Raw genomic sequence first — 115,343 nt, 5'->3', positions numbered from 1 at the left:
ACACGGCTCCGCGCCGCCCGGGCGGCCGGGATGCGCGTCCTCGTGGAGCGGTTCCAGTACCGGTGGACGCCGGAGTGCGGGCTGCCGGAGCGGCCCGGACGCCTGGAGTTCCGGCCCGAGCCCGACGACACCGTGATCCTCGACGTCCTGCGCCGTGTCCATACGGGCACGCTGGACGCCCACGCGATCCGGGCGATCGCCGAAGGCGGCCTGGAGCAGGCCGCGCAGGAGGAGCTGGACTTCTTCCACTGGTGCCCCTCACCGCGCGAGTGGTGGCAGTTGGCGTACACCCCGCAGGGCGAGCTCGCCGGCGTGCACATCCCGGCGCACAACCCCTCGGGGCCGTGTGTCGGCTTCATCGGCGTCGTGCCGGAGCAGCGCGGCCGCGGTTACGCGTACGACCTGCTCGTGGAGTGCACGCGCTTCCTGGCCGAGCAGGGCGCCGAGTTCATCGCGGGCGCGACCGACCAGAGCAATGTCCCGATGGCGGCGAACTTCGCGAAGGCGGGGCACCCGGTGGTGCAGGAGAGGATCCATCTCACCTTCTGACGCGGGCTGTCGACCCGGCCGGCGCCCGTCCGGTTCCGGGTATTGATCCGGCCAGGGGGTGTCCGTAGGCTCCGGGCACCCCCGAGCGGACGGCGGCCGGCCGATGACGACGCAGGAGCTGCACTCGGAGCCGCGGGCGCGTGTCGGCGGCGGCTGGACATCGGCGCTCGCACTGGCCTGCCTCGGCCTGTACATGGCGTTCCTCACCCCGATCCAGGTGCTGCTCGCCGAGCAGATCGACGCCATCGACCCGGCGGGCAAGGAACTCGCTCTCGGCTGGGCCACCGGAACCGGCGCGCTCGTCGCCGTCGTCGCCAATCCGCTCGCCGGCGCCCTGTCCGACCGTACGGGCGGCCGCTTCGGCCGCCGCCGTCCGTGGATCCTGGGCGGCGCGGTGGCGGGTGCGGCCGGTCTCGCCGTGACGTCGGCGCAGACCACGGTCGTCGGGGTGACGCTCGGCTGGTGCCTGGCGCAGCTCGGGCTGAACGCGATGCTCGCCGGTACCAGCGCGGTGGTCCCGGACCAGGTCCCGGTCGGCCAGCGGGCGGCGGTCTCCGGCTGGATCGGGATCCCGCAGACCCTCGGTCTGGTCGTCGGCGCACTGCTGGTGACGATGGTGGTGACGTCGACGGCGGCGGGCTACCTGCTGCTGGCGCTCCTCGTCGTGCTGTGCGCGCTGCCGTTCGTCGTCCTCACCCGCGATCCCCGCGATCCCGGCGATCCCCGCGATCCCGGCGATCCCCGGGTGCCTCGCGAGGCACGCCGGGCACGGGTGCGCCCCGGGGACTTCCTCGTGAACCCGCGCACGCACCCGGACTTCGGCTGGGCCTGGCTGACGCGTTTCCTGGTGATGCTCGGCAACGCCATCGGCACGCTGTACCTGCTGTACTTCCTCAAGGACGCGGTGCGTCACCCGCATCCGGACGAGGGCGTGCTCGTCCTCACCCTGCTCTACACGGCGGGGGTCGTCGTGACGGCCGTCGCCGGCGGCGTCGTCTCGGACCGGTGGGGGCGGCGCAAGGTGCTGGTGTCGGTGAGTTCGGTGGTGATGGGCGCGGCGTCGCTGCTGCTGACGTTCTGGCACACCTGGCCGGTGGCCATGGCCGCCGCGCTGCTGCTGGGCCTCGGCTTCGGGGCGTACATCGCGGTGGACCAGGCGCTGATCACCCAGGTGCTGCCGAGTGCCGGGGACCGCGCCAAGGACCTGGGGCTCATCAACATCGCCAACTCGGCCCCCCAGGTCCTCGGTCCGGCCCTCGCCGCGCCGGTCGTGGCGTACGCGGGCGGATACGCCGGCCTCTATCTGACCTCCGCGCTCGTCACGGTCCTCGGCGGGATCCTGGTGTGGCGGATCCGCTCAGTCCCCTGACCCGGTGCTGGTCCCCGGGGCACGCTGGGCGCGGATGACGTCGCGGTACCACGCGTACGACGCCTTCGGGGTGCGCCGCAGCGTGACGTAGTCGATGTGGACGAGTCCGAAGCGCTGCGAGGCCCCCTCGGCCCATTCGATGTTGTCGGTCAGCGACCAGACGAAGTAGCCGCGTACGTCGACGCCTTCCTCGACCGCCCGGTGCAGGGCCCGCAGATGCCCGTCGAGGAACGCGATGCGGCGCGCGTCGTCGAGGCCCTCGTACGAGCAGCCGTTCTCGGTGATGTGGACGGGCGGGAGGCGGTCGCCGTAGCGCTGCCGGAGGCCGACGAGCAGTTCGCGCAGCCCGTCCGGGACGACGGGCCAGCCGAAGTGGGTGCGTTCGGCGCCGTCGATCTCCCGCAGTCCGAAGGGGAGTCCGTCGGGCATGCCGAGCCCGGCGTACGAGTCGAGGGCGTCGGGGGCGGGCGCGCCGACCAGCATCGGGCTGTAGTAGTTGACGCCGTACCAGTCGAGGGGCTGGGAGATCACGGCGAGGTCGTCGGCGACGGGTCCCGGCATCAGGTCGCCGAAGCCGTCGGGATAGCGGCCGGTCAGCAGCGGGTCGGCGAACAGCCGGTTGGTGAGGGTGTCGTAGATCTCCGCCCCGGAGCGGTCCTCGTCGCTGTCGCTCGCCGCGTGCACGGGCGAGTGGGAGACGGCGAGGCCGACGTCGCCGGCTCCGGCGGCGCGCAGCGCCTGGACGGCGAGGCCGTGGGCGAGCAGCTGGTGGTGGGCGGCGGGCAGGGCGTCGAAGAGGAGCTTTTTGCCGGGCGCGTGCTCGCCGAGCGCGTAGCCGAGCATCGTCACTTCGGCGGGCTCGTTGATGGTGATCCACATGGGGACGCGGTCGGCGAGACGTTCGGCGACGATGGCCGCGTACTCGGCGAACCGGGCGGCGGTGTCGCGGTTCAGCCAGCCGCCCGCCTCCTCCAGGGGCAGCGGGGTGTCCCAGTGGTAGAGGGTCGGGGCCGGGGTGATGCCGTGGGCGCACAACTCGTCGACGAGCCGGTCGTAGAAGCCGAGTCCCGCGGGGCTGGCCGGCCCGGTGCCGCCGGGGATCACCCGGGGCCAGCTGACGGAGAACCGGAAGGCCCCGGCGCCGAGTTGGGCGAGCAGGGCGACGTCCTCGCGGTAGCGCTCGTGGAAGCCGGTGCCGCGGGAGGCGTCGGCCCCGTCCTTGATGCGCCCGGGTTCGGCCGCGAAGGCGTCCCAGACAGAAGGGCCCTTGCCGTCGGTGCGGGCGGCGCCTTCGGTCTGGAACGCGGAGGCGGAGGCGCCCCACAGGAAGCCGGGAGGAAAGGCGGGTATCGAGGACGCGGCCGGCGATGTGGTGATGGACGTCGAGGGCGCGGCCGGCGACGTGGTGGACGCCGGGGTCGCGGCCGGCGATGTCGTGGTGGGCGGCTTCGCGGCGTGCGGTGTGCCGGTCGGCTCGGTCGCGGCCGAGGGCGGCGGGGACGGCGGTGTCGCGGAGGGCGGGGTCATGGCGGGGACCCTAGTACCCGTGAGTACGGCACCTGAAGACCGCGAAGTCGCCAGGATGGGTAGGAATGCCGCTGACGACGACATGGCGACGACATGACAGGGGATCGATCACCAGTGCTGTTCGAGGTATGGGCACCGCAGGCGCAGGACCGGGTCGACCTGTGGCTGGAGGGCACCGAACAGGAGATGGAGCGCGACCCGGCGCGGGAGGGCTGGTGGTCGGCCGAGGCGGAGGCGGGTGACGGGGCGCGGTACGGATTCCGGCTCGACGGCGGCCCGCTGCTGCCCGATCCGCGCTCGCGCCGTCAGCCCGACGGTCCGGACGGTACGAGCGCGGTGGTCGCTCCCGACGCGTACGTGTGGCGCAACGAGGGCCGGCAGGGCCGGGATCTCGCCGAAGCGGTCCTCTACGAGCTGCACATCGGCACCTACACGCCCGAGGGCACGCTGGACGCCGCGGCCGGCCGGCTCGGCGAGCTGGCCGGCCTGGGCGTCACCCATGTGGAGCTGATGCCCGTCTGTCCCTTCCCGGGGACGCACGGCTGGGGCTACGACGGTGTCTCCCCGTGGGCCGTGCACGAGCCGTACGGCGGCCCGGAGGCGCTGAAGCGCTTTGTCGACACGGCGCACGGTCTCGGTCTCGGCGTGGTCCTGGACGTCGTCCACAACCACCTGGGCCCGTCGGGCAATCATCTGCCCGCCTTCGGCCCGTACCTGACGGACACCCACCACACCCCCTGGGGCTCGGCGATCAACCTCGACGCGCCCGGCTCCGACGAGGTCCGCGCGTATCTGATCGGCAGCGCGCTGGCCTGGCTGCGCGACTACCGCGTCGACGGACTGCGGCTCGACGCCGTCCACGCGCTCGCCGACACGCGTGCGCTGACGTTCCTGGAGGAGCTGTCGGCGGCGGTCGACGCCTTCGCGGCGGACGTCCGGCGGCCGCTGTTCCTCATCGCCGAGTCCGATCTGTGCGATCCGCGTACGACCACGCCGCGCGAGGAGGGCGGGCTCGGTCTGCACGCCCAGTGGAACGACGACTTCCACCATGCCCTGCACACCGCCCTGACCGGGGAGTCCCAGGGCTACTACGCCGACTTCGCCCGCGCCCCGCTCGCCGCGCTCGCCAAGACCCTCGGGCACGTCTTCTTCCACGACGGTACGTACTCGACGTTCCGCGGCCGCACCCACGGCCGGCCCGTCGACCTCGTACGCACACCCGCGCACCGCTTCCTCGGCTACGCCCAGACCCACGACCAGATCGGCAACCGCGCCCTCGGCGACCGGCTCTCCGCGAGCCTCTCCCCCGGGCTGCTCGCCTGCGCCGCCGCGCTGGTGCTCACCGGACCGTCCACGCCGATGCTGTTCATGGGCGAGGAGTGGGGCGCCCGTACGCCCTGGCAGTTCTTCACCGAGCACACCGATCCGGGGCTGGCCGAGGCCGTACGGCAGGGCAGGCGGCGGGAGTTCGCCCTGTCCGGCTGGGACCCGCAGGACATCCCCGACCCGCAGGACCCGGCCACCCGTGACCGCTCCTGCCTGGACCGTTCCGAACGGACCCGCGAGCCCCACGCCCGCCTCCTCGCCTGGCATCGCGAACTGATCGCCCTGCGCCGCCGCGAGCCCGACCTCTGCGACCCGGACCTGGCGTCGGTCCGCGTCGCCTTCGACGAGGACGCCCGCTGGCTCGTCTTCCGCCGCGGCGATGTGCGCGTCGTCGTCAACCTCGGCAAGGAGCCCGCGTCGATCCCGCTCGGCGGTGGCGGCGCCCGGGCGGCGCGGGTCCTCGCGTCCTGGGACGCGGCCTCCCCGCCCGGGGCGGACGGAGTGCTGGACGTCGCCGGGGAGTCGTGTGTGGTGCTGGGCGACGGGTGAGACGCGAGGTACGGCTGCGTACGGGGGCGCCGCGGATCCCCGGGAAGCCGCCGGGAAACCCACGCGATGCCCCCGGGTGAGGGCGGTCGCGGCTACCGCACGATCGCCAGCTCGTGCGGGGTGTTGTTCAGCCGCCGCCCGCCGCTCTCCGTCACCGTCACGATGTCCTCGATCCGCACCCCGAAGCGCCCGGGCAGGTAGATCCCGGGCTCGACGGAGAAGCACATGCCCGCAACGAGCGGCCGCTCCTCCCCCTCGATCATGTACGGCGGTTCGTGCGTCGTGACGCCGATCCCGTGCCCGGTCCGGTGGATGAAGTACGCGCCGTACCCGGCGTCGTCGATCACCGCACGGGCCGCCCGGTCGACGTCCTGGCAGGCCGCGCCCGGCCGGACCGCCTCGAACCCGGCCTGCTGTGCCGCGCGCACGACGTCATGGACCCGCTGCTCCTCGGCGGACGGTTCGCCGACGTGGACGGTGCGGGTGGTGTCCGAGCCGTAGCCGTGCCGGAGGCCGCCGAAGTCGAGCACCACCATGTCGCCCTCGGCGATGACGCGGTCGCCGGCCTCGTGGTGCGGGTTGGCGCCGTTCGGGCCGGATCCGACGATCGTGAAGTCGACCTGCGAATGGCCGAAGCGCAGGAGCAGGGCGGCGAGGTCGGCCGCGATCTCGCTCTCCCTGCGTCCGGAGAAGCGGACCCCCAGGATCTCGCGGTACGCCTCGTCGGCGGCCGCGCCCGCGGCCTCAAGCCGGGCCAGCTCATGGGCGTCCTTGACCGCCCGGAGCATCGGCAGGGCGTCCGAGAGCGCGGTGTACGTCGTGCCGGGCAGTTCGCGCTGCATACCGAGCAGATGCATGGCCCAGGCGTTGTCGCTGATCCCGAAGCGGCCCCTGCCCTCGAGCAGCGCGGCGGTGACGGCGTACGGGTCCTTGCCGTCGGTCCAGTCGCGCAGCTTCAGCGCGGGCGCTCCGGGGGCGCGCCCGGCGTCGGGGGCTTCCAGCGACGGCACGACGAGGACGGGGTCCTGGCCCTCGACGAGCACCAGGACGGTGAGGCGCTCGGTCGTCACGGGCTGGTAGCCGGTGAGGTGGACGAGGTCGGGGCCGGGAGCCACGAGGAGGCCGCTGAGCCCGGCCTCGGCGGCCGACCGGGCGGCCCGGGCCATCCTGGCGCGGTAGTCGTCGGCGGTGAACGGCGTCGGCGGCGCGGGCTCGGCGGTGGTGGGCATGGGCTCCTCCTGCGGTCGGTCCTCGTCCTCGGTCACTGCGCTTCCCCGATCGGCCCGGACGGGCCCCTGGCCGGACGGCACCCGGTCCCCGCGGGTCCCCGGACCCGGACCCGGGCCCCATTACCGGCTCAGTCCTCCCCCGGCTGCTGCGCGACCAGCCGTTCCAGCAGATCCCGGAAGTCCTCGCCGACGACGATCCGCAGACCGTCGCCCTCCACGTCGCGGTCGCTGAGCTGGGTCAGCGTCCCGGCCCGCCACCAGTAGACGTACGGCGTGATCGCCCCGGGTGTGTCCGCGTAACCGGAAGCGGCGAACGCGGCCATGGCGTTGAGGGACGGGATGACACCGGCGTCGCGGATGACGTGGAAGGCGAGCTGGTGCCGGAACGGCAGCGCGACCAGCGCCCCGTCCGCGGTGATGTGCTGCCCGGTCACCTGACGGACGAGCGCGTCCAGGACCAGGACCCGGCTCGCCGTGTAGAAGGAGTCGCCGACGACCACGTCGAAGCTCATGCCTCCGGCGTCCTCGATGGTCTCGTGGCCCTCGACCGGCAGTCCGCGCAGGTTGGCCATCGCCAGATCCCGCAGTCCCGGCACGTCCCCGAGCGGCTCGAGCGCGTCGTCCGTGAGCATCATGACGCTCTCGGGGAGGTCGAGGGCGAGAACCTCGCTGAGTCCCGGGGCGAGCGCTCTGGCGTACCGGAACGTGTCCCGGTCGAGGCCGTCCGTGCCGATCACCCGGGGGTAGAGCTGGGCCCGGATCTGGTCGGCCGGGAGGGTGTCCAGCGCGGACGGGGCGTCCATGGTGCGCAGCACCAGGCCCACGTGTCCGCGGATGACGTCGGGCCAGACGCGGGGGCCGCGCTGGTCGTTGTGGCACACCGCGGCGAGGTTGCCGAGCCCGAACTGCCGTCCGGAGCTGTCGGCGACGACATCGGCGTAGACGGTGACCTCCAGGCCCTGTTCGGCGAACGCCTCCCGGACCTGGCCGCGGAAGCGTGCGCCCTCGTCCACCGAGAAGAAGGCGAACTCCGCGTCCCGGGGCGCGTCGTCCCCGTCACGCTTCGGCCCTCGCCGGAACAGCCCCACGTCGGCCCCCGCTCATCGTCTTCCTCTTGTGTGCACTCAGGTTTCGAGCCTACCGACCGCACCGCCGCCCCCGCTCTCCAGGTGTTCGCGTCCGGCGATGACGGCGGCTTGATCCATCCGGACGTCCGATGAGCGCCTGCCGGTCGCCTGGGCGGCCCGCGCCGGGGGTCACTGGTGGCCCCCGGTGGCCGCTGGTGGCGCTGGCGGCCGCCCGAGGACCTCGGTGGCGCAGGCGAGAACCCCGGCCGGGTGCGTGCACGTACCCCTCGTGCCCGACCGGCCGGCCCGTGCCCTCATGGGGTCCGCCGATCCGCGGGCCCGCGGATCCCGCCGGCCCGCGCCCGGGGGCCCGGTGCCGGATCGGCGAGGGGACGCCGGTCAGTCGCGGCGGATCAGCTCCGGGTCGATGCGCCGTCCGGCCAACGGCAGCGTTCCCGCGATCGCCACGGCCACGACGCCCGCCGCCGCGAGCGCGAGCAAGGGCGTGCCGGCGAAGTCCCAGTAGACGGCGCTGCCTCCGGTGATCAGATAGCTGGACTCGGCGAGCTTGCCCGTCACCAGTGCCAGGGCGAGTCCGATACTCAGCGGCAGCACGACCTGGACGCACTGAACGGTCCGCACCGTGCGCGCCCGGGCACCGATCAGCATGATGGCGGTGACCTGCGGACGGCGTTCCACCGCACGGTCGGTCGCGGCGACGACGAAGGCCGCCACTCCGATGACCAGGCCCATGATCATGCCGACCGCCAGCAATGTCTCGATGACGGCGATCTGTTCGAGTCCCTGGATGTTCACCCCGATCAGTTCGATCTCGGCGATCGGGGCGAGGGCCGCGATGCCGTCGAGGACCTCGCGCACCCGGTCCGGTTCCGAGCTGCTGGTGAGCACCATCTGCGCGGAGTGCGGCCGGGCGCCGGCGGGCAGGGCGGACGGTGGTACGAGCAGGACGGCGCTGCCGACGGCGGACGCCGGGTACGCGCTGTAGACGATCCGTTCGGAGGGGAGCGTGACGTTCAGCGTCTTCGCCTTGCCGGCGCCGAAGCGGTAGGGGAACGGGGTGCCCGGCGTCAGGTCGGACCCGACGCTCGAATTGGGGTCGACGAGCCGCATCACCGTGCCGTCCCGGCAGCCCTCGGCACGCCTGACCATCCTTTCCAGCTGGTCGCACGTGGCAATCAGCGCGGTGGCCTGTTCCTGGAGCGTGCCGTCCAGCTTCTCGAGGTCGATCCAGGAATCCATCGTCACGGCGTGTGCGCGGACGCCCTCGACGCCGGCGAGGCCGCGTTGCTGCTCGGGTGTGAGCGAGGCCAGGGGTACGGAGTAGTCCTGCACGGGAGCGGAGGGCCGGGTGACCTGCTCCAGCTGGATCAGCACGCCCTGGGCGAGCGAAGCCGCGAACACGAGGAGGACGAGTCCGGTGACCACGCGCATGGTGCTGCCCGGCTCCACCTCGTTGCGGCGCATCGCCAGATTCAGGGTGAGCGACCGGGTGCTCCGCGCCACCCGGCGTGCGAGGGCGTGGGAGAGCAGGGGCAGGGTGAGCACCAGCCCGAGACCCGTGAGCAGGATGCCGACGGGAATGAGGAACGCGTTGGGGCCGATGCTGTCGGCAGGGCGGTCGGTCAGACCGGTGGCGCAGTAGCCGGTGACGATGCCGAGGCCGGTCACGAGGAGGAGAGCGCCCCACTTGGCGGGGCGCCTGGGCACTGCGGTACGCCGTACCGCCAGCGGATCGGCGGCTGCCTCGCGCGCACCGGCCCGGCCGACCAACCAGGCGAGAGCCGGGCAGCCGATCAGGCAGACGGCGACGGTTGTCGCGGACAGCGCGCCGTCCTCGGGGTACCACCGCAGACTGGCGAGGCCGGTGCGGGAGATCATCTGGTTGAGGAGCCGGCTTTCGCCGAGGCCGAACAGGGCGCCGAGCAGCGCCGCGACGACGGTCTCCGCGGCGTTGACCCGGTGTATGCCTCGCGTACTCACTCCGAGCAGCCGCAGGGACGCGAGCCGCCGGGCCCTTGCGGCGGCGGACAGCCGAGCGCAGACGGACAGGAAGATGCCGAGGGGGAGCAGGACGAGCGAACCCAGCGCGAAGCGGAGGGTGGTGAGGGTGGAGGGTTCGACGGCGGGGAAGGGAGCGTAGTCGTATCCGAAGCCCTTCAGGGCACGGCCCTCGTCGGCGATGCGGTCACGCGTGGTGCCGACATAGGCGAACAGTTCGTCGGGATGGGCGAGCCCTGTGGCGCCGATCAGGCCCGTCTCGCGGCCCGGCAGCAGTCCCTTGACGGCAGGCTGCTCTCGGAGCAGGTCGTGCACCCGTGGGGAGACGAACACCTCACCCGGGCCGGGCAGTTCGTCCAGCCCCGGCGGGGTGCTGTCCGAACCCTCGGTCCCCTTGGCGACGAAGACCCGGTTGAACGTCACGGAACCGTAGGGGTCCGCGCGCTGGAGGACCAGCGTGGAACCCGCCGGCTGCGCAGAGGTGGTCCGGGGTTCTCGTGCGGCCGCACGCGTGTCGTGTGCGTCCAGGATCTGCGGGATGGTGAGGACGAGCGCCAGGCAGCAGACGCCGAGGGAACCGCCGGCGGCCATCAGGAAGAACCGTATGCGGTTGCCGCGGCCGGCGCCGAACAGCAGACGCAGACCGAGCAGGAACTCCTTCACACCGGCCTCCGCGGAGTGAGGACGCCGTCGGACATCGTGTAGTGCGTGTCGGCCTGCGCGGCGACCGCCTGGTCGTGCGTGACGATGATGACGGCGGTGTCCTGCGAACGTGCCAGACTCAGGAACTCCTCCAGTACGGCCGAGGCGTTCGCGCTGTCCAGCGATCCGGTCGGTTCGTCGGCGAAGACGACCGCCGGCCGGTGAACGAGGGCCCGTGCGACGGCGACGCGCTGGCTCTGTCCGCCCGACACCTGGGAAGGGCGCCGTTCACGCAGGTCGCCGAGTCCGAGCCGGTCGAGTACCTGCCCCGCGGCGGCGAGCGCGGGCTTCTTGCGCCGGCCGGCCAGGCGCAGCGGCAGGGCGGTGTTCTCCTCGATGGTCAGTTCGGGCAGCAACTCGCCGTACTGGAAGACGAAACCGAACCGCTCGCGGCGCAGTGTGCTGATCTCGTCGTCGGTGAGGTCCCCGAGTGCCCGGTTCTCGAACCGGACCTGTCCGCGGGCGACGGGCAGCACGCCCGCGAGGGCGTACAGCAAGGACGACTTGCCCGATCCGCTCTGCCCGGTGATGGCCACGACCTCGCCCCGGGCGACCGAGAGATCGGCGCCGCTGACGGCCAACTGTGTGCCGTAGGAGAGGTCGACACCCGTGGCACAGAGGATTTCTGACGTGCTGATGGCTTCCCCCAAGAAGCGAGCGGGCCCAGGTGTGCACCCCTGGGCCCGTCCTTACTCATCTACGGAGCTTGCCCTCCACTCGAACGCGCCGTGGTCCGAGCCCGCCGGGTGGAACGTGTCCTGACCGCTCGTGAACGATGCTCCGCCGGTCTTCAGCGTCGGAATGTCGGGGCTGCGCAGGAATGTAGCATGATCATGAAAGTGGTGAACGCACATTTGTTCGCATCCCGAGCGGCTGCCGGAAGCGCACCTCCGCCGCGGCAGGGGCCCGCGGGGGCGGGCGGCAGGGGACGGACGCGGCACGTTCAGGCGCCGGTCTCCATCCGCACGGTGAGGTGGGCGCGGTGCCGGCCGTGGGACACGACGCGGGCGTTGGGCTCGTCGGAGTCCCTGACCCAGCGCTCGGCGTACGGACGGTCCTTGCCGAAGCGGACGTGCCGGTCGACGAGGCGGGGTACGCGTACCGCGTCGGACAGTTCCAGGTACCACGCCTCGTCGAGGAGGGCGCGGATCCCCGCCCAGGGGCCCTCGTCGTGCAGCAGGTAGTTGCCCTCGGTGATGACGAGCGGGACGTCCGGGCCGACGGCGATGCTCCCGGCGACCGGCTCCTCCAGTGTCCGGTCGAAGGCGGGCGCGTACACCGCCGCACCCGCCTGCGGCGCGCGCAGACGGGCGAGCAGCGCCGCGTACCCGGCGGCGTCGAACGTGTCGGGCGCGCCCTTGCGTGAAGCCCGCCCGAGCCGTACCAGCTCGGCCTGAGCCAGGTGGAACCCGTCCATGGGGACGAGTACGGCGCTGCCGCCCAGCCGTCCCACGAGCTCCTCCGCGAGCGTCGACTTGCCGGCCCCGGGCGGGCCGGCGATCCCGAGGACACGGCGCGTGCCGGGGCGGGCGAGGTGCCGGGCGCGGTCGGTGAGCTGCTCGATCGACGGGTCCATGCGAGGCATTGTGGGGCACGGCGGCCGGGCGGCCCCGGCGGTGCCGCCTCGGGGATACTGATCCGATGACCGAACACCCCCTGCCCCGCATCGCCCTGATCACCCTCGTCGTCCGCGACTACGACGAGGCCATCGCCTTCTACCGCGACGCCCTCGGCTTCACGCTCGTCGAGGACACCGACCGCGGCGACGGCTCGCGCTGGGTGGTCGTACGCCCCGCCGGGGGCGGCGGCACCGATCTGCTGCTCGCCCGCGCGAGCGGCGAGGCGCAGCTGGCCGGCGTCGGCAACCAGGCCGGCGGCCGCGTCGGCTTCTTCCTCCACACCGACGACTTCGCCCGCGACCACGCGCGGATGACGGCGGCCGGGGTCCGCTTCCTGGAGGAGCCGCGCCACGAGCCGTACGGCTCGGTCGCCGTCTTCGAGGACCTGTACGGCAACCGCTGGGACCTGCTCCAGCCCACGGAGTAGCCCGGCGTCGGCGCAGCCGTCTGTCGAACGCTCACCGCGGCAGGTCGAGTTCGGCGCGCACGGTCTTCCCGACCGGTACGCGGTCGAGGACCGACCACCGGTCGGCGAGCGCGGCGACGAGCACCAGGCCCCGGCCGGTCTCCGCGTCACCGGCCTCGTCCACCGGGAGGGCTGTCGCCCCGGGCCGGGGCGGGCGGCGCTCACCCCGCGTATCCGACACATCGACGGTGAGCGTCCCCGGGGCGAGCGTGAGCCTCAGCTCGAAGTCCCGCCCCGGTACGCGGCCGTGCGTCACCGCGTTCGCCGCCAGTTCGGCGACCAGCACGGCCGCGGTCTCGGACACCTCCGTCCCGTGCGGGACGCCCCAGGAGTGGAGCTGGTGGAGCGCGAGATGCCGGGCGAGCCGGGCGCCGCGCGGTGTGGAGCTGAAGCGCTGCGTGAACACACGTACGGTGACGGGCGGTTGGGGCGCGGCGGTGGCGGTCGGTGGGGTGGCCGGTGCGGTCATGAACCCCAATCTGACGGCCTTACCAGGGGTTTCTCCAGGGGGACACCGCGTACGCTGTGTCAGCGTACGCGCACTGCCGGTGGACGGTACGCGTCACCATCCGTGACCATGGTCCGATGGCGATGACGGACACCGGCGGAGCCGGTACGAACGCGACGGAGCCGGAGTCCTCGGACAGTCTCAGGACGTTCGGCGCGGTGGTCCAGGCGTTACGCGAGCACGCGGGCCTCAGCCGCGGCGACTTCGCCCCGCTGGTGGGGTACTCCAAGCACACGGTGGCCTCGATCGAGCTGGGCCGCCGGATGCCGGACGACGACTTCGTGGAGCGGGCGGAGGCGGCGCTCGGGAACACGGGGGCACTGCGGCGGGCGGCACAGCATCTCTCGCGCCGGCCGGGGCTGGCGGCGTGGTTCCGGAGGTGGGCGCGGCTGGAGGCGGTGGCGAGCAGTCTCTACACGTATGAATGCCGGTTGATTCCGGGCTTGTTGCAGACGGAGGCCTACGCCCGGAAGCTGTTCGTCAACCAGCTCCCGCCGCTGGGGGACGAGCAGATCGAAGCGCAGATGGCAGCTCGGCTGGAACGGCAGCGGCTGCTGCGGGAGCGCCCGAACACGGCGTTCAGCTTCATCCTCGAAGAGCATCTGTTCTTGCGGCGGATGGGCGGTACGCAAGTCACACGCGAACTGGTCGACCACATCCTGGATCTGGCCGAGCTGCGGAACATCGAGCTCCAGGTCGTGCCGCTGATGCGGGAGAACCATGCGGGGCTGGACGGCCCGATGCAGCTGCTGGAGACCCAGGAGAACAGGTGGTTCGGCTACTGCGAGGGACAGCGCGGAGGCCACTTCGTCTCCGACCCCAAAGAGATCAGTGTGCTCCAGATGCGGTATGCCAGGATGCGCTCACAGGCTCTTACCCTGGAGGACTCCCTGAGCCTGCTGCGGCGGATGCGAGGAGCGCTATGAGCAACAGCACCACAGAACTGGCCTGGTTCAAGAGCAGCTACAGCGGTGGCTCCGGCGACGACTGTGTGGAGGTCGCGCTCTCCTGGCACAAGTCCTCCTACAGCAGCGGCGGTGACGGCGACTGCGTCGAGGTCGCCACCTGCCCCACCACCGTCCACGTCCGCGACTCCAAGGCCACGCAGGGCCCACAGCTCGCCCTCTCCCCCGCCGCCTGGACGGACTTCGTCTCATACGCCATCCAGCACTGACGCTCACAAACCGTGAGGCGCCGAACGGCTCGGCGACCGGCGTCAGGCCATGGCCGCCAGCCCCCGGTGCAGGCACTCGGTGAGGCGGGCCGCGATGCTGCCGTCGGGGTCGAGCCGTGGGTTGAAGATCGTGACGTCCAGGCCGGTGGCCCGCTCGTCGGCCAGTGCGGTCCGCAGCACGCTCTCCAGTTCCGCCCAGGTCAGTCCGTCGGGCTGGCGGTAGTCGACGGCCGGCATGACCGCGTCGTCCAGGACGTCGACGTCCAGGTGGACCCAGTACCCGGCGCTCCCCCCGGCTGTGAGCCGGCCGACCGCGTCGCGGGCCGCCTCGGCGGCGCCCGCCGCTCGCACGGCATCGAGGTCGACCGCGTGCAGCCGCGGCGGGAGCGGCTGCATGCCGGCCTCCGCGGATTCGGCGGAGTCGCGGAAGCCGAACGCGACGGCGTCCTCGTCCCGCAGCAGCGGTCCCCGGCCTTCGAGGTCGGTGAGGATGCCCGGGCCGCGGCCCGTGACCAGGGCGAGGTCCATGGAGGCCGCCTCGCCCAGCGGCTCGGCCGACGGCTGGTAGAAGTCCGTGTGACCGTCCAGGAAGAGCAGGCCGTGGCGTCCGCGGCGGCGCAGGGCGAGGAGGTTGCCGAGCAGGATGCTGCAGTCACCGCCGAGGACCAGCGGGAACCCGCCTCGGTCGAGGACGTCGCCGACCGCGTCGGCGAGCATGACGGAGTAGCGCGCGATGGCGGCGGGATTGAGGACACCGCTGTCGGGGTCCCGCTCGGGATCGTATGCCGGGGCCTCCAGGCGGAGGCCCCGTACCGCCCCCGGATGGCCGAGGAGCCCGGCGTCGAGGAGGGCCGTCGGCAGGTCCTGCACGCCGGACGGCCGCAGACCGAGCACCGACGGTGCCTCGATGATCGCCACTTCCCGCACGCCCGGACTCCTCACGTCGGCACGCCCTCGCGGCTCCTGGGGCTCCGAGGGCCTGAACAGGCCCATCGTGCCGCAGAGCGGATCGCGGGTGCGCCCCACCGCACCGCGAGGTCACACCGTGAGGTCACATTGCACGGTCACACCGTGGGGTCACCGTTACGGCGGCCCTCGGTCCTCGCCACCCGGTGCCCTTCGCCCGCGGCGGCCCGCAGGAGGACCTCCACCAGTTCGTCCGGCGCGGAGAGCATCGGCCAGTGGCCGGTAGCGAGTTCGAAGAAGCCCCAGCGCGGCTCGGCGAGCTGCGCGAAGAGCGGGTTGCCCGTCGCCACCAGGGCTTCGACCCCGGCGATGTCCATCGCGGCGCCGACCGTGCAGAAGACGCCCGTCATGGGCAGCTCGTCCACCACGTCCGTGAACCGGACCGGCTGGGTGAGCGTGCGCACCGGCTGGGGTGCGGCAAGCCGCGCGAGCCGGGCGAGGGCCTCTTCGGAGACGCCCGCGAGGTTCCCCCACTGCCGCCATTCCTCCGTCGTGGGCGCGGGCACCCGCCAGCCGTCCTCGGCCCGGGCGGGCATGCTCAGCATCCGGTCGCGGACGGGACCTTCCGGCATCTGTTCGCGGACCTGGTCCAGCATGGAGAGGCCGTCGCGCGGCAGGGGCGCGTCCACGTACACGATCCGGGCGGTCCGGTCCGGGCGTCTGCCGGCGGCACCGAGCACCGGGTAGATCCCGTAGCAGTGACCGACGAGGACGACCTCCGGCTCGTCGGCGTGGTCGATGAGCTGCACCACGTCCTCGACATGGGTGTCCATGTCCGTTCCGGGTCCGGCGAGATGGCGGCGCTCCCCCAGGCCGGTCAGGGTCGCCGGGTGCACCCCCGCTCCCGACTCCCGCAGCCCGGCGGCCACCTCCCGCCAGATCCATCCTCCGGTGTGGCCTCCCGACACCAGCACGAACTCCGACATCAACGCCTCCTCGACCAGGGCGGGTTGGGCCCGGCCGGCCCCCCGTGGGCCTGCCGGTGCGGGTACCGTAGGAACTCCCCCTGAGGGAGGTTCAAGTCTTGTCGCCGGACGGCATGTGGACCATCGGAGAGCTCGCCGAGCGCGCGGGGGTCACCGTCAAGACGGTCCGCTTCTACTCGGACCGGGGCCTGTTGCCCGAGTCGGGCCGCAGCGCGGGCGGGCACCGGCGGTACGGCCCGGACGCGCTGGACCGGCTGCGGCTGATCCGCTCCCTGCGCGGGCTCGACCTGCCGGTACCCGAGGTCGGCCGGGTCCTGGAGCACGAGGACGGGGACGAGGCGTTCGGCGACGTCCTGGAGGACGTGATCGGCGGGCAGTTGCGGGTGCTCGGCTCCCGACTGGCCGCCCTGCGCTGGCGGGAGGCGTCACTGCGCATGCTGCGGGACTGCGACGCCGGTGAGCGGGCCGATCGGCTCCGGCTGATCGGCGCCGTGACCGTCCCGCCCAGCACCGCCTCGATGGTGCGGTTCTGGCGATACTGGCTGCCGCCTCGGCTGCCGTCCCGGGTGGTCTCCGCGTTCCTCGACCAGGCGGTCCCGCAGCTCCCCGACGACCCGACGCCCGCGCAGGTGTGGTCCTTCGCCCGGCTGCACGCGCTGGTGTCCGGGAACTGCTCCGGCTCCGTCCGTCCCCAGCCCGCGGTGCACCTGCCCGACCGGGGCTACCGTCCCGCCGTGCTCTACGACGGTCTCGGCGAGGCGTACGCGCTGGCCTCGGCCGAACTGAGGGCGGGAAGGCCGCCACGGGCGGGCGAGGCGCTCGACTGCTTCGTCTCCGTCTACGCCGTCTCGCGCGGCACACGGGACACCCCGGACTTCCGGCACCTCCTCGGCCGGCAGCTCGCCGCCGACCCCCGCATCGACCTCTACTGGCAGCTCACGACCGACCTGACGACCCGCCCCGGGCACCCCCCGGAACCGAATCCGGGCTCCTCCCACGACTGGCTCTGCGCGGCACTCGACGAAGAGACCGGGACCACAGAGACCACCGGGACCACCGGGACCACCGGCACCACATGGCGGGACACGTAGCACGGCCCTCGCCGGACTCTCCCGCGCGGACTGCCCGGCACCCTCCGTACAGCTACCCGGACGACCCCGTCCCCGCCCTGCTGAGGCCGGACACACCGCGGGCCCGGAAGCGTCACGCCTCCGGGCCCTCGGCCGTACCGGGTCGCCCCGTACCGCCCCGTTCTCACGCGTCCTGTACCGGCTCCAGCCGCAGCGAGACCGAGTTGATGCAGTACCGCTGGTCCGTCGGGGTCGCGTAGCCCTCGCCCTCGAAGACGTGGCCCAGGTGCGAGCCGCAGCGGGCGCACCGGACCTCCGTGCGGACCATGCCGTGCGAGCGGTCCTCGATCAGTTCGACCGCGTCGGTGTCCTTCGGGTCGTAGAAGGACGGCCAGCCGCAGTGCGAGTCGAACTTCTCGCCGGAGGTGAAGAGGTCGGCACCGCACGCGCGACAGGAGTAGACACCCTCGGTCTTGGTGTCCGTGTACTCACCACGAAACGCGGGCTCGGTGCCGGCCTGGCGCAGGACCCGGTACTCCTCCGGGTTCAGCTCCGCGCGCCACTGCTCGTCCGGCTTCTCGATGTCGTACGCCATGCGCTCTCCCTCACTCGGCGAGGCGGGCCAGGATCTCCGGTCCGAGATCCGTCACGTCGCCCGCGCCCATGGTGAGAACGAGATCACCGGGGCCGGCCATTCCCGCGATGACGTCCGCGACCGCCGCCTTGTCGTGGACGGGGGTGACGGTGGCGCCTGCCGCGGTCGCGGCGTCGGTGATCAGGGCGCTGGTGACGCCGGGGATCGGGTCCTCGCGGGCCGGGTAGATGTCCAGGACCACGGAGGCGTCGGCGAGGGCGAGGGCCTGGCCCATCTCGGTGCCGAGTTCCTGGGTGCGGGAGAAGAGGTGGGGCTGGAAGACGACGAGCAGGCGCCGCCCGGATCCGGCGGCGGCGCGCATGGCCTCCAGGTCGGCGGTCATCTCCGTGGGGTGGTGCGCGTACGAGTCGATGACCTGGACGCCGTTCGCCTCGCCCTTGAGCTGCAGGCGGCGGCCGACCCCGGTGTAGGAGGTGAGGGCGCGGGCCAGGTCGGCCGGGTCGATGCCGAGCCGGGCACCGGCGGCGAGGGCGGCGGCGGCGTTGTGGGCGTAGTGGCGGCCGGGAACGGAGACGGTGAAGGTGATCTCGCCGTGGCCGGGGAGGGCGACGGTGACCTCGCTGGTCATCCCGTTCGGGGTGATCGCGAGGATACGGACGTCGGAGTCGGCGCTCTCGCCGACGCGGATCACGGTCAGGTCCTCGCGCGCGGAGACCCGGGCGGCGAGCTCACGGGCGCCGGCGTGCTCGCCGACGACCAGCGTCCCGCCGGCCGGGATCTTGGCGGTGAAGGCCTCGAAGGACTCGTAGATCTCGTCCATCGACGCGTAGTTCGCGTGGTGGTCGAGTTCGACGTTGAGGACGATCGCGACGTCGGGGTCGTACTTCTGGAAGCTGCGGTCGCTCTCGTCGGCCTCGGCGACGAAGATGTCGCCGTCGCCGTGGCGGGCGTTCGTGCCCGGCCCCGCGAGGTCGCCGCCGATGGCGTACGACGGGTCGAGGCCCAGCTCGGTCAGGGAGACGGCGAGCATCGACGTCGTGGTGGTCTTGCCGTGCGTGCCGGCCACCGCGATGGTGCGCGACGTGCGCATCAGCGCCGCGAGCGCGTCGGAGCGGTGGACCACGGCGATGCCCAGCTCCGTGGCGCGGGCCAGCTCGGGGTTGTCGGCCCGGATGGCGCTGGAGACGACGACGCAGGACGCGTCGTCCGCGAGGTGCTCGGTGGCATGTCCGATGTGAACGGTCACACCGAGTGCGCGCAGCGACTCGGCCGTGGCGGACTCCCTGGCGTCGCTGCCGGCGACCTTGGCTCCCCGCTGGGCGAGGATCTTGGCGATCCCGGACATCCCGGCGCCGCCGATGCCGATGAAGTGCGGCCGTTCCATGGCGTGGGGAATGCCGGATCCCATGCGTGTGTCTCCCGGGGTGCGAGGTGTGACGTCGTACGGAGCCCCAGCCTATTCGCTGTGCGCGAAGAGCTTGAGCACCGGTACGCCGACCCTGTGCCGCGCGCGGGAGGCCCAGTCGCGGTGGAAGAACTCCTCGACGTAGTGCGGCGCGGTCAGGACGATCACCTCGTCGGCGCCGGACTCCTCGACGACGGCCTTCATCCTGTCGAGCGGATGGTCCTCGACGACCTGGCCGACGGCCTCGCTCCCGGTGGCCCGCAGCGCGGCGAGGGAGTGCTCCAGGGCGAGCTCCGCGGGCTGCCTGGCCTCCTTGCCCTCGGGTTCCTCACCCTCACGGGCGGCTTCCTTCAGCTCGCCCATGGCGACGTCGTCGATGGCCCGCAACAGCAGGTCGGCCTGGTCGCCGCGCGGCTGCATGAGCACGATGAAGGCGACCGTCTCGTCGCCGTGCAGCGTCGTGACGAATTCCACGTCGGTGGACGTGAGGGGCTTCTCGATCATCAATACGCTGGTGAACACGTCAGGGAGCCCTTCCACGGAGGCCGTCCTTCGGGGGTCGTACGTCAGATCCGACGGTAGCGGGTGAAGAGGAACCCGGCCTCCTCCAGCAGCGACGCCAGCGCGAAGCGCTCCGGCACCGTCCGTGCCGGTCCGCCGGCGATCCGCTGGGCGGTGCCGGCGGTCAGAGTGGGCGACACCGTCAGACACAGCTCGTCGAGTACCCCGGATGCCACGAACTGACCCAGCAGTCTCGGCCCGCCCTCCGTCAGCAGCCGCCGCATCCCGCGTCCGGCCAGGGCCTCGACGGCTCGCGCCGGGTCGATCCCCGGCCCGTCGCCGGCGATCACCACCTCCGCGCCGGACTTCTCGGCCGCGGCGACCCGCTCAGGCGATGCCGCGGCGCCGGTCAGGATCAGCGTCGGCACCAGGGGGGAGGTGAACAGGGGCAGGGAGAAGTCGAGGTCCAGGCCGGCGGTGACCACGACGATCGCGGGGGCGGGGCCCTGGCCGGCGGCCGCCCGGCGCTCCGCGAAGGCCTCCCGGGCCCGGGCGGGGCGGTACCCCTCCTGCCGTACCGTCTGCGCGCCGACGATCACGGCGTCGGCCAGGGCCCGCAGCGTGCCGAAGATACGCATGTCCATGTCGGACGAGAGCTGCTGGGACTTGCCGTCGTGCTGAGCGGCCCCGTCCAGTGACGAGACCATGTTGGCCCTCAGCCACGGCCCCTCGCCGGCCGGATAGGCGTAGGCGTCGGCCAGTTCGTCGAGCCCCCACTCCCGGTCGGTCGCTGCGCGGGCTGCGTCGGGGTCGGCCGGATCGGTCACGGGGAACAGGCGTCGCATACCGAGCAGTCTGGCACGGCCCCACCGGCGACGACGGCCCGCCCGGGGCCACGGTCCCCGCCGCCGAACGCCCCGGACCTCGCCGCCCGGGGGCTCGGTACAGTGGGTGGTTGTGTCCACCACCCCCATGACCGAAGCGGTCCCGCTGTCCCTGTGCGCCCGCGAGCCCCACGTCCCCGCCGACCGTCTGGTCGCCGAGATGGTGCCGCCGCCGCGCTTCGACTCCGTCCGCTTCGACACGTACGTCCCCGACCCGAACCAGCCCAGCCAGACCGAGGCGGTCACGGTGCTGAGCTCGTTCGCCTCGGGTCTGGGCGGTGCGCACGCCACCGGCAGCGGCAGGCGCCGCTGGTTCGCGAAGAAGCCCGCGGCGCCGCTCGCGCCGCGCGGGATCTATCTGGACGGCGGCTACGGCGTCGGCAAGACGCATCTGCTGGCCTCGCTGTGGCACGCCACGCCCGCCGAGCCGTCGCTCAAGGCCTTCGGCACCTTCGTCGAGCTGACGAACCTGGTGGGCGCGCTCGGTTTCCAGCAGACCGTGCAGACGCTCAGCGGGCACCGGCTGCTGTGCATCGACGAGTTCGAGCTGGACGACCCGGGCGACACCGTTCTCGTGTCGTCCCTGCTCGCCAGGCTCGTCGAAGCGGGCGTCGCCCTCGCGGCCACGTCGAACACGCTGCCCGGCAAGCTCGGCGAGGGCCGCTTCGCCGCCGCCGACTTCCTCCGCGAGATCCAGGGCCTCTCCGCGCACTTCCGGCCGCTGCGGATCGACGGCGAGGACTACCGCCACCGCGGACTCCCCGAGGCCCCGGCGCCGTTCTCGGACGAGCAGGTCACCGGGGCCGCGTACGCGACCGAGGGCGCCTCCCTGGACGGCTTCCCCCAGCTGCTCGAGCACCTCGCGCGGGTGCACCCCAGTCGCTACGGCGCGCTGACGGACGACCTGCGCGCGGTGTGCCTCACCGATGTGCGGCCGGTGCCGGACCAGTCGACGGCGCTGCGGCTCGTCGTACTCGCCGACCGGCTGTACGACCGGGAGGTGCCGGTGCTGGCCTCCGGGCTGCCCTTCGACCAGCTGTTCAGTGAAGAGATGCTGAAGGGCGGGTACCGGAAGAAGTACTTCCGGGCGATCTCCCGGCTGACGGCGCTCGCCCGGGACGCGAAGGGCCTCGTCGGCCAGTAGCTTCCAGTAGGTTGGGGCCGGTTGGAACCGATTCATCGCAGTCTTTGCCATCGTTGAGAAGGGATCCATCATGGCCACCACGCGTACGGCGCACACCGTCTGGGAAGGCGAGTTGCTCAAGGGCTCGGGCGTCGTCACCTTCGACTCCTCCGGAATCCAGAGCCAGCCCGTCTCCTGGCCCTCGCGCGCCGAGCAGGCGAACGGGAAGACCAGCCCGGAGGAGCTGATCGCCGGCGCCCACTCCAGCTGCTTCTCGATGGCCCTCTCCCACGGCCTCACGGGTGCCGGTACGCCGCCCACCCGCCTGGAGACCAAGGCCGATGTCACCTTCCAGCCCGGCGAGGGCATCACGGGCATCCACCTGACCGTCGAGGGCCAGGTCCCGGGTCTCGACCAGGAGGGCTTCCAGGCGGCTGCCGAGGAGGCCAAGAAGAACTGCCCGGTGAGCCAGGCGCTGGCGGGCACGTCGATCAGCCTCACCGCGAAGCTGGCCTGACCCCGGCGGTCCCGGCCCGGCCGAATCGCCCGGCCGAATCGCCCGGCCGCCCACGGGGCACGGTGATCCGCATGTCTCCACGCGTCGCGGTACGCGCGGCAGCAGGCATGCGGGTCACCGCCTTCCCGCCGGGCCTGCGCGTTCACCGCACCTCCCACCTCCCTCGCGGGCCCGGCCGTTCCGGTGGACGATCGAAGGGTCGGTGACGATCGAAGGGTCGGTGGGGACCGGGAAAGGGCACGAGGTGACGAGGATGGGCAAGGAGAGAAGCGAGGCCGGGCGGGACGTCGGGCAGCACCTCGGCAGTCACCCCGACCGGCCCCACGAGGCACTCCGTGACCTGCTCCGTGTCCCGCCGGGTGAACGGATCGACCTCGCCTCGTACGACCCCGGGGCCGTGCCCGCGGGTCCCGGTGACAAGGCGGCGGGCCTCGCGGCGACCGCCACGACCGGGCAGCGCCTCGCGAAGCTGCAGGAACGGCTCTACGCGGCCGGCACGGCGGGCGACCGCCGCCGGGTGCTGCTGATCCTCCAGGGCATGGACACCAGCGGGAAGGGCGGCACGGTCAAGCACGTCATCGGCCACCTCAGCCCGGCCGGCTGCCGGATCAGGGCGTTCAAGGCACCCACCGCACAGGAGCGGGACCACCACTTCCTGTGGCGGGTCATGCGGGAACTGCCGGGCTCCGGCGAGATCGGCATCTTCGACCGCTCGCACTACGAGGACGTCCTCGTCGCCCGCGTGCGCGACCTGGCGCCGCGCACCCGGATCCGCCGCCGCTACGGCGAGATCAACGGCTTCGAGGAGTCCCTCGCCGCGGACGGCGTCACGGTCGTCAAGGTCTTTCTGCACATCTCCTACGACGAGCAGCGCCGCCGACTGCTGGCCCGGCTCGACGATCCGGACAAGCACTGGAAGTTCTCCCTCGGCGACATCGAGGACCGAGCCCTGTGGCCCGCGTACCGCAAGGCGTACGAACTCGCCCTGGAGCGCTGCTCGACGGCCGCGGCTCCCTGGTACGTCGTCCCGGCCGACCGCAAGTGGTACCGCAACTGGGCGGTCAGCAGACTGCTGCTGGAGCATCTGGAAGAGCTCGATCCGCAGTATCCGAAGGGGGACTTCGACGCGGCGGAGTGCAGGAAGCTGCTCCTGGAGGGCGTCTGACGATCTGTACGTCACGCCTGCGCGGCCCCGGGCATCGTCGGATGCCCGGGGCCGCGTGCGCTGCCTCCTCCTGTGCGAGCCGTCCGGTACGGCCCGTCGCCGGCCGGCCGTGTCGGCCGAGTCCGTCAGCCGGGTCCGTCAGCCGCGGTCAGCCGTTGTGCTGGCCGTCGTCCGCGCCTGCGCCTGCGCCGTTGTCCTCGCCGGCACCGGCTCCGTCGTCCTGGCCGTTGCCCGCGCCGTCACCGGCCCCGTCGTCCTGGCCGGCACCGGCTCCATCGTCCTGCCCGTTGCCGGCACCGTCGTCCGCGCCGCCCGCGCCGTCGTCCTGGCCGCCCCCCGCGCCGTTCCCCGCGCCGATCTGCGCGCCGACGGCGTCCAGGGCGGTCGTCACCGGCTGGAAGAACGTCTCCCCGCCCGAGGTGCAGTCACCGCTGCCGCCCGATGTGAGGCCGACCGCGTTGCCGTCCTGGGTGAACAGGGCGCCGCCGCTGTCGCCCGGCTCCGCGCAGACGTCGGTCTGGATGAGCCCGCTGACCGTGCCCTCCGGGTAGTTCACGGTGGCGTTGAGTCCGGTGACCTGGCCACCGTTCAGGCCGGTGGTGCTGCCCATCCGGAAGACCTCCTGGCCGACGGCGGCTTCGGCGGCCTGCCCGATCTCCACGATCTGACCGTTGCCGGTGTCGACGGCGCTCGGCGCCTCGGTGGCCGGGTCGTCGTACGTCACGAGTGCGAAGTCGCCCTCGCCGGGGAAGACGGCTTCCTGGACGGTGCCGATGGGCTGGCCGTTCTGTTCCTCGGACCACTGCTCCGCGGCGACGGCGCAGTGCCCGGCGGTGAGGAATCCCGGCTGCCCGTCCTGCGTGGTGACGTTGAAGCCGAGCGAGCAGCGCGAACCTCCGCCGAAGATGGCGTCCCCGCCCTCCAGGAAGGTCTTGAACTCGCCCTTGGACTTCTGGATACGGGCCACTCCGTCGCCGAGGTCCTCTACGGCCGACTCGACGCGGTTCCACCGGTCACCGGTGACGGTGCGGTCCGCGGTGACCAGGATCTGGTTGGTCCTGGGGTCGATGGCCCAGGCCGTCCCCGGGACGGCGGCCTCACGCGTCAGCGACTGCGTCGCCGACTTCAGCGTGGCCACGCTGTTCTGCACGCTGCGTGCCACCGCGCCGGCGCGTTCGACGTCGTCGCTGCCGTCGTTGTCGTCGCCGACGACGTTGACGACGAGCTGCTGCTTCGACGCGTCGTAGTAGGCGCCTCCGTAGGAGTCACCGAGCTGCTCGCCCAGCTGCTGGAGGAGGTCCGAGGCGGAGGCCGCGCTCATCTTTCTGGGGGCGTTCTGTTCGTCACCCGATCCTGACTGCGAGGCGTTGGCATTCGGCAGCAGTACGGCCGCTGCCGCGATGCCCACCGCCCCGGCTCCAGCGAGTATGGCCTTCCGCTTGGGTATTCGCCTGTGACTCAACTCTTCGCCTCCTGCGGGGGTACGGACTCCGGTCGCCGAAAGGGACCGGGAGGGGGGACGCGTCCGGCCCTACATACGGATGGCGAAGCGGGATGCGTTCATCGCCCTCGCATAGAAATCTTCTTGACGTGCCATCAGGCGAGAGAGAGCAGGAGACTGAGGGCGGCTCCGGAAGAGGGCGGCAGCAGCGGTGGCGATGTTCCGTGAGATCGTTCGCGGGCCGCCTCACAAGGGGCCGGTCCGTCCACGGCGAGCGGTCGAGCGGTCGAGCGATCGGCTTCACGTGATCGGGGCCGAAGAGATCAGAGCCGGGCGATCAAGACCAAGCGATCAGAGCCAGGGGATCAAGGCCGGACCATCGCGGCCGGACGATCAAGGCGCGGAGGAGTACCCACTCCCCGCCACTCTCAACGTATAGCGCACCGGGGGGCTTGCGGCAAGGCCCCCTTCATACCGCAGAATCGCAGGCCGAAGCCGGAAGCTGCGGGAATGGGAGATTCACTAAGTGCGTGGGCTTTTGTCAGTTGATGAGTCGTGCGGTGAGGTCGAGCCGTTGACGGGACTCGCGCCGCGGCCGCGGGGACCCGGCGCCGGGGTGCGGTTGTGCGCCGCCGGACTTCGCGACCGCTGCCTCGGATCGGAGCTGATGGCATGAACCCCCTGACCACGAGCGCGTTCGACCTTCCCGGCCGGCTCTCCCCCAAGGCCGACCCGGCGCTGATCGGCGGCGACGAGCAGCACTTCGCGGCCCTCGGCGAGAGCCTCGAGCAGACGATCGCCGAACTGTCCGACCGCCTCGACGACCTGCGCAGGGCGCCCGGCGGCCTGGGCCGGGAGGCGATGGACCGGGACGTGGAGATCCACCGGCTGACCGCGCGCCTGCGCGCCCTGCGTCGCTTCGGCCTGGACCTGTGCCTCGGGCACATCGTCGGCGCGGACGAGTCCGAGCCCACGTACATCGGACGGCTCGGCCTCACCGACGGCGAGGGCCGCCGGCTGCTGATCGACTGGCGCTCCCCCGCGGCCGAGCCGTTCTTCGCCGCGACCCACGCCAACCCGATGGGCCTGGCGAGCCGCCGCAGGTACCGCTGGACCCGCGGCCGGATCAGCGACTACTGGGACGAGGTGTTCACCGCCGACGGGCTCGAACGGCACGCCGCGCTCGACGACCAGTCCGCCTTCATCGCCAGCCTCGGCGGCAACCGGTCGGCCCGGATGCGGGACGTGCTCGCCACCATCCAGGCCGACCAGGACGCCATCATCCGGGCGGGTTCCCGTGGTGCTCTCGTCGTCGACGGCGGTCCGGGTACGGGGAAGACCGTTGTCGCTCTGCACCGCTCCGCCCACCTCCTCTACTCCGACCCGCGTCTCGGTCACCGTCGGGGCGGTGTGTTGTTCGTCGGTCCGCACCAGCCCTACCTGGCCTACGTCGCCGACGTCCTGCCCAGCCTCGGCGAGGAGGGCGTGCAGACCTGCACCCTGCGCGACCTCGTCGCCGAGGGAGCCGGAGCGGCGATCGAGACCGACCCGGAGGTGGCCCGCCTGAAGTCCTCGGCGCACATGGTCAAGGCGATCGAGAAGGCCGTCAGGTTCTACGAGGAGCCGCCCACCCAGGGGATGACGGTGACGACCCCCTGGTCCGAGGTCCGGCTGAGCGCCGGCGACTGGGCCGAGGCGTTCGACGCACCGGAAGCAGGTACTCCGCACAACGAGGCGCGTGACCAGGTCTGGGAGGAACTGGTCACGATCCTCCTGGACAAGCACGACGGCGATGTGCCTCCCGCGCTGCTGAGGAAGGCGCTGCTGCACGACCAGGAGCTGACCGGGGCCCTCGACCGGGCGTGGCCGCTGCTCGAAGCCGCCGACCTCGTCGGGGATCTGTGGACGGTACCCGCCTACCTGCGGTTGTGCGCTCCCTGGCTCGGCCGTGACGAGGTGCGGACGCTGCAGCGCGAGGACGCCCAGGCGTGGACCGTGTCCGACCTGCCGCTCCTGGACGCGGCACGGCAGCGGCTCGGCGATCCGGGGGCGGCGCGACGAAAGCGCCGGCACAACGCGGCGGTGGCCGCCGAACGCGAGCGCATGGCCGACGTCATCGCCAATGTGCTCGCGGCCGACGACGACGGTGAGGGGGCGGTGACGATGCTGCACGGACAGGACCTGAAGGACAGCCTGATCGACGAGAGCGCCCTGCCCGGCGCCGACCCGGACGGGCTCGCCGGACCGTTCGCGCACGTCGTGGTGGACGAGGCCCAGGAGCTGACCGACGCGGAGTGGCAGATGCTGCTGCTCCGCTGCCCCTCCCGGAGCTTCACCATCGTCGGGGACCGCGCCCAGGCCCGGCACGGGTTCACGGAGTCGTGGCAGGAACGGCTCGGGCGGATCGGGCTCGACCGGATCGACGTGGCCTCGCTCAGCATCAACTACCGGACGCCGGAGGAGGTCATGGCGGAAGCGGAACCCGTCGTCCGGGCCGCGCTCCCGGACGCCAATGTGCCGGCCTCCATCCGCAGCAGCGGCATCCCCGTCGTCCACGGATCCGTCTCGGACCTGGACTCGGTCCTCGCCGCCTGGCTCGGTGCGCATGCCGACGGCATCGCCTGCGTCATCGGCGACCCCACGTTCCGGGCGACGCCCCGCGTCCGCTCGCTGACTCCTGAGCTGTCGAAGGGGCTCGAGTTCGACCTGGTCGTCCTGGTCGACCCGGACTCGTTCGGCAAGGGCATCGAAGGGGCGGTCGACCGCTATGTGGCGATGACCCGTGCGACCCGGCAGCTCGTCGTCCTCACGAGCTCCTGACGTCGGCCGAGGCCCCGTGATCGTCGCCCGACGATCACGGGGACCGCGGCGACTCCGGGGACCCTGGGACCGAGCCTGGCCGGAGCGGGCCTAACCGGAGCAGGCCGTGCGCTGGGCCTCCTGCCATTCGCAGACGGGGCAGAGCGTCGCGCCCTTGACCGACTCGGGGTGCTCCGTGGGCTCCCCGCACAGCACACAGCCCGCGAACGGCCCGTCGGGCTGCTCGTGCGCGGGCTGCGGCGGGGTTGCCGAGGGGCCGCAGTACGGGGTTGCTTCGTCCATGCGTACGAGCCTAGTCGCCAGCCTGGGACACACGGCGGGCGCGCGGCACCCGTGGTCCGCCGAGGCCGTACCGGCGCCCGGCGCCACGCAGGTCCCCCGTACCGTCGGGCGCCGTTCCGTCGGGCGCCGTTCCGCTTTCGCCGACCGGGCGCTCAGTGTGCGGACGCCTTCTGCGGGGTGAGCTCGCTGGGCCTGACGATCACGAAGCCCTCGCCCTGGAGCATCAGCTGGACGGCCTCGCCCGAACCGCCGCGGATCATGGACCCGATGGACTGTGAACGGTGCAGCGAGGTCTCCAGCCGGTCGCTCCAGCCGACGACCGCGTCGGTGTCCACGTACACGGGCTGCTGCGCGGTGACGGGTATCACGAGAGGGTTGCCGTCACAGATCACGCCGAGCTTCCCGTGGCCGGTGAAGACGCTGTTGAAGAGCCCGCCGCCGGACATCCCGGCGCCCTTCACCGTCTTGATCTCGTACGTCAGCGTCGGGTCGAAGCAGAGGACGTTGCGGCCGTTGATGGTGAGCGCGTCACCGTGCTCGATGTCGACGATGAAGCAGTTCGCGGCCTCGTGCGCGAACCACGCCTCGCCCCGGCCGCGTACGGCCATCAGCGGCAGGCCCTCGCCGGTGACGGCCCGTTTGAGCATGCCGCCGATGCCCTGGCCCTTCCGCTCGAACTGGAGGCTGCCGCGGTAGGCGATCATCGCGCCCTGGCGCGCGAACATCTCCCCATCGACGGCGTACTTGATCGACTTGGCGTTCTGCAGGCTCATGCCCGGTACGGACGCCTGCTGTGCCATGTACTCGCCCGCAAAGAGATCGCTCTTCATGCCGGGCATCGTCACCCGGAGGCATCCGTTCCGCCAAGGGCCGCCGTCCGGGCGGCTGGCAGACTGACCGGGTGAACAGCACCGACGGCACCGCCAGTACCCCCGGCACCGACAGCAACGACCGTCCCGATCGTTCCGATGGTCCGGGCAGCCCCTTCCGCCAGGAGCCGACCTCGCGTGACGAAGCACCCCAGTTCGTCCTGCCGCTCGTGGTCCGGATCGAGAAGACCGACCCGCCGTCGCGTACCGACGCACTCGAAGCGGCGGCCCGCGCGGTCCTGGTGATCCTCTCGGACGAGCGGTCGTCCGGGGACGGCGAGTGGGCGCGGGTCATGCGGGACTGGCAGGACGCCCGGATCCGCAAGGTGGTACGGCGGGCGCGGGGCGCGGAGTGGCGCAAGGCGTCCGCGCTGCCCGGCATCACGGTGACCGGAGGGACCGCTCAGGTGCGGGTGTTCCCGCCGGTGCCGCTGGACGGCTGGCCCAAGGAACTGGCGAAACTGCAGGTGTCGGGCACGGAACTGGCCGACCCCGACGAGCCGCCCGGCGACGGCGTCGACCCCCGCGGCGCCCGGATCTGGCTCAACCCCGATCTGCGCATGTCGACGGGCAAGGAGATGGCGCAGGTCGGGCACGGGGCGCAACTGCTGTGGTGGGACATGGAAGAGACCGAGCGCACCGCGTGGCGCACGGCCGGGTTCCCGCTGGCCGTACGGACGGCACGGCCCGGCAGTTGGGCCGAACTCACCGCCGGCGGCCTGCCGACGGTCCGGGATGCCGGATTCACGGAGATCGCCCCGGGCTCGGTCACCGTCGTGGCCGACCGTCCCGTCCGCGGTTGAACACAACCGGACCCCGTTACGTACCTTCCGGTACTGCCAAGTAGGTTGAACCACCGGTTTCGGTCACCGGTTGATTCTGCGGTACGCACACGGGCTCGGGAGGCACACTTGCTGCGGCGCATCAACGGGACAGCACTCATCATCGCGGCACTGGTCGCCACGGTCGGGGCGCTCGCCTTCCCCGTGTGGTCCTACGCCGACCGCTCCGGCACGGGGCAGTCCAATCTCAACGCCTCCTCCGTGGCGACCCAGTGGGGCCCGCTCACCGCCACCGACCGCGACTTCCTGGTGAAGGTCCGGCTGGCCGGGCTGTGGGAGCTGCCCGCCGGGCAGCAGGCGATCGAGCGGGCCCCCAGCCAGGCCATCAAGGAGGCCGGGGACCATCTCATCGTCGGCCACACCGACCTCGATCTGCGGGCGCGCGACGTCGCGGCCAAGCTCGGCGTCGAGCTGCCGAACCAGCCCAACGAACAGCAGCAGGGCTGGCTGCGCGAGCTGTCGGCGGCCAGCGGCCGGGAGTACGACTACAAGTTCGCGAACTTGCTGCGCAACGCGCACGGCAAGGTCTTCGCCCTCATCGCGCAGGTCCGGCACACCACCCGCAACACGCTGATACGGCAGCTGGCGAGCGACGCCAACCAGACCGTGCTGGACCACATCACCATGCTGGAGGCCACCGGCATGGTCGACTTCGACGCCATCGCCAACGAGGCCGCGGGTGGCGCGACGGCCAGCCCCACGGGTCCGCCGCCGCCGGACGGGAACCTCCCGCCGGCGCCGACCCCGGTGGCCCCGACGGGCGAGAACCAGGCCACGTCGCGCCCCTCGACGCAGCCCGGCCCGCCGACGGCCGTCAACACCGACCGCCCCGCTCCGGGGGCGGGCACGGGGGGCTGACGGCCGGGCCGGCCCGAAGCGAGCGCCGGATCCTTCGGCCCGGCCGCCGGAACCTCAAATGAAGCTCTGAACGTCCCCTCCTCTGGATTCGGCGCGGTACGCCGGGGCCATGACCCCTGCACACGCAGCGGAGGGGGGACCCATGAAGCAGCTCGACACCCGGACCGGTCGGAGCAGACTGGGCGGTCGGAGCGGTCCTGGCAGGCTCGGCATCGGTATCGGCTGGCGTCCGGAGATCGCCGACGCCGTCGAGCGGCTGCCGGGACTCGACTGGGTCGAGGTCGTCGCGGAGAACCTGTGCTCGGGGCACCTTCCCGCTTCGCTCGCGCGTCTGCGGGAGCGGGGCGTCACCGTCGTCCCGCACGGTGTCTCGCTCGGCATCGGCGGCGCGGAACGGCCCGACGAGAAGCGGCTGGCGGACCTGGCGGCGCGCGCCGAGGCGCTCGGGTCGCCTCTGGTCACCGAGCACATCGCGTTCGTCCGGGCCGGTGGCGCGCTCACCGCGTCGCCCCGGCTGGAAGCCGGTCATCTGCTGCCGGTCCCCCGCACCCGGGACGCCCTGGACGTGCTCTGCGAGAACGTCCGCATCGCGCAGGACTGCCTGCCGGTACCGCTCGCGCTGGAGAACATCGCGGCGCTGATCTCCTGGCCCGGGGAGGAGATGACGGAGGGGCAGTTCCTGGCGGAGCTGGTCGAGCGGACCGGTGTGCGCCTCCTCATCGACGTCGCCAATCTCCACACCAACCACCTCAACCGGGGCGAGGACCCGGTGAAGGCCCTCGACGAGCTGCCGGTCGAGGCGATCGCGTACGTCCATGTGGCGGGCGGCATGGAGCGGGACGGGGTCTGGCACGACACCCACGCCCACCCAGTGCCCCGGCCGGTCCTCGACATCCTCGCGGAGCTGCGTTCTCGGACCGACCCGCCCGGGGTGCTGCTGGAGCGGGACGACGACTTCCCGCCGGCGGAGGAACTGGCGGCGGAACTGGAGACGATACGGGCGACGGTGACCGTCGCGGGCCGGGGGCGGGGAACCGTGCCGGACGCGTTCAGCGGCGAGACGGCAGGAACCGCGGACGCCGACGCCTGCGCCGATACCGAGACCTACGCCGACACTGAGACGGACGCCGAGACCGCCGCGGACGTGCACGCGCGGGAACGGCTCGGGCTCGCGCAGGCCGCCTTGCTGTCCGCACTGGTCGCGGGGACCCCCGCGCCGGAGGGCTTCGACGCCCGGCGGCTGGGTGTGCAGATCCGCGCGCTCGCCGCCAAGCGGGCCGATGTCGTGGCGAAGGTGGCGCCCGAGCTGCCCGAGATCCTCGGCGGCGGATACCGCGCCGCGTTCCTCGCGTACGCCAAGTCGCGTCACATGCACGGCGGTTACCGCCGGGACGCGCTGGACTTCGCCGAGCAGCTGCTGATCGCGGGCCGCCCGGAGGACCCGGTCGCGCGGCGGCGGCTCACCCACTGGTGGCAGGACCGGGCGGCACCCCGCCCGCCCGGCCGTACCACCCGTTTCGTCCGGGCGGCTCGCGCCGCACTCGTCAGGAGGTGACCGGTGATGATGAACGTACTCGCCGTACTGGTGTATCTCGCCGTGGGCGTCTCCTCGACGCTGCTGATCAGAGGGCTGGCGGCCGCACGCCGCGGGCCCGGTGGCCCCGTGCACGACCTCATGGAGGTCGCGTTCCTGAACGGCGGGCCCGCCCGTGCCGTCGACACGGCGCTGGCCGCCATGTGCACGGACGGGCGGCTGATGCTGGGCGGTCCGGGGATCGTCGCCGTCCGGCACCACGTGGCCCGCAACCATGTCGAGCGCGCGGTGCTCGACGAGCTCGCGGCGGCGCCGAGCGGCGCGCTGCACACCCTCCGGCTGGCCGTGATGCGCAACCCCGCCGTTCAGGAGATCGGTGACGGGCTCGCGGCGCGCGGGCTGATGGTCCCGCCCGGTTCGGCCCGCACGTGGCGGGTCTGGAGCGTCTGGCAGTCGGCGCTGTCCGCCGTGTTGCTGCCGGTGTCGCTGGTGCTGACGTTCGCGCAGTACGTGGCGTACGAAGGGCTGTCCGATCTGCCGTTCCCGTTCGTCGTGAAGGTCCTGCCGGCGTGCTTCGCGGGCGTGGTTATCGGGCTGGTGTGCCTGTCCCACGCGCGCAGCAGGGTCACGGGCGCGGGGCGCCGGGCGGCAGCGGACTACCGCACGGCCCACGCGTACGGCGCCGACACGGGCCACCTGGTGGCCGTGGGGGGCCTGCGCGCCGTGCCCGACCCCGTGCTCCAGGCACAGCTGATCGCGGCGGCCCGACTGGTGCGCTCCGGGGGAGGCGGTACCGGACACGGCAGCCGTTCGTCCGACGCGCTGCTCCCGGTCGCCGTGTGGTGCGCCGCCTCGGGCTCCGACTCCGGCGGCGGAGGCTGCGGCACGGGCGGTGGCGGAGGCGGGGCTTGCAGCAGCGGAGGCGGCTCGGGCGGTGGCTCGGGCTGCGGCGGCGGCTCAGGTGGGGGTTCCAGCTGCGGGGGCAGCTCGGGTGGCGGATCCAGCTGCGGAGGAGGTGGAGGGGGAGGAGGCTGCGGCGGCAGCTCCGGCTGACCGGCGAGCGCGGCGGTCCTCCCGCGGAGGCGTCCGCAGCCCCCGGTCCCGGTGGTCCGCATCATGGAATTCCCATGGCGCGGAGGTGGTGATGTCGCGTACAACTCCGCCATGCTCTGGGTCCTCCTCCTGCTGCCGGCCTGGGCCGCGGCGGGCATCAGCTGCGGACGGCTGTGTCTCGCCGCCGCCGAAGCGGCCGCAACCGCCGAAGCGGCGGCGGCCACCGAAGCCGGCCAAGACGTTCCCGCCCCGACGCGTGAACGCTCCCACTCCCATGAACTGAGCCTGTACGAGGCGGCGTTCCTCGCCGGCGGCCCGTACCGCGTGGTCACGCTGACGCTGGTCTCGATGCACCGCGCACGGCGGCTGCTGCTCGCGCACACCGGCTGGGCGACCGTCGTCGACCCGGAGGGAGCGGACGAGCTGGAGCGTACCGTGATCGGCGCCATCGGCCCCGAGGGCCAGTCCCGGATAGCGGCGCTACGGCACACCACGGCCGCGGCCGACTCCGTACGCGCCGTCTCGGACCGGCTCGTCACCGCCGGACTCGCCGTGCCCGAAGCGGTGCGGGCGGGAGTGACGGGCGCCGTGCGGGCCGTACGGCGCGCCGCCGCCTTCACCGTGGCGCTGGCGGCGGTCGCGCTGCTGATGCTCCCTCACGAACCGGGGGCGAAGGGGACGGTGGCCGCGTGGTTCGTGCTCCCGCTCGTGCTCACGCTGGGCTGCCTGGTGATCGCCCGCGTAGAGGTGTCCCCGTACACCCGCTGGGCGTCGCCCTACGGACTGCGGCTGCTCCGGAGCCTGTCCACGGGCGACGGCGGCGAGGTTCCGCCCGCCGGCGGCCCCCTCAGCGGGGAGCGGGCCTTCCTCACCGAGGTCGCCGTGCACGGGACCAGCGCCCTCGACGATCCGGCGCTGCGCGCCGCACTCGGCGACAACCGGGCGGCTCAAAAGGGTCATTGACCGCAACACCGAACAAAGGTCCTTTACAAAGCGGGAGCCTGTGGCCACCTTCGAGCCACGGATGCCGGTACGACGGTCACTGCCGGGGAACGCGAGGGGAACGCGATGAGAGCAGCAGCCCTGTACGGAGCCGTCGGCTCCCTGGTCCTCTCGGCCCTCACCGCGGCCCCGGCGGGCGGAGCGACCCCGAGCCCGTACGGCACGCCCGAGGGCCGTGGCGCGATCGTCGCCGCCGCACGGGCCGCGGCCACCGGAGTCGCCTTCGGCGCCTGCCCCGCGGCGGAGAAGCTCCCGCCGTCCGCCGAGTGCGGCACGGTCGCCGTCCCGCTGGACTACGCCGACCCCTGGGGCCCAGAGATCCGGCTCACCGTCAGCCGGCTGAAGGCGACGGGCGAACCGGCCGAGCGTCAGGGCGCGCTCGTCTACAACCCCGGCGGGCCCGGCGGTTCCGGCATGTACTTCCCCGCGCTCGCGAAGGAGCGCGAGTGGAAGCGGATCGCGGCGGCGTACGACATGGTGGGCTACGACCCGCGCGGAGTGGGCCGTTCCGCGCCGCTGTCCTGTCAGAACCCCGCGGAGTTCGCGAAGGCGCCCACCCAGGCCCCGGTCCTGCCCTCCGCCGCGTACAAACGCGAGCGCGCCGCGCGTGCCCAGGCGTACGCGCAGGGCTGCGCCCGCAACGCGGGCCCCGCGCTGCGGCACTACCACTCGCTCAACAACGCGCGTGACCTGGAAGTACTGCGGGCGGCCCTGCGCGAGCGGCGGCTCACCTTCCTCGGCGCCTCCTACGGCACCTATCTGGGCGCGTTGTACGCCGTGCTGTTTCCCGGGCATGTGCGGCGCATGGTCCTCGACTCGGTGGTCGATCCGGAGCCGGCGAAGATCTGGTACACGAGCAACCTGGAACAGTCGCTCGCCTTCGAGAGCCGTTGGGCGGACTTCCGCGCCTGGGTCGCACGGCACCACGGGACGTACGGCCTCGGGAGGACGCCCGCGCAGGTGCAGGCGAGTTACGACCGGGCCCGTGCCCGGCTCGCGGCAACGCCCGCGGGCGGCACGGTGGGTCCGGGCCAGCTGCACTCGGCGTTCGCCAGGACCGTCTACTACGACGGCTACTGGCCACGGCGCGCCCACGCGCTCGCCCGGTATCTGAAGGGCGATCCGCGTCCCCTCGTCGCGCAGGCCGCACCCGATCCGCGCGACGCCGTCGAGGACGAGAACGGCAACGCGGTCTACACGGCCGTCCAGTGCAACGACGCCGCCTGGCCCACGAACTGGGCGGTGTGGGACCGCGACAACACCGCGCTGGCACGGCGGGCGCCGTTCGAGACCTGGGCCAATGTGTGGATGAACCTGCCCTGCGCGTACTGGCCGGCGCCACGGCAGCAGCCGCTCGACGTCCGCACCGGCCCGGGTGAACTGCCGCCGCTGCTGATCCTGGCGGCCGAGCGGGACGCGGCCACGCCGTACGCGGGTGCGCTGCGACTGCGGGAACGGCTCGCCGGTTCCGTACTGGTCACGGAGCGGGCGTCGGGAACGCACGGCATCTCCGGCGGTGCGAACGCCTGCGTCAACGGCCATATGGAGAGGTATCTCCTGACCGGCAGGACGCCGGTGCGGCGCGCGTCATGCGCGCCGCACCCGCAGCCGGACCCGGTGTCGCTGGACCAGCGGGCGGTCGAGCGAAAGCTGCCGCCCGCCGTCTGATCTTCCGGGTCGAAGGGAGCGGGGCCGCCCGTTCGGAGCGGCCCTGCTCCAAGTCGTACAGGGCCCGTTACGCGAGCCCCGCCACCAGATCCGCCACGCTCTTGCGACGCCCCGTGTAGAACGGGATCTCCTCGCGGACGTGCATGCGGGCCTCGGAGGCGCGCAGATGGCGCATGAGGTCGACGATGCGGTACAGCTCGTCGGCCTCGAAGGCGAGGAGCCACTCGTAGTCGCCGAGGGAGAACGAGGCGACCGTGTTGGCGCGCACGTCCGGGTAGCCGCGGGCCATCTTGCCGTGGTCTGCGAGCATACGGCGGCGGTCCTCGTCGGGCAGCAGGTACCAGTCGTACGAGCGCACGAACGGGTACACCGACACATAGTTGCGCGGCGTCTCGTCGGCGAGGAAGGCCGGGATGTGCGACTTGTTGAACTCGGCGGGGCGGTGCAGCGCCATGTTCGACCAGACCGGCTCCAGCGCACGGCCGAGGCGCGTGCGGCGGAAGAGGTTGTACGCCTCCTGGAGCTGGTCCGCGGTCTCCGCGTGCCACCAGATCATCAGGTCGGCGTCGGCGCGCAGGCCGGACAGGTCGTACGTGCCGCGGACGGTGACGTCCTTGGCGGCGAGCTGGTCGAACAGCTCCTGGACCTCGTCGGCGTACCCGGCACGGTCCTCGGGCAGTACGTCGCGCAGCTTGAAGACTGACCACAGGGTGTAGCGGATGACCTCGTTGAGGTCCTTCGCCTTCTTACCGGCGTTCGGGATCTTTTCGGGCGCACTCATACGGCTATTCTCGCCCGTCACGGACAGTGCCCCGCACCGGGGGGGCCGTGGCGATGATCTCGTCCGCGGCCCGCTGCCCGCTGCCGACGCACGCGGGGATGCCGACACCGTCGTACGCCGCTCCGCAGACGCGCAGCCCGGGCAGTGCGGCCACCGTCTCCCGTACGCGGCCGACACGGGCCGGATGGCCGACGGGGTACTGCGGCAGTCCGCCGATCCAACGGGTGACCTCGGTGGCGACGGGCCGCGCGGCGAGTCCGGTGGCTTCTCCGAGATCCTTGAGGGACACCGCGACGAGGTCGTCGTCCTCCCGCTCCAGCGCCTCCTCCTCGCCGTAGCGGCCGACGGAGGTGCGGAGCAGGAAGAGGCCGGGGGCGCGTTCGGCCGTCCAGTTCCACTTCCGGGCGGAGAAGGTGGACGCCTTGATCGTCCGACCGTCCACCGGCGGTACGAGGAAGCCGGAGCCGGCGGGCAGCGCGGCCACGTCGGCGCGCCGGAACGCCAGGGTCACCAGCGCCATCGACGCGTACTCGATCCGGGCCAGCTCGGCGGAGGCCGCCGGCGCCTCCGCGGCGAGCAGCGCGGACGCGGACCAGGCGGGGGCCGCGAGGACGACGCCGTCGGCGGTCAGCTCCCGCTCGTCGGTACGGATCCTCCAGCCCTCGGCGGTCCGCGCCAGGCCCAGCACCGGGGTCTCGGTGAGGATCTCGCCGCCGCCGGCCCGTACGGCGGCGGCGACGGCGGGCGGCAGGGTGCCGATGCCGCCGTCGAGTCCCATGAACACGGGGCCGGCCGTCTCCTGCCCGGCGGCGGCCCGGCGCTGGACCTCGCGCGCCCCGTCCAGCAGGGAGCCGTGGGCAGCCCTGGCGGCCTCGAAGAGCTGGGGGACGGCGGCCTTCATCGAGATGCGGTAGGCGTCGCCCGCGTACACACCGCCGAGGAGCGGCTCCACGAGCCGGTCGACGACCTCGCGGCCGAGGCGCTCCGCCACGTAGGCACCGACGGCGACGTCGTCGCCGAGTTCGGCCGGGGGCAGGTCACGCTCCTGCGCGATCCGGGCGATGCCCTCGGCGGACAGCAGTCCGGCGAGCGCCTCCGGGCCGGCGGGCACGCCCATCACATGGCCCTTGGGCATGGGCCGCAGCGCGCCCCGGGTCCAGACGGACGCGGTGGTGGTGGCGGGGGGCTGCAAACGGTCCCCGAGCCCGACGGCGCGTGCGAGCGCGACCGCCTCGGGGCGGCGGGCGAGCATCGACTCGGCGCCCAGGTCGACGGGGGCGCCGGCGATCTCCCCCGTCAGGAGCTTGCCGCCGAGCCGGGCGGTGGCCTCCAGCAGGGTCACGCGCGCTCCGGCGGAGACCAGCCGGTGCGCCGCCGCGAGCCCCGCGATACCGCCGCCGATGACGACGACATGGCGGGCGCGGGCGCCGGGGTGCTCTGGGGAGGACAGCATGTCTCCACTCTCTCAAACGCCGCCTGCCGTCCCGTAACGAGTCCCGACCGTGACCGCTTCGGAACCGGAACACGGCAACCCCCGCCCCTGGTCGGCACGTCGAACTGTCACCATCCACCACTTCCCTCGGGGGGAACGGCATGCGTGCACGGCTCAGGTTCACGGCAATGGTTCTCATGGCCACACTCGCGCTCGCCGGGTGCGGCTCCGGCGCCTCGAACGGCTCCTCGGCCGACAAGGCGATGTCGGGCGAGGCGGCGTCCGGCGGGGCGGCGGCCGGGGCGGCGAAGGGGCCCGTGCCGGACTCCGGTCACGCGGGTGCCCAGCCGCCCGCGGGCCCGGGGCAGCAGCCGAAGGTGCCGCAGACCCACGTCATCAGGACCGCCGAGCTGAAGGTGGAGGTGCAGAACGTCACGGCGGCACTCGCCTCGGTCCGCACGGCGGTCGAGGGCGCCGGCGGGCACATCGCCGACGAGTCGACACAGCGGGTCGACGACGCGCAGGTGACGTCCCGGGTGGTGCTGCGCGTACCGCAGGACCGGTACGCGGGCATCCTCACGGACCTGGCGGGCACCGGGAAACTGCTGTCCCGCAAGGCCGACGCCAAGGACGTCACCGGCCAAGTGGTCGACGTGGAGAGCAGGATCGCCACCCAGCGGGCGAGCGTCGCACGGGTGCGGGCGCTGATGGACCGGGCGGAGCAGCTGAGTGATGTGGTCACTCTGGAGGGCGAGCTGAGCAGGCGTCAGGCCGAGCTGGAGTCGCTGCTGGCGCAGCAGGCGTCCCTGAAGGACCGCACGACGATGGCGACGATCACGCTGGAGCTGTCCGAGCCCGAGAAGAAGGAGCAGTCGAAGCCCGAGGACGACCCCGGTTTCCTGGACGCCCTGTCCGGCGGCTGGAACGCGCTGGTGACGACCCTGCGGTGGATCGTGGTGGTGCTGGGCGCCGCGGCGCCGTTCCTGCTGGCGTTCGCGGTGGCGTACGCGGCGTGGCGGTTCCTGGTCCGGCCGCTGCTGCGCGGCCGCGCCGCCCGGGGGCGGCCCCGCGGAAGGACTGAACGTCTGCTGCCCCGTAGCGTGTTCCGTATGGAACGACTGGTGGTCATCGGCGGCGACGCGACGGGCATGTCCGCCGCGTCGCAGGCCCGCAGGCTCAAAGGCCCGGAGGATCTGGAGATCGTCGCGTTCGAACGGTCACATTTCACGTCGTACTCCGCGTGCGGCATCCCGTACTGGGTCGGCGGCGACGTGGACGACCGGGACGCGCTGATCGCGCGGACGCCCGAGGAGCACCGGGCCCGCGCGATCGACCTGCGGACGCGCACCGAGGTCACCGAGCTGGACCTCGCGGGGCAGCGGGTCAGGTCACGGGATCTGGAGTCGGGCGCCGAGTCGTGGACGGGCTACGACAAGCTCGTCATCGCCACCGGCGCCCGACCGGTGCGCCCGCGGCTGCCCGGGATCGACGCACCGGGCGTGCACGGGGTGCAGAACCTCGATGACGGGCAGGCGCTGCTGGACACGCTGGCCGCCGCGCGGGGCCGCCGCGCCGTGGTCGTCGGCGCCGGCTACATCGGCGTGGAGATGGCCGAAGCGCTGCTGAACCACGGCTTCGAGGTCACGGTCGTCAACCGGGGCGAGCAGCCGATGGCGACGCTCGACCCCGACATGGGCCGGCTGGTGCACGAGGCGATGGACGGCCTGGGCATCACTACCGTGAACGACGCCGAGGTCACCAAGATCCTCACCGCTCCCGACGGACGGGTCCGCGCGGTCGCGACCGAGGAGGCCGAGTACCCGGCGGATGTCGTGGTGCTCGGCATGGGTGTGGAGCCCGAGACGAAGCTGGCGCGCGCGGCCGGGCTGCCGCTCGGGGTGTACGGCGGCCTGCTCACCGATCTCGCGATGCGGGTGCGCGGGTACGGGAACGTCTGGGCGGGCGGCGACTGCGTCGAGGTCCTGGACCTCGTGTCCGGCCGCGAACGCCACGTCCCCCTCGGCACCCACGCCAACAAGCACGGCCAGGTCATCGGCGCGGGCGTCGGCGGCGGGTACGCGACCTTCCCCGGCGTCGTCGGCACGGCGGTGAGCAAGGTCTGCGACCTGGAGATCGCCCGTACCGGTCTGCGGGAGCGGGACGCCCTGGACGTGGGCCTGCGCTTCGTGACGGTCACCGTCGAGTCGACGAGCCGCGCGGGCTACTACCCGGAGGCCGCCCCGATGACGGTGAAGATGCTCGCCGAGCATCGCACGGGACGGCTGCTGGGCGTCCAGATCGTGGGCCGCGAGGGCGCGGCGAAGCGCGTGGACATCGCGGCGGTCGCGCTGACCGCCGGGATGACGGTGGAGCGGATGACGGCCCTGGACCTGGGGTACGCGCCGCCGTTCTCGCCGGTGTGGGACCCGGTGCTGGTGGCCGCGCGCAAGGCGACGACGGCGGTGCGCAAGGCTGAAGGCTGAAGGCGGACGGCCGGCCGGCACTCGCTCGCGCAGCACCGAGCCGCCCGCCGCGCCCCGGCACGGGGCCGGCCGGCGGTGTCTCAGCCCACGGGTCGTCGGGGCGAACCCTGCCCGTACTTCCCGGGCTCGGCGAGCGCCCGGTTCAGCCGCTGCTTGAGCGGGCGGGCCAGCGGCTTCTCCACCAGCCGGTGCACCAGCCAGGAGACGACCAGCATGCCGCCGACGAGGAGTCCGACCAGGAGGTAGCCCGGTACACGGGACTCCAGTACGCCGATGAGCTCCCAGCCGATGTTCTGGTGCAGCAGGTACAGGGGGTAGGTGGCGGCGCCCGCGTACGGCAGCCAGCGCCAGTTCATCCAGGACAGCTTCCCGGTGGCGACGAGGCCCATCAGGCCGAAGGAGACCGCGAGGACCGCCACGACGGGCCAGAACGGAACCGGGTCGTCGAAGTAGCGGAGCGTGCGGCTCCAGGTGCTGCGGGCGGAGGGCACAGCCGCTCCGAAGCACAGCAGCACGATGCCGGTGAGCAGCAGCGTCGGCCGGAACCGGTACATGAGGTAGAACGCCATTCCGGCGATGAAGTACCAGCAGTGCTGCGGCATGATCATGAGCCGGAGGGCGTCGTCGCCGAACTTGCTGAACGCCATGCCCGCCACGGCCCATACGCAGCAGAAGACGACGACGCGCCGGTAGGTCAGACCCCGCCAGGCCACGATCGCGAACAGGAGGTAGAAGCGGAGTTCGGCGAAGAGCGTCCAGTACACGCCGTCGACCATGCGGACCCCGAGCGGTTCCTCGAGCATGGTCAGATTGGTCAGCACGTCCGGCCAGGGCAGGGGACTCTGTCCGCCCGGTACGAGCAGCAGGACCGCGGTGGTGGCGAGGACGGCGAACCAGTACGCCGGATAGAGCCGTGTCACCCGGGAGACGAAGAAGTCCCCCACCGACCGGCCCCAGCAGCTCATACAGATGACGAAGCCGCTGATGAGGAAGAACAGCTCCACGCCCAGCCAGCCGTAGGCGGCGAACGGGAAGGCTGTGGGAAACATGGCCTGCCCGGAGGCCGACCAGCCCTCGCCACGGGCCAGGTAGTGGTACGCCACCACCATCAGCGCGGCGAGCAGCCGGAGGCCGTCCAGTGCGGTGATCCGCCCGCGCCGAGGCGCGGGCACGACTATGTGATGGGGCGCCGGCTCCTGCCGCGTGCGCGGCAGGGCGAGCGTCGGTATGTCATGTGTCACGGAGGGCCGGTCCCCGGGTCTTGCGCGTTCCGAGTCAGGGTCTAGCGCGCGGTCTGGGCGTGTACGTACTCCACGAGCCGGGTCAGGGCGTCGGGGTCGGTGGTGGGCAGAACCCCGTGGCCGAGATTGAAGATGTGGCCTTCCAGCCCGCTCGCCGCGTCCAGTACCTCACGGGTCCTGTTCTCCACCGCCTCCGGGGTGGAGAACAGGACGGCCGGGTCCAGGTTGCCCTGCAGCGCCTTGCCGGGGCCGACGCGGCGGGCGGCCTCGTCGAGGGGGACGCGCCAGTCGACGCCGACGACGTCCGCACCGGCCTCGCCCATCAGGCCGAGCAGCTCGCCGGTGCCGACGCCGAAGTGGATGCGCGGGACGCCGTACTCCTCGACCGCGCGGAACACCTTCGCCGAAGCGGGCATGACCGAGCGCCGGTAGTCGGCGGGTGCCAGGGCGCCGACCCAGGAGTCGAAGAGCTGCACGGCGCTCGCGCCGGCCTCGATCTGGACCTTCAGGAAGGCCGAGGTGATCTCCGCGAGCCGGTCGAGCAGGTCGGCCCACAGCTGCGGGTCGCCGTACATCAGCGCCTTGGTGTGCTCGTGGTTGCGGGACGGCCCGCCCTCGACGAGATAGCTGGCGAGGGTGAAGGGCGCGCCGGCGAAGCCGATGAGCGGGGTGGCGCCCAGTTCACCGGTGAGCATCCCGATGGCTTCGGTGACATATGACACGTCATCGGGGGTGAGGTCACGCAGCCGTGCGAGGTCCTCACGGCGGCGGATCGGTTCGGCGACGACCGGGCCGACGCCCGGCTTGATGTCGAGATCGATCCCGATGGCCTTGAGCGGGACGACGATGTCGCTGAAGTAGATCGCGGCGTCGACCTTGTGGCGGCGCACCGGCTGCAGCGTGATCTCGGTGACCAACTCGGGCTGCATGCACGACTGAAGCATCGGAATGCCTTCGCGCACCTTCAGGTACTCGGGCAGCGACCGGCCGGCCTGCCGCATGAACCAGACCGGCGTGTGCGGCACGGGCTCGCGCCGGCACGCCTTCAGGAAGGCGGATTCGCCGACGGCGGCGGTCTTCGTCTGCTGGCCCGAGGAAGGGGTGTCCCCGGCTCGGGCGAAGCCTCGAGCCGGCGGAAGGTCGTTGGCGCTCACGCCCAGAATCTTCGCATGTGCGCGCAAGGAGCATGCGCGGGGCGGGTGTCCCTCCCTGCGCGCGGCCCGCGTTCCGCCTACTCTTCCCCGCATGGCTGCGGCTCAGGGACAGTTTTCCGATCCATCCGACGGCGACGAAGGCACGGACAGTGCGGAGCGGAACGCCGTTCCGCCCGCGTTCCGGCTCGCGGTCGACGCGCTGCGCACGGCACGGCTGCGGCCCGAGATCGAGGTGGACGTGGCCCGGCCGCCCCAGCGCCTCGCGCCGCACGCGTACGCGCTCGAGGCGGCTGTCGTCGACGACGGTGAGGATCTCGCGGACGGCCGGCTGGTCCTGCTCCACGACCCGGCGGGTCACGAGGCATGGCAGGGCACCTTCCGGCTCGTGACGCTCGTACGCGCGGAGTTGGAGCCCGAGATGGCGGCGGACCCGCTGCTGCCGGAGGTGTGCTGGTCCTGGCTGACCGGTGCGCTGGAGGCGCGGGGCCTGTCGTACGGGGAGCCGAGCGGCACCGTCACCCGGGCGGGGTCTCACTACTTCGGTGGACTCGGCGACCGCCGCCCGGCGACCCAGATCGAGATCCGCGCGTCCTGGACACCGCGCGCGGGCCGCGACGGTGTCCCGGACACCGCGACGCACCTGGCGGCCTGGTGCGACCTGCTGTGCCAGATCGCCGGCCTGCCCCCGGCGAGCCCCGCGGGCGTCCCCGAGTGCGCCGCCGGCGTGGTCTCCCTGCCCCAGCGGCGGGGCCCGCACGCGCCGTAGGGTCCGGGGCGCGCGCACGGGACTCGGAGCACGAGGCGCCGGGCACGGGACACGACCTGCGGGCGACGGCGCACACGGGACGCGAAGCACGAGGCGCCGGGCACGGGACACGACCTGCGGGCGACGGCACGCATGGGACGCGAAGCACGAGGCGGCGGGGTGCGGGACCCGGGTGCGGGGCGGCGGCCGGGTGCTCGCCGCCCGCCGTCGGGCGGGCGGACCACGGACGGACGGCACCCGTGCGGGCTCATACGATGATCGATCACGCGTCCGAATTGCCGGAATTGTTACTCACCAAATCGTGATCTTTCTCTAAAGGCGTCCGGGTTTGCTGCCGAAGAGGTGGTGACCCTTCAAGCACGGTTCGCCCCGGCTTCATCCCCGAGCCGGCTCCGTCCCCCACCTTCCCAGGAGGCCTGGTGTCCGTTCTCCTCGAGCAGCCCGCAAGCCTGGTCGCCTACCGCCCGAACAAGCCGACGGCCATGGTCGTCGTGGCCGACCCGCGCGTCCGCTCCACCGTCACCCGCCACCTGTGGGCGCTCGGGGTGCGCGATGTCATCGAGGCGTCGTCCATCGCGGAGGCCCGCCCCCGCGTCGGCAACCCGCGCGACATCTGCGTGGCCGACGTCCACCTGCCCGACGGAAGCGGGCTCACCCTCCTGTCCGAGACCCGCGCCGCGGGCTGGCCCAACGGCCTCGCCCTCTCCGCCGCCGACGACATCGGCGCGGTACGCAACGCGCTGGCCGGCGGAGTCAAGGGCTATGTCGTGACCGGTACGCGTACGAACCTCGGCCACCCCACCCGCCCCGGAGCCGCCCCCATCGGCGCCGCGGCCGCCCGGCTGCACCGCCGTCCCCCCGGCGCTCCGAGCCACCCGGGCGGCTACCGCGAGCTGTCCGGTCGCGAGGTGGAGGTCCTCCGGCTGGTCGCCGAGGGACAGTCGAACAAGGCGATCGGCGTGTCGATGGGCCTGTCGGCGCTGACGGTGAAGAGCCACCTCGCCCGCATCGCCCGCAAGCTCGGTACCGGGGACCGCGCCGGAATGGTGGCGGTGGCGCTGCGCACCGGCATCATCCACTGACTCCTTGACACCACACCCGCGCCCGTCGACGGAACGTTCCGTCGACGGGCGCTTGCCGTTCACAGATACCCTTGACAGGTGACCGACGCCCAAGAGACCGCAGCAGAGACAGTCCTGCGAACCACCGGGGGCGGCCCCCCGGACGACGGCGTCTCAGGCGTCTCGGTCGGGGAGCAGCCGATCCCGCTGCTTGAGCCGCGCGAGGGCATCCCCCCGGTGGTGTCCACCCCCGAGGCCCTCGAATCCGTCATCGCCGCGTTCGCCGCCGGCAGCGGGCCCGTGGCCGTGGACGCCGAGCGGGCGTCCGGCTACCGCTACGGGCAGCGCGCCTACCTCGTCCAGCTGCGCCGCGAAGGCGCCGGCACCGCGCTCGTCGACCCGGTCGGCTGCCCCGATCTGTCCGGACTCGGCGAGGCACTCGCCGGCACCGAGTGGATCCTGCACGCCGCCACCCAGGACCTGCCGTGTCTGCGCGAAATAGGCATGACGCCGACCCTGCTCTTCGACACCGAGCTGGCGGGACGGCTCGCGGGCTTCCCCCGGGTGGGCCTCGGCGCGATGGTCGAGTCCGTGCTCGGCTACGCGCTGGAGAAGGGCCATTCGGCGGTGGACTGGTCGACGCGGCCGCTGCCCGAGCCCTGGCTGCGCTACGCGGCGCTCGACGTCGAGCTGCTCGTCGATCTGCGGGACGCGCTGGAGAAGGAGCTGGACCGGCAGGGCAAGCTGGAATGGGCGCGGCAGGAGTTCGAGGCGATCGCCTCGGCCCCGCCCGCCCCGCCGCGCAAGGATCCCTGGCGGCGTACGTCGGGGATGCACAAGGTCCGGCGCCGGCGTCAGATGGCGGTCGTACGGGAGCTGTGGACCGCGCGCGACCAGGTGGCGCAGCGACGGGACGTGTCGCCCGGCAAGGTGCTCAGTGACGCGGCGATCGTCGAGGCGGCGCTGGCCCTTCCGCTGAACCTGAACGCGCTCACGGCCCTGCCCGGCTTCGGGCACCGCATGGGCCGGCGCCAGCTGGAGCAGTGGCAGGCGGCGGTGGACCGGGCACGGGCGCTGCCGGACGCGGAGCTGCCGCAGCCGGGACAGCCGGTGGCGGGGCCGCCTCCGCCGCGGTCCTGGGCGGACAAGGATCCGGAGGCCGCGGCGCGGCTGTCCGCGGCGCGTGCCGCGGTGTCGTCGCTCGCGGAGCAGCTGAACCTGCCGCAGGAGAACCTGATCACTCCGGACACGGTCCGTCGCCTGTGCTGGGAGCCACCGGCGGACCTGTCGCCGGAGGCGGTGTCGGCGGCGCTGACGGCGCTGGGTGCGCGGGCATGGCAGGTCGAACAGGTGACCCCGCTGCTGACCCGGGCCCTCCAGGCGACGGCCTGACCTCCGCGAACACGGGCAGGTCAGAGCCGGTCAGGTCCGTCGCACGCCGTACGGGGACTCCCGGGCGGCCGGCGTCCTGGACGAGCCCCTGGACCTGCGACCCGCCGCCTCCGGCCTCTTGGGTCCTGACCGCCGCCTGCCGCCTGCCGCCTGCCGCCTGCCGAAGCGAACGCCTCGTGCGGCACGGTCCTTGGAAGCCGTGACCGAGCTGCTCCGGCAGGCCGGGCGAGCACGCCGAAGCCGCTGCCGCCCGGCCTTCGGCGGCGCCGGTCCGGCTGGGCGCCACCGAGACCGGCCTGTCGCCTCCGACGGCCGGGCCGTCGCGTTGCCGACGGTGCCCGACCGGATCGAGGCGGCCTGCGGGCCTGACCTGCCGCGAAGGGGCCACGAAGTGGCCGCGAACGGGCCGCGTCGCCGTGGTCCGGCCCGCCGGGCGGGCGAATGCGCCGCCCTTCGTGGTGTGACGTTCGCCGCTACCGGCACAGGGGGTGGGCAGCATGGTTACCCGCAAGTAGCATGAGGGAAGCAAGCGCACGCTCAGGAGCGTGCCCGCAGCAGTGCCACCCCGCACCCTGGAGGAGAGCCATCGTGCCTCGTACCGTCAGGGACGTCGTCTTCGTCGACGGCGTCCGCACCCCGTTCGGCAAGGCGGGCCCGAAGGGCATCTACCACGAGACCCGCGCCGACGATCTCGTCGTCAAGGCGATCCGGGAGCTGCTGCGCCGCAACCCGGACCTCGACCCCAAGAAGATCGACGAGGTCGCCATCGCCGCGACCACGCAGATCGGCGACCAGGGCCTGACCATCGGCCGCACCGCCGGCATCCTCGCGGGACTGCCGCAGTCCGTGCCCGGTTACTCCATCGACCGCATGTGCGCCGGTGCGCTGACCGCCGTGACCTCGGTCGCCGGCAGCGTCGCCTTCGGTGCGTACGACATCGCCATCGCCGGCGGTGTCGAGCACATGGGCCGCCACCCGATGGGCGAGGGCGTCGACCCGAACCCGCGCTTCGTGTCGGAGAAGCTCGTCGACGAGTCGGCCCTCTTCATGGGCATGACCGCCGAGAACCTGCACGACCGCTACCCCACGATCACCAAGCAGCGCGCCGACGAGTACGCCGTGCGCTCGCAGGAGAAGGCCGCCAAGGCGTACGCCAACGGCAAGATCCAGCAGGACCTGGTGCCGGTCTCCGTGCGCCGCACCAACCCCGAGGCCGGCGAGACCGGCTGGGGCCTGGTCACCGCCGACGAGCCGATGCGCCCGGGCACCACGCTGGAGAACCTCACCGGCCTGAAGACGCCGTTCCGGGTCCACGGCCGCGTCACCGCCGGCAACGCCGCGGGGCTGAACGACGGCGCCACCGCCTCGCTCATCGCCTCCGAGGACTTCGCCCGCGAGAACAACCTCCCGGTCAAGATGCGCCTCGTCGCGTACTCCTTCGCCGGCGTCGAGCCCGAGGTCATGGGCTACGGGCCCATCCCCGCGACGGAGAAGGCCCTCGCCCAGGCCGGCCTGTCCATCGAGGACATCGGCCTGTTCGAGATCAACGAGGCCTTCGCCGTCCAGGTGCTCGCCTTCCTCGAGCACTACGGCATCGCCGACGACGACGCCCGCGTCAACCAGTACGGCGGCGCCATCGCCTTCGGCCACCCGCTCGCCTCCTCCGGCGTCCGTCTGATGACGCAGCTGGCGCGCCAGTTCGAGGAGCAGCCGGAGGTCCGTTACGGCCTCACCACGATGTGCGTCGGCTTCGGCATGGGCGCCACCGTGATCTGGGAGAACCCGCACCACAAGGACGCCGGAGGCAACAAGTGAGCACCACCGCTGAGCTCCTGAAGGGCGCGGCCGAGCTGTTCCCGGACGAGGTCGTCACGCAGGCGCACGTACGCCACCTCGACCTGCCGGGCGGCGCGGGCCGGTTCGCCCTCATCACGCTGGACAACGGCCTGGACCACACCAAGCCGACCACCTTCGGCCCGCAGTCGCTGGCGAACCTCGACACCGCGATCGACCAGGTCGAGGCCGAGGCCGCGAACGGCGACATCGTCGGCGCCGGCATCACCGGCAAGCCCTTCATCTTCGCGGTCGGCGCCGACCTCAAGGGCGTCGAGCTGCTGAAGCAGCACACGGACGCGCTCGCCATCGGCAAGGGCGGCCACGACGTCTTCAAGCGGCTGTCCTCCCTCGCGGTCCCCACGTTCGCGTACTACAACGGCGCGGCGATGGGCGGCGGTGTCGAGGTCGGTCTGCACTGCACCTACCGCACGGTGTCGAAGGCCTTGCCGGCGTTCTCGCTGCCCGAGGTCTTCCTCGGTCTGGTCCCGGGCTGGGGCGGCTGCACGATCCTGCCGAACCTGATCGGCGCGGACCGCGCGGTCTCGGTCATCATCGAGAACTCGCTCAACCAGAACAAGCAGCTCAAGGGCAAGCAGGTCTTCGAACTCGGCATCGCCGACGCTCTCTTCGAAGGCGCCGACTTCCTGGAGCAGTCCCTGATCTGGACCGCGTCCGTCCTCAAGGGCGAGATCGCGATCGAGCGCGCCACCGTCGACCGCGGCGAGGCCTGGGACGCCGCTGTCGCCCGCGGCCGGTTCATCGCCGACTCCAAGGTGCACGGCGCGGCCCCGGCCGCCTACCGCGCCCTCGACATCATCGAGGCGTCCAAGGACGGCGACCTGCAGAAGGGCTTCGACGCCGAGGACATCGCGCTGGCCGACCTGATCATGGGTGGCGAGCTGCGCTCCGGCATCTACGCCTTCAACCTGGTGCAGAAGCGCGGCAAGCGCCCCGCCGGTGCCCCGGACAAGTCGCTGGCCCGCCCGGTCACCAAGGTCGGCGTCGTCGGCGCCGGTCTGATGGCCTCTCAGCTGGCGCTGCTGTTCCTGCGCCGCCTCGAGGTGCCGGTGGTCCTCACCGACATCGACCAGGAGCGCGTCGACAAGGGTGTGGGATATGTCCACGCCGAGATCGAGAAGCTGCTGGGCAAGGGCCGGATCAACCAGGACAAGGCCAACCGCCTCAAGGCGCTGGTGACCGGTGTCCTCGACAAGGCCGAGGGCTTCGCGGACGCGGACTTCATCATCGAGGCCGTGTTCGAGGAGATGTCCGTCAAGCAGAAGGTGTTCGCGGAGGTCGAGGCCGTCGCCCCGGCGCACGCGATCCTCGCCACCAACACCTCCTCGCTCTCGGTCTCCGAGATGGCCTCCAAGCTGCAGCACCCGGAGCGCGTCGTCGGCTTCCACTTCTTCAACCCGGTCGCGGTGCTGCCGCTGCTGGAGATCGTCCGCGGTGAGCAGACGGACGACGCGTCGCTGGCCACCGCGTTCGGTGTCGCGAAGAAGCTGAAGAAGACCGCGGTGCTGACGAAGGACGCCCCGGCGTTCGTCGTGAACCGCATCCTGACCCGCTTCATGGGCGAGATCCAGAACGTCATCGACGAGGGCACCCCGGTCGCCACCGCCGAGAAGGCGATCGAGCCGCTCGGTCTGCCGATGTCGCCGCTGGTCCTGCTCGAGCTGGTCGGCCCGGCGATCGGTCTGCACGTCTCCGAGACGCTGAACCGGTCCTTCCCGGAGCGCTTCACGGTGTCCCCGAACCTGAAGGCGGTCGTCGAGGCCGGCAAGCGCGGCTTCTACGTGTACGACTCCGGGAAGCCGGAGCTGGACCCGGAGGTCGCCGCGCTGCTGAAGCAGGGCGACAGCGTCCTGACGGAGGAGCAGGTCCGCGCCCGTGTCCTGGACGCGGTCGCGCAGGAGATCGGGCTGATGCTGGAGGAGGGTGTCGTCGCCGAGGCGCAGGACATCGACCTCTGCCTGATCACGGGCGCCGGCTGGCCCTTCCACCTGGGCGGCATCACGCCGTACCTGGACCGCGAGGGCGTCAGCGAGCGCGTGAACGGCAAGCGGTTCCTGGCGCAGGGCGTCGCGAGCGTCCCGGCGTGACGCCGCTAGCGGCATGACCAAGGGCCGTACGGGATCCCGATCCCGTACGGCCCTTTCGCATACCGTCCGCGCGACGGACGCCCTGGCACTCGGCACGCCCACCTCGGCGCGGTCCCCCGCCGCGGTCCTCCGGCGCGGCCCGCGCCCCGGGGCCGGGCGAGCTCCAGGGCCCGGCCGGCTCTTCGCGCGGCGTCGCTCAGACCGCCGTCCAGGCCTCCATCGCCAGTCCCGATTCCGCCTTCTGGCGCGTCACCCGCAGGGTGCCGTCCGCGCCGAACGCGGCCAGGACCACACGGCCGTTGCCGTCGATCGCGAGGGCCGGGGCGCCGACGCAGGGCTCGCCCGTCGTCGTCCAGTCGGCGCCGGCCGTCTCCTCCTCGGTCGGGTACGCGGCGAGCGCGGGACGTCCGTCGGCGCCGCGCTGGGCGAGGATCACACAGTCGTGGCCGTCGACGGGCGTACGGAGCAGGGCGACCGGGCCGGTGCCGCCCGCACCGCCGAGTGCCACGGGGGCGGCCAGGCCCTCGCGCCAGGCGTGGACGGTGCCCGTGGAGGCGTCCCGCCAGACGTGGGTGAGCCGCTCACGGCCCGTGCGTTCGGAGCTGACCGATCCGTCGCCGGCCGAGGCCTCGATGTCCCCGGCGCGCTGGAACTTGACGCCCTGGGTCTCCTGGGTCCACCGCAGGACGCCGTCCTCGGCCGGGGCGAGGATCTCCATCAGCCCGTGGTCGGTGAGGGCGGCCGCGGGCACGCCCAGCATGCCGCTGCCCTTGAGGTCGGCCCACTTGTTCCACTTGCCGTTCGGCACCTGGGCGCGGCCGCAGACCCCGCCGCCCGCGTTGCGCACGAAGACGTGGAGGGATCCCTCGGCGTCCACGACGGCCGCCGGGAGCCCCGTCTGCGCGGCGAGCGAGCGGTCCTGCGGGTACGGCGTGCCCAGCGCGTACCAGTCCCGCATGGGGCGGCCCGACTGGTACTGGATGCTCTGCACCACGTCCGTGGCCGTCTCGCCGCCCGCGACCGGGGTGCGCCGCAGCCCGACGAGCTGCACATAGCCGTCTGCGCCCTGGGCGATCGCGAGGTACGGCACCAGCCCGGGGGCACGGAACAGCTCGGGGCCGGTCCACTCGGGCCCGCCCGGCCGCTTCTCGGTCCAGCGCAGCACGCCCTCGGGGGCCGGGGCGTAGGCGGAGAGCCGGCCGTCCTTGCCCCGCAGCAGCCAGCCGGTGGTCGGCGGGAGGGAGGGATCGGCGGGCAGTGAGGTGCTCGCGCGGGCGGCGCGGTGCGTCCGGCTTCCGGCGTCCCCGGTGCCGGGGGCGGTGCCCGTTCGACGCTTCGACCTCCGCGCAGACCGCAATGACATGGCCCGTTGCCCACCTTCCCTGAGCGCCGTACAAGCGCTTGATTTACGTGACGATAACACTCGGCGACATCCCCGATCGGCCCACCCGGAGACCGCCCTGTGCCAGGCTTCCCACATGCGGATTCTCTTGATCGTCGATGCCGCGAACGTGGTCGGTTCGGTCCCGGACGGCTGGTGGCGCGACCGCTTCGGCGCGACCGAGCGGCTGCGCGACGGACTCGCCCCGTTCGCCGAGGAGGGTATCGCCGGACATCCGGGACCGGCCGAGGTGGTGCTGGTGGTCGAGGGGCGGGCGCGGGGTGTGGGATCCGTGCCGGGCGTACGCGTCGAACCGGCGGCCGGCAGCGGCGACGACCGCATCGTGGAGCTGGTCGCCGAGGCGCCGGGCCGTACCCGGGTCGTGGTCACGGCCGACCGCGCGCTGCGGGAGCGCGTCGAGGCCCTGGGGGCGGTCTGCACGGGACCCCGGACGGTGCGCCCGGTCTGACCCCGGGCCCGGGACCGGGGCCGTCACCGTCCCGTCGGGGCCGTCACCCTTCCGTGTGGGCGGGTCACCGTCCCGTGTGGGCGGGTCACCCTCCCGTCGTACGGACGTACAGCACCGCGCCGTCGACCGGGTCCGGCAGCGGCCGGTAGTACCGGGCGAGCAGCCGGCGCAGGGTGGGCAGCCGTTCCGCGGCGTACGGCTTGCCGCGCGAGTCGTCGACGATCAGCGCCGGCGGGCTGCCGTGCAGTTCGCGTACGAGAACGGGCCAGGCGCCCGCCACCCCGTACCGCTCGCCGACCTGAGGGCCGTCGCGGCCTCCGCTGTAGTTGGTGAGCAGTCCGGCGGTCAGGTAGCGGCTGGCGGGGTCGCGGTCGGCGAGCCAGTACGTCTCCGGGTGCATCCCCCACAGCAGCACGCGCTCCTGCGGGGCGGTGCGGTGCCGTACCTCGGCGGCGAGCCGGACGGCGTGGGCCAGCTCGGGGCGGGGCGCCAGCAGGCCCCAGGTGAGGAAGAGCGCACAGGCGCCGGCGGAGCCGAGCAGCGCGGTGGCGAGCCGGGCGCGCGGCAGGACCTGCAGGGCGGCCGTCGCGAGCAGGACGAGGGGCGGCAGGAGCTGCAGGTAGTAGTGGCCGAAGAAGTGGAGGCCGAGGAGGACCGCGGCCGCGGAGGAGGCCAGCCACAGCCACAGGTCCGCGGCCCCGGTCCTGGCGATCCTGAGGACGCGTACGACGGGCGGAACCAGTCCGGCGCATGCCGCGCCGAGGAGGGCGGTGTTCGCCAGGCCCCGGGAGAGGACGTGCAGTTCGGAGCCGGTGAAGGCGGCGTAGGCGCCCGATCCGGTCACCGTCCAGAAGACGAAGCCCGACGGGTCGGTGAGCAGCGCTGCCGCCGTCAGCGGCAGGGCGAACGCGAGTCCCAGCCGCAGCGGACCGGCCCGCCGCGCGTACGTGCCTCGCCCGGAGGGGCCTCGTGCGGAGGGGCCTCGTGCGGAGGGGCCTCGTGCGGACGGACCGCTCGGTGCCGGGCGGCGCGGGGAGGATCTGCGCGGCGAGGAGCGCCAGAGCAGCCACAGCACGGGGACGAGGACGGCCCCGCCGGTCTGTTTCACCAGGACCGCCCCGGCGACGGCGAGGCCGGCGGCGCCCCAGCGGCCTTTCCCCGCGTACATCACGGCGGCGGCGGTGAAGGGGAGCATGAAGATCTCGAACGTGGCCGCCTGCGCGTCCTCGGGGTTCAGTCCGATCGAGACCAGCAGATAGAGGACGCCGGCGGTGCGCCCCGCCCGGTCGCCCCAGCGTTCGCGTGCGGTGGCCGCCAGGACGAGGGCGGTGAGCAGCTGGGAGAGGACGGCGAGGACCTTGAGCGGGCGCAGCGACTCGTCGCCGAAGACCGCGAAGGCCGCCGCGTACAGCCAGGGCAGCAGGGGTGGTTTGCGGTCGACGACGGTCTCGTACAGCTCTCCCCCGTCGGCGAGCATCCGTGCCTGGACGGCGAGGAAGCCCTCGTCGGGGTTCCACAGGATGTGCCGGAACGAGGGCAGCCGGGTCACGACGGCGAGCACGGCGAGGACGGGAAGCAGCCGCCGCCAGTAGCCGGCCGGTGCCGGCGCCCCGCCGCCCGCAGCGACCGCCACGGCCGCGGAGGCGGTCCTGGGCGCGGCCGTCCTCGGTGCGGGCACGGACGGATGCGCGGCCGCGGACGGGGGCGCGGCCGCGGACGGCGCTGAGGTCGGCGGCTCGACGAGCATGCGCACACACTAGGGCCCCGTATGCCCCCTTATGGGGGGACATACGGGGCCGAAAAGCACCTGCGGCGTCCCGTGGTACGGCGTCTAGTACAGGGCGTCCTGGCCCGCCTTGCCGAGGCGGCTGTGGGAGCGGCCGTACAGGTAGTAGACGACGACGCCGATCGCCATCCAGACCGCGAAGCGCAGCCAGGTCTCGGACGGCAGGTTCAGCATCAGCCAGAGCGACGCCGCGATGGAGACGATGGGGAGCGTCGGCACCCACGGGGTGCGGAAGGCGCGGGGCAGGTCGGGGCGGGAGCGGCGGAGGATGATGACGCCGAGGGCCACGATCACGAAGGCGAAGAGCGTGCCGATGTTCACCAGGGCCGCGAGCGCCTCGAGGCTGGTGAAGCCGGCGATGACGGCGATGACGCAGCCGAGCACGATCGTCGCCCGGTGGGGGGTGCGGAACTTCGGGTGGGTGACGGAGAAGAAGCGCGGCAGCAGCCCGTCACGGCTCATCGCGAAGAACACCCGGGTCTGGCCCAGGAGCAGGATCATGCAGACGGTGATGAGTCCCACGACCGCGCCGAGGCTGATGGCACCGGCGAAGAAGGGCTGGTTGACGGACTTGAAGGCGTCGGCGAGCGGCGCGGTCGCCGACATCTCCTTGTAGTTCTGCATACCGGTGACGACGAGCGTCACGGCCACGTACAGCACGGTGCAGATGAGCAGCGAACCCAGGATGCCGCGGGGCATGTCCCGCTGGGGGTTCTTGGTCTCCTCGGCCGCGGTGGCGACGACGTCGAACCCGATGAAGGCGAAGAAGACGATGGACGCCGCGGTGAAGATGCCCATGACGCCGAAGTTGGTGGGCTCGTAGCCGAACAGCACCTGCACCAGAGGCGCCGTGAGGCCGCTCCCCGTCTCCTGCGCCTCGGCCGGGGGGACGAACGGGGTGTAGTTGTCGGCCTTGATGAAGAACAGGCCCGCGACGATGACCAGCAGGACCACGGTCACCTTGATCGCGACGACGATCGCGGTGATCCGGGCGGACAGTTTCATGCCGATGACGAGGATGGCGGTCAGCGCCAGGATGAGCAGGAAGGCGAGCAGGTCGAAGTGCCCTCCCGCATCGGGTCCCGACAGCGCGGCGGGCATGTCCCAGCCGAGGTTGGTCGCCAGGAGGTGCCGCGCGTACCCGGACCAGCCGACCGCGACCACGGCGGTGCCGAGCGCGAACTCCAGGACCAGGTCCCAGCCGATGATCCAGGCCGGCAGTTCGCCGATGGAGGCGTAGGAGAAGGTGTACGCGGAGCCGGCCACCGGCACGGTGGAGGCGAATTCCGCGTAGCAGAGCGCCGCCAGTGCGCAGACGACGCCCGCGGCGACGAAGGACAGGGCGGTCGCGGGCCCGGCGTTCTCCTTGGCGGCGATACCGGTGAGCACGAAGATGCCCGTTCCGATGATGACGCCGACGCCGAAGACGGTCAGGTCCCAGGCGGAGAGGGACTTCTTCAGCGCGTGCTCGGGCTCCTCGGTGTCCCGGATCGACTGCTCGACCGTCTTGGTCCGGAACGCCCCGGTGTTCCTCGGGGACTGTTGCTGTGTGCTCACCGGCGTACCTCCGTACCCATGGCCATAGATCCATGATCGAGAGGGGTGCGGGACCTCGCCCGCCCTCGGAGGGCGTTTCACACGAAAGGACCGGCCGGAAACCTCATTCGGTACTCCGACCGGCCCAATCCGTCTGCCGGGGTCTGTACGCCGGACGGCGTCCGGATCAGTCGCGCGCGGGCTCCGGAGCCTCGGCCGGGTCGCCGTCGAGACGGCTGTCGAGCCGCCCGTCGAGCTTGGCGACGAGGCCCGTGACCTGCCGGGCGATGTCCGGCGCGGTCAGCCCGATCTCGGCCATGACCTCCTTGCGGGAGGCGTGGTCGAGGAAGCGCGGCGGGATGCCGAAGTCACGCAGCGGCAGGTCCACACCGGCGTCGCGCAGCGCCTGGGAGACGGCGGCACCGACACCGCCGACGCGGCTGTTGTCCTCGACGGTGACGACGACCCGGTGGCGGTCGGCGAGCGGCGCGAGGGCCTCGTCGACCGGCTTGACCCAGCGGGGGTCGACGACGGTCGTGGAGATGCCCTGCTTGTCGAGGAGATCGGCGATCTCCAGGCACATCGGCGCCAGGGCGCCGACGGAGACCAGGAGCACGTCCGGCCTGTCCGTGCCCGGTTCACGCAGGACGTCCATGCCGCCGACGCGGCCGACGGCCGGCACGGCGGGGCCGACCACGCCCTTGGAGTAACGCACCACGGTCGGCGCGTCCTTGACCTCGACGGCCTCGCGGAGCTGGGCGCGCAACTGCTGGGCGTCGCGCGGGGCCGACATCCGCAGGGTGGGGACGACCTGGAGGATCGACATGTCCCACATGCCGTTGTGGGAGGCGCCGTCGTCGCCGGTGACACCCGCCCGGTCGAGCACGAATGTGACACCGCACTTGTGCAGTGCCACATCCATCAGCACCTGGTCGAAGGCGCGGTTGAGGAACGTCGCGTAGACGGCGAAGACCGGGTGGACGCCGCCGGTGGCGAGACCGGCCGCCGAGGTCGCGGCGTGCTGCTCGGCGATGCCGACGTCGTACACCCGGTCGGGGAACGCCTCGGCGAACTTCTTCAGTCCGACGGGCTGGAGCATCGCCGCGGTGATCGCGACGATGTCCTCGCGCTCCTTGCCGAGCTTGACCATCTCGTCGCCGAAGACCGAGGTCCAGCTGGCGGCCGAGGTCTTGACGGGCAGCCCGGTGTCGGGGTGGATCGGTCCGATGCCGTGGAAGCGGTCGGCCTCGTCCTGTTCCGCGTGCTGGTAGCCGCGGCCCTTCTCGGTGAGGCAGTGCACGATGACCGGGCCGCGGAACCGCTTGGCGCGGGTCAGCGCGGACTCCAGGGCCTCCATGTCGTGGCCGTCGATGGGGCCGACGTACTTGAGGCCGAGGTCCTCGAACATGCCCTGCGGGGCGATGAAGTCCTTCAGGCCCTTCTTGGCGCCGTGCAGGGTCTCGTAGAGCGGCTTCCCGACGACGGGGGTGCGCTCCAGGATGTCCTTGCCGCGGGCGAGGAAGCGCTCGTAGCCGTCGGTGGTGCGCAGCGTGGCCAGGTGGTTCGCGAGCCCGCCGATCGTGGGGGCGTACGAGCGCTCGTTGTCGTTGACGACGATGACGAGCGGGCGGTCCTTGGCGTCGGCGATGTTGTTCAGCGCCTCCCAGGCCATGCCGCCGGTCAGCGCGCCGTCACCGATGACGGCGACGACGTGGTCGTCCTTCCGCAGCACCTCGTTGGCCTTGGCGAGGCCGTCCGCCCAGCCGAGGACGGTGGAGGCGTGCGAGTTCTCGATGACGTCGTGCTCGGACTCGGCGCGCGAGGGGTAGCCGGACAGGCCGCCCTTGGCGCGCAGCTTCGTGAAGTCCTGGCGGCCGGTCAGCAGCTTGTGCACATAGCTCTGGTGTCCGGTGTCGAAGAGCACCTTGTCGTTCGGGGAGTCGAAGACGCGGTGCAGGGCGATGGTCAGCTCGACCACGCCGAGGTTGGGGCCGAGGTGTCCGCCGGTCTTCGAGACCGCGTCCACGAGGAAGGTGCGGATCTCTGCGGCCAGCTGGTCGAGCTGCTCCGGGCCGAGTCGGTCCAGATCGCGCGGTCCCCTGATACGGGTAAGCAATGCCACCCGTGCCTCCTTGCGTTTGAGCTGGTCGAGCTTGCCGATTTGTCGAGTCTAATGTTCCGCTCCCGGCGCCTGTCATCGGGCGGGGCCTTGAGCGTCACGCCTTTGGCGGACATCGCCCTGTGTCCCCCGTGCGCGTCCCCCGTGGTCCTGTGAACACGCAGCAGTGCCCGGCGCCGGTTCCGGCGCCGGGCACTGCTGCGTGGACCGTTACGCGCGGCCCGCGGTCTTCTGCGTCTTGCGCGTGACCGAGTCGATCACGACGGTGGCGAGGAGCACACCACCGGTGATCATGAACTGGATCGGCGTGGCGATGCCCTCGAGCTGGAGCCCGTACTGGATCGAGACGATCACCATGACGCCGAGCAGCGCGTTCCAGGTGCGGCCGCGGCCGCCGAAGAGGCTGGTGCCGCCGATGACGGCCGCCGCGATGACGTTCATCAGGAGGTCACCGGCGCCGGCGCTCTGGTTGGCTGCCGCGATCTTGGACGCCCAGAACAGGCCGCCGACGGCGGCGAAGGTGCCCGCGATGGCGAAGACCGAGATCCGCACCGCCGTGACGTTGATGCCGGCGCGGCGGGACGCCTCGACGCTGCCGCCGAGCGCGAAGATCTTCCGGCCGTACGCGGTGCGCCGCAGGACGAAGTCCGTGAGCACCAGGACTGCAAGGAACAGCACCAGTGCCAGGGGCAGGCCCTTGTACTGGTTGAACATGAACGCGGCGGCGAAGGAGACGACCGCGAGCAGCGACGTGCGGAACACGATGTCGCCGAGGGGGCGGGAGGGGACGCCCGCGGCCTGCCGGCGGCGGCTGTCGACGTACGACGAGAGGAAGAAGACGGCCACGGCGGCCGCTGCCAGGCCGTAGGCGGCCGCCACGTCGGAGAAGAAGTACGTGGTCAGGTTGCCCACCACGCCCTCGTCGTCCAGGTTGATGGTGCCCTGGTCACCGAGCAGCTGGAGCATGAAGCCGAGCCAGAAGAGCAGTCCCGCGAGGGTGACCGCGAACGCCGGTGCGCCCAGCCGGGCGAAGAAGAAGCCGTGGATGGCACCGATCGAGGCGCCGCTCACGAGCGCGACGAGGACCGCGAGCCACTCGTTCAGACCGTGTGTCACGCTCAGCACGGCGACGATCGCGCCCGACACACCGCTGACCGAGCCGACCGACAGGTCGATCTCGCCCAGCAGCAGCACGAAGATGATGCCGACGGCCATCATGCCGGTGGCCACCATGGCCACGGAGATGTCGCTCAGGTTCTTCGCGGAGAGGAAGTTCGAGTTCAGGCTCTGGAAGATGACGCAGATCAGGATCAGGCCGATGACGACCGGGATGGAGCCCAGGTCACCCGCGTGCATCTTGCGCTTGAACTCGGTGAGGTAGCCCTTGAGGCCCTGCTCGCGCGCCAGCAGCCGGGGGTCGACCGCGGTGACCGCGTCCTGTGCGGCGTCCGGGTTCACCACCTGGTGCCCGGTGTCGGCGGGTGCCGAAGTCTTGTCGATGCTCACTTCTGCGCCTCCGAGGTGCGCGCCGCACGACGGGTCACGGCGTTGTCCGTGGCGCCGGTGATGGCGGAGATGATCTCTTCCTGCGAGGTGGTCTTGACGTCGAAGACGCCGTTGTTCCGGCCGAGCCGGAGCACTGCCACCTTGTCCGCGACGGCCTTCACATCGGCCATGTTGTGGCTGATGAGGATGACCGCGTGACCGCGCTCGCGCAGCCGCTCCACGAGGTCGAGCACCTGGGCGGTCTGCTCGACGCCGAGGGCGGCGGTGGGCTCGTCGAGGATGACGAGCTTGGGCTCGCCGAGCATCGAACGGGCGATGGCCACGGTCTGGCGCTGGCCGCCGGAGAGCGAGGCGATCGGGATCCGGACGCTGGGGATGCGGATCGACAGGGTGCTCAACAGCTCGCGGGAGCGGCGCTCCATCTCGACCTCGTCGAGGATTCCGCGCTTGCGCAGCTCCCGGCCGAGGTAGAGGTTGCCGACGACGTCGATGTTGTCGCACAGCGCGAGGTCCTGGTAGACGGTCGCGATGCCCAGGCTCTGGGCGTCGTGCGGCCTGTTGATCGAGACCACCTTGCCTTCCCATTCGATGACGCCCTCATCGATGGGGTGCACGCCGGCGATCGTCTTGACCAGGGTGGACTTTCCGGCGCCGTTGTCGCCTACGAGGGCGACCACCTCGCCGCCGTGGATCTCGAGCTCTACGTCGGTGAGCGCCTGAACGGCACCGAACCGCTTGGAGACCCCGCGCAACGCCAGCACGGGCGTAGCGGACACGTGAACCATCTCCTTCGCCGCCTGACCGGCGGGGATGCCGCGCCGGGGGTGTGGCGCGGAGGTTGAGCAGAAGCAAAGGCAAGTGAAGAGCGGAGGAGAAGCGTTTCTGTCCGGTGTCCCGCCCCGATAGCGGGGGCTGAGATGGGGCGGGGCACCGGGCAGGCTTCAGGGAGTGTCCCTCAGGGACGTGGTGCTACTTCAGGCCGAGCGCGTCGCAGGCGGCCTTGTACTTCGGCGTGCAGATGTCGGCGACGGTGTAGACGCCGTCCTTGATGACGGTGTCCTTGATGTTGTCCTTGGTCAGCGAGACGACCGGGACGAGCACCGACGGGACGCCCTTGGTGGTGGGGCTGTCGACCTTGGCCTTGGCGATCGAGTCGAGCTTCTCGCCCTTGGCCAGCGCCACGGCCATCTCGGCGGCCGCGGCGGCCTCCGGGGCGTACGGCTTGTAGACGCTCATGAACTGCTCGCCCGCGACGATCCGCTGCACGCCCGCGAGCTCGGCGTCCTGGCCGGTGACCGGCGGGAGCTTGGTGAAACCGCCGGCCTTCAGGGCGGTGATGATGCCGCCCGCCATGCCGTCGTTGGCGGAGTAGACGCCGATGATCTTGTCCTTGCCGAGGGCCGTGATCGCCGCCTCCATGTTGGCGTTGGCGTTCTCCGGCTTCCACTCCTTGGTGTCGAACTCGCGGCCGATGTTCACCTTGCCCTCGAGCTCGGCCTTCGCGCCCTTCTTGAAGAGGGCGGCGTTCGGGTCGGTGATCGCGCCGTTCATCATCACGATCTGGCCGTCCTTGGCCTTGGCGCCGAGCGCCTCCAGCAGCGCCTTGCCCTGGACGTGGCCGACCTCTTCGTTGTCGAAGGAGGTGTAGGCGTCGATCGGGCCCTCGGCGAGGCGGTCGAAGGCGACGACGGGGATGCCCTCGGCCTTGGCCTTCTTCACGCTGCCGGCGATGGCCTTGGAGTCCACCGCGTCGACGATCAGCGCGTCCACCTTGTTGGTGATCATGGTGTCGACCTGCTGGTTCTGCAGCGTCGCGTCCTGCTTGGCGTTGGCGTAGACGACCTTCGCCTTGCCGTTCGTGAGCTCGCTGATCTTCTTCTCGATGAGCGGCTTGTCGAACTTCTCGTAACGCGCGGTCTGGTTCTCGGGGAGCAGAAGACCGATGGTGATGTCGTCGCCCTTCGCGGCGCCGGTCTTGGAGCCGTTGTCCCCGGACTCCTTGGCGCTGCCGCAGGCGGCGAGGGACGCGGCCATCGCGGTGGCGGCCACGGCCACGGCGGCACGACGCATCTGCGTGTTCATTCAGAAACCTCCCTGACGAGGCCGCGTCGTTGCGGCCGAGGTGGCTGGAAGTCAACTCGGCCGCAACGCCAGCGTCAAGGAGTAAATCCTTAACGAGATGACAACGGTGCCATTCGTTATCTAAGTGAAGGCAGGCGTCCCGGCCGGGACCGAGCTGTCCAGAAGTGTCGAATCGCCCATTTCGCTCAGGACGAGGGCCAGCGCACCCAGCACCTCGGCCCTGCCGCCGAGCGCCCCCGGAAGCACCGAGAGCCGCCGTGCCGCGCTCGGAATCGCATACCGGGAGACCGATTCGCGGATCGGCGCCAGGACCAGCTCCCCCGCCTCGGCGAGGTTGCCGCCGAGCACCACCCTGCTGGGATTGAGCAGGTTGCACAGGTTCGCCACCCCGCTGCCGATGTGCCGGCCCACGTCGGCGACCACCCGGCGGCAGCCCGGGTCGCCCTCGCGCGCCAGCTGCACCACGCGCTCCATGGTCAGATCGGGGCCGTGGCTGGGCTGCAGCAGCGGCAGGACGTACCGGGCGGCCGCGAACGTCTCCAGGCACCCGCGGTTGCCGCAGCGGCAGACCGGCCCCGACTCGTCCAGCGTGATGTGCCCGATCTCCCCGGCGGTGCCGCCGGGCCCACGGTAGATCTGGCCCTCTATGACCAGACCGGCGCCCACCCCGCTGGCGACCTTGATGTACGCGAGGTCCTTCACCCCGCGGCCGCTTCCCCACACCAGCTCGCCCAGGGCGCCCAGATTGGCGTCGTTGTCGACGTACACCGGCACCCCGAGCCGCCGCGACAGCTCGTCGCTGGGGTTGATCCCGCTCCAGCCCGGCAGGATCGCGGTGGACCCGAGCGTCCCGGACTCCACGTCGATCGGCCCCGGTACGCCCAGACCCACCCCGACGATCTTGTCCTGGCCGATTCCGGTCGCCTCGATCAGCCGGGTGACCAGCTGTTCCGCCCGGTCGAAGCCCTGGGCCGAGGAGGCGTCGACGTCCAGCGGCTCGGACTCCTCGGCGAGGACCTGATGGGCCAGATTGCCGATGGCGACCCGCAGATGGGTGTGCCCGAAGTCGACGCCGATGACGATGCCCGCGTCGCCGCTCAGCGAGACGCTGCGGGCCCGGCGGCCGCCCGCCGAGGTGGGGGTGACCTCGACGGTCCCGCCGTCCTTCAGCTCGCGAACGATGTTGGAGACCGTGGCGGCGGACAGGCCCGTGGTCCTGGCGATCTCGGCCTGGGTGAGCGAACCGGCCAGACGCACGGCACGTACGACCCGCTCAAGATTGGCCCGGTGCAGCGAGGACTGCGAGCCCGGAGTCTCCACGACCATCCACTCCCACCTCGACGGGACGGCGCGACGGCCGCGCCCGTCTGCCGGGGCACGGCGATGTGACCCCGGACTGTCTACAACTAGTGAAGTATAGGCTCGATGCACACTCTTACTGGCGTCAAGACCTTGATGAGACTGTGACCCAATACGTTCCGATTTTCGCCTCGCCTACGTGATGTCCTACTCGGTGACTCGAGTTTCGCACTGTGCGGTTCGTCCACGCTGTGCTCACGAAGTTGGCCCGGCAAAGCATGATCGCGCCCGGTCGGCGCGGCGCCTGCCGCCCACCGCCGTGTACGCACACGACGAAGGCATCGGCGCCGGCCGTCCCGCGCGGTCACAACTCGACGACCAAGGCGCCCCTGCCCGAGGTTCAGGTGCTGGGCGTCGACGAGACGCGGCGCGGACGGCCCCGCCGGGAACAGACAGCGCCACTGGCACGTGGATGCCGACGCGCGATCGGTGGCCGACCGGCTTCGTCAACGCCATCGGCACCGGCGGCCCGCTCGGCCAGGTCAAGGGGTATCAGGTGAGGGCGGCGGAGACGACGGATCCGAAAGAGCACGGCCTTCGCTCGGGGCAAGGCACATGACGACGCGACCGGCGTTGTTCGCCGAGCCGCGGCGGACGCACGCACCATGAAGCGAGACCAGCTGCCGAGGTCAACGATTGTTGACCTCGGCAGCTGGTCAGACGGCAGGCGTCAGCGGAAGGTGCCCTGCGACACCGAACCGGCGATCCGGCGTTGGAACAGGACGTACACGATCAGTACAGGCACCACCGTGACCACGATCGCCGCGAACAGCGCACCGTAGTCGATGTCGTAGACCTGCGAGGACGCGTAGGCGGCCATGCCCTGGGTCAGGACCCACTTGTCCTGGTCGGTGTTGAGCGCCACCGGCAGCAGGAACTGGTTCCACAACCCCAGGAAGTTGAAGATCGCCACCGCGGCCATGCCTGGACGTGCCATCGGCAACATCACCTGGAAGAACGCCCGCCAGTCACCGGCACCGTCGATCAACGCGGCCTCGTAGACGTCATGCGGCAGTGACCGGAAGAACGCATAGAGGAAGAACATCGTGAACGGCAGCGCGAACGCGACGTAGGTGAGGATCAGTCCCGGACGCGTGTTCAGCAACCCGAGGTTCTGCAGCTGGAAGAACAGCGGCACGATCGCCAGGAAGACGGGGAAGGTCAACCCGGCCAGCATCACGTAGTAGATCAGCCGACGCCCGGGGAACTCGAAACGGGCGAGGATGTAGGCGCACATCGCGCCCAACAACATCACCAGGAACAGCGCACAGACGACGACGATCACCGAATTCAGGAAGTACTTCCCGATGTTCGCGTCGGTCCACGCGTTCGAGTAGTTCTCGACCCTCCAGTGATCCGGAAGCGAGAACGGCGACGACAGGATCTCACCGGTCGACTTGAACGACGACATCAGCACCCAGAGCATGGGCACGATCACGATCACGGCCCACACGGTCAGCAAGGCGTGCGAGATCGTCGCAAACCTGCGGTCGCTGCTTGCGGAGGCTCTCACCAGCCTCCGGTCGGTGGCTACGGCGCTCATTGAGCACCTCCCTTGGCTCCAGCACGCCGAGCCTTGGACCCACGCGCATTGTCTTTGCCCTCGCCACCGCCGGTCAGGCGATTGACGGTGAACACCAGCACCGCGAACACCAGGGTGACAACGGCGAGGACGACCCCCATCGCGGTGGCGTATCCGAACTGCTGCTGCCGGAAGGCGACATTGAACAGCCGCTGACTGATCGTGAGGGTCGAGTTGTCCGGCCCTCCGTTCGGCAACAGCGCCTGTACGAAGACGAACGCGTCCAGCGCGGCGATGCCCAGGTAGATGTACGCCGTCTGCACACTGTCCCGGATCGCCGGCAGGGTGATCGAGATCGTTGTCCGGAACCGACCGGCCCCGTCGATCCTGGCCGCCTCGTACAGCTCGGCGGGAACTCCCTTGATCGCGGCGATGAAGAGCACCGCGTAGAACCCGACGAGCCCCCAGACGAAGACGAACATCAGGGACGGCATCGCGGTCGCCGTTTCGCCCAGCCAGGCGAAAGCCTCGAACTGGTCAAGGCCGATCTTGGTGAGGAAGCCGTTGACCAGGCCGGCGTTCGGGTCGAACATCTGCGCCCAGATCAGGCCGACGATGATCGCCGGCACGACGTAGGGGAAGAACGAGATGATCCGGTAGAACGACGCCCCCCGGATCCCTCGGACGGGGCCTTTGCTGGGCCCGCCCAGCGTGATGGCCACCGCGACCCCGAGGGCGAGAGTCAACGTCACGAACGGCACGATGGCCGCCAGCAACGCGACATTGCGCAACGCCTTCAGGAAGACGTCGTCCTGGAACATCTTGGTGAAGTTGTCCAGCCCGACGAAGTTGTAGTCCGGGCTGAAGCCGCGCCAGTCGGTCATCCCCCAGTAGATCGCCTGGACGAACGGGATCAGGACGAAGGTCACGAAGACGGCCAGCGGGATACCGAGGAACGCGAGGAAGAACGTCACCCGGTCGAAGGTGAGCTTGCGGCGTCGGGGACGCCCGCCGCGAGCGGCCGGCGTCGGCCGGTCGCTCGCGGTCTCGGGGATGGTGATTGTGTCACTCATGGCGGTACTAGCTGACCTCGAACTTCTCGATGGAGTCGTCTTCCCGGATCTTGTCGGAGATCTTCTGCAGAGCCGAGGTCAGGCCCTTGGCGTCGATGTCACCGGCGAGGAACGAGTTCCACGGCACCAGCTGGTCGGTGTTCATCCCGTAGGCCTCGACGAACAGGTAGTTGAAGATGTTCTGGCCCGCGGCCTCGAGCATCTTCGACTGTGAGACCAGCGCGGACGATCCGTAGCCGTCTGCGGGCACGGTGCCCTTGACGATCGTCGGGGCCAGCTTCGTCCTGGAGAAGTTGGCAGCCGCCTCCTTGGACAGCATCGCCCGCAGCACCTCCTTACCGCCGGCCGGGTTCTTGCCCTGCTTGGGCACGATGAACGGCTCGCCCGCGGCCGCGCGAAGCGCCTCGTAGGGAATCTTCGGCTTACCGGTGAGCGTCATTGACGGAACTCCAGTCATCTGGAAGTCCGTCTTGGTGGCGTCCTTCATCTCGTTCTCGATCCAGCCACCGGACGGGTAGAGAAGCGCCTTCTGGTCGTTGCTCCAGATCGCCTGCGCCTTCTGGAACTGCGTGCCGGAGCCACCGGGGACGAACATCTTCTCCTTGACCATGGTCTCCATGATCTTGAGAACGCCCTGGATGGCCGGATGCGACCAGGAGTCCTTCTCCAGCTTCTCGAGAGCGATCCGGACCTCGTCGCCGCCCTCCTTGATCGCCGAGTCGATCAGGAGCGTCCGGTAATAGGTCGCGGCTTCCTTGCCGTGGACGAAGAGGTACTTGCCCTTCTTCTTCGCCTGCTGGCCGAGGTCGAGCGCCTCGTCCCAGGTCTTGGGCGGGGTCCAGCCGTTCGCCTCGAACAGCGTCTTCGAGTACCAGACGCCGTACACCGTCATCACGTAGTTGAGCGCGACGAACTTGCCGTTGTACGTTCCGGGCTTCTTGACGCCCGCGTAGAGCGTGTCGGCGATCTTCGTGCCTTCGTAGTTCTTCGCCTCAAGGACGTCATCCAGTGTCTCGAGCTGGTCGAGGATGCCGAGGAACCCGATCTGGTCCTCACCGGAGTTGTCGATGAGGTCCGGCGGGTTACCGCCGACGAACCGGGGCTGGAGCTCGGGGGCAATGTCGACGACCGGCTTGACCTGGACCGCGACACCCTTGACCTGCTTCCCGATGACCTTGTTGGCGTATTCGACATAGTCAACGCCGTAGCCGCCGTCGAAGATGGCCGCTTCGACCTTGGAACCTTCGGCGACACCGAACGGGTTGGTGGCCCCCACCTTGCCCTTCGGGCCGCCGCCACCACCGTTGCCAGAGGGAGATCCACACGCAACCGCAAGCGAACCCATGGCTGCCGTTGCGATCGCCCCGCGCAGGAGCGTCCGCCTGTCAAAAGAGCCGGTACGAGAGGTCATCTCTGCATCCTTACCGATCGTTTGGATCTTCATGGGTTTGCTGCGTGTTCGGCTGTCAGGCCAGGTTGGCCATGCGCTTGCCGCACTTCTCTTTGAGCGCGTCCTTGCGTGAGTCTCCGCCTGGGATGTTGGCGGACATGTACATCGGGGCGTATCGCCGTTTCGGAGCCGCTCAGCGACACCGATGGTGATCAGCTGAGCGACGCATGCCGCCGTGATCGACGAGACGGCACCGGCGCCCCTTCACCGCCGCCACTCGATGCACACGAATTCGGAAGAGCGGTCGCCGGGGCCGAGGCCGGAGCGACAGCCGTGCTCCGCTCGATCAGATCGCGGCGGCCCAGCCCGCCGTCCGTGTGCGCGGAGGTGGATCCCATGCTCAAGTCCTCGCCTTCTCCAGGACTCAGGCGGTGAACCGGTCGCCCGTGCGTCTCGCCTGAGGCGAAGGGCCCCGCCACCGCGGTCAATTGCTGAAGCTGGTCGTGCAGGGGTCTACGCGGGAACGGAGATCCGCGCATTGCTGTCGACATTCTCGTCTTCCGGGCCGCCCTTCGTCCCCTTGTCCGCCGCCGTGTCACCGGCAAGTCCGGACGCCGACAGGTATAGTCCACTTCCCGCCACGTGAGCAAGATCGAAAGCAAGGTTGGTCGGCAGTCTTTCCCGAGTTGAGACCTGACGGATATGAGCGTCCCGCCCCGATCCGTACTCCGGGCGGATTCTCGCCGAATCGGCCGATTCCGAGCCCGCCATGCCGTCAACACCCTTGACACCACGCGGCACTTACCTCCCTACTGGTTCCTGCGCATTGCGCTTGACAACGTTGTCTACATCGCTTCGGCGGGAGGAACGGCTCGATATGCGGCCCAGATCCAGCCCTCGGCACTCTCGGCATCCTCGGTACGGACAAGCCCGCGCGGCCGCCCTGGTGGCGGCCGCTTCCCTGCTGGTGGTGACGGCGCAGTCGGCGGCCGTCGCGCTCCCCGCCCAAGCCGCCGCGCCGGCGCGGGAATTCAGCACGTCCTTCGAAGCGGACGAAGCCCAGCCCGACTGGCGCAATACCGTGGAAACGGGACCAGACGGAAAGAAGCGGTCGTTGGGCATCGACGGCGGCTTCGCGTCCGGCATACCGGGCAATGTCACCGACAAGGTCGTCGAGGTGCGTGCCAGCGCCGAGAACTCCGGCGGCGGTGAGACCAAGGAGAATCTGGTCGATCTCCAGCCGTCCACCAAATGGCTGGCGTTCGAGCCGGCCGGCTGGGCCGAGTTCTCCATGGACGCCCCGGTCAAGGTCGTCACCTACGCGCTGACGTCCGCGAACGACTTCGCCGAGCGCGACCCGAAGGACTGGACCCTCCAGGGCTCGGCGGACGGCAAGGACTGGAAGGTCCTGGACACCCGCGAGGGCGAGACGTTCGACAAGCGCTTCCAGACGAAGACGTACGACATCGAGGCGTCGAACGCCGCCGCGTACGGGCACTACCGGCTGGAGATCACCGCCAACAACGGCGCCTCGGGCATCCTCCAGCTCGCCGACGTCCAGTTCTCCGACGGCGACACGAGCGCCCCGGCGCCCGAGGACATGCGCAGCCAGGTCGACCGCGGCCCCGCCGGCTCCCCCACGGCGAAGGCCGGCGCCGGATTCACCGGGACGCGCGCCCTGAAGTACGCGGGCACGCACAAGCCGGACGGCCGCGCCTACTCGTACAACAAGGTCTTCGACGTCGACACGATGGTGAGGCGCGACACGGAGCTGTCGTACCGCGTCTTCCCCTCGCTGCCCGAGACCGATCTCAACTATCCGGCCACGAACGTGGCGGTCGATCTCGCGTTCACCGACGGCACCTATCTGAGTGACCTCCGGGCGGTGGACTCGCACGGCGGGCTGTTGACTCCGCAGGGCCAGGGCGCTGCCAAGCGCCTCTACGTCAACCAGTGGAACCAGGTGGCCTCCGGCATCGGGTCGGTCGCCGCCGGCAAGACCGTGGACCGGATCCTGGTGGCGTACGACTCGCCGAAGGGCCCGGCGAAGTTCCAGGGCTGGATCGACGACGTGCGCATCGCCCCCGAGGCGCCCCGGAAGCGGCTCGAGCATCTGTCGGACTACGCCTCGACGGTGCGCGGCACGAACTCCAGCGGCTCCTTCTCGCGCGGCAACACCTTCCCGGCCACCGCGGTCCCGCACGGCTTCAACTTCTGGACGCCGGTGACCAACGCGGGCTCGCTGAGCTGGCTGTACGAGTACGCGCGCGCCAACAACGCGGACAATCTGCCCACCGTGCAGGCGTTCAGCGCCAGCCATGAGCCGAGCCCCTGGATGGGCGACCGGCAGACCTTCCAGCTGATGCCGTCCGCCGCCGAGGGCACTCCCGACCCGGCGCGTACCGCCCGTGCGCTGCCCTTCCGTCACGAGAAGGAGACCGCGCGCCCGCACTACTACGGCGTGACGTTCGAGAACGGTCTGAAGGCGGAGATCGCTCCCACCGATCACGCCGCGATGATGCGGTTCACCTACCCGGGTGAGAACGCGGCGGTGATCTTCGACAACGTCACCGACCAGGCCGGGCTCACGCTCGACCCGGGGACCAGCTCCTTCACCGGCTACTCGGACGTCAAGAGCGGACTGTCGACGGGTGCGACACGGCTGTTCGTGTACGGCGTCTTCGACGCGCCCGTCACCTCGTCCGCGGCGGAGGGGGTCCGGGGCCATCTCCGCTTCGACGCCGGCAAGGACCGTACGGTGACATTGCGCATTGCCACGTCACTGATCAGCGTGGACCAGGCGAAGAAGAACCTGGCCGGCGAGATCCCCGCCTCGGCGGGCTTCGGCACGGTCAGGGACCGGGCCCAGGACGCCTGGGACGACATCCTCGGCCGGGTCGAGGTCGAGGGCGCGACCCACGACCAGCTGGTGACCCTGTACTCCTCGCTCTACCGGCTGTACCTGTACCCCAACTCCGGCTTCGAGAAGGTCGACGGGAAGGACCGGTACGCGAGCCCGTTCTCGCCGCAGACCGGACCCGACACGCCGACCCACACCGGCGCGAAGATCGTCGACGGGAAGGTGTACGTCAACAACGGTTTCTGGGACACCTACCGGACGACCTGGCCGGCCTACTCCTTCCTCACGCCGAAGAAGGCGGGCGAGCTGGTGGACGGATTCGTCCAGCAGTACAAGGACGGCGGCTGGATCTCCCGCTGGTCCTCCCCCGGCTACGCCGACCTGATGACCGGCACCTCCTCCGACGTCGCCTTCGCCGACGCGTATGTGAAGGGCGTCCGCGGCTTCGACGCCGAGGCGGCGTACGAGGCGGCGCTGAAGAACGCGACCGTCGCGCCGCCGAGCAAGGGCGTGGGCCGCAAGGGCATGGAGACCTCGCCGTTCCTCGGCTACGCCCCGACCGAGACGCACGAAGGCCTGTCGTGGTCGCTGGAGGGCTATCTCAACGACTACGGCCTCTCCAAGATGGCCGACGCGCTCCACGCGAAGACGAAGAAGGCCCGCTACAAGGAGGAGTCCGCCTACTTCCTCAACCGGGCCCGGAATTACGTCTCCCTCTTCGACACGAAGGCCGGCTTCTTCCAGGGCCGCAACGCCAAGGGCGACTGGCGGGTTCCGTCGGACCGGTACGACCCCCGGATCTGGGGTTACGACTACACCGAGACCAATGGCTGGGGATACGCCTTCACCGCGCCGCAGGACAGCCGGGGCCTGGCGAATGTGTACGGCGGCCGGGCGGAACTCGGCAAGAAACTGGACACCTATTTCGCCACTCCGGAAACGGCGTCCCCGGAATTCGTCGGCTCGTACGGCAGTGTCATCCACGAGATGACCGAGGCCCGCGACGTACGGATGGGCATGTACGGCCACTCCAACCAGGTCGCCCACCACGTCACCTACATGTACAACGCGGCCTCGCAGCCCTGGAAAACGCAGGAGAAGGTCCGCGAGGTCCTCTCCCGCCTCTACACCGGAAGCGAGATCGGCCAGGGCTACCACGGTGACGAGGACAACGGCGAACAGTCCGCCTGGTTCCTCTTCTCCGCGCTCGGCTTCTACCCGCTGGTGATGGGCAGCGGGGAGTACGCGGTCGGCTCGCCGCTGTTCACCAAGGCGACCGTGCACCTGGACAACGGCCGCGACCTCGTGGTGAAGGCCCCGAAGAACAGCGCCCGCAACATCTACGTCCAGGGTCTGAAGGTGAACGGCAAGCGCTGGAACTCCACCGCGCTCCCGCACTCGCTGCTGGCGCGCGGCGGCACGCTGGAGTTCGACATGGGCGCGAAGCCGTCGAAGTGGGGCACGGGCGAGAGCGCCGCTCCCGTGTCGGTGACGACGGACGACAAGGTGCCGTCGCCGAGGCACGACGCGATCAGCGGGCCGGGGGCGCTCTTCGACAACACCTCCGGCACGGAGGGGGCGTTGGAGGCGTCCGTGGACCTGCCCGTCGCGGCGGCCACCCGCGCGGTCCAGTACACGCTCACGTCCTCGGCGCGGGACAAGGCGCCGGCGGGCTGGGTCCTGCAGGGCTCGCGGGACGGCACGGCCTGGACCGATGTGGACAGGCGGTCGGGTGAGACGTTCGCCTGGGACAAGCAGACCCGTGTGTTCACGGTCGCGCGCCCGGGGACGTACCAGAAGTACCGGCTGGTGCCGGCCGGCGCCGGTACGCAGACGGTGCTGGCGGAGGTCGAGTTGATCTCGTAGCGTCACGGCGAACCGAGGGCCGCACCCCTGGCGGGGTGCGGCCCTCGGCGTGTTCCCGGCCGGTGCCGAGACCCTCGGCGACGGCGAACGGGCCCCCGGCCCGGGAGCCCGGTCACGGCCCCGGTCACGGCCCGGCCCGGCCCGGTCTGGTCCGGTCCGGTCCGGTCCGTCCCCTGGAGGGTGGCGACGCATGCGACGGGTGCGGGTCGGGTGGGCGACGGGTGTGGGACCGGCGAGCCCCGTCTCACTCGAACGGGAGCGCCCGGTCGCCCGCCGGGCCTCGTGCGCATACGTTCCGAAGCGTGGAACTGACCATCGCGCCCGGTGAGGGACTCGTCGACGAGGTCCCGGAGCTCGTCGTCCGAGGGCTCCGCCCGCATGAGCAGGTGACGGTCCGGATCGACGTGACCGATGCCGCCGGGAGGGCCTGGCGGTCGGACAACCGTTACCGCGCGGACGCCCGCGGAGTCGCCGGCCCGGCGCTGAGCGCGCCGCTGGCGGGCTCCTACAGCGGCGTTGATCCGTCGGGTCCCTGGTGGTCGATGCACAATGTGCAACGTCACCGGTCACCGGTCGTCTTCACGGCGCCGGACGACCAGTTGACGTGGACCGTGCGCTGCGCGGCCGACCGGGCACGCCAGGTCCGGCGGACGGTCGTACGGCGCTGGCGGGCCCGGCGGGTCACCCGGACGGAGTCGATGGACGAGGGGCTGCGAGTCGTCCGGTTCGCCCCGCGTTCGCTGAGCTCCGGGCCCCGGCCGGTGGTGGTCCTGATCCCGGGATCCACCAGCATGGAGGCGGTCACGCCGACGGCCGCGCTGCTGGCGTCCCGGTGCGGCTTCACGACGGTGGTGCTGGGTTACGTGGGCGGTCAGGGACAGCCCCGGACGGTCGCGAATGTTCCGCTCGAACGGTTCACCCGGGCGGTATCGGCGCTGGCGGAGCGCCGGCGGGTCGCCGTCGTCGCCCATTCGGTGGGGACGGGCGGGGCACTGGCGGCGCTCGCCCTGGCCCGGGTCCCGGTGCGGGCGGTGGTGGCGATCGCGCCGACGCATGTCGTGTGGCAGGCGCTCGGCTCCGGTGGCCGGCCGCCGATGACCTCCTCGTGGACGTACCGGGCGGCCCCGCTGCCCTATGTGCCGGTGCGGGGTGAACTGCTGCTGCCGCAGCTGGCCCGGCACGCCCTGCTGCGGCGGCTGCCCGGCGGACGGTCGCGCTCCACGGCGCTGCGGCTGCGGTCCGCGTACGGGGCGGGGCTCTGGGACTCCGCCGCGGTGAAGAACGCGCTGATCCCGGTGGAGGACATCACGGCTCCCCTGCTGGCCGTCGCCGGCACGGACGACGCCGTGTGGCCGTCCGAGGCGATGGCCCGCGCCCTGGTCGAGCGCCGCCGTACCGTCGCGGCCCAGGACGACCTGCTGATCCACCCGGGCGCCGGGCACTTCATGCGCCCTCCGCTGGTCCCGACGACCGCGGACCGGGACGGGATCCTCGTCTCCGGCGGCACGCCGCAGGCCAACGCGCTGGCGCAGGCCGAGACATGGGCGGCGATGACCCGGTTCCTGCAACGTCACCTCGGCTTCACGGAGCCCGCGGACGCGTAGCGGAATGTTGCCCCGCGTTCAACTTTCCTGCACCGGCGACGCGTTGAGATGTGCAGATCCGGTGAAACGATCCGGTGGTTCCGTGGCTCGCCGCACCTCTTGAGGCGGGCCACACCTCTCACACCTCGATCCTCACTGGAGAACTACGTGGCCCCACTCATCGGCCGTAAGCGCGGCCGGGCCCTTACCCGTATCGCCGTGGCGGCGGTCGCCACGGCTCTCGCCGTCACCGGCACCGGTGCGGCGTCAGCGGCCGACCGGCCGGCGCCCGCCTCGGCGCCGTCGTCGGTGTCCGCACCGGTGCCGGCGCCGTCGGTCGGCGCCGCCGCCGATCCTCGCCCCGCCGCGCGCCCGAACGGATCCCGCGCGCAGGCGGAGCCGGGCGACGCTCCGATCAACGCCCTGTACGGCGCCGACCGGGCAGGTGATCTGTACGGCTATCCGCCGAACGGCACGGGCGGTCTCGACAGCCGGGTGCTCGTCGGCTTCGACTGGGGCGTCATCAAGCACGCCACCCAGGTCGACCACGACGCCGACGGGAGTTCCGACGGCGTCTGGGAGATCAACAACGGCGGGCAGCTGTTCTACGCCCCGTTCGGCGGGGAACCGGCCTCCGTCGGTGGCGGCTGGAACATCTACAACAAGGTGCTCTCCCCGGGGAACCTCGCCGGCGCCGCGGCCGACGACCTGATCGCCCGGGACGCCTCCGGTGTCCTGTGGATCTACCTGGGGTACGGCAACGGAACGCTGACGGGCCGTACCAAGGTCGGCCCGGGCTGGAACATGTACAACCAGATCGCCGGCCAGGGCGACCTGACCGGCGACGGCCGGCCCGACATCGTCGCGCGTGACGGCTCGGGGGTGCTGTGGCTCTACCGGGGCACCGGGAACCGCACGGCGCCGTTCGCCGCGCGCACGAAGATCGGCTCCGGCTGGAACCTGTTCAACACCCTGGTCTCCGTCGGTGACATCGACATCGACGGGACGACGGACCTGATCGCCCGTGACGCGGCCGGAGCGCTCTGGCTCTACCGTGGCACCGGCAACGCCGCCGCCCCGTACCAGGCGCGGGTCAAGATCGGTACGAGCGGCTGGAACACCTACCGTCTGCTGTTCTGACGGACGTTCCGGCGGATGCTCCGGCGGATGTCCCGGCGGATGTTCCGGCCGGCCTTGCGACGGACCTTCCGACGGAAAGCGAAGGGGCCGCACCCCCGTGACGGGGGTGCGGCCCTTTCCGCGTACCTGCCTCTGCTCGTGTCCGGACTCCTCGCGGAATCCCGGTGGACTACTTGCGGATCAGGTTGCGCAGCACGTACTGCATGATGCCGCCGTTGCGGTAGTAGTCCGCCTCACCGGGGGTGTCGATGCGGACGACCGCGTCGAACTCGACACCGGTGTCGGTGGTGACCTTCACCGTGCGCGGCGTACGGCCCTCGTTGAGCTCGGTGACGCCCGCGAAGGAGAAGGTCTCCTCGCCGGTCAGGCCGAGGGACTCGGCCGACGCGCCCTCCGGGAACTGGAGCGGGAGGACACCCATGCCGATGAGGTTCGAGCGGTGGATGCGCTCGTACGACTCGGCGATGACGGCCTTGACGCCGAGCAGCGCGGTGCCCTTGGCGGCCCAGTCGCGGGACGAGCCGGAGCCGTACTCCTTGCCGGCCAGGACGACCAGCGGGATGCCCTGCTCGATGTAGTTGCGCGAGGCGTCGTAGATGAACGACACCGGCGCCCCTCCCTCACCTTCGGCGGACCGGGTGAAGTCGCGGGTGTAGCCGCCCTCGGTGCCCGGCGCGATCTGGTTGCGCAGGCGGATGTTGGCGAACGTGCCGCGGATCATGACCTCGTGGTTGCCCCGGCGCGAGCCGTAGGAGTTGAAGTCACGACGCTCCACACCGTGCTCGGTGAGGTACTTGCCGGCCGGGGTGTCGGCCTTGATGGCACCGGCCGGGGAGATGTGGTCGGTGGTGACCGAGTCGCCCAGCTTGGCCAGCACGCGGGCACCGGCGATGTCGGTGACCGGGGCCGGGTCCATCGTCATGCCCTCGAAGTACGGGGGCTTGCGGACGTAGGTCGACTCGGCGTCCCATTCGAAGGTGTTGCCGGTCGGGATCGGCAGCGCCTGCCACTGGGCGTCGCCCGCGAAGACGTCCTGGTAGGACTTGTTGAACATGTCCTCGCCGATGGCGTTGGCCACGACGTCGTTGACCTCGGCCTCGGAGGGCCAGATGTCCTTCAGGAAGACGGGGTTGCCCTCGGTGTCGGTGCCGAGCGCCTCACGGGTGACGTCCACCTTCATGGAACCCGCGAGGGCGTACGCGACGACCAGCGGCGGGGACGCCAGGTAGTTCATCTTGACGTCGGGGTTGATGCGGCCCTCGAAGTTGCGGTTGCCGGACAGCACCGAGGTGACGGCGAGGTCGTGCTCGTTGACGGCCTTGGAGACCTCCTCCGGCAGCGGGCCGGAGTTGCCGATGCAGGTGGTGCAGCCGTAGCCGACGAGGTTGAAGCCGACCTTGTCGAGGTACGGGGTCAGGCCCGCCTTGTCGAAGTAGTCGGTGACGACCTTGGAGCCCGGGGCGAGGGTGGTCTTGACCCACGGCTTGCGGGTCAGGCCCTTCTCGACCGCCTTCTTCGCCACCAGCGCGGCGGCGACCATGACGTACGGGTTCGAGGTGTTGGTGCAGGAGGTGATCGCGGCGACGGTGACGGCGCCGTGGTCGATCTCGTACGTCGTGCCGTCGGGGGCGGTGACCGTGGTGGGGCGGGTCGGCACACCGTTGGACGCGGCCGGGGCGTCGGAGGCCGGGAAGGACTCCTTGCCCGCCTCGTCGTCGTCCTCGACGTAGTTGCGCACGTCCTGGGCGAACTGCTGGGCGGCGTTCGCGAGGACGATACGGTCCTGCGGGCGCTTGGGGCCGGCGATGGAGGGGACGACCGTGGAGAGGTCGAGCTCCAGCTTCTCGGAGAAGTCGGGCTCGGCGGCCGGGTCGAGCCAGAGGCCCTGCTCCTTCGCGTACGCCTCGACGAGGGCGACCTGCTGCGCGCTGCGGCCGGTCAGCTTCAGGTAGTTCAGGGTCTCGTCGTCGATCGGGAAGATCGCGGCGGTGGAGCCGAACTCGGGCGACATGTTGCCGATGGTGGCGCGGTTGGCGAGGCTCGTCGCCGCCACGCCCTCGCCGTAGAACTCGACGAACTTGCCGACGACGCCGTGCCCCCGCAGCATCTCGGTGATCGTGAGGACGAGGTCGGTGGCGGTGGTGCCGGGCTGCAGCTCACCGGTGAGCTTGAAGCCGACGACGCGCGGGATGAGCATCGAGACCGGCTGGCCGAGCATGGCGGCCTCGGCCTCGATGCCGCCGACGCCCCAGCCCAGCACGCCGAGGCCGTTGACCATGGTGGTGTGCGAGTCGGTGCCGACGAGGGTGTCGGGGTAGGCCTGGCCGCCCCGGACCATGACCGTACGCGCCAGGTGCTCGATGTTCACCTGGTGGACGATGCCGGTGCCGGGCGGGACGACCTTGAACTCGTCGAAGGCGGTCTGGCCCCAGCGCAGGAACTGGTAGCGCTCCTTGTTGCGGCCGTACTCCAGCTCCACGTTCTGGGCGAAGGAGTCCGGGGTGCCGAACCTGTCGGCGATGACGGAGTGGTCGATGACCAGCTCGGCGGGCGCGAGCGGATTGATCTTCGCGGCGTCGCCGCCGAGCTCCTTGACGGCCTCACGCATGGTGGCGAGGTCCACGACACAGGGCACGCCGGTGAAGTCCTGCATGATCACGCGGGCCGGCGTGAACTGGATCTCCTGGCTCGGCTGCGCCTGCGAGTCCCAGCCGCCGAGCGCCCGGATGTGGTCGGCGGTGATGTTCGCGCCGTCCTCGGTGCGGAGCAGGTTCTCCAGCAGGACCTTGAGGCTGTAAGGGAGGCGCGCGGAGCCCTCGACCTTGTCCAGCCTGAAGATCTCGTACGACTCGTCGCCCACACGCAGTGTGCTGCGGGCGTCGAAGCTGTTCGCCGACACGACAGTCTCCTTCATCAATGTGCGCGTACTGACCGCATCCTGCCTGCTGCGACGTCCCGGCGATCCGCTAAGGTAAGGCTTAGTTAGGCCACCCTTACCGAATGGGCCGTGACGGTCGGCGATGCGGTACGCCTCCGTGTAGATATCTCGATGTCGAGATAACTCTAGTACATGACCGCTGAAGGGTCATGCCCGGACGCCCACGTTCTGCCCCTGAGGCTTCTGACCCCAGGGGGCGACCGCCTGCGGGCGGGCCGCTCCGACCTGGCCGCGGGCCCTGCACTCCAGGCTCCGGACTCCGGCGCACGAGCCGGGGCCGCGACCGGGCGTCGCGGGGATGCGGCCCTCGCCCGGGCGAGGGTCCCGGCGAGGCGAGACTCCGGGGCGCACCGCCGGGACGCCGAGGGCGCCAGTCACGCGAGGCGCACCAGTGGGGCACGGGGGCACGCCACCCGCACCTGCGGCGCGCCGCCACGCCCGGTTTGCCCTAGTTAGGTAGATGATGGACCATCAAGTCAGGGTGTCACCCGTATGGTCCATCCCATTGGACGCCTCATCTCATATCTGAGATAGCCTGCCGCTATGGCAGACGACTACCTCGTACGCATCGGCAAGCTCATCCGTGACGCCCGTCAGCACCGGGGCTGGACACAGGCGCAGCTCGCCGACGCACTCGGCACCAGCCAGAGCGCCGTCAATCGCATCGAGCGCGGCAATCAGAACATCAGCCTTGAGATGATTGCCCGTATCGGTGAGGCGCTCGACAGCGAGATCGTGTCCCTCGGCTACGCCGGGCCGATGCATCTGCGGGTCGTCGGCCGGCGCCGCCTCTCCGGTGCCATCGACGTCAAGACCAGCAAGAACGCCTGCGTCGCCCTGCTCTGCGCCTCGCTGCTCAACAAGGGCCGGACCGTACTGCGCCGCGTCGCGCGGATCGAGGAGGTCTACCGCCTGCTGGAGGTGCTGAACTCCATCGGTGTACGGACCCGCTGGATCAACGACGGCACCGACCTCGAGATCGTCCCGCCGGCCCGTCTCGACATGGACGCCATCGACGCGGACGCCGCCCGCAGGACCCGCTCGATCATCATGTTCCTGGGACCCCTGCTGCACCGCATGGACCGCTTCCGGCTGCCCTACGCGGGCGGCTGCGACCTCGGTACGCGCACCATCGAGCCGCACATGATCGCGCTGCGCCGTTTTGGTCTGGACATCACCGCGACCGAGGGGCTGTATCACGCCGTCGTCGAGCGCTCGACGAGCCCCGACCGTCCGATCGTGCTGACCGAGCGCGGCGACACCGTGACCGAGAACGCCCTGCTGGCGGCGGCCCGCCACGACGGCGTCACCGTCATCCGCAACGCCTCCTCCAACTACATGGTCCAGGACCTGTGCTTCTTCCTGGAGGCTCTCGGGGTACGCGTCGAGGGCATCGGCACGACGACGCTGACCGTCCACGGTGTGGCCACCATCGACGTCGACGTCGACTACTCCCCCTCCGAGGACCCGGTCGAGGCGATGAGCCTGCTCGCCGCCGCCGTCGTCACCGAATCCCAGCTGACGATCCGTCGTGTCCCGATCGAGTTCCTGGAGATCGAGCTGGCCGTGCTGGAGGAGATGGGCCTCGACCACGACCGAACGCCGGAGTACAACGCCGACAACGGCCGTACGCGGCTGGTGGACCTGACCGTGCGCCCCTCCAAGCTGGAGGCGCCGATCGACAAGATCCACCCGATGCCCTTCCCGGGCCTCAACATCGACAACGTGCCGTTCTTCGCGGCGATCGCGGCGGTCGCCCAGGGCCAGACCCTCATCCACGACTGGGTCTACGACAACCGTGCCATCTACCTCACCGACCTCAACCGCCTCGGCGGCCGCCTCCAGCTCCTCGACCCGCACCGCGTCCTGGTCGAGGGCCCGACCCGCTGGCGCGCCGCCGAGATGATGTGCCCGCCGGCCCTGCGGCCCGCCGTGGTCGTCCTGCTGGCGATGATGGCGGCGGAGGGCACGTCCGTGCTGCGCAACGTGTACGTCATCAACCGTGGTTACGAGGAACTGGCCGAGCGCCTCAACTCGGTCGGCGCCCAGATCGAGATCTTCCGCGACATCTGACGCTCCTCCGGCTGAACGGCCGCCGCACCTCGTCCGACCAGCACGGACGCATGCCCTGACGGGGTGCGGCGTGGCCCTGCGCGCCGAGGCCATCGGCCGCTGCTGGTCGCGGGGCTTCGTCGGACGCCGCCGAGCGCGCGGCACCGAACACGGCGTCTCCTTCGGGTCGTTGAGGAGAAGGGTTCCTTCGCCGTGGAGACGCGGTCGGCGGCATGTCTCAGCGTCCTGGCTGTCCTGGTCGTGCTGGTCGTGCTGGTCGCCGTGCCGCCAGGGCCGGGCCGGCGGGGAGGCGCGACGAGCGGTGGTCTCTTTGGCGGCTCCGCGCCCGTACGGCGACGATGAGGAAGTGTGCAATGTGACGCACCCCTGCGCAGTGCCGGAGGACCGCCATGGTGATCCATGTCCTGATCGCCGACGACAGCGAGATCGTGCGCCGAGGGCTGAGCGACATCGTCGAGGCCGGCGACGACCTGCATGTCGTCGCCCAGGCCTGGGACGGCCGCAGCGCCGTGGACGCCGCCCGGCAGTTCAGCCCTGACGTCGCGCTGCTGGACATCCGGATGCCGGGCATGGACGGGCTGGCCGCGACGCGGGAGATCAGGGCGCTGCCGCGGCCACCGCGGGTGCTGATCCTGACGACGTTCAGCTCGGACGAGTACGTCGACGAGGCCGTAAGGGCGGGCGCCAGCGGATTCCTCCTGAAGGACACGCCTCCGGAGGAGCTGCTGCGTGCCGTACGTCAGGTCGCCGAGGGCATGGCGACGCTGGACCCGGCGGTGACCGGGCGGGTCCTTGAGGTACTGGCCGGGCAGTCCGCGCAGCTGACGGCGGCGGAGAAGCAGGTCCTGGAGTCCCTGGCGGACCGCGATCTCCAGGTGCTGCGGCTGATCGCCAGAGGGCTGTCCAACGCCGATATCGGTGCCGCCCTGCACATCAGCGAGGGCACCGTCAAAGGCCAGGTCAGCAGGCTGCTGGCGAAGGTCGGCGCGGACAACCGGGTGCAGGCCGCCCGGCTCGCCTACCGGGCGGGGCTGGAACGCTGACGGCGCAGGGGAAGGGCAGCTGACCACTGACGACGGCTGACGTGTGGCGTGTGATGTGTGGCGTGTGATGTGTGGCGTGTGGCGTTGTACAGCGGCAGTCGGGGGCGGGCCGGCGCTCAGGTGTTCGCCGGTGGCGCGCCGTGCGGGATGAACGCGTCGATCCGGTAGCCGCCGTCGTACGGGCCCGCGGTGACCGTGCCGTCCAGCAGGGCGACCCGCTCCGCGAGGCCGATGAGCCCGTTGCCACCGCTGGGCGGCGAGTCGGCGTCGCGTGAACCGGCCGCGGGTCCGTTGGTGACCCGTACCTCGACACCGTCCATCCGGCACTCGACGAGAACGCCGACCTCCGCTCCGGGTGCGTGCTTGGCCGCGTTGGTGAGGCCTTCCTGGACGATGCGGTGGATCGCGCGCTGCACGGGGGCGGGCAGGGTCTCGGGGTGCCCGTCGACCCGCAGCGTCGCGCGGCGGCCGAGCCGGGCCGCGCCTTCGACGAGTTTGTCCAGCTGGGAGGCGTCGGGATGGGGCGCCCTCGCGGGGGCGACCTGTCCGCGGCGGCCGGGGGTAAGGACGCCGAGGACCTCGCGCAGTTCCTCCAATGCCTGGTGCCCCTCGTCCCTGATCAGCTCCGCGGCCTCGGCAGCGGCCGGGTCCCGTGCCTGCGACCCGACCTTGAGCGCTCCCGCCGTGAGGACGATGTTGCCCACCCGGTGCGCGACGACGTCGTGCAGCTCACGGGCGATCCGGGCCCGCTCCCCCACCTGGGCCCGCTCGACCAGCAGATGCTTCTCCCGCTCCAGAGCCTCGATGGTGCTCTGTGCCTCCAGGGCCAGATCGCGCCGGATGGCGACGGTGTAGCCGACGATGAGCGGCCCGAGGATGAAGGCGATCGTGAACCCCGCCTCCCGCAGGTCCCAGTCCGGCGGGCCGGTCCACAGCACCAGCACTCCCGCCGCACAGCTCGCGGCGCCGAGGAGCACGAGCGTACGCATGCGCCGGTACGTCTCCCCCACGGTGTACATGGCCACGGCCAGCGCCACCGGGGTGAAGGCGATCACGTAACCCACCATGACGACGACGGCCACCACTGCGGGGCTGCGGCGCCGCCACCACAGCGTCGAGCCCACCAGACCCGACACGATGGCCACCACCGCCGTGGGCTGGCCGGTGAGCAGTCCGTTCGACGGCTTGATCCAGGTGTCGCCGACGCCGATGGCCACGACCACCGCGGTGAGCAGGGCGTCGTACTGCCGCTCCGACCAGCCGCCGCGCCCCTTGCGCTCGGTCACTCGGCCCTCACCACCTCGCGGTATGCGCGCCTTGCGGCCACTGTAAGTCGCGTCGCGCGGTCCGGCCGTACGAGCGCGACCGGCGTCCCGGGGCGTCACTTTCGTCGTGGCGAACACCGACGATCGGCACGCGGGGAGGGCCGGTGCGGGCCTCAGGCTGGATGTGCGGCGCGGTGCTGTTCCCACCCCCCGAGGGGCAGTGCCGCGTCGCGCCTCGGCCCACGCTTGCGCGGGGTGCTGAGCCACGTCCGTGCGGTGCCGTGTCACACACACCCTGTGCCATGTCACACCGGTGCTGTGCCGTGTGCCGTGTCGCGTCCCGGCGCGGCCCTGTCCACTGCCCGTCCGACCCCGGAGCGAGAACCGTCCCATGCTGCATGCGCTGTACCTGCTGGGTATCTCCGCGTTCGCCGCGAGTGGTGTGCTCGCCGCGCACCGCGCCCGGATGGACCCCTTCGGCGGGCTCGTCCTCGCCTTCGCCGCGTCGGTGTCCGGGGGCACGCTGCGGGACGTGATCCTGGACCGGCACCCGTTGTACTGGACACACGACTGGCAGCTGCTCGCCGTCATCGGCCTCGTCGCCGTCGCGACCATGGCGTATCTGCACAGGTGGGAGCTGCCGCACCGGACACTGATGATCGTCGACGCGCTGGGGCTGTCCGTGGTCACCGTCATCGGGGCGCGGGCCGCCGTGGAAGCGCATGTCACCCCGCTCGCCGTGATCATTCTGGCGGTTCTCACCGGAGTGACCGGCGAGGTCGTCCGGGATGTGCTGTGCGGCCGGCTCCCTCCGCTGCTGTTGCGGGAGGAGGTGTACGCGACCGCGGCCCTCGCGGGAGCGGTGTGCTACCTGCTGCTGGACCGGGCGGGCGCCGGCCCGGGCCTGGCGACGGCGGTGGCCGCGGCGGTGGTGTTCGCGCTGCGCATGGCCGCGGTCTTCCGGGGCATGCATCTTCCCCGGTCCCGGCCGCGGCCTGCCCACTGCGAGCCACGGCTTCCCGGGTCCGAGCCACGGCATCGACGTGACGAAAGTTACGCCGCGCCGTGACGTCCGGCACACCATAGTCCGGCGGAAAGGTACGTTCTGGGGCCCTTTTTCGCCGTCAGGCTGGAAGTAGTCCAGCGGCCGGCAGGTCCGGCCCGACGGCGGAACTTGGAGCTCACTGATGACCGGAAACAGCGCAGTCGCCACTCTGCCCCGGCACCCGCGTGCGGCGGCCCAGGCCCGGCGCGTCCTCGAAGAGGTCGCGCCCGCCGACTGCACCGTCGCGGACACCGCCGCGCTGCTGCTGTCCGAGGTGGTCTCGAACGCGGTGCGTCACGCCGACGGCGCGGCCATCGAGGTCGCCGTCGCCCGCGACGAGGCCGCCGGCGGGATCACCGGCGCGGTCTTCGACACGGAGCCGGGCATGAGTGCCGGAGCGCGCTCGGGTGACGAGCCCGTGGACGAGATGGAGACCGGGCGCGGGCTGGACCTGCTGGAGGCCCTGGCCGTGTCCTGGGGCGTGACCACGGTCGGTGACCACGGCAAGTGGGTGTGGTTCCAGCTGTCGGGGTACTGAGCCCGGGTTCACCTTCTCGGATCCCGCACTCCGGCGACCGTCGTGCCTTTGAGCCGGTCGATGTCCGAGGCCCGTACCTGGATGACGAGCAGGGCGATCAGCGCGGCGATCGCGGTGAAGACGGCGGCCGCGACGAACGCGGCGGAGGCCCCGGCGGCGAGGATCTCGTCCGCCCAGGGAGACGGAAGCGACCCGGTGCGTGCGAAGCGCAGCCGTTGCGGCGCGGTCGCGCGGGCGAGGAAGTCCGGAGTCTGTCGCGCGGTCTCGGTGGCGGCGGCCGTGCCGAACACCGTGACCAGGATGGACAGTCCGAGCGAGCCGCCGATCTGCTGGCTGGTGTTGAGCAGCCCGGAGGCCGCGCCGGACTCGTGCGGCGGGACGCGGGAGAGCGCCATCAGCGTGAGGGAGACGAACTGCAGTCCCATGCCGAGTCCGAAGACGATCATCGGTCCGAGGATGCTGCCCGCGTAGCTGGAGTGGACGTCGGTCGCGGTCAGCCAGGTCAGGCCCGTCGTGGCGAGCAGCGCTCCGGTCAGCATGAAGGGCTTGGGCCCGAACCGGGGCAGCAGGCGGGAGGCGAGGCCCGCGCCGGTCGCGATCATCACGCTGACGGGCAGGGAGGCGAGGCCGGTGCGGAGCGGGCTGAGGCCGAGCACGTTCTGGACGAAGAGCGTGAGGAAGAAGAACATGCCGAACATCGCGGCGGCGAGGCTGAGCATCATGCCGTACGTGCCGGCGCGGTTGCGGTCGGCGAACATGTGCAGCGGTGTGATCGGTTGCCGTGATCGCCGCTCCACGAGGACGAAGACGGTGAGGATGACGAGCGCCGAGGCGAAGGACGCCAGGGTGGTCCCGTCCCGCCAGCCGTCCTGCGCGGCGCGGATGAAGCCGTACACCAGCAGGACCATGCCGAGGGTGGAGGTCAGTGCCCCGGCGATGTCGAAGTGTCCCGGGTGGCGTGCGGACTCCTGGAGGCGGCGCGGGGCGGCGAGGGCGATGAGCAGTCCGATGGGGACGTTGACGAAGAACACCCAGCGCCAGTCGAGCCATTCGACGAGCACGCCGCCCGCGAGCAGGCCGATCGCGCCGCCTGCCGCGGACACGGTCGCGAAGACGCCGAAGGCCCGGTTGCGGGCCGGCCCTTCCCGGAAGGTCGTGCTGATCAGGGCGAGCGCGGTCGGGGACGCGACGGCGCCGCCCGCGCCCTGCAGGGCCCGGGCGGCGAGGAGCTGTCCGGAGTTCTGGGCCAGTCCACCGAGCAGTGAGGCGACGGCGAACAGCAGCACGCCGGAGACGAACACCCGCCGCCGGCCCAGGATGTCGCCCGCGCGGCCGCCGAGCAGCAGCAGTCCGCCGAAGGTGAGTGTGTAGGCGCTGACCACCCAGGACAGGCCGGTGGTCGAGAAGCCGAGCGCGTGCTGGATGTGCGGCAGCGCGATGTTCACGATGGTGGCGTCGAGGACCACCATCAACTGGCAGGAGGCGATGACCAGGAGCGCGATGCCGTGACGGTCGCCGGGTGCGGGGGTGGTGGTCCCTGGCACAGGGGCCGGCTGAGGCGAGATCATGGCACAGCCGCCTCGTAGGAGAGCAGCGTCGGGCGTCCGTTCTTCGACCGTAAGCCCGGGCCATGGCCGTCACCAGTCGATCAAGCGGCGGTGGTGTCCGGCTGCGGGCCGAGCTCGGTGATGAGGCCACGCGGCACGGCGGCGAACCGCTGAGGCCGGTCCTCGGGGATCGGGGTGCCGCTGTCGTCGATCTCCACGAGCCGTCCCCCGGGGCGGAGTTCGGCGTGCAGGCGGCCCGGGTGGCCGGACGTCAGCGGCTGCCGAGGGTGTGCTTGGCGCGCGGCTCCACCGGTTCGTCCCTGGCCCGTGCCCAGAGGGAGCGGACATGGCCGAGGTGGCGGGCCATGCATTCCTCGGCGGCCAGCTCGTCCCCCGCCAGCATCAGGTCGAGCAGTTCGTGGTGTTCCTCCGCGGAGGCGACCAGCAGGCCGAGTTCGTCGAGCCTGGTGAGGCCGTACAGCCGGGAGCGCTTGCGCAGGTCTCCCACGGTCTCGACCAGGCGGTCGTTGCCTGCGAGGGCGAGCAGGCCGAGATGGAAGCGCCGGTCCGCGTCCAGGTAGCCGATCAGATGGTGGTTCGTGGCGTGCTCCACGATCTCCTCGGCGATGGGCCGCAGCGCCTCCAGCTGTGCCTCGGTGGCGATCTGGGTGACCTGCCCGACGGTCGGCACCTCGATCAGTGCGCGGAGTTCGGTGTACTGGTCGAGGTCGCGCTCGCTGACTTCGGTGACGCGGAAGCCCTTGTTGCGGACGGGCTCGACGAGGCCCTCGCGGGTGAGGTCGAGCATCGCCTCACGGACGGGTGTGGCCGAGATGCCGAAGTCGGCGGCGAGACCGGGTGCGGAGTAGACGTGGCCGGGGCGGAGTTCGCCGGCGACGAGCGCGGCGCGCAGGGCGTGGGCGACCTGGTCGCGCAGCCGCTCCTGAGCGGTGATCAGGTTGATCTGCTTCAGGTCCCCCATGACGCTTCCTCCGAGAATCCAGTGAAGGGCAAGCGTACAATGTCACGTTGCGCTGCCCGGTTCCGTCGTGGCCGCTGTGGACGTCGTGGGCGTCGTGGGCGTCGCAGACTTCGCGGCCGCCGGTGGACGGCCGCTGCCACGACAAGATCCTCCCAGGCCCCGCCCAGACTCAGGAAGGCCTGTGGACAACTCCCCGTCGGGGGTGCGGTCAGAGCAGGAACCCCGTCGCCAGGGTGTCGTACGGGTCGCGTACGAAGGTGTGCTCGCCGGTGCGGTGCGCGGTGCCGGTGACCTCGGTGACGGCTCCCGAGTCGGTACGGGAGATCACGCATCCGGTGAAGACCGTGCCGACGACCGACTCATGGTGCAGGACGTCGCCGGGACCCAGTCGGCCGTCCTCGGCCAGCAGGGCGAGGCGTGCGGAGGTACCGGAGCCGCAGGGCGAGCGGTCGATCTGGCCGTCGGCGAAGACGGTCACGTTGGCCTGGGCGGGACCGGCGGGGGTGTCGGGGAGTTCCTCGTGCAATATCACACCGTAAACGCCGGACAGCAGTGGGCTGTCGGGGTGCCAGGTGGCGGGGTGTCCGGCGAGGGCGGCGCGGATCTCCCGGCCGGCGCGGACGAGCCGGGGCAGCGAGGCACGGCCCACGTCGAGGCCGAGCTGTGCGGCGGGCACCGATGCGTAGCAGGCGCCGGCGTGGGCGACATCGACGTCGGCGGTGCCGTAGCTGGTCGCGACCGGGACCTTGCGGGCCGTCACGCGGGTGGGGACGTTGCGGAAGGTGACGGCGGTGGTGCGGCCTTGTGCGCAGTGCACCGTGGCCCGGACGCGTCCGGAGGGTACGTCGATGCGGATCTCCACGGAACCGTCGTCGGGTGCGCGGACGCGGCCGCTGTCGACGGCCCAGGCGCCGAGCGCAAGGGTGCCGTGGCCGCAGGCGGTGGAGTAGCCGTCCTTGTGCCAGAACAGGACGCCGAAGTGGGCCCCGTCGTCGTCCGGCGGCACGACGAACCCTCCGTACATGCCGGCGTGTCCGCGGGGTTCCTGCACGAGGAGCCGGCGGATGTCGTCGAGCGGGCCGGGGCGCGGTGCGGTGGCGGAGCCCCCGGCACCGATGACACTGGCGCAGCGTTCGGCCACGGTGTCGCCGGGGACCGGGGGCAGCCCGTCGGTGACGATGCGGAAGGGCTCGCCGGCGGTGTGGTAATCGGTGGTGCGGACGGCGTTCTCGGCCCGGGGCGTCGGCGGGAGGGAGGTCGGGGGCGGGGTCACAGGAGGAAGCCTCCGGGGAACGGGTCGGCCGGGTCCAGGAAGTACTGCGCGGTGCCGGTGATCCAGGCGCGGCCCGTGACGGTGGGGATGACGGCGGGCAGTCCGCCGACGGTGGTCTCCCCGACGATGCGGCCGGTGAACTCCGTGCCGATGAAGGACTCGTTGACGAAGTCCCGGCCGACGGGGAGTTCTCCGCGTGCGTGGAGCTGGGCCATCCTGGCGCTGGTGCCGGTGCCGCACGGTGAGCGGTCGAACCAGCCGGGGTGGATGGCCATGGCGTGCCGGGATCTCGTGGCGTCCGAGCCGGGGGCGGTGAGGTAGACGTGCTTGACGCCGTCGATGGCGGGGTTCTCGGGGTGGACGGGCCGGTCGGTGGCGTTGATGGCGTCCATGACGGCGAGTCCGGCGGCGAGCAGCTCGTCCTTGCGTTCGCGGTCGAAGGGCAGGCCGAGGGCGTCCAGGGAGACGAAGGCGTAGAAGTTGCCGCCGTATGCCATGTCATAGGTGACCGTGCCGTGTCCGGGTACGTCGACCTTGCGGTCGAGACCGAGGCAGAAGGAGGGCACGTTGGTGAGCGTGACGGAGGTGGCCGCGCCGTCCTCGACCCGGACGTCGACGCCGACGAGGCCTGCCGGGGTGTCGAGGCGGACGGTGGTGACCGGTTCGGTGACGGGCACCATGCCGGTCTCGACGAGGACGGTGGCGACGCCGATGGTGCCGTGGCCGCACATGGGCAGCAGTCCGGACACCTCGATGTAGAGGACCCCGTAGTCGGCGTCCGGACGGGTGGGCGGCTGGAGGATCGCACCGCTCATGGCGGAGTGGCCGCGCGGCTCGTACATGAGCAGGGTGCGGACGGGGTCGAGGTGCTCGATGAAGTGCAGCCGGCGTTCGGCCATGGTGGCGCCCGGGATGACGCCGACGCCGCCGGTGATGACGCGGGTCGGCATGCCTTCGGTGTGCGAGTCGACGGCGTGGTAGACGTGACGGGTGCGCATGAGGTCCCTTCTCGCTGCTGCTGGGGTGCTTCCGGCTACTGGAGGCCCTCGGCGAGTGCCTTCTCGGTGGCGGCGCGTACGGCCGTGTCCTGTTCGCCGGTGAGCGGTGAGCGCGGCGGGCGGGTCGGTCCGCCGGGGCGGCCCGCGAGGTCCATGGAGAGCTTGATGGCCTGGACGAACTCGGTCCTGGAGTCCCAGCGCAGCAGTGGGTGCAGGGACTTGTAGAGCGGCAGCGCGGTGTCCAGGTCCCCGGTGACGGCGGCGTGGTAGAGCGTGGCGCAGGAGGCGGGCAGCGCGTTGGGGTATCCGGCGATCCAGCCGACCGCGCCGGCGAGGGCCAGTTCGAGCAGGACGTCGTCGGCGCCGACCAGCAGGTCGAGCCCCGGGGCGAGTTCGGCGATCTCGTAGGCCCGGCGGACGTCGCCGCTGAACTCCTTGACGGCGACGATGCTCTGCTCGCGGTGCAGCCGGGCGAGCAGGTCGGGGGTGAGGTCGGTCCTGGTGTCGTGCGGGTTGTTGTAGGCGACGACGGGCAGGCCGCTGCGTGCGACGTCGGCGTAGTGGGCGGCGACCGTCTCCTCGTCGGCCCGGTAGGCGTTGGGCGGCAGGAGGAGTACGGATCCGGCGCCGGCCTCGGCGGCCTGGTCGGCCCAGCGGCGGGCCTCGGTGCTGCCGTAGGCCGAGACACCGGGCATCACCCGGTTACCGTCGCCCGCGGCCTCGACGGCTGTGCGGACGACGCGGGCGCGTTCGTCGTCGGTGAGGGTCTGGTACTCGCCGAGGGAGCCGTTCGGGACGACTCCGTCGCAGCCGTTGGCGATCAGCCAGGCGACGTGGTCGGCGTAGGCGTCGTGATCGACGGAGAGATCGTCGCGAAGTGGCAGGGCGGTGGCGACCATGATGCCGTGCCAGGGGCGCGTACGGGGTGCGGGTGCCATAGCAACTCCTAGTGTGAGGTGTGACATTTTACTAAGCATCGTGAGACCGCCACAAGAGGTCGATCCCTCGTGGAAGCAGCGGGTCTGACGCCGTGTCGGTTTCAGGCCCGAGGGCGGTCGGGCCGGGGTGGAGGGCCCTCGGGGTCAGGAACGGTCCGACTCGTCCGCCGGCATCAGGGTCTCGGCCGGCAGGCGGGTCAGGTGGTTCAGCGGTACGGGGCAGGACAGGGGCCGGTGGTCCGGGGCCTGCTCCTCGCCGGCCAGGGCGGCCACGGCGGGCCCGCACATCCGTCCCTGGCACCAGCCCATGCCGGCCCGGGTGAGCAGTTTGACGGTGCGGGTGTCGTGTGCGCCGAGTTCCTCGGTCGCCTCCCTGACGAACCCCGCCGGTACCTCCTCGCAGCGGCACACATGGGTGGCGTCGTCGAGCCAGCCGGTCCAGCCGGGACGCGGGTGGTGCACGGCCGCCATCGCCTCGGCGAAGGCGCGCAGCCGGTCACGCCGGGAGGTCAGCGCCTCGGCCCGCCGCGATCGGCGGGCGTCGTGCGGAGCCGGGCTCAGGGTGCCGGCGACGCAGAGGGCGGCCAGTTCGCCCTCGGCCAGGGCGAGTTCCGCCCCGCCGATCCCTCCGGTCTCCCCCGCCGACCACACTCCGGGGACGGAGGTGCGCTGTTCGTCGTCGAGGTCCAGGGCGGCGGTGCCGTCGGCGGTACGGCGCGTGGCGCAGCCGAGTCCGGTGGCGAGTTCCAGCTGAGGGAGCAGTCCGTGGCCGACGGCGAGGGCGTCGCACGGGACACGTCGTCCGGAGCCGGGTACAGGCCGCCAGTCCTGGTCGAGCCGCGACACCGTCACGGCCTCGACCCGTTGCGTGCCGTGTGCGGCGGTGACCGCGTGCCGGCTGAGCAGTCGTACGCCGTGCCGGAGCAGGGCCGCGCCGTGCAGGGCCGCCTCGGCGATCTTGCCCGGATTGCGCAGCAGGGCGGGGAGTCGGCGGGCGTACGCCGGGTACGCGGCGGCCTCCACGACGGCGGGCACCGTGGCCCCCGCGGCGGCGAGGGACCCGGCGACGGCGAGCAGCAGCGGGCCGCTGCCCGCGACGACGATGCGGCGGCCGGGCAGGACGAGGCCGGACTTGAGCATGGCCTGGGCTCCTCCGGCGCCGACGACGCCGGGCAGGGTCCAGCCGGGGAAGGGCAGTTGACGTTCGTAGGCGCCCGTCGCGAGGAGCACCGTCCGGGCCCGGACGGTGACGGCGCTCTCGTCGTCGCCGTGGCCCGCGTCGCCGTGGCCTGCGACGGCGTGGCCTGCGACGGCGTGGAGCCGCCAGCTCTGTGCGCGGCCCGTCTCGCCCGCGTCCGGGGCCCGTTCGGGGAGAACGGTCCATACGTGGTGTGCGGGCAGATGGCGGATGCGCCCCGCTGCCGTATGGGCGCGAAGTGCGCGCTCCAGGCGCGCGAAGGCGTGCCAGTGGTGGTGCAGCGCTTCCGGCCGGGCGGCGCGGAGGGCGGGTCCCGGGTGGCGGTAGAACTGTCCGCCGGGCCGGTCGCCCGCATCCAGGAGCGTCACCCGCAGTCCGAGCCCGGCCGCGGCGACGGCGGCCGCGAGTCCGGCGGGTCCCGCGCCGACGACGGCCAGTTCGCAGGGCGGCGACGGGGGTTCAGACGGCGAGTTCGTCATGACCGGTGCCCTTCTGGGTGGTGATCGCGTCGCCCGGGCGGGCGGGGACGAGACAGGCACGCTGGTTGGGGCGGCCGTTGACCGTGGTGAGGCAGTCGTAGCAGGTGCCGATGCCGCAGAACGCGCCGCGGGGCGCGCCGCCGTCACGGGTGGTGCGCCAGGAGAGGATTCCCGCCGACCAGAGCGCGGCGGCGATGCTCTGCCCGGGCAGTGCGGTGACCGGGCGTCCGTCGAAGGTGATCTCGTACGGGGGGTCCGGCTCGGCCCGCACCAGGGAGGCCGGGGTTCTGCTCACTGTGCTGCTCCTGCCTGGTCGAAACGGTCCGGCCGGAAGGGCCGCGGGTCCAGGACCGGCTGCCCGCCGCCGAGTGCGGTGGCGATCAGCATTCCGGTGGCCGGGGCGAGTCCGATGCCCGCGCCTTCGTGGCCGCACGCGTGGAAGAGTCCGGGCACGCGCGGGTCGGGGCCGATGGCGGGCAGGTGGTCGGGGAGGTAGGGGCGGAAGCCGTGGTAGGTGCGGATGACGCGTACGTCGTCGAGTACGGGGAAGAGCTGGGCGGCCTGGGTGGCGAGCCGGCGCAGCGCTTCGGCGGACAGGGCCCGGTCGAAGCCGACGCGTTCGCGGGTCGCGCCGATCAGGACCGGTCCCGCGGGGGTGCCTTCGACGACCGCCGAGGACTGGAGGGTCGCGGAGCCGCTGGCGACGTCGGAGATGTAGTCGGCGGCGTAGACCTTGTGGCGGATGACGCGCGGCAGGGGTTCGGTGACGAGGACGAATCCCCGGCGCGGGAGGACGGGCAGGTGGGTGCCGGCGAGGCGGGCGAGGTCGCCGGCCCAGGTGCCGGTGGCGTTGACGACGGCGGGGGCGTGGAGTTCGCCGCGTGGTGTGCGTACGCCGCGGACGCTGCCGTCGGGCCGGGTGAGGACGGCGGTGACCTGTTCCCCGAGGCGGACGGCGGCGCCTGACCGGCGTGCGGATCGCAGGAGTTGGGCGGCGGCGCGGGCGGGCTGGACCTGCGCGTCCTGGGGGTAGTGGAAGCCGCCGGCGAGTCCGTGTGCGAGGTGGGGTTCCAGATCGTGGAGCCGGTCGGCGGGGACTTCGTGGGCTTCGACGCCGGCTCTGCGCTGGTCCTCGGCGAAGTCGCGCAGCGCGGTGAGGGCGGTCTCGTCGGGCGCCACGACGAGACCGCCCTTGGGCTCGTACTCCGTCTCCGGTGGGAGGACGTCGGCGAGTTCGCGCCAGAGCCGGGTGGACAGCAGCGCCAGGTCGAGCTCGGGTCCTGCCTCCTTGTCGGAGACGAGGAGATTGCCTTCCCCGGCGCCGGTGGTGCCGCCCGCGACGGAGCCGCGGTCGACGACCGTCACGGCGAGGCCGGCGCGGCTCGCGTAGTAGGCGCAGGCCGCGCCGACGACTCCGGCGCCGATGATGACGGCGTCCAGGGGACCACGAGGGTTTCTGGTGGGCACAGCAGTAATATGTCACATTGCTGTGTGACCGGGGAAGGGAATCACGCGCAATGGCACCGGCGTGTGCGGCTCAGCTGCGCAGCGGCCCTTCGCAGCGGTAAGTCGACGTACCCGCCCGGCCGTTGCTCCAGATCTCCACCGGCCCGAAGGAGCAGTTCATGTCGGCGAGGTTGGTGGAGGCCGGCTCCGCCCGGTCGAGGATGAAGTAGTCGACCGTCTCGGACATGTCCTTGAAGACGAGGTCCGGGTTTCCCGCGTCGGAGAGGTTGGCGGTGATCCTGCCGGTACAGGTGAAGCGCCGCTTACCGGGGTCGCCGTTCTCCGTGCACGCCGGATCGGCCTGGGTGGCGGCGGCGAAGGAGGCGCGGACGGCGTCCGCCGTCGTGTCCCTGAGCCGGTCGTTGGGCGTGTACGTGGTGTTGGGCACGAACAGGTCGTCGACGTCGGCGATCTGCGTGTCCAGGAAGCTGTCGTAGTCCCGCTGGAGCGCCGGGTCGGCGCCGAGCCGGGTGCGCCACGCGTCGAAGCCCGCGGGGTCGTCGGCCCGCAGACGGCCGTACATCTCCCGCAGCAGCGAGGGCCGTTCGGTCCACAGGAACTCGAAGAACGTGCCCGCGTAGTCGTAGAAGCGGAAGCCGTCGCCGTCGTAGGTGGCGTGCAGCAGCTGGTTGACGGTCATCCGCGGGCCGCCGCCGGCGGTGTCGTCGATGATGCCCTGGACCAGGGACTTGCGGACCGCGATGCCGTCGTCGCGCGTGGCGCCGTCGAAGAACTCCGCCGTGCCCTCGTCCATCGCGGTGGTCCGGTCGGCGCTGTACCAGGGGCCCTCGCCGAAGAATCCGGGCACGCCCCAGCGGCCGTTGAGGTAGTGGACGTACTCGTGCCGGAAGAGCTCTTCGAGGGTCAGGGAGGAGTCCTGCGGGACACGGCGCTGGTAGGTGTAGAAGGTGGCGCCGCGCTCGATGTAGACGCCGCCGTTCTCGGTGCCCATGCCGGTGAGGACGGGGTGGTAGACCTCGTAGTCGGCGCGGGAGCCGTAGAGCACGATGTTCAGTGAGGCGTTGGGGTCGCCTGCGAGGGGTTCCTCGGCGCCGAGGACCCGGTGGAACTGCGCTTTGACCTGCTTGCTCGCGTAGTAGAGCTGGTCGACGGTGGCGCGGTCGAGGCCGGTGCGGACCTTGATGGCCCCGCTGTCGTACGTGTACGTGTGGGGGAAGATCTCCCGCTCGATGTCGTCCTTGCAGACCGCGTACGGCTTGCATGCCTCGTAGAAGTTCAGCCAGGTCACGAGCTGGGCCCACGGGCGGCTGCCGTTGCCGAAGTTGGTGCGGGTGACGGACAGCAGGGCACCGAGGCCGGGGACGATCTGCGCCTTGAGCGCGTCGACCTGGCCGAAGCGGCCGTACTCGCCGAGCGCGTCGCGCACGACCCACTCGTTCGGCGTGCCCCTGAGGTGGGTGTGGCCGGCGAAGGCCTTGAAGGCGTCGCGGTAGGAGGCGTTCTGGGTGACGACGTTGTGGAACGCGGTGTCCCGGTTGCCCGGGTAGATGCCGAGGTAGTTGACGGAGAGGGCGGCCAGGGCCGCGCCGCCCCAGGCGGCGTCGTCGTACTGCCCCTGGTGGTACCTGTCCATCGTGGCCAGGACCTTCTTGATCAGGCCGAGCTGGCTGTGCCGCAGGCCGGGGGCGCTACCGGTGTAGAGGGCCTCGCGGAGGGTCTCGGCGTTGGTCCGGGTGACCTGGAAGGTGCGGGCCGCGGTGCCGAAGGCGTTGATGGCCCGCCGGAGTGTCTCGGTCGTCGGGACGTCGGTGATGTCGATCTCCGGGCGCGTGAAGTCGTGGTACGCGACGGCGTGGAGGTAGGTGAACATCTCCAGCAGGTGGGTGCTGTTGCGGCCGTCGTGCGCGGCGGCCAGTGAGGATATTCGCCGGCCCACGGCCTGGACGTGCGCGTCCGACATGACCGGTGCGAGGCGGGCGTCCCAGGTCCAGATGAGGTCCCTGAGGCAGCCGTCGGCGGTGACGGCCGGGTCGGCGAGGAAGTCGGCGAGTTGCTCGGGGCCGAGGCGGGTGATGCCGTCGAGGGTGCAGGGGACGCCCGCGGCGCGCGGCACGGGGCTGTCGGCGGTGGCGGCGGATGCGGCGGGTGCGGCTCCGGTGTCCTGGCGGCCGGGGGTGCGGCCTTCGGCCAGTTCTCCCGGGGCGGGTGCGGGCAGGGCGGCCGGCTTGGGGGCCCTGGAGAGGCGGTCGACCTCGTCGTAGGGGTTCTGGCCGTGGCCGGCTTCGGCCGTGGCCGGTGCGGGGCGGCCGGCGAGTGCGGCGGGAACGGCCGGACGTGCGGCGCGTTCCGTGGCGGCAGCCCGGGGGATGTGGCCGAGCGTGGTGAGAAGGGTGACGGCGACGGCTGCGGCGAGCAGGGGGGTGCGCGCGGATCTGGGCAGCACGGATCGAGGCTGGGACACCGATGGCTCCTGTGTGGGAGGTGGCTGTGGGGTGGTGCGTCAGCGGTGCGGTGATCGCGAAATCCCGTGGTGTACGCGGGGATTGGCCGTATCGGGACGGCGCGATGTGACCCGTAACATAGTAATGTGAAATTGCACTGACAAGCCCTCAGCCCACCTTCGTCTCCGAGGAGTCGAGATGTCCGGTACCCCGCACCGTGTCCCGCCTCTCCACACCGGTAGCCATGACCTGCCCGTTTCCCCCGAGTTGGCGGCCTTCATGGGCGCCGGCTGGGCGGCCGGTCCGCTGCCCGGGGATGTCCGCGTCCCGGCGTGCGCCGCCACGCCGGCCCGCCGGGCCCGGCTGTCCGCGCGCTTCCCGGGTGAGCGTCTGCTGGTCCCCGCCGGCGAGTTGAGGGTCCGCTCCAACGACTGCGACCACCGCTTCCGTCCGAACAGCGCGTACGCCTGGCTGACGGGTCTGACCGGCGAGGACCAGAGCGGCCATGTACTGGTGATGGAGCCCTCGGGCCCGGGGGGCGGCCACGAGGCGGTGCTGTATCTGCGCCCGCGGTCGGTTCGTGGCGAGGGCGACGACGCGTTCTACCGGGACCGCCGGTACGGGGAGTTCTGGGTAGGTCGGCGGGCCGACCTCGCCGAGGCCGAGCGGCTGACCGGTATCCGCTGCGTCCACCTCGACGGGCTCGGCCTGCTGCCTCCCGGCCGTGACGCCGGGACCGACCCGGAACTGGCCACGGCTCTCGCGGAGTTCCGCCTGGTCAAGGACGCCTGGGAGATCGGGCAGTTGCAGCGCGCCGTCGACCACACCACGGCCGGTTTCGAGGACGCCGTCCGCGCGCTTCCCCGCGCTCTGGCCCACCCGCGGGGCGAGCGCTGGGTCGAGGGGGTGTTCGGGCTGCGCGCCCGGCTGGAGGGCAACGGCACGGGCTACGAGACCATCGCCGCGTCCGGTGCGCATGCCTGTGTCCTGCACTGGATCCGCAACGACGGCCGGCTCGACCCCTCCGAACTGCTGCTGCTCGACGCGGGCGTGGAGACCGACACCCTCTACACCGCCGACATCACCCGCACCCTGCCGCTCTCCGGCCGCTTCTCGCCCGTGCAGCGGCGGGTGTACGAGCTCGTCCTCGCCGCCCAGGAGGCGGGCATGGCGGCGCTCCGGCCGGGGGCGCGGTTCCGCGACTTCCACCGGGCGGGGATGCGGGTGATCGCTGAGGGGCTGGCCGACTGGGGTGTGCTGAAGCACGCCGAGCGAGACTTCCACCGGCGCTACACGCTGTGCAGCAGCGGCCACATGCTCGGCCTCGACGTCCACGACTGCGCCAGGGCCCGGGCGGAGGTCTATCTCGACGGAGTGCTGGAGGAGGGGCAGGTCCTCACCGTCGAACCGGGCCTGTACTTCCAGCCCGACGACGAGACCCTGCCCGCCGAGCTGCGCGGTATCGGGGTGCGTATCGAGGACGATCTGGTGGTCACGGCGGACGGGGCCCGGCTGATGTCGGGTGCGCTGCCGCGTACGCCGGACGGCGTCGAGGAGTGGATGGGCACACTGCTGGAGGGGTGACCGCGACGGTGCAATGTCACAGCGGTCGTGTGACCGGCGACGGGGTTCTGTCACCGGTCACGGCCGGGGCGCCGGACATCCCTAGGGCAGTACGGCGATCCCGTCGATTTCGACGAGTGCCTGTTCGTCCCAGAGGCGTACGGCTCCGATGACCGCCATCGCGGGGTAGTCCCGGCCCGCGAGCCGGTGCCAGACGCGGCCGAGTTCGGTGGTGTGGGCGCGGTAGTCGGCGACGTCGGTGGCGTAGATGGTGACGCGGGCGAGGTCGTGCGGGGTGCCGCCGGTCGCGGCGAGGGCGGCGAGGAGGTTGGTGAGGGCCGTTTCGAACTGCTCGACGATCCCGGTTCCGGTCACCTTGCCGTTCGCGTCGAGTGCGGTCTGTCCGGCCAGGAAGACCAGCCGGGAGCCGGTGGCGGCGACGGCGTGCGAGAAGCCGCCGGCCGGGGACAGCCCGGGCGGGTTGATGCGTTCGAGGCTCATCGGCTGGTCTCCTCGGTGCCGGCGCTGGCGTACAGCTCCTTGGCGATGATGCTGCGCTGCACCTCGCTGGCGCCTTCGTAGATCCGCGGGGCGCGGACTTCCCGGTAGAGGTGTTCCAGCAGATGGCCGCGCTGGAGTGCGCGTGCACCGTGCAGTTGTACCGCGGTGTCGACGACGTACTGGGCGGTCTCGGTCGCGAACAGTTTCGCCATGGCGGAGCGCTGTGGCACGTCCGGAGCGCCGGTGTCGTAGGCGCAGGCGGCCGCGTAGACGAGGAGGCGCGCGGCTTCGGTCCTGGTGGCCATTTCGGCGGCCTGGTGGGAGACGGCCTGGAGGTTCTTCAGTGGTCCGCCGAAGGCGTTGCGCTGCGCGGTGTGGGCGAGGGTGGCGTCGAGGGCGGCCTGGGCCATGCCGATGGCGAAGGCGCCGACGCTGGGCCGGAAGAGGTTGAGGGTGTTCATGGCGACGCGGAAGCCGCCGCCGGGTTCGCCGAGGACGTCTTTGCGGGTGACGGGTACGGCGTCGAAGGCGAGGGTGCCGATGGGGTGGGGGGAGAGCATGTCGAGGGGGCTGCCGGTGAGTCCGGGGCGGTCGGCGGGGACGAGGAAGGCGGTGATGCCGCGGGCGCCGGGGGCTTCACCCGTTCGGGCGAAGACGGTGTAGAGGTCGGCTTCGGGGGCGTTGGAGATCCAGCGTTTGGTGCCGGTGAGGTGCCAGCCGTCTCCGTCCGGGTCGGGTGCGGCGTCGAGGGCGAGTGCGGCGGCGTCGGATCCGGCGTCGGGCTCGCTGAGTGCGAAGGCGGTGACGGTGCGGCCGGCGATGATGCCGGGAAGGTGGCGCTCGCGCTGGCCGGGGGTACCCGACTGGACCAACGGGTAGGCGCCGAGGCCCTGGAGGGCCAGTGCGGTCTCGGCTTCGGTGCAGCCGTGGGCGAGGGATTCGCGCAGGAGGCAGAGGTCGAGCGCCCCGGCGCCGAAGAGCCGTTCCAGCAGGCCGAGTTCGCCGAGGGTGGCGACCAGCGGGCGGTTGACGTGGCCGGGTTCGCCTTTCTCGGCGATGGGGCGCAGTTGTTCGGCGGCCAGGGTGCGCAGGTCCGCGCACCAGGCGGTTTGTTCCGGATCGAGTGAGAATACGGGCATCCGAGCCCCCACTTGTCGGCACTTTTATCGCGGACCGTTGACTGTCGTCACCATCACGATACGCTCGTTGGGCGACCCCACCACGACAAGGGGCGAACATGGAGCTGACACCCCCGGCCGGCCTGGAGCTGACACCTTCGGCTCATCTCGACACGTTCGCGCGCGAGCATCTGCCGCCCGCGGATCAGTGGCCCCGGTTGTTGTTCGATCTGCCGGAGCTGCGCTATCCGGAGCGGCTCAACTGCGGTGCGGAGCTGCTGGACGTGACGATCGGGCGGTTCGGTGCCGCTCGTCCCGCCTTCCGTGACGGGAGGGGGACGGTCTGGACGTACGGCGAGCTGCGTGACCGGGTGGACCGGTTGGCGCATGTGCTGACCGGGGAGCTGGGTGTGGTGCCCGGTCAGCGGGTGCTGCTGCGGGGGCCGACGACGCCGTGGCTGGCGGCCTGCTGGCTGGCGGTCATGAAGGCGGGCGGGGTGGCGGTGACGGTGCTCGCCCAGCAGCGGTCTCAGGAACTCGCCGTGATGTGTGAAATGGCACGTGTCACGCATGCGCTGTGCGACGTCCGCTGTGTCGACGATCTGGTGAAGGCGGAGGTGCCGGGGCTGCGGATCGCGGCGTTCGGCGGGGACGCCCCCGATGATCTGCTCCGGCTGGCGGAGGGGAAGCCGTCGTCGTTCCGGGCCGTGGAGACGGCGGCGGACGATGTCGCGCTGATCGCGTTCACGAGCGGTACGACGGGGCGTCCGAAGGGGTGCATGCACTTCCACCGGGATGTGCTGGCCGTGGCCGACACGTTCTCGGCGCGGGTGCTGCGGCCCACACCCGACGACGTGTTCGCGGGCAGTCCGCCGCTCGGGTTCACGTTCGGGCTCGGCGGTCTGGTGGTGTTCCCGCTGAGGGCGGGTGCGTCGGCCCTGCTGCTCGAACAGGCCGGTCCGAAGCAGTTGTTGCCGGCGATCGCCGAGCATCGTGTGTCGGTGCTGTTCACCGCGCCGACCGCGTATCGCGTGATGCTCGACGAGCTCGCGGGGCACGACGTCACATCGCTGCGGCGCTGTGTGTCGGCCGGGGAGAATCTGCCGGCCGGCACGTGGCGGGCGTGGCACGAGCGGACCGGGCTGCGCCTCATCAACGGCATCGGGGCGACGGAGCTGCTGCACATCTTCATCTCGGCGGCGGACGGGGACATCCGGCCGGGCACCACCGGGGTGCCGGTGCCGGGCTGGGACGCGCGGGTGGTGGACGGGGAGTCCGGGGAGCCGGTGCCGGACGGTGAGCCGGGGCTGCTGGCGGTGCGCGGTCCGGTGGGCTGCCGCTATCTCGCGGACCCGAGGCAGAGCGTGTATGTGCGTGACGGATGGAATGTCACGGGTGACACCTATGTGCGCGAGCCGGACGGGTGGTTCCGCTACGTCGCCCGCGCCGACGACATGATCGTCTCGGCGGGCTACAACGTCGCGGGCCCCGAGGTCGAGGACGCGCTGCTGGCCCATCCGGATGTGGTGGAGGTGGCGGTGGTCGGGCGCCCCGACGAGCTGCGAGGGCAGATCGTGGCGGCGTATGTGGTGGTGCGGGACGGTGTGGCGCGTGACGAGGCGGTAGCCGGGGTGCTGCGTGATTTCGTGAAGACGCGTCTGGTGCCCTACAAGTGCCCGCGTGTGATCGTCTTCCTCGACGCGCTCCCCCGCACGCCGACGGGCAAGCTGCAGCGGTTCCGGTTGCGGGGCCTAGAGTGATCACGTGGCCGAGCAGCACACTCCCCGTTCCTTGATCGTCACCCTGTACGGCGCGTACGGACGCGAGACGGCGGGGCCGTTCGCGGTGGCGGAGTTGATCCGGCTGCTGGGTGCGGTCGGGGTGGACGCGCCGTCGGTGCGTTCGTCGGTGTCGCGGCTCAAGCGGCGGGGGCTGCTCGTCGCGGAGCGGACGGCGGCCGGGGCGGCCGGGTATGCCCTGTCGGACGATGCGCGGCAGCTCCTCGACGACGGTGACGAGCGTATCTACGGCCGCCGGGCGCCGGAGCTGTCGGACGGCTGGGTGCTGGCGGTGTTCTCGGTGCCGGAGGCCGAGCGGCACAAGCGGCATCTGCTGCGTTCACGGCTGGGCCGGCTGGGTTTCGGGACGGCCGCGCCGGGTGTGTGGATCGCTCCGGCCCGGTTCCACGAGGAGACCCGGCACACGTTGCGGCGGCTGCAGCTGGATCCGTATGTGGATCTGTTCCGCGGTGAGCATCTGGGGTTCGCTGCGACGGCGGAGGCGGTGGGCCGGTGGTGGGATCTGGCGGCGATCGCGAAGCAGCACGAGGAGTTCCTGGATGTGCACGGCCCGGTGCTGCGGTCGTGGGAGGGGCGTGCGGACACTCCGGCGGAGGACGCGTACGGGGACTATCTGCGGGCGCTGGATTCCTGGCGTCGGCTGCCGTACGCGGATCCGGGTCTGCCGCAGGAGTTGTTGCCGTCGGGCTGGCCGGGTGGGCGTTCGGCGGCGGTGTTCACGGGGTTGCACGAGCGGTTGCGGGACGCGGGGGCGGAGTTCGTGGGCGCCGGGGGCTGAGTGTCACTCCGCGCAGGCGCAGCGCAGGCGCAGCGCACGCGTAGCGCAGGTGCGGCGCAGGTGCCGCGCGGGTGCGGCGCAGGTATCGCGCGGGGCGCCGCGGAGTGTCAGGGCTGCGGCCGGTCGGTGAGGCTGAGGCGTGGCTTGGGTGCGTCGGTGCGGCCGGTGGGAGGTGTGCGGCTGCCGGCGCGGTAGGGCGCGGGCCAGGGTGCGGCGGGGCCGGTGTAGGTCTGTTCCGCGGCGGCGTGGAGGGTCCAGTGGGGGTCGTAGAGGTGGGGGCGGGCGAGGGCGCAGAGGTCGGCGCGGCCGGCGAGGAGCAGGGAGTTGACGTCGTCCCAGGAGGAGATGGCGCCGACGGCGATGACGGGGGTGTGGAGGGTGTTGCGGATCCGGTCTGCGTAGGGGGTCTGGTAGGAGCGGCCGTACTCGGGGCGCTCGTCGGGGACGACCTGGCCGGTGGAGACGTCGATGGCGTCGGCGCCGTGGGCGGTGAAGGCGCGGGCGATCTCGACGGCGTCGTCGGCGGTGGTGCCGCCGGGTGCCCAGTCGGTGGCGGAGATGCGGACGGTCATGGGCCGGTCGTCGGGCCAGATGTCGCGGATGGTGTCGAAGACTTCGAGGGGATAGCGGAGCCGGGCGGTGAGGCTGCCGCCGTAGCCGTCGGTGCGGTGGTTGGTGAGTGGGGAGAGGAAGCCGGAGAGCAGGTAGCCGTGGGCGCAGTGGAGTTCGAGGAGGTCGAATCCGCTGTGGGTGGCGCGGTGTGCGGCGGCGGCGAACTGGTCGCGGATGTCGGCGAGTCCGGCCCGGTCGAGCTGGTGGGGGACCTGGTTGACGCCGGGGCGGTAGGGCAGGGGTGAGGCGGCGGCCAGGGGCCAGTTGCCGTCGGGGAGGGGTTCGTCGATGCCTTCCCACATGAGCCGGGTGGAGCCCTTACGGCCGGAGTGGCCGAGCTGGACGCCGATGGCGGTGCCGGGTGAGTGGGTGTGGACGAAGTCGGTGACGCGCTGCCAGGCGGTGGCTTGTTCGTCGGTGTAGAGGCCGGTGCAGCCGGGGGTGATGCGGCCTTCGGCGCTGACGCAGACCATTTCGGTCATGACGAGTCCGGCGCCGCCGAGGGCGCGTGCGCCGAGGTGGACGAGGTGGAGGTCGCCGGGGATGCCGTCGTGGGCGGAGTACATGTCCATGGGGGAGACGACGACGCGGTTGCGCAGGGTCAGGCCGCGGAGCCGGAGGGGGGTGAACATCGGTGGTGTCCCGGGTGGGCAGCCGAAGTCCTGCTCGACGGTTTCGGTGAACGCCGGGTCGCGCAGCCGGAGGTTGTCGTGGGTGACGCGGCGGCTGCGGGTGAGGAGGTTGAAGGCGAACTGCCGTGGGGGCTGGTGGAGATAGGTTCCGAGTTCCTCGAACCAGCGCAGGCTGGCCGCGGCGGCGCGCTGGGTCGATTCGACGACGGGGCGGCGTTCGGCTTCGTAGGCCGCGAGGGCCTCGGGGAGTGTGGGGTGTTCCTCGATGCAGGCGGTGAGGGCGAGGGCGTCCTCGACGGCGAGTTTGGTGCCGGAGCCGATGGAGAAGTGGGCGGTGTGTGCGGCGTCGCCGAGGAGGACGGTGTTGGCGTGGGACCAGTGGTCGTTGACCACGGTGCGGAACGCGGTCCATGAGGAGTTGTTGCCGCGCAGGGGGCGGCCGCCGAGGGCGTCGGCGAAGACTTTGGCGCAGCGTTCGGCCGACTGCTGCTCGTCGCACTCGTCGAGCCCGGCGGCCCGCCAGACCTCCTCGCGCACTTCGACGATGACGGTGGAGGCGTGGGGCGCGTAGGGGTAGCCGTGGAGTTGCATGACGCCGTGTTCTGTTTCGGCGATGTCGAAGCGGAAGGCGTCGAGGGCGAAGTCGGTGGCGAGCCAGATGTAGCGGCAGCGGTGGGTGGTGATGCGGGGTCCGAAGGCGTCGGCGTGTGCGGCGCGGGTGGGGCTGTGGACGCCGTCGGCGGCGATGACGAGGTCGTGGGTGGCGGCGAGTTCGGCGGCGGGTGGGGCTTCGGTGCGGAAGCGGAGGTGTACGCCGAGGGATGTGCATCGCCGGTGGAGGATGTCGAGGAGTCTGCGGCGGCCGAGTGCGGCGAATCCGTGTCCGCCGGAGGTGAGGGTGTGGCCGCGGTGGACGATGTCGATGTTGTCCCAGCGGACGAACTCGTCCTGGAGTGCGCGGTGGACGGTGGGGTCGGCGTGTTCGATGCCGCCGAGGGTTTCGTCGGAGAGGACGACGCCGAAGCCGAAGGTGTCGTCCGGGGCGTTGCGTTCCCACAGTGAAATGTCACGTGTGGGGTCGAGTCGTTTCAGGAGTGCTGCGGCGTAGAGTCCGCCGGGTCCGCCGCCGATGACGGCGATGCGCAGGGGGTTCCGGTGGGGGCGGGGCGTGGTCATCGTCCCTGCCAGTTCGGGGCGCGCTTCTCGGTGAAGGCGGCGTGGAACTCGGCGTAGTCCTCGCCGTTCATCAGCAGGGCCTGGGTCGCGGCGTCGAGTTCGACGGAGGCGGCGAGCGGCATGTCCAGTTCGGCGGTGAGCAGGGCCTTGGTCTGGGCGTGTGCGAGGGCGGGGCCGTCGGCGAGGCGGCGGGCGAGGTCGGCGGCTGCTTTGTGTGCCTGGCCTTCCTCGGTGAGTTCGCTGATGAGTCCGATGCGTTCGGCTTCGGTGGCCCGGACGGGTTCGCCGAGCATGAGGAGCCGGGTGGCATGGCCGAGGCCGACGATTCTGGGCAGGAGGTAGGCGGCGCCCATGTCGCCGCCGGAGAGTCCGACCTTGGTGAAGAGGAAGGAGAACCGTGCGGAGGGGTCGGCGATGCGGAAGTCGGCGGCGAGGGCGAGTACGGCTCCGGCGCCGGCGGCGACTCCGTGGACTGCGGCGATCACCGGGAAGGGGCATTCGCGCAGTGCTCGTACGACCTGTCCGGTCATCCGGTTGAAGTCGAGGAGCTGGGCGGTGTCCATGGCGAGTGTGGCGCCGATGATGTCGTCGACGTCGCCGCCCGAGCAGAAGCCGCGGCCTTCGCCGCCGAGGACGAGGGCGCGTACGGAGCGTTCGCGGCTGAGTTCGGCGAGTACGTCGCGCAGGTCGGCGTAGGCGCCGAAGGTGAGCGCGTTGAGTTTGTCGGGGCGGTCGAGGGTGATGGTGGCGACGCCGTCGTGCCTGGTCAGCCGGATGTGGTGCCAGTGTTCCGTGTGGGGCGCCGAGCTGGGGAAGGGGCTCATGTGCGGTGGCCTCCCTTGGAAGGCGAGCGGCTGTGCCTGCGTCTGCCTGCCCCCTGAACTTATCACTTCTCCGTGACTTCCGTCACGAGTACGCGATATCGCTCGCCTCCTGGCGCCCTCGCGGCTCTCCGTCGCAGCTCGGCAAAGGTCCCGTATCAGGTGTGGCACAGGTCCTGCGCAGGATGGTCCGCGGCCCCTGGCGTGGGGGTTCGCGATTCGTAGGGTTGGAAGCAGTACCAGCAGCACCTGGGGTGCTGAGCACTGCGAACGGAACCGACCTTGCCCGAAGCCCACGCAATCGCCCCTGCCGCCGAGGCCCCCGCCTGGTGGCACATCGCGCTGCCGCACACCACCGCGGCGGTGCCGATCGCCCGTGCCCTGATCCGTACGGCGCTGACGGACGGCGGGCCGGCGGCCGACTGTGACACCGCCGAGCTGCTCACCGCGGAGCTGGTCGCCAACGCCGTGGAGCACACCGGCTGCCGTGGGCCGATCGAGCTGATGGTGGAGGTGCGGCCGGACGGCTGCCGGATCGAGGTGCACGACCGCGACCCGTCGCCGCCCGGCTCCCTCTCGGGCCCGACGCCGCCTCCCGTGCCCGATCCGTGGCAGGAGGGCGGCCGCGGGCTGCTTCTGATACGTACGCTCAGCGAGGCGTGCGGTCACCGCCCGACCGATCGGGGCAAGGCGGTCTGGTTCAGGCTTGCTGCGGCTCCCGTTGCGGGGTGACGCCCGCCTCACCGGGAGCTGCGGCGAGGCGCGAGTTGCGGCGGCCGTAGAGCGCGTACACGAGCGCGCCGGCGGCCAGGAAGACGGCGAACTGGATCCAGGTCGTCCAGCCGGTGCCCCACATCAGATAGAGGCAGAACAGCACGCCGAGGACGGGGCTGAGGGGGAACAGCGGTACCCGGAACGAGGTTTCGGTGCCGGGGTGGCGGCGGCGCAGCGCGATCACCGCGACGTTGACCACGGCCATGACGGCGAGGGTGCCGATGGTGGTGAGGTTCATCACCACGTCGAGCGGGACGACGGCGGCCGGTACGGCGAAGACGGCGGCGACGATCCAGGTGTTGGCGACGGGGGTCGAGGTGCGGGGTGAGACGCGCTGGAAGATCCGGGGGACGAGTCCGTCGCGCGACATGGACATCAGGATCCGGGTCTGTCCGTACATGACGGCGAGGACGACGGAGGCGATGGCGACGACCGCGCCGAAGGCGATGATGCCGCCGCCGAGGTCGGAGCCGGTGACCTTGTCGACGATGAGGGAGAGGGCGGCGGGCTTGTCGGCGACGTCGTCCGCGGACATGGCGCCGATCGCGCCGAGGGCGACGGTGCAGTAGAGCAGGGTGACCAGACCGATGCAGATCATGATCGCCAGGGGGATGTTGCGGCGCGGGTTCTTCACTTCCTCGCCGGCGGTGGTGATGGCGTCGAAGCCGATGTAGGAGAAGAAGGCGAGGGAGGCGCCGGAGGTGATGCCGGCGAGTTCGTGGGGGGCGAGGGGGGACAGGTTGCCGGACTCGTACGCGGTGAAGGCGACGGCGCAGAAGAGGGCGAGGACGGCGAGCTTCACGACGGCCATGGCGGCGGTGGCGCGGGCGGATTCGCGGATGCCGCGGACCAGGAGTGTCGCGGCGAGGAGGATCACGACGACGGCCGGGATGTTGACGATGCCGCCGTCGCCGGGCGGGGCGGCGAGTGCGGCGGGCAGCTGGTGGCCGGTGAGGGTGCCGAGGAGTTCGTTCAGGTACTGGCCCCATCCGACGGCGACGGCGGAGACGGAGACGCCGTACTCCAGCAGCAGGCACCAGCCGGTGAGGAACGCGACGCGTTCGCCGAGGGTGGCGTAGGCGAAGGAGTAGGAGGAGCCGGAGACGGGGATGGCGCTGCCGAGCTCGGCGAACGAGAACGCGGTGAAGACGCAGGTGATCGCGGCGAGGGCGAAGGAGACGACGACGGCGGGGCCGGCTTCGGAGACGCTGTCGGAGAGGCCGACGAAGATGCCGGTGCCGACGATGGCGCCGACGCCGAAGCACACGAGCTGGAAGAGTCCCATGGTGCGTTTGAGGCCGTGGCCCTCGCGGTCCGTGCCGGATTCGGCGACGAGTCGGGTAGGGCTTTTGATGCGCATGGGGTGGTTCTCTTCTCGGGTGGTGCGGGGGTGTGCAGCACAGTGGGGTCCGGGCTGTGTGAGCCCGGACCCCAGGTGTCGGAAGAGATGCTAACCGTAGAGTCGCATATGTCCCCAATCGCCTGTATGGCTATTCGGGTGGGGTCATCGTGGCGGCTTCGGGTGCGGCCATGGTGGCGACGAGGACGGCCTTGATGGTGTGCATGCGGTTCTCGGCCTCGTCGAAGACCACCGAGTGCGGGGACTCGAAGACCTCGTCGGTGACTTCGAGTTCGGTCAGTCCGTGCCTGTCGTGCAGCTCGCGGCCGATCCTGGTCCCGAGGTCGTGGAAGGCGGGCAGGCAGTGCAGGAACTTGACGTCGGGGTTCGCGGTGGCGCGCAGTACGTCCATGGTCACGGCGTAGGGCGCGAGGGTGGCGATGCGCTCGTCCCACACGTCCTTGGGTTCGCCCATGGAGACCCAGACGTCGGTGGCGACGAAGTCGGCGCCGGCGACTCCGTCGGCGACGTCCTCGGTGAGCGTGATGGTGGCTCCGCTCGTGGCGGCGGCCGCGCGGGCGGCGGTGACGATGTCGTCGGCCGGCCAGTAGGCCTTGGGGGCGACGATCCGGACGTCCATGCCGAGGAGGGCGCCGGTGACGAGGTAGGAGTTGCCCATGTTGAAGCGGGCGTCGCCGAGGTAGGCGAGGGTGATCGAGGTGAGCGGTTTGTCGCTGTGCTCGGTCATGGTGAGGACGTCGGCGAGCATCTGGGTGGGGTGCCAGTCGTCGGTGAGGCCGTTGAAGACGGGGACCCCGGCGTGGGCGGCGAGTTCCTCGACCGCCGCCTGGCTGTCGCCGCGGTACTCGATGGCGTCGAACATCCGGCCGAGGACGCGTGCGGTGTCCTTGACCGACTCCTTGTGTCCCAGCTGGGAGCCGGCGGGGTCGAGGTAGGTCGTCGACGCGCCCTGGTCCGCGGCGGCGACCTCGAAGGCGCAGCGGGTGCGGGTGGAGGTCTTCTCGAAGATCAGCGCGATGTTCTTGCCGCGCAGGCGCCGGGTCTCGGTGCCGGTGCGCTTGGCGGCCTTGAGCTGCGCGGCCAGGTCGATCAGGCCGCGGAACTCGTCGGCCGTGAAGTCGAGCTCCTTGAGGAAGTGGCGGCCTTCGAGGTGTGTCGCCATGGTGGCTGCTCCTGGGTCGCGAACGCGGGACGATGGAAGTCTATACGTAATCCCGTATTGCTATACGACCGGATTATGCGTCCGTCCCCACCGCGTCCCGTTCCACCGGGCAGCTCATGCAGCGGGGGCCGCCGCGGCCCCGGCCGAGTTCGCTGCCGGGGATCTCGATCACTTCGATGCCCTGCTTACGCAGATGGGTGTTGGTGGTCACGTTGCGTTCATAGGCCACGACGACCCCGGGTTCGACGGCGAGGACGTTGCAGCCGTCGTCCCATTGCTCGCGTTCCGCGGAGTGCACGTCCTGGGTGGCCGTGAGGACGCGGATGTCCTGCAGTCCGAGGGCGGCCGCGATGGCGCTGTGCATGTGCTCGGGCGGATGGTCGGTGACCCGCAGGGACAGGGCGTGGTCGCCCGTGGCGGGTTCGATCGTGTACGAGCGGAGCATGCCGAGCCCCGCGTACTGGGTGAAGGTGTCGTGGTCGACCATCGTCATCACCGTGTCCAGGTGCATGAACGCACGGCGCTTGGGCATGTCCAGCGCCACGATCGTCCGTGCGGAGCCGGCCGCGAACAATCCGCGGGCGAGCATTTCGACGGCCTGCGGCGTGGTGCGCTCGCTCATGCCGATGAGGACCGCGCCGTTGCCGATGACGAGGACGTCGCCGCCCTCGATGGTGGAGGGGTAGTCGTCCTGGCCCTCGGACCAGTGGTGGAAGTCACCGGCTTCCGGTCCGGTGAACAGGGGGTGGTGCTTGTAGATGGCCTCGAAGTGGACGGTCTCGCGCCGGCGGGCCGGCCAGCGCATGGCGTTGATGGACACCCCGTCGTAGATCCAGGCGGAGGTGTCGCGGGTGAAGATGTGGTTGGGCAACGGCGGCAGGAGGAAGTCGTCCAGGTCCATGACGTGGAAGCGGACGGACGAGGGCTCGGAGTGGCCGGCGAGGAACTCCCGTTTGGTCATTCCGCCGATGAGCGCCTCGGTCAGGTCGCCGGTGTCCATCTCGTCGAAGGCTGACCGCAGATGGCCGGTGGCGAGCGGGCCGTACTCCTTCTCGTCGAAGACGCGGTCCAGGACGAGCTTCCTGGCCGCCGGGATCTCCAGCGACTCGCGCAGCAGGTCGCCGAAGAGGTGCACGACGATGCCGCGGTCGCGCAGGACGTCCGCGAAGCCGTCGTGCTCCTGACGGGCGCGGCGGACCCAGAGCAGGTCGTCGAAGAGCAGCGCGTCCTTGTTGGAGGGCGTGAGCCGCTTCAGTTCCAGATCGGGCCGGTGCAGTATGACCCGGCGCAGCCGCCCGGTCTCGGAGTCGACGTGGAATCCCATGTCCCCATACTCGCCGTCCGGACAGCTCTTCACCCGGCGAACGGCCGGACCGTGTCCGGTCGTATCTCACACCGGTCCGGTCAACCTCTCTCAGCGAGCCGGTCAATCTCGTTCACCGGACCGGTCACCTCTCGTATCGGACCGGTCGTGGCCGTACGGGCGGGCGTTCCCCGGCACGTGGTCGCCCCTGCGGGGAGGCGCGGGCGGCGCCTCCCCGTGGGGTGCGGGGCCGGTCCTACAGGCGCGGGTCGACCGGCTCCGACTCCAGTGCGAGGACGGCGAAGACCGCCTCGTGGACCCGCCACAGCGGCTCGCCGTCGGCCAGCCGGTCCAGCGCCTCCAGGCCGAGCGCGTACTCGCGCAGCGCCAGCGACCGCTTGTGGCCGAGGAAGCGGCCGCGCAGCCGGGTCAGGTTGTCCGGGCGGGTGTACTCGGGGCCGTAGATGATGCGCAGGTACTCCCGGCCCCGGACCTTGATGCCGGGCTGGACGAGGCGGCTCTTGCCGTCCCGTACGAGGGCGTGCAGGGGCTTGACGACCATGCCTTCGCCGCCGGCGCCGGTCATCTCCAGCCACCAGTCGGTGCCGGCCCGCACCGAGGCCTCGTCGCCGGTGTCGACGACGAGCCGGCGGGTGCGCTGGAGCAGCCCGGCCCCGGTGCTCCGCGCCGCCTCCACCAGCCGGTCCAGCCAGGCGAGTTGCTCGTCGTGGGGCACGGAGGCCAGCGAGCGTCCCTGGACGGCGAGGATCTGGAACGGCGCGAGGCGCACCCCGTCCAGGCCGTCGGTCGTCCAGCAGTACCTGCGGTAGGCGTCGGTGAACGCGGCGGCGTCCGCGGCCCGTTCGCGCTGCCGGTCCAGCAGTGCGCCCACGTCGAGTCCGCGTGCGGCGGCCGCTTCGAGGGCGGTGGTGGCGGCGGGCAGGACCGCTCCGGAGGCGGCGCCGACGGCCGCGTACTGCTTGCGGAGCAGTCCGGACGCCTTGAGCGACCAGGGCATCAGTTCGGCGTCCAGGAGCAGCCAGTCCGTGGCGAGTTCCTCCCACAGACCGGCGCCGGTGATCGCCGTGCGCAGGCGCCCGAGGATCTCCTCGGTGGTGCCGGGGTCGTCGAAGAAGGGGCGGCCGGTGCGGGTGTGCAGTGCGCCGGTGACGCCGTCGGCGCCGAAGCGTGTCCGTGCGACGTCCTCGTCTCGGCAGACCAGGGCGATGGCGCGGGAGCCCATGTGCTTCTCCTCGCACACGACCCGTTCGACTCCGTCGGCCTTGTACTGGGCGAACGCCTCGGCCGGGTGTTCCAGGTAGCCGTCCTTGCGCGAGGTCGCGGTCGGCGCCATGGTCGGCGGAAGATACGCCAGCAGCCGCGGGTCGACCGCGAAGCGGCTCATGACCTCCAGGGCCGCGGCGGCGTTCTCCTCACGTACGGCGACGCGGCCCATGTGGCGGGTCTCCACGATGCGGCGGCCGTGGACGTCCGCGAGGTCCAGGGGGCGGCCCTGGTGTCCGCCGGGCGCGTCGGTGGCGAGCGGCTTGACGGGCTCGTACCACACCCTTTCCGCGGGTACGTCGACGAGTTCACGCTCCGGCCAGCGCAGCGCGGTCAGCTTGCCGCCGAAGACGGCGCCGGTGTCGAGGCAGATGGTGTTGTTGATCCACGAGGCGGTGGGCACGGGTGTGTGGCCGTAGACCACGGCGGCTTGGCCGCGGTAGTCCTCGGCCCAGGGGTAGCGCACGGGCAGCCCGAACTCGTCGGTCTCGCCGGTGGTCTCGCCGTACAGGGCGTGGGAGCGGACCCGGCCGGAGGTGCGGCCGTGGTACTTCTCGGGCAGTCCGGCGTGGCAGACGACGAGCCTGCCCTCGTCGAGGACGTAGTGGCTGACGAGGCCGTCGATGAACTCCCTTACCTGCTCGCGGAAACGGGGGTCCTCGGTGTCCGCGCGCTCCAGCTGTTCGATGGTCTCGGCGAGTCCGTGGGTGTGCTGGACCTTTCGGCCCTTGAGCCAGCGGCCGAGCTTGTTCTCGTGGTTTCCGGGCACGCACAGGGCGTTGCCGGCGGCGACCATGCTCATGACGCGGCGCAGGACGCCGGGGCTGTCGGGTCCGCGGTCGACGAGGTCTCCGACGAAGACGGCGGTACGGCCCTCGGGGTGTGCGCCGTCCACATAGCCGAGGGTGGTGAGCAGGGTGTCCAGTTCGGAGCGGCAGCCGTGGATGTCGCCGATGATGTCGAACGGTCCGGTGAGGTGCCGCAGGTCGTTGAAGCGCTTCTCCAGGACGACTTCCGCGGCGTCGGCCTCCTCGGGGCTGCGCAGGACGTGGACCTTGCGGAAGCCCTCGCGTTCCAGTCCGCGCAGGGAGCGGCGCAGTTCGCGCCGGTGCCGCTGGATGACGTGGCGGGGCATGTCCGCGCGCTCGGGGCGGGCCGCGTTGCGTTCGGCGCAGACCTCTTCGGGCATGTCGAGGACGATCGCGATGGGCAGCACGTCGTGGCTGCGGGCCAGCTGGACGAGCCGGCGGCGGCTCTCCTGCTGCACGCTGGTGGCGTCGACGACGGTAAGGCGGCCGGCGGCCAGGCGCTTGCCGACGATGTGGTGGAGGACGTCGAAGGCGTCGGCGCTGGCGCTCTGGTCGTTCTCGTCGTCGGCGACCAGTCCGCGGCAGAAGTCCGAGGAGATGACCTCGGTGGGCTTGAAGTGCCTGCGGGCGAAGGTGGACTTGCCGGAGCCGGTGGCGCCGATGAGGACCACGAGGGACAGGTCGGTGACGGGCAGCTTGCGGGTGGTGTCGGTGGTGGTCATGCGGCCTTCGCCTCGTTCCGGTCCTTCTGGGTGAAGACGGCCATCTGTGTCGGCGGGCCGACCTCGGGGTCGTCGTCGCCGACGGCCACGTACTCCACGCCGTAGCCGTGCCGTTCCGCGGTGGTGGCGGCCCAGGTGCGGAACTCCTCGCGGTTCCACTCGAAGCGGTGGTCGCTGTGGCGGACGTGCCCGGCCGGCAGCGTCTCCCAGCGCACGTTGTACTCGACGTTCGGCGTCGTCACGATCACCGTGCGCGGGCGGGCGGAGCCGAACACCGCGTACTCGAGGGCGGGCAGGCGGGGCGGGTCGAGATGCTCGACGACCTCGCTGAGGACGGCGGCGTCATAGCCCGTGAGGCGTTTGTCGGTGTACGTGAGGGAGCCCTGGAACAGGGTGACGCGGCGTGCCTGCCGTTCGCCCATGCTGTCCAGTCTGAGCCTTCTGGCGGCGATCGCGAGCGCGCGTACGGACACGTCGACGCCCACGATGTCGGTGAAGCGGACGTCCTTGAGCAGCGCCTGGACGAGCTGGCCCTGCCCGCAGCCCAGGTCGAGGACGCTGGAGGCGCCTGCCGTGCGGAGCGCGTCCAGGATCGCGGCGCGTCGCTGCTCGGCCAGCGGCACCGGGCGTTCGTCGGTGTCCTTGGTCTCGTCGACGGCGTTGTCGACGTCCTCGACGTCGAGGTCGTCGCTCTCGGCGAGCCGTACGAGTTCGAGGCGTTCCATGGCCTGCCGGGTCAGGCCCCAGCGGCGGGACAGATAGCGGCTGGTGATGAGTTTCTGCTCGGGGTGACCGGCCAGCCAGCCCTCTCCCGACCGCAGCAGTTTGTCGACCTCGTCCGGTGCGACCCAGTAGTGCTTGGCGTCGTCGAGCACCGGCAGCAGGACGTAGAGCTGGCGCAGCGCGTCCGCGAGACGCAGCCGCCCTTCCAGCGTCAGTCGTACGTAGCGCGAGTCGCCCCATTCGGGGAACTGGCCGTCGAGTGCGACCGGGTGGGCCTCGACCGTGTCCCAGCCGAGCGGTCCGAAGAGTTTGCGGACGAGTTCGGCGCCGCCGCGTGCGGGCAGCACGGGGACCTCGATCCTCAGCGGCAGCGGGGTCGCGGCCCGCTCCGGCATCGCCTGGCACACGCCGCGCAGTGCGCTCTTGAAGACGGTGCTCATGGCGACGGAGAGGAGTGAGGACGCGGCGTAGGGCCGGTCGTTGACGTACTGGGCGAGAGCGGAGTCGGCGGCTCCGCCGCTGCCCTTGCCCTTGCCGCGGCGGACCAGCGCGACCGGATCGACCTCCAGCAGCAGCGCGGCCGTACAGCGTTCGGCGGTGGCCTCGGGGTAGAGGACGTGGGCCGTGCCGTGCGAGGTGGAGAACGTCTGCGCCTTGTCGGGGTGCTTGTGCAGCAGGAAGCCCAGGTCGGTGGCGGGACGCTCGGGGGTGCCGGTCGTGGTGATTGTCAGGAACACATGTCCGAGTATTGCCCGCACGGCCGGTCCTGACCAGGCGATTTCCTGGCCGGCGAGGGACGTCTCGCGACCCCCGGCCCGCGCGGGCTTCACGAGAAGCATCAATTCTTCACGCGATACACACAAGTGGAGGGGGGTTGTGTATCTTAAGCGCCGTTCATGCACATGCCACAGCAGGGAGATCTCTCGTGGCCACTCCCCCGTACCCTCCACCCCCGCCGTACGTCCCGCAGCCGCAGGCGAGCCGGCTGGGCGGCAAGCACAAGACCGTCCTCGGCTGCGGCGGCCTGCTGTTCACATTCATCCTCATCGGGGCGATCGGTTCGGCCTGCTCCCCGACCGGGAGCGAGACGACGAAGAAGGTTCCCGGTCCGGCCGTCACCGTGACGGTCACGGCCACCGCGACGGTGACCCCTGCGGCGAACGCGGCCGCAGGATCCCCGAAGCGGGCACAGGAGTCGGCGCCCGCTCCCACCGCGAGCGCGGAACCCGTCACCACGAAGGCCCGGCTCTCGAACCACGTGGGGCAGCAGCTCCAGGCCGCCCAGGACGCCGCGCAGGCCGAAGGGTTCCTCGTCCTCACCTCGCACGACGCGACCGGCGGCAACCGCATGCAGGTGTGGGACCGGAACTGGAAGGTCTGCTCACAGAGCCCGGGACCGGGCACGCTCGACACGGCCACCACGATCGATTTCGGGGCCGTCAAGCTGGAAGAGGCCTGCCCGTGAACAACCCCTACGGACCCGTTCCGCCCCCGCCCGCGGGCGGCGCCACCAGCACTCTCGACGCGAACCAGAAGACGGTCCTCGGCTGCGGGGTCATGGCCGCGGTCGGGCTCGTCCTCGTACTCGTCGCCGGCGCGTGCTCGCCCGATCCCGTGGTCAAGGAGTCGGCCGTGCCCGGCCCCACGGTCACCGTCACCGCCCGCGAGACCGTCACCGCCGCACCGGCCGCGGCGATGCCCGAGGTCGTCGGCGCCACCTTCGCCGACGCCCAGCGGCGGACCGGGGCCCTGACCGACGACGGCATGACCGCCTACAGCGCCTACGCGGACGTCGACCTCCCGACGGACCACAGCGACTGGACCGTGTGCTTCCAGAGCCCCGCGGGCGGCACGGCACCGCTCCCCCGGCAGACCGCGCTCACGGTCCACCTGGTGGCGGCCGGCACCAAGTGCCCGGCCGAGCAGGGCACGAAGCTGCACAAGCCGAAGCCCGCACCGAAGCCCAAGCCCAAGCCGACACCCACGCCGGCACCGGACGACGAGGACGACTCCTCCAGCAGCACCGGAGGCGGGGGCGGCGGCAGTGCCTACTACCGCAACTGTGACGCCGCCAGGGCCGCGGGCGCCGCGCCCGTCCGCAGGGGCGACCCGGGCTACGGCCGCCACCTCGACCGCGACGGGGACGGCGTCGCCTGCGAGTAACCGGCGTTGCCGGGCCGCCCCGGGACGCACCCCGGTCCCGCCCGGCACACGCGGCCGTCCGGCACGCACGGCGCGGCCGGGCCCGTCGTCCGAGACCGGGAGGGCTGGGGCTTGCCCGACCGTGACCGGTAGGGCTGAGGCACGGGGGCCGCGACCGGGACCGGCAGGGCTGAGGCCCGCAGGGGCCGCGACCGGTGGGCCGGAACCCGCCCGACCGGGACCGGCAGGGCTGGTGCCCGGAGGGCCCTGACCCGGACGACAGGGACCGGGACGACAGGGCCCGGGAGGGCCGGGGCCCGGGGGGCAACTTCCTCCCGGGCTCAGGACTTCCGGGTCCCGGCGAGCGCGGCCAGGGCGGCGATACGGTCCGGGCCGACGCGGCAGCAGCCGCCGACCAGCCGGGCTCCCGCCGCGGCCCAGCCGGGCAGTCGCGCCGGGTCGAAGGTGACCTCGCCCCGCCAGGCGCGGGACGCCGCGTCCCACCGCTCACCGCTGTTGGGGTAGACGACGACCGGTTTGCCCGCCTCCCGGGAGGCCAGCTGAACGGCACGGTCGGCGTCCGCCGGCTCACAGCAGTTGACGCCGACGGCGATCACCTGGTCATGGGCGGCGACGAGGGCGAAGGCCGCCGCCAGGTCCTGGCCGGCGCGCGTCCGCCCGCCCGCGATGCTGTAGGAGAGCCACACCGGCAGGCCGATGCCTTCCGAGACCCGCAGCAGCGCCGTCGCCTCGTCGGTGTCCGGCACCGTCTCCAGGGCGAGAACGTCGGGGCCCGCCGCTGCCAGGGCCTCGATGCGCGGACGGTGGAAGTCCTCCAGCTCCCGCACCGTCAGCCCGTACCGTCCGCGGTACTCGCTGCCGTCCGCGAGCATCGCCCCGTACGGTCCCACCGAGGCCGCGACCCACACCTCCCGCTCCGTGCGCTCCGCCGCGGCGCGGGCCAGCGCCACACTGCGGGTGAGGAGTGCCGTGGCCTCGTCACGGCCCGTGCCGCGTCCGGCGAAGCCCTCGAACGTGGCCTGGTAGCTGGACGTGATGAGCACCTGTGCGCCCGCCCGCACATACGCCGTGTGGGCGGCCTCGATCTGTTCGGGAGCGTCGGCGAGGAGCCGCGCCGACCAGAGGTCGTCGGACAGATCACAGCCCTGCGCCTCGAGTTGGTTGGAAAGGCCGCCGTCGAGGACGAGCGGGCCTCCCCCGGCGAGGGCGGTCGAGAGGCTGCGGGCGGGCTTCACGGTGTCTCCGGCTCGGGTGCGTCCGGCTCGGGTGCGTCCGAATCGGGCGCGTCCGAATCGGGTGCGAGGCCGGGGTGTGCTGCGAGTTCGGGTGCGCCTGTGAGGCGGCGCACGGTGGTCAGTTCAGCTGGGACTGGACCTGGGAGGAGAGGAGTTCCAGGTGGTCCAGGTCGTCGAGGTCGAGGATCTGCAGATAGACGCGGGAGGAACCGGCCGCGGCATAGCGGCCGATCTTGTCGACGATCTCGGCGGGCGACCCCGCCAGGCCGTTGGCCTTCAGCTCGTCCACTTCTCGGCCGATGGCGGCGGCACGCCGCGCGACCTCCGCGTCGTCCTTGCCGGCGCAGACGACGAGCGCATTGGAGTAGACGAGGTCGTCCGGTGTGCGTCCCGCCTCCTCGGCGGCGGCGCGGACCCGGCCGAACTGCCGCTCGGTGTCCTCCAGCGAAGCGAAGGGAATGTTGAACTCATCGGCGTACCGTGCGGCCAGACGCGGGGTGCGGATCGCCCCGTGTCCGCCGATGAGCACCGGAATCCTCTGCTGGACGGGCTTGGGCAGCGCGGGCGAGTCCTGCAGCTTGTAGTACGTCCCGTCATGGCTGAACGTCTTGCCGGTCTCCGTGCCCCACAGGCCCGTCACCACGGCCAGTTGCTCCTCGAGCCGGGCGAACTTCTCCTTGGGGAAGGGGATCCCGTACGCCTTGTGCTCCTCCTCGAACCAGCCGGCACCGAGGCCCAGCTCGACGCGTCCGCCCGACATCTGGTCGACCTGGGCGACCTGGATGGCCAGTACTCCGGGCAGCCGGAAGGTGCCGGCGGTCATGAGCGTGCCGAGCCGGATCCGCCTGGTCTCACGGGCGAGACCGGCCAGGGTGATCCAGGCGTCGGTGGGGCCCGGCAGACCGTCGGCGGAGCCCATGCTCAGATAGTGGTCCGACCGGAAGATCCGACTCATTTGCTACCTATACTCTAGCACGTCAACTGACCTGCGACGATACGCTTTTGTCCCCCGGAAACGACGAAGCCCCGCCCATC

89 protein-coding genes and 2 pseudogenes (1 of these 91 running past the window's edge) are annotated in these 115,343 nt (G+C 71.5%); 38 read left to right on the top strand and 53 right to left on the bottom strand.

What is annotated here, in order from left to right; all coding sequences use genetic code 11:
* Together ACIQMR_RS26295 and ACIQMR_RS26290 are read left to right on the top strand one after the other, a co-directional pair.
* A protein-coding gene (locus ACIQMR_RS26295; RefSeq protein ID WP_401391926.1) for a GNAT family N-acetyltransferase crosses the window boundary here: on the top strand, positions 1-549 show its 3' portion. Its footprint begins 351 nt before the window's first position; 549 of the gene's 900 nt are visible here — the last part of the coding sequence; its start codon lies off the left edge, out of view; it ends in the stop codon at positions 547-549.
* Positions 550-652: 103 nt separating this feature from the next.
* Complete coding sequence (locus tag ACIQMR_RS26290) at positions 653-1,918, top strand: MFS transporter (RefSeq protein WP_401391923.1); 1,266 nt, start codon at positions 653-655, stop codon at positions 1,916-1,918.
* Here the strand turns inward: ACIQMR_RS26290 and ACIQMR_RS26285 are convergent.
* Positions 1,907-3,445 carry a GH1 family beta-glucosidase gene (locus ACIQMR_RS26285; protein ID WP_401391920.1) on the bottom strand — a complete coding sequence of 513 codons (1,539 nt, stop codon included), beginning with the start codon at positions 3,443-3,445 and terminating at the stop codon, positions 1,907-1,909. The genes ACIQMR_RS26290 and ACIQMR_RS26285 overlap by 12 nt on opposite strands.
* 114 nt (positions 3,446-3,559) lie before the next feature.
* Here ACIQMR_RS26285 and treZ point away from each other — a divergent pair, with 114 nt between their 5' ends.
* Positions 3,560-5,320: a malto-oligosyltrehalose trehalohydrolase gene (gene treZ, locus ACIQMR_RS26280; RefSeq protein ID WP_401391917.1), complete on the top strand. Its 1,761-nt coding sequence runs from the start codon at positions 3,560-3,562 to the stop codon at positions 5,318-5,320.
* Positions 5,321-5,412: 92 nt separating this feature from the next.
* Here treZ and ACIQMR_RS26275 read toward each other — a convergent pair whose 3' ends face one another.
* The 5 genes from ACIQMR_RS26275 to ACIQMR_RS26255 form a co-directional block, all read right to left on the bottom strand.
* Positions 5,413-6,549, bottom strand: coding sequence for a M24 family metallopeptidase (locus ACIQMR_RS26275; protein WP_401391915.1), 1,137 nt, complete (start codon positions 6,547-6,549; stop codon positions 5,413-5,415).
* Between the two features lie 128 nt (positions 6,550-6,677).
* Entirely contained in the window at positions 6,678-7,637 is a 960-nt protein-coding gene (locus tag ACIQMR_RS26270) for a hypothetical protein (protein WP_401391912.1), read from the bottom strand.
* Between the two features lie 378 nt (positions 7,638-8,015).
* Positions 8,016-10,298 carry an ABC transporter permease gene (locus tag ACIQMR_RS26265; protein ID WP_401391909.1) on the bottom strand — a complete coding sequence of 761 codons (2,283 nt, stop codon included), beginning with the start codon at positions 10,296-10,298 and terminating at the stop codon, positions 8,016-8,018.
* Positions 10,295-10,987, bottom strand: coding sequence for an ABC transporter ATP-binding protein (locus tag ACIQMR_RS26260; RefSeq protein WP_401391906.1), 693 nt, complete (start codon positions 10,985-10,987; stop codon positions 10,295-10,297). The genes ACIQMR_RS26265 and ACIQMR_RS26260 overlap by 4 nt, the downstream gene beginning before the upstream one ends.
* Positions 10,988-11,280: 293 nt before the next feature.
* Positions 11,281-11,913: a nucleoside/nucleotide kinase family protein gene (locus tag ACIQMR_RS26255; protein WP_401391903.1), complete on the bottom strand. Its 633-nt coding sequence runs from the start codon at positions 11,911-11,913 to the stop codon at positions 11,281-11,283.
* Positions 11,914-11,993: 80 nt separating this feature from the next.
* Between ACIQMR_RS26255 and ACIQMR_RS26250 the strand changes: the two genes are divergently transcribed.
* Entirely contained in the window at positions 11,994-12,383 is a 390-nt protein-coding gene (locus ACIQMR_RS26250) for a VOC family protein (protein WP_401392264.1), read from the top strand.
* A 31-nt stretch (positions 12,384-12,414) separates the two neighbouring features.
* On the opposite strand, the gene ACIQMR_RS26245 is transcribed toward ACIQMR_RS26250, so the two are convergent.
* A complete protein-coding gene (locus ACIQMR_RS26245; protein WP_401391900.1) occupies positions 12,415-12,891 on the bottom strand; it encodes an ATP-binding protein in 477 nt (158 codons plus the stop codon).
* A 116-nt stretch (positions 12,892-13,007) separates the two neighbouring features.
* On the opposite strand from ACIQMR_RS26245, the gene ACIQMR_RS26240 reads away from it, so the two are divergent.
* The gene (locus ACIQMR_RS26240) at positions 13,008-13,856 is read left to right on the top strand and encodes a Scr1 family TA system antitoxin-like transcriptional regulator (RefSeq protein ID WP_401391897.1); all 849 of its coding nucleotides are present in this window, start codon (positions 13,008-13,010) and stop codon (positions 13,854-13,856) included.
* The gene (locus ACIQMR_RS26235; RefSeq protein WP_401391894.1) at positions 13,853-14,104 is read left to right on the top strand and encodes a DUF397 domain-containing protein; all 252 of its coding nucleotides are present in this window, start codon (positions 13,853-13,855) and stop codon (positions 14,102-14,104) included. The genes ACIQMR_RS26240 and ACIQMR_RS26235 overlap by 4 nt, the downstream gene beginning before the upstream one ends.
* A gap of 42 nt (positions 14,105-14,146) precedes the next feature.
* On the opposite strand, the gene ACIQMR_RS26230 is transcribed toward ACIQMR_RS26235, so the two are convergent.
* Both ACIQMR_RS26230 and ACIQMR_RS26225 read right to left on the bottom strand, forming a co-directional pair.
* Complete coding sequence (locus ACIQMR_RS26230; RefSeq protein WP_401391891.1) at positions 14,147-15,031, bottom strand: arginase family protein; 885 nt, start codon at positions 15,029-15,031, stop codon at positions 14,147-14,149.
* 137 nt (positions 15,032-15,168) lie between these two features.
* Positions 15,169-15,996: an alpha/beta fold hydrolase gene (locus ACIQMR_RS26225; RefSeq protein WP_401391888.1), complete on the bottom strand. Its 828-nt coding sequence runs from the start codon at positions 15,994-15,996 to the stop codon at positions 15,169-15,171.
* 113 nt (positions 15,997-16,109) lie between these two features.
* Between ACIQMR_RS26225 and ACIQMR_RS26220 the strand changes: the two genes are divergently transcribed.
* A complete protein-coding gene (locus ACIQMR_RS26220; protein ID WP_401392261.1) occupies positions 16,110-17,087 on the top strand; it encodes a MerR family transcriptional regulator in 978 nt (325 codons plus the stop codon).
* Between the two features lie 163 nt (positions 17,088-17,250).
* Here ACIQMR_RS26220 and msrB read toward each other — a convergent pair whose 3' ends face one another.
* From msrB to ACIQMR_RS26200, 4 genes are read right to left on the bottom strand one after another with little or no spacing between them, the layout of a single operon-like run.
* A complete protein-coding gene (gene msrB, locus ACIQMR_RS26215; RefSeq protein ID WP_401391886.1) occupies positions 17,251-17,661 on the bottom strand; it encodes a peptide-methionine (R)-S-oxide reductase MsrB in 411 nt (136 codons plus the stop codon).
* A gap of 10 nt (positions 17,662-17,671) precedes the next feature.
* Positions 17,672-19,069: a UDP-N-acetylmuramate--L-alanine ligase gene (murC, locus tag ACIQMR_RS26210; RefSeq protein WP_401391883.1), complete on the bottom strand. Its 1,398-nt coding sequence runs from the start codon at positions 19,067-19,069 to the stop codon at positions 17,672-17,674.
* 48 nt (positions 19,070-19,117) lie between these two features.
* Positions 19,118-19,588 (bottom strand): indole-3-glycerol phosphate synthase, encoded by a 471-nt coding sequence (locus ACIQMR_RS26205; protein WP_401392258.1) that lies wholly within the window; start codon positions 19,586-19,588, stop codon positions 19,118-19,120.
* A 44-nt stretch (positions 19,589-19,632) separates the two neighbouring features.
* Entirely contained in the window at positions 19,633-20,412 is a 780-nt protein-coding gene (locus ACIQMR_RS26200) for a pyrimidine reductase family protein (protein ID WP_401391880.1), read from the bottom strand.
* 127 nt (positions 20,413-20,539) lie between these two features.
* Here ACIQMR_RS26200 and zapE point away from each other — a divergent pair, with 127 nt between their 5' ends.
* The 3 genes from zapE to ACIQMR_RS26185 all read left to right on the top strand — a co-directional run bounded on the left by zapE (position 20,540) and on the right by ACIQMR_RS26185 (position 23,256).
* A complete protein-coding gene (gene zapE, locus ACIQMR_RS26195; RefSeq protein ID WP_401392255.1) occupies positions 20,540-21,595 on the top strand; it encodes a cell division protein ZapE in 1,056 nt (351 codons plus the stop codon).
* A gap of 70 nt (positions 21,596-21,665) precedes the next feature.
* On the top strand, positions 21,666-22,091 hold the full coding sequence (locus tag ACIQMR_RS26190) for an OsmC family protein (RefSeq protein WP_266387654.1): 426 nt from the start codon (positions 21,666-21,668) through the stop codon (positions 22,089-22,091).
* 253 nt (positions 22,092-22,344) lie between these two features.
* On the top strand, positions 22,345-23,256 hold the full coding sequence (locus ACIQMR_RS26185) for a PPK2 family polyphosphate kinase (protein WP_401391877.1): 912 nt from the start codon (positions 22,345-22,347) through the stop codon (positions 23,254-23,256).
* A 148-nt stretch (positions 23,257-23,404) separates the two neighbouring features.
* Here ACIQMR_RS26185 and ACIQMR_RS26180 read toward each other — a convergent pair whose 3' ends face one another.
* Positions 23,405-24,718: a S1 family peptidase gene (locus ACIQMR_RS26180; protein WP_401391874.1), complete on the bottom strand. Its 1,314-nt coding sequence runs from the start codon at positions 24,716-24,718 to the stop codon at positions 23,405-23,407.
* Positions 24,719-25,369: 651 nt separating this feature from the next.
* On the opposite strand from ACIQMR_RS26180, the gene helR reads away from it, so the two are divergent.
* Positions 25,370-27,517, top strand: a complete 2,148-nt coding sequence (helR, locus tag ACIQMR_RS26175) for an RNA polymerase recycling motor ATPase HelR (protein WP_401391871.1) — start codon at positions 25,370-25,372, stop codon at positions 27,515-27,517.
* A gap of 90 nt (positions 27,518-27,607) precedes the next feature.
* Here helR and ACIQMR_RS26170 read toward each other — a convergent pair whose 3' ends face one another.
* Positions 27,608-27,799, bottom strand: coding sequence for a hypothetical protein (locus tag ACIQMR_RS26170; RefSeq protein ID WP_401391868.1), 192 nt, complete (start codon positions 27,797-27,799; stop codon positions 27,608-27,610).
* Positions 27,800-27,951: 152 nt separating this feature from the next.
* Positions 27,952-28,629, bottom strand: coding sequence for an AIM24 family protein (locus ACIQMR_RS26165; protein WP_401391866.1), 678 nt, complete (start codon positions 28,627-28,629; stop codon positions 27,952-27,954).
* Positions 28,630-28,700: 71 nt separating this feature from the next.
* Between ACIQMR_RS26165 and ACIQMR_RS26160 the strand changes: the two genes are divergently transcribed.
* The 6 genes from ACIQMR_RS26160 (at position 28,701) to ACIQMR_RS26135 (ending at position 35,625) form a co-directional block, all read left to right on the top strand.
* Entirely contained in the window at positions 28,701-29,471 is a 771-nt protein-coding gene (locus tag ACIQMR_RS26160; RefSeq protein ID WP_401391863.1) for a peptidyl-tRNA hydrolase, read from the top strand.
* Positions 29,472-29,582: 111 nt separating this feature from the next.
* A complete protein-coding gene (locus ACIQMR_RS26155) occupies positions 29,583-30,368 on the top strand; it encodes a DUF4142 domain-containing protein (protein WP_401392252.1) in 786 nt (261 codons plus the stop codon).
* Between the two features lie 142 nt (positions 30,369-30,510).
* A complete protein-coding gene (locus ACIQMR_RS26150; RefSeq protein ID WP_401391861.1) occupies positions 30,511-31,923 on the top strand; it encodes a DUF692 domain-containing protein in 1,413 nt (470 codons plus the stop codon).
* Positions 31,924-31,929: 6 nt separating this feature from the next.
* Positions 31,930-32,955: a TIGR04222 domain-containing membrane protein gene (locus ACIQMR_RS26145; RefSeq protein WP_401392250.1), complete on the top strand. Its 1,026-nt coding sequence runs from the start codon at positions 31,930-31,932 to the stop codon at positions 32,953-32,955.
* Positions 32,956-33,066: 111 nt separating this feature from the next.
* Positions 33,067-33,918, top strand: coding sequence for a TIGR04222 domain-containing membrane protein (locus tag ACIQMR_RS26140; protein ID WP_401392248.1), 852 nt, complete (start codon positions 33,067-33,069; stop codon positions 33,916-33,918).
* 105 nt (positions 33,919-34,023) lie between these two features.
* A complete protein-coding gene (locus tag ACIQMR_RS26135; RefSeq protein ID WP_401391858.1) occupies positions 34,024-35,625 on the top strand; it encodes an alpha/beta hydrolase in 1,602 nt (533 codons plus the stop codon).
* Positions 35,626-35,692: 67 nt separating this feature from the next.
* Here ACIQMR_RS26135 and hemQ read toward each other — a convergent pair whose 3' ends face one another.
* Together hemQ and hemG are read right to left on the bottom strand one after the other, a co-directional pair.
* Entirely contained in the window at positions 35,693-36,406 is a 714-nt protein-coding gene (gene hemQ / locus ACIQMR_RS26130; protein ID WP_401391855.1) for a hydrogen peroxide-dependent heme synthase, read from the bottom strand.
* A 4-nt stretch (positions 36,407-36,410) separates the two neighbouring features.
* Complete coding sequence (gene hemG / locus ACIQMR_RS26125) at positions 36,411-37,859, bottom strand: protoporphyrinogen oxidase (RefSeq protein WP_401391852.1); 1,449 nt, start codon at positions 37,857-37,859, stop codon at positions 36,411-36,413.
* Between the two features lie 140 nt (positions 37,860-37,999).
* Between hemG and ACIQMR_RS26120 the strand changes: the two are divergent.
* Together ACIQMR_RS26120 and ACIQMR_RS26115 are read left to right on the top strand one after the other, a co-directional pair.
* Positions 38,000-38,845: pseudogene (locus tag ACIQMR_RS26120) on the top strand (DUF4349 domain-containing protein); the annotation flags it as partial.
* Between the two features lie 102 nt (positions 38,846-38,947).
* Entirely contained in the window at positions 38,948-40,321 is a 1,374-nt protein-coding gene (locus ACIQMR_RS26115) for an FAD-dependent oxidoreductase (RefSeq protein ID WP_401392245.1), read from the top strand.
* 80 nt (positions 40,322-40,401) lie between these two features.
* Here ACIQMR_RS26115 and ACIQMR_RS26110 read toward each other — a convergent pair whose 3' ends face one another.
* The gene (locus ACIQMR_RS26110; protein ID WP_401391849.1) at positions 40,402-41,562 is read right to left on the bottom strand and encodes an acyltransferase family protein; all 1,161 of its coding nucleotides are present in this window, start codon (positions 41,560-41,562) and stop codon (positions 40,402-40,404) included.
* 41 nt (positions 41,563-41,603) lie between these two features.
* Entirely contained in the window at positions 41,604-42,611 is a 1,008-nt protein-coding gene (hemE, locus tag ACIQMR_RS26105; RefSeq protein ID WP_401392242.1) for a uroporphyrinogen decarboxylase, read from the bottom strand.
* 196 nt (positions 42,612-42,807) lie between these two features.
* Here hemE and ACIQMR_RS26100 point away from each other — a divergent pair, with 196 nt between their 5' ends.
* The 5 genes from ACIQMR_RS26100 (at position 42,808) to ACIQMR_RS26080 (ending at position 49,876) form a co-directional block, all read left to right on the top strand.
* The gene (locus ACIQMR_RS26100) at positions 42,808-43,482 is read left to right on the top strand and encodes a DUF3000 domain-containing protein (RefSeq protein WP_401391846.1); all 675 of its coding nucleotides are present in this window, start codon (positions 42,808-42,810) and stop codon (positions 43,480-43,482) included.
* 419 nt (positions 43,483-43,901) lie between these two features.
* Positions 43,902-44,564: a response regulator transcription factor gene (locus ACIQMR_RS26095; protein WP_093651875.1), complete on the top strand. Its 663-nt coding sequence runs from the start codon at positions 43,902-43,904 to the stop codon at positions 44,562-44,564.
* A 78-nt stretch (positions 44,565-44,642) separates the two neighbouring features.
* The gene (locus ACIQMR_RS26090; protein WP_401391841.1) at positions 44,643-45,935 is read left to right on the top strand and encodes an HRDC domain-containing protein; all 1,293 of its coding nucleotides are present in this window, start codon (positions 44,643-44,645) and stop codon (positions 45,933-45,935) included.
* A gap of 588 nt (positions 45,936-46,523) precedes the next feature.
* The gene (locus ACIQMR_RS26085; protein ID WP_401391838.1) at positions 46,524-47,750 is read left to right on the top strand and encodes a thiolase family protein; all 1,227 of its coding nucleotides are present in this window, start codon (positions 46,524-46,526) and stop codon (positions 47,748-47,750) included.
* Positions 47,747-49,876 carry a 3-hydroxyacyl-CoA dehydrogenase NAD-binding domain-containing protein gene (locus tag ACIQMR_RS26080; RefSeq protein WP_401391835.1) on the top strand — a complete coding sequence of 710 codons (2,130 nt, stop codon included), beginning with the start codon at positions 47,747-47,749 and terminating at the stop codon, positions 49,874-49,876. The genes ACIQMR_RS26085 and ACIQMR_RS26080 overlap by 4 nt, the downstream gene beginning before the upstream one ends.
* Before the next feature lie 196 nt (positions 49,877-50,072).
* Here the strand turns inward: ACIQMR_RS26080 and ACIQMR_RS26075 are convergent, their stop codons facing one another.
* Positions 50,073-51,239, bottom strand: a complete 1,167-nt coding sequence (locus ACIQMR_RS26075) for a hypothetical protein (RefSeq protein ID WP_401391832.1) — start codon at positions 51,237-51,239, stop codon at positions 50,073-50,075.
* Between the two features lie 115 nt (positions 51,240-51,354).
* On the opposite strand from ACIQMR_RS26075, the gene ACIQMR_RS26070 reads away from it, so the two are divergent.
* Positions 51,355-51,726 carry an NTP pyrophosphohydrolase gene (locus tag ACIQMR_RS26070; RefSeq protein WP_401391829.1) on the top strand — a complete coding sequence of 124 codons (372 nt, stop codon included), beginning with the start codon at positions 51,355-51,357 and terminating at the stop codon, positions 51,724-51,726.
* Between the two features lie 85 nt (positions 51,727-51,811).
* Here the strand turns inward: ACIQMR_RS26070 and ACIQMR_RS26065 are convergent, their stop codons facing one another.
* From ACIQMR_RS26065 to ngcE, 10 genes are all read right to left on the bottom strand, one after another.
* A complete protein-coding gene (locus ACIQMR_RS26065; RefSeq protein ID WP_401391826.1) occupies positions 51,812-53,473 on the bottom strand; it encodes an ArnT family glycosyltransferase in 1,662 nt (553 codons plus the stop codon).
* Between the two features lie 84 nt (positions 53,474-53,557).
* Positions 53,558-55,069, bottom strand: a complete 1,512-nt coding sequence (locus ACIQMR_RS26060) for an amino acid permease (RefSeq protein ID WP_401391823.1) — start codon at positions 55,067-55,069, stop codon at positions 53,558-53,560.
* Positions 55,070-55,235: 166 nt separating this feature from the next.
* Positions 55,236-57,170 (bottom strand): 1-deoxy-D-xylulose-5-phosphate synthase, encoded by a 1,935-nt coding sequence (gene dxs / locus ACIQMR_RS26055; protein WP_401391821.1) that lies wholly within the window; start codon positions 57,168-57,170, stop codon positions 55,236-55,238.
* Positions 57,171-57,377: 207 nt separating this feature from the next.
* Positions 57,378-58,673 carry a sugar ABC transporter permease gene (locus tag ACIQMR_RS26050; protein ID WP_401391818.1) on the bottom strand — a complete coding sequence of 432 codons (1,296 nt, stop codon included), beginning with the start codon at positions 58,671-58,673 and terminating at the stop codon, positions 57,378-57,380.
* Positions 58,670-59,458, bottom strand: a complete 789-nt coding sequence (locus ACIQMR_RS26045) for an ATP-binding cassette domain-containing protein (protein WP_401391815.1) — start codon at positions 59,456-59,458, stop codon at positions 58,670-58,672. Before ACIQMR_RS26045 ends, ACIQMR_RS26050 begins: the two co-directional genes overlap by 4 nt.
* 184 nt (positions 59,459-59,642) lie before the next feature.
* Positions 59,643-60,755 (bottom strand): substrate-binding domain-containing protein, encoded by a 1,113-nt coding sequence (locus tag ACIQMR_RS26040; protein WP_401391812.1) that lies wholly within the window; start codon positions 60,753-60,755, stop codon positions 59,643-59,645.
* A 120-nt stretch (positions 60,756-60,875) separates the two neighbouring features.
* Positions 60,876-62,075 (bottom strand): ROK family transcriptional regulator, encoded by a 1,200-nt coding sequence (locus ACIQMR_RS26035; protein ID WP_401392239.1) that lies wholly within the window; start codon positions 62,073-62,075, stop codon positions 60,876-60,878.
* Between the two features lie 709 nt (positions 62,076-62,784).
* Entirely contained in the window at positions 62,785-63,657 is an 873-nt protein-coding gene (locus tag ACIQMR_RS26030) for a carbohydrate ABC transporter permease (protein ID WP_401391809.1), read from the bottom strand.
* Positions 63,654-64,709, bottom strand: a complete 1,056-nt coding sequence (locus tag ACIQMR_RS26025; RefSeq protein WP_401391806.1) for a carbohydrate ABC transporter permease — start codon at positions 64,707-64,709, stop codon at positions 63,654-63,656. The genes ACIQMR_RS26030 and ACIQMR_RS26025 overlap by 4 nt, the downstream gene beginning before the upstream one ends.
* A 7-nt stretch (positions 64,710-64,716) precedes the next feature.
* Positions 64,717-66,054, bottom strand: coding sequence for an N-acetylglucosamine/diacetylchitobiose ABC transporter substrate-binding protein (ngcE, locus tag ACIQMR_RS26020; RefSeq protein ID WP_401392237.1), 1,338 nt, complete (start codon positions 66,052-66,054; stop codon positions 64,717-64,719).
* 922 nt (positions 66,055-66,976) lie between these two features.
* Here ngcE and ACIQMR_RS26015 point away from each other — a divergent pair.
* The 3 genes from ACIQMR_RS26015 (at position 66,977) to ACIQMR_RS26005 (ending at position 73,548) form a co-directional block, all read left to right on the top strand.
* A complete protein-coding gene (locus ACIQMR_RS26015; protein ID WP_401391803.1) occupies positions 66,977-70,825 on the top strand; it encodes a GH92 family glycosyl hydrolase in 3,849 nt (1,282 codons plus the stop codon).
* Between the two features lie 302 nt (positions 70,826-71,127).
* Positions 71,128-72,429: an acyl-CoA thioesterase/bile acid-CoA:amino acid N-acyltransferase family protein gene (locus ACIQMR_RS26010; protein ID WP_401391800.1), complete on the top strand. Its 1,302-nt coding sequence runs from the start codon at positions 71,128-71,130 to the stop codon at positions 72,427-72,429.
* A gap of 147 nt (positions 72,430-72,576) precedes the next feature.
* Complete coding sequence (locus ACIQMR_RS26005) at positions 72,577-73,548, top strand: FG-GAP repeat domain-containing protein (protein WP_401391797.1); 972 nt, start codon at positions 72,577-72,579, stop codon at positions 73,546-73,548.
* A gap of 169 nt (positions 73,549-73,717) precedes the next feature.
* Here ACIQMR_RS26005 and acnA read toward each other — a convergent pair whose 3' ends face one another.
* The gene (gene acnA / locus ACIQMR_RS26000) at positions 73,718-76,447 is read right to left on the bottom strand and encodes an aconitate hydratase AcnA (RefSeq protein ID WP_401391794.1); all 2,730 of its coding nucleotides are present in this window, start codon (positions 76,445-76,447) and stop codon (positions 73,718-73,720) included.
* A 582-nt stretch (positions 76,448-77,029) separates the two neighbouring features.
* On the opposite strand from acnA, the gene ACIQMR_RS25995 reads away from it, so the two are divergent.
* Positions 77,030-78,559 (top strand): UDP-N-acetylglucosamine 1-carboxyvinyltransferase, encoded by a 1,530-nt coding sequence (locus ACIQMR_RS25995; RefSeq protein ID WP_266387747.1) that lies wholly within the window; start codon positions 77,030-77,032, stop codon positions 78,557-78,559.
* A gap of 389 nt (positions 78,560-78,948) precedes the next feature.
* Complete coding sequence (locus tag ACIQMR_RS25990; RefSeq protein WP_401391791.1) at positions 78,949-79,602, top strand: response regulator; 654 nt, start codon at positions 78,949-78,951, stop codon at positions 79,600-79,602.
* A gap of 116 nt (positions 79,603-79,718) precedes the next feature.
* Here ACIQMR_RS25990 and ACIQMR_RS25985 read toward each other — a convergent pair whose 3' ends face one another.
* Positions 79,719-80,888: a sensor histidine kinase gene (locus tag ACIQMR_RS25985; RefSeq protein WP_401391788.1), complete on the bottom strand. Its 1,170-nt coding sequence runs from the start codon at positions 80,886-80,888 to the stop codon at positions 79,719-79,721.
* Positions 80,889-81,258: 370 nt separating this feature from the next.
* On the opposite strand from ACIQMR_RS25985, the gene ACIQMR_RS25980 reads away from it, so the two are divergent.
* Both ACIQMR_RS25980 and ACIQMR_RS25975 read left to right on the top strand, forming a co-directional pair.
* Entirely contained in the window at positions 81,259-81,936 is a 678-nt protein-coding gene (locus ACIQMR_RS25980; RefSeq protein WP_401391785.1) for a trimeric intracellular cation channel family protein, read from the top strand.
* A 118-nt stretch (positions 81,937-82,054) separates the two neighbouring features.
* The gene (locus ACIQMR_RS25975) at positions 82,055-82,450 is read left to right on the top strand and encodes an ATP-binding protein (protein ID WP_401391782.1); all 396 of its coding nucleotides are present in this window, start codon (positions 82,055-82,057) and stop codon (positions 82,448-82,450) included.
* An 8-nt stretch (positions 82,451-82,458) separates the two neighbouring features.
* On the opposite strand, the gene ACIQMR_RS25970 is transcribed toward ACIQMR_RS25975, so the two are convergent.
* The 9 genes from ACIQMR_RS25970 to ACIQMR_RS25930 all read right to left on the bottom strand — a co-directional run bounded on the left by ACIQMR_RS25970 (position 82,459) and on the right by ACIQMR_RS25930 (position 93,772).
* Positions 82,459-84,018 carry an MFS transporter gene (locus ACIQMR_RS25970; protein ID WP_401391779.1) on the bottom strand — a complete coding sequence of 520 codons (1,560 nt, stop codon included), beginning with the start codon at positions 84,016-84,018 and terminating at the stop codon, positions 82,459-82,461.
* 250 nt (positions 84,019-84,268) lie between these two features.
* Positions 84,269-84,979 (bottom strand): GntR family transcriptional regulator, encoded by a 711-nt coding sequence (locus ACIQMR_RS25965; RefSeq protein WP_401391776.1) that lies wholly within the window; start codon positions 84,977-84,979, stop codon positions 84,269-84,271.
* Positions 84,980-85,187: 208 nt separating this feature from the next.
* Positions 85,188-86,252, bottom strand: coding sequence for a proline racemase family protein (locus tag ACIQMR_RS25960; RefSeq protein ID WP_401391773.1), 1,065 nt, complete (start codon positions 86,250-86,252; stop codon positions 85,188-85,190).
* Positions 86,249-87,250 (bottom strand): proline racemase family protein, encoded by a 1,002-nt coding sequence (locus tag ACIQMR_RS25955; protein WP_401391770.1) that lies wholly within the window; start codon positions 87,248-87,250, stop codon positions 86,249-86,251. The genes ACIQMR_RS25960 and ACIQMR_RS25955 overlap by 4 nt, the downstream gene beginning before the upstream one ends.
* A 35-nt stretch (positions 87,251-87,285) precedes the next feature.
* Positions 87,286-88,188, bottom strand: coding sequence for a dihydrodipicolinate synthase family protein (locus ACIQMR_RS25950; RefSeq protein ID WP_266387781.1), 903 nt, complete (start codon positions 88,186-88,188; stop codon positions 87,286-87,288).
* 144 nt (positions 88,189-88,332) lie between these two features.
* Positions 88,333-89,865 (bottom strand): NAD(P)/FAD-dependent oxidoreductase, encoded by a 1,533-nt coding sequence (locus tag ACIQMR_RS25945; protein ID WP_401391767.1) that lies wholly within the window; start codon positions 89,863-89,865, stop codon positions 88,333-88,335.
* A complete protein-coding gene (locus ACIQMR_RS25940; RefSeq protein WP_266387786.1) occupies positions 89,846-90,160 on the bottom strand; it encodes a (2Fe-2S)-binding protein in 315 nt (104 codons plus the stop codon). The genes ACIQMR_RS25945 and ACIQMR_RS25940 overlap by 20 nt, the downstream gene beginning before the upstream one ends.
* A complete protein-coding gene (locus ACIQMR_RS25935; protein WP_401391764.1) occupies positions 90,157-91,332 on the bottom strand; it encodes an NAD(P)/FAD-dependent oxidoreductase in 1,176 nt (391 codons plus the stop codon). The genes ACIQMR_RS25940 and ACIQMR_RS25935 overlap by 4 nt, the downstream gene beginning before the upstream one ends.
* 70 nt (positions 91,333-91,402) lie before the next feature.
* On the bottom strand, positions 91,403-93,772 hold the full coding sequence (locus ACIQMR_RS25930; protein ID WP_401392234.1) for a collagenase: 2,370 nt from the start codon (positions 93,770-93,772) through the stop codon (positions 91,403-91,405).
* A gap of 199 nt (positions 93,773-93,971) precedes the next feature.
* On the opposite strand from ACIQMR_RS25930, the gene ACIQMR_RS25925 reads away from it, so the two are divergent.
* The gene (locus ACIQMR_RS25925; RefSeq protein WP_401391762.1) at positions 93,972-95,357 is read left to right on the top strand and encodes an aminopeptidase P family protein; all 1,386 of its coding nucleotides are present in this window, start codon (positions 93,972-93,974) and stop codon (positions 95,355-95,357) included.
* A gap of 81 nt (positions 95,358-95,438) precedes the next feature.
* On the opposite strand, the gene ACIQMR_RS25920 is transcribed toward ACIQMR_RS25925, so the two are convergent.
* Both ACIQMR_RS25920 and ACIQMR_RS25915 read right to left on the bottom strand, forming a co-directional pair.
* Entirely contained in the window at positions 95,439-95,837 is a 399-nt protein-coding gene (locus ACIQMR_RS25920; protein ID WP_401391759.1) for a RidA family protein, read from the bottom strand.
* Complete coding sequence (locus ACIQMR_RS25915; protein ID WP_401391756.1) at positions 95,834-96,976, bottom strand: acyl-CoA dehydrogenase family protein; 1,143 nt, start codon at positions 96,974-96,976, stop codon at positions 95,834-95,836. The genes ACIQMR_RS25920 and ACIQMR_RS25915 overlap by 4 nt, the downstream gene beginning before the upstream one ends.
* Positions 96,977-97,074: 98 nt before the next feature.
* On the opposite strand from ACIQMR_RS25915, the gene ACIQMR_RS25910 reads away from it, so the two are divergent.
* The gene (locus ACIQMR_RS25910; RefSeq protein WP_401391753.1) at positions 97,075-98,715 is read left to right on the top strand and encodes an AMP-binding protein; all 1,641 of its coding nucleotides are present in this window, start codon (positions 97,075-97,077) and stop codon (positions 98,713-98,715) included.
* Between the two features lie 4 nt (positions 98,716-98,719).
* Entirely contained in the window at positions 98,720-99,532 is an 813-nt protein-coding gene (locus ACIQMR_RS25905) for a PaaX family transcriptional regulator C-terminal domain-containing protein (RefSeq protein ID WP_401391750.1), read from the top strand.
* A gap of 107 nt (positions 99,533-99,639) precedes the next feature.
* On the opposite strand, the gene ACIQMR_RS25900 is transcribed toward ACIQMR_RS25905, so the two are convergent.
* Both ACIQMR_RS25900 and ACIQMR_RS25895 read right to left on the bottom strand, forming a co-directional pair.
* The gene (locus ACIQMR_RS25900) at positions 99,640-101,952 is read right to left on the bottom strand and encodes a bifunctional salicylyl-CoA 5-hydroxylase/oxidoreductase (RefSeq protein ID WP_401391747.1); all 2,313 of its coding nucleotides are present in this window, start codon (positions 101,950-101,952) and stop codon (positions 99,640-99,642) included.
* Positions 101,949-102,776, bottom strand: a complete 828-nt coding sequence (locus ACIQMR_RS25895) for an enoyl-CoA hydratase family protein (protein ID WP_401391744.1) — start codon at positions 102,774-102,776, stop codon at positions 101,949-101,951. The genes ACIQMR_RS25900 and ACIQMR_RS25895 overlap by 4 nt, the downstream gene beginning before the upstream one ends.
* 279 nt (positions 102,777-103,055) lie before the next feature.
* Here ACIQMR_RS25895 and ACIQMR_RS25890 point away from each other — a divergent pair, with 279 nt between their 5' ends.
* On the top strand, positions 103,056-103,505 hold the full coding sequence (locus ACIQMR_RS25890) for an ATP-binding protein (protein ID WP_401391741.1): 450 nt from the start codon (positions 103,056-103,058) through the stop codon (positions 103,503-103,505).
* Here the strand turns inward: ACIQMR_RS25890 and ACIQMR_RS25885 are convergent.
* From ACIQMR_RS25885 to ACIQMR_RS25865, 5 genes are all read right to left on the bottom strand, one after another.
* Positions 103,474-104,907, bottom strand: a complete 1,434-nt coding sequence (locus ACIQMR_RS25885; protein WP_401391738.1) for an amino acid permease — start codon at positions 104,905-104,907, stop codon at positions 103,474-103,476. The two genes, ACIQMR_RS25890 and ACIQMR_RS25885, sit on opposite strands and share 32 nt — an antisense overlap.
* A gap of 130 nt (positions 104,908-105,037) precedes the next feature.
* On the bottom strand, positions 105,038-106,069 hold the full coding sequence (argF, locus tag ACIQMR_RS25880) for an ornithine carbamoyltransferase (RefSeq protein ID WP_401391735.1): 1,032 nt from the start codon (positions 106,067-106,069) through the stop codon (positions 105,038-105,040).
* A 73-nt stretch (positions 106,070-106,142) separates the two neighbouring features.
* Positions 106,143-107,393 (bottom strand): arginine deiminase, encoded by a 1,251-nt coding sequence (locus tag ACIQMR_RS25875; RefSeq protein WP_401391732.1) that lies wholly within the window; start codon positions 107,391-107,393, stop codon positions 106,143-106,145.
* Between the two features lie 235 nt (positions 107,394-107,628).
* Positions 107,629-110,187 (bottom strand): polynucleotide kinase-phosphatase, encoded by a 2,559-nt coding sequence (locus tag ACIQMR_RS25870; protein ID WP_401391729.1) that lies wholly within the window; start codon positions 110,185-110,187, stop codon positions 107,629-107,631.
* The gene (locus ACIQMR_RS25865) at positions 110,184-111,647 is read right to left on the bottom strand and encodes a 3' terminal RNA ribose 2'-O-methyltransferase Hen1 (protein WP_401391726.1); all 1,464 of its coding nucleotides are present in this window, start codon (positions 111,645-111,647) and stop codon (positions 110,184-110,186) included. The genes ACIQMR_RS25870 and ACIQMR_RS25865 overlap by 4 nt, the downstream gene beginning before the upstream one ends.
* 188 nt (positions 111,648-111,835) lie before the next feature.
* On the opposite strand from ACIQMR_RS25865, the gene ACIQMR_RS25860 reads away from it, so the two are divergent.
* Together ACIQMR_RS25860 and ACIQMR_RS25855 are read left to right on the top strand one after the other, a co-directional pair.
* Entirely contained in the window at positions 111,836-112,375 is a 540-nt protein-coding gene (locus tag ACIQMR_RS25860) for a hypothetical protein (protein WP_401391723.1), read from the top strand.
* Entirely contained in the window at positions 112,372-113,073 is a 702-nt protein-coding gene (locus ACIQMR_RS25855; RefSeq protein ID WP_401391720.1) for an excalibur calcium-binding domain-containing protein, read from the top strand. Before ACIQMR_RS25860 ends, ACIQMR_RS25855 begins: the two co-directional genes overlap by 4 nt.
* Before the next feature lie 320 nt (positions 113,074-113,393).
* Here ACIQMR_RS25855 and mmuM read toward each other — a convergent pair whose 3' ends face one another.
* Both mmuM and ACIQMR_RS25845 read right to left on the bottom strand, forming a co-directional pair.
* Positions 113,394-114,308 carry a homocysteine S-methyltransferase gene (gene mmuM, locus ACIQMR_RS25850; RefSeq protein WP_401391717.1) on the bottom strand — a complete coding sequence of 305 codons (915 nt, stop codon included), beginning with the start codon at positions 114,306-114,308 and terminating at the stop codon, positions 113,394-113,396.
* Positions 114,309-114,426: 118 nt separating this feature from the next.
* Positions 114,427-115,251, bottom strand: a pseudogene (locus ACIQMR_RS25845) (LLM class F420-dependent oxidoreductase); the annotation flags it as partial.
* Between the last annotated feature and the right edge of the window lie 92 nt (positions 115,252-115,343).

Source organism: Streptomyces sp. NPDC091376 (assembly GCF_044757085.1).
Taxonomy (GTDB): domain Bacteria; phylum Actinomycetota; class Actinomycetes; order Streptomycetales; family Streptomycetaceae; genus Streptomyces; species Streptomyces pratisoli.
The sequence above is the reverse complement of the archived record's forward strand: the minus strand, read 5'-3'. Positions and strand labels throughout refer to the sequence as shown.

Excerpts from the sequence above, each read along its gene's own strand:
- ACIQMR_RS26290 (WP_401391923.1), top strand. The coding sequence starts at position 653 with ATGACGACGCAGGAGCTGCACTCGGAGCCGCGGGCGCGTGTCGGCGGC.
- ACIQMR_RS26285 (WP_401391920.1), bottom strand. The coding sequence starts at position 3,445 with ATGACCCCGCCCTCCGCGACACCGCCGTCCCCGCCGCCCTCGGCCGCG.
- ACIQMR_RS26275 (WP_401391915.1), bottom strand. The coding sequence starts at position 6,549 with ATGCCCACCACCGCCGAGCCCGCGCCGCCGACGCCGTTCACCGCCGAC.
- ACIQMR_RS26255 (WP_401391903.1), bottom strand. The coding sequence starts at position 11,913 with ATGGACCCGTCGATCGAGCAGCTCACCGACCGCGCCCGGCACCTCGCC.
- ACIQMR_RS26245 (WP_401391900.1), bottom strand. The coding sequence starts at position 12,891 with ATGACCGCACCGGCCACCCCACCGACCGCCACCGCCGCGCCCCAACCG.
- ACIQMR_RS26240 (WP_401391897.1), top strand. The coding sequence starts at position 13,008 with ATGGCGATGACGGACACCGGCGGAGCCGGTACGAACGCGACGGAGCCG.
- ACIQMR_RS26235 (WP_401391894.1), top strand. The coding sequence starts at position 13,853 with ATGAGCAACAGCACCACAGAACTGGCCTGGTTCAAGAGCAGCTACAGC.
- ACIQMR_RS26225 (WP_401391888.1), bottom strand. The coding sequence starts at position 15,996 with ATGTCGGAGTTCGTGCTGGTGTCGGGAGGCCACACCGGAGGATGGATC.
- ACIQMR_RS26220 (WP_401392261.1), top strand. The coding sequence starts at position 16,110 with ATGTGGACCATCGGAGAGCTCGCCGAGCGCGCGGGGGTCACCGTCAAG.
- msrB (WP_401391886.1), bottom strand. The coding sequence starts at position 17,661 with ATGGCGTACGACATCGAGAAGCCGGACGAGCAGTGGCGCGCGGAGCTG.
- murC (WP_401391883.1), bottom strand. The coding sequence starts at position 19,069 with ATGGGATCCGGCATTCCCCACGCCATGGAACGGCCGCACTTCATCGGC.
- ACIQMR_RS26200 (WP_401391880.1), bottom strand. The coding sequence starts at position 20,412 with ATGCGACGCCTGTTCCCCGTGACCGATCCGGCCGACCCCGACGCAGCC.
- zapE (WP_401392255.1), top strand. The coding sequence starts at position 20,540 with ATGACCGAAGCGGTCCCGCTGTCCCTGTGCGCCCGCGAGCCCCACGTC.
- ACIQMR_RS26190 (WP_266387654.1), top strand. The coding sequence starts at position 21,666 with ATGGCCACCACGCGTACGGCGCACACCGTCTGGGAAGGCGAGTTGCTC.
- ACIQMR_RS26185 (WP_401391877.1), top strand. The coding sequence starts at position 22,345 with ATGGGCAAGGAGAGAAGCGAGGCCGGGCGGGACGTCGGGCAGCACCTC.
- helR (WP_401391871.1), top strand. The coding sequence starts at position 25,370 with ATGAACCCCCTGACCACGAGCGCGTTCGACCTTCCCGGCCGGCTCTCC.
- ACIQMR_RS26170 (WP_401391868.1), bottom strand. The coding sequence starts at position 27,799 with ATGGACGAAGCAACCCCGTACTGCGGCCCCTCGGCAACCCCGCCGCAG.
- ACIQMR_RS26165 (WP_401391866.1), bottom strand. The coding sequence starts at position 28,629 with ATGAAGAGCGATCTCTTTGCGGGCGAGTACATGGCACAGCAGGCGTCC.
- ACIQMR_RS26150 (WP_401391861.1), top strand. The coding sequence starts at position 30,511 with ATGAAGCAGCTCGACACCCGGACCGGTCGGAGCAGACTGGGCGGTCGG.
- ACIQMR_RS26145 (WP_401392250.1), top strand. The coding sequence starts at position 31,930 with ATGATGAACGTACTCGCCGTACTGGTGTATCTCGCCGTGGGCGTCTCC.
- ACIQMR_RS26140 (WP_401392248.1), top strand. The coding sequence starts at position 33,067 with ATGCTCTGGGTCCTCCTCCTGCTGCCGGCCTGGGCCGCGGCGGGCATC.
- ACIQMR_RS26135 (WP_401391858.1), top strand. The coding sequence starts at position 34,024 with ATGAGAGCAGCAGCCCTGTACGGAGCCGTCGGCTCCCTGGTCCTCTCG.
- hemQ (WP_401391855.1), bottom strand. The coding sequence starts at position 36,406 with ATGAGTGCGCCCGAAAAGATCCCGAACGCCGGTAAGAAGGCGAAGGAC.
- hemG (WP_401391852.1), bottom strand. The coding sequence starts at position 37,859 with ATGCTGTCCTCCCCAGAGCACCCCGGCGCCCGCGCCCGCCATGTCGTC.
- ACIQMR_RS26115 (WP_401392245.1), top strand. The coding sequence starts at position 38,948 with ATGGAACGACTGGTGGTCATCGGCGGCGACGCGACGGGCATGTCCGCC.
- ACIQMR_RS26100 (WP_401391846.1), top strand. The coding sequence starts at position 42,808 with ATGGCTGCGGCTCAGGGACAGTTTTCCGATCCATCCGACGGCGACGAA.
- ACIQMR_RS26075 (WP_401391832.1), bottom strand. The coding sequence starts at position 51,239 with ATGTCATTGCGGTCTGCGCGGAGGTCGAAGCGTCGAACGGGCACCGCC.
- ACIQMR_RS26070 (WP_401391829.1), top strand. The coding sequence starts at position 51,355 with ATGCGGATTCTCTTGATCGTCGATGCCGCGAACGTGGTCGGTTCGGTC.
- ACIQMR_RS26065 (WP_401391826.1), bottom strand. The coding sequence starts at position 53,473 with ATGCTCGTCGAGCCGCCGACCTCAGCGCCGTCCGCGGCCGCGCCCCCG.
- ACIQMR_RS26045 (WP_401391815.1), bottom strand. The coding sequence starts at position 59,458 with ATGGTTCACGTGTCCGCTACGCCCGTGCTGGCGTTGCGCGGGGTCTCC.
- ACIQMR_RS26040 (WP_401391812.1), bottom strand. The coding sequence starts at position 60,755 with ATGAACACGCAGATGCGTCGTGCCGCCGTGGCCGTGGCCGCCACCGCG.
- ACIQMR_RS26030 (WP_401391809.1), bottom strand. The coding sequence starts at position 63,657 with ATGAGCGCCGTAGCCACCGACCGGAGGCTGGTGAGAGCCTCCGCAAGC.
- ACIQMR_RS26025 (WP_401391806.1), bottom strand. The coding sequence starts at position 64,709 with ATGAGTGACACAATCACCATCCCCGAGACCGCGAGCGACCGGCCGACG.
- ngcE (WP_401392237.1), bottom strand. The coding sequence starts at position 66,054 with ATGGGTTCGCTTGCGGTTGCGTGTGGATCTCCCTCTGGCAACGGTGGT.
- ACIQMR_RS26015 (WP_401391803.1), top strand. The coding sequence starts at position 66,977 with ATGCGGCCCAGATCCAGCCCTCGGCACTCTCGGCATCCTCGGTACGGA.
- ACIQMR_RS25995 (WP_266387747.1), top strand. The coding sequence starts at position 77,030 with ATGGCAGACGACTACCTCGTACGCATCGGCAAGCTCATCCGTGACGCC.
- ACIQMR_RS25990 (WP_401391791.1), top strand. The coding sequence starts at position 78,949 with ATGGTGATCCATGTCCTGATCGCCGACGACAGCGAGATCGTGCGCCGA.
- ACIQMR_RS25980 (WP_401391785.1), top strand. The coding sequence starts at position 81,259 with ATGCTGCATGCGCTGTACCTGCTGGGTATCTCCGCGTTCGCCGCGAGT.
- ACIQMR_RS25975 (WP_401391782.1), top strand. The coding sequence starts at position 82,055 with ATGACCGGAAACAGCGCAGTCGCCACTCTGCCCCGGCACCCGCGTGCG.
- ACIQMR_RS25970 (WP_401391779.1), bottom strand. The coding sequence starts at position 84,018 with ATGATCTCGCCTCAGCCGGCCCCTGTGCCAGGGACCACCACCCCCGCA.
- ACIQMR_RS25965 (WP_401391776.1), bottom strand. The coding sequence starts at position 84,979 with ATGGGGGACCTGAAGCAGATCAACCTGATCACCGCTCAGGAGCGGCTG.
- ACIQMR_RS25955 (WP_401391770.1), bottom strand. The coding sequence starts at position 87,250 with ATGCGCACCCGTCACGTCTACCACGCCGTCGACTCGCACACCGAAGGC.
- ACIQMR_RS25950 (WP_266387781.1), bottom strand. The coding sequence starts at position 88,188 with ATGGCACCCGCACCCCGTACGCGCCCCTGGCACGGCATCATGGTCGCC.
- ACIQMR_RS25945 (WP_401391767.1), bottom strand. The coding sequence starts at position 89,865 with ATGACGAACTCGCCGTCTGAACCCCCGTCGCCGCCCTGCGAACTGGCC.
- ACIQMR_RS25925 (WP_401391762.1), top strand. The coding sequence starts at position 93,972 with ATGTCCGGTACCCCGCACCGTGTCCCGCCTCTCCACACCGGTAGCCAT.
- ACIQMR_RS25920 (WP_401391759.1), bottom strand. The coding sequence starts at position 95,837 with ATGAGCCTCGAACGCATCAACCCGCCCGGGCTGTCCCCGGCCGGCGGC.
- ACIQMR_RS25915 (WP_401391756.1), bottom strand. The coding sequence starts at position 96,976 with ATGCCCGTATTCTCACTCGATCCGGAACAAACCGCCTGGTGCGCGGAC.
- ACIQMR_RS25910 (WP_401391753.1), top strand. The coding sequence starts at position 97,075 with ATGGAGCTGACACCCCCGGCCGGCCTGGAGCTGACACCTTCGGCTCAT.
- ACIQMR_RS25900 (WP_401391747.1), bottom strand. The coding sequence starts at position 101,952 with ATGACCACGCCCCGCCCCCACCGGAACCCCCTGCGCATCGCCGTCATC.
- ACIQMR_RS25895 (WP_401391744.1), bottom strand. The coding sequence starts at position 102,776 with ATGAGCCCCTTCCCCAGCTCGGCGCCCCACACGGAACACTGGCACCAC.
- ACIQMR_RS25885 (WP_401391738.1), bottom strand. The coding sequence starts at position 104,907 with ATGCGCATCAAAAGCCCTACCCGACTCGTCGCCGAATCCGGCACGGAC.
- argF (WP_401391735.1), bottom strand. The coding sequence starts at position 106,069 with ATGGCGACACACCTCGAAGGCCGCCACTTCCTCAAGGAGCTCGACTTC.
- ACIQMR_RS25875 (WP_401391732.1), bottom strand. The coding sequence starts at position 107,393 with ATGGGATTCCACGTCGACTCCGAGACCGGGCGGCTGCGCCGGGTCATA.
- ACIQMR_RS25870 (WP_401391729.1), bottom strand. The coding sequence starts at position 110,187 with ATGACCACCACCGACACCACCCGCAAGCTGCCCGTCACCGACCTGTCC.